Below are 111,235 nucleotides of genomic sequence, written 5' to 3' on the forward strand. Positions count from 1 at the left end.
GCGAGCGCCGCCTGGACGACCTGCTGGCGGTCATCGCCTTCGAGCGGGTCAACCCGAACGCGCTCCCCGTCCGGGGCCGCCTGCGCCCGTACGTCGCCGTCCCCGGCGTGGACTCGGGCGCGCTGCCCGCGTCCGTGGGCCGGCTGCGGCTGCGCGAGATGCCGGTGCGCGCCAAGGCCACCGAGGTGCTGTGGCAGGACGGCAAGCTCGTCCTGCGCGGCTACGCCTTCGTGGTCAACCTGCCGGGCGGCGGCACCGGGCCGATGCCCCGGCTGGCGTGGCTGCGCGCCCCGGGCGGGCGCCGCGTGCCGGTGCGCTACCGCGCCGAGGAGTCGAAGCGCGCCACGCGCGACTCCAAGCAGGCGCTGCACACCTACGACGACGCCGGTTTCGAGATCACCATCGACCCGGCGAAGCTCAAGGTGCGCGGCAAGTGGAAGGCCGGGACGTGGGGCCTGACGCTCGCGCTGCCCCGGCCGGGCGGCTACGTGCCGGGCAAGGTGGAGCGCGTCGACGTCGGCTCGGCCGGGCACTCCCAGGCGCACCACCTGGGCGACGGCGCCCGGCTCATCGCCGGTTTCGCCGAGGACAAGTTCCAGGTCACCGTCGACATACCCGAGGCGGAGGTCGTCGACCAGACCGCCACGGCCGACGCCCTGCGGCTCGGCCTGCGGGCGCCCGTCTCCGCCAAGCACGCGACGAAGCTGCGCGTCGTCCGCAAGGGCCAGAAGGGCGGCGTCGAGTACCCGCTGACCCCGGCCGCCGGGAGCGACGCGCGCTGGCACCGCTACAGCGCCGAGATCCCGTTCGCCGACCTGTCGGTGGGCGCGGAGGGCGAGCGCAAGACGTACGACTTCCTGACGCACATCGAGTTCGCCGACGGCTCGTCGCGCCGCGCCACCGTCGTCGAGGGCTTCCTGCCGGGCCGCTACCTGCGTCCCGGCGGCCGGGAGATCGCCGTCACGACCGACGGCCCCGGGCTGCTGAAGCTGCACGACCGCGCGCGGCAGGCCGTCGTGGACCGCCTGGAGTGGGTCGCGAAGAACGAGCTGCTGATCGAGGGCTCGTACACCGGCCCCGGCGAGCGGATGCGGTTCGTCCTGCGGCACGGCGAGCGCTTCGAGGAGCACGTGCTGCCGCTGACGTGGTCGGAGTCGCAGAGCCGCTTCAGCGCGCGGATCACGCCCGACCGCATGGCGCTGTACGACGCCATCCTGCCGCTGCGCGCCGGGCGCTGGTACTTCTCGCTGCGCGACAAGGACGCCTGGGGCAACGGGCAGGACGTCCCCGTCAAGCTGCGCGCCGACCTGATCGACACGCTGCCGCTGAAGTCCCGCACCGGGGGCCGCTCCTACGCGGTGAACCGGCGCTACTTCGACCGCATCTTCCTCGGCTCCGGCCCGGTCCTGTCGGCGGACGAGCGGGGCGCGTTCCAGCAGCGGCAGCTGCGCGAGGTGCTGACGCCGCAGTTCAAGCGGGAGCCGCTGACCGACACGGTCTTCTACAACAGCTTCGGCGGCAAGCAGTTCTCGGACTCGCCGCGCGCGGTGTACGAGGAACTGGTGCGGCGCGGCGTCGAGGTGGAGCACCTGTGGTCGGTCGCCGACCAGCAGGTGGACCTGCCGCCGGGCGTCCGCCCGCTGGAGTGGCACAGCCGCGAGTGGTACGAGGCGCTGGCGCGCAGCCGGTACGTCATCACGAACGTGGGCCTCGGCGACTGGTACGAGCGGCGCGAGGGCCAGGTCGTCGTCCAGACGTGGCATGGCACGCCGCTGAAGAAGATCGGCGCCGACCTGCTGGGCACGCCGCGCGCGAACCTCCAGTACATCGCGAGCCTTCCGCACCGCTTCCGGCAGTTCGACTTCGTCGTGTCCCCCAACGCGTTCACCACCCCGATCATGCGGAACGCGTTCCGCTGCGAGGGCGAGATCCTGGAGGCGGGCTACCCGCGCAACGACATCTTCCACCGGCCCGACCGGGAGAAGATCGCGCAGCGCGTACGCGCCACCCTGGGCATCCCGGACGGCAAGAAGGTCGTGCTGTACGCGCCGACGTGGCGCGACGACCAGCGGCACACGCAGTCGAAGTTCAAGCTCGACCTGCAGGTGGACCTGACGGCGGCGGCCGAGTCGCTGGGCGACGACCACGTCTTCCTGTTCCGCAAGCACCCGAAGATCCTGGACGCCATCCCGGGCGCGGGGCAGGGCTTCGTCTACGACGTGTCGGCGTACCCGGACATCGCCGAGCTGTACCTGATCACGGACGTGCTGATCACGGACTACTCGTCGGTGCTGTTCGACTACGCGCACTCCGGGCGGCCGATGCTGTTCTTCACGTACGACCTGGAGCACTACCGGGACACGCTGCGGGGCTTCTACTTCGACTTCACGGCGAAGGCGCCCGGGCCGCTGATCAAGACGTCGGCGGAGCTGATCCACGCGATCCGCAATGTGGAGGGTGTGAAGCGGACGTACGCCGACAAGTACGCGGCGTTCGTGAAGGACTTCTGCGAGCCGTCGGACGGGCTGGCGACGGCCCGGGTCGTGGACCGGATGCTGGAGCTGGGCGAGCAGAGGCCCTGACGCCTGACGCCTCGCGTGGGCACCCGTACGTACGACAGCGCCTCCCGGATCGGGAGGCGCTGTTCGTCGTGCGGGTGATTACCGCGGGGTCGCGGGGGTGGGGCGTTCGGTGCGGCGGAAGAGCCAGTTCATGCGCGGCTCCATCAGCGGGCGGAAGACGCGTTGCACCAGCGGGGTGCACAGCAGCGTCATGCCGATGACGGCGGCGAGGGTGGCGATCACCAGCGCGCCGGGCTGGTCGTTCATCACGTCCGCGTCGTACAGGTCGAGCCCCTGGGCGCCGCGGATCAGGAAACCGTGCAGCAGGTAGCCGTACAGGGTGCCCGCGCCCAGTTTCGTGAACCACCGGTGCTTGCCGGGGACGAGGGCGAAGAAGCAGACGGTCAGGATGACCGAGACGAGGAAGATCAGGCCCGTCGCGACGATGCCCATCCACCAGGGCTGGCCCAGCTCCTGCGCGCTCTCGCGGTGGTAGAACCACGTGTAGCGCATGCCGCGGGGGACGGCCCAGTACGCGGCGACGGCGGTCACGGCGAGCACCGGCAGGGCAGCCAGCCGCGCGATCCGGTGGCGGGCGAGCCGGAAGTGCTCCGGCTTGAGCACCAGGCCCAGCACGAAGAACGGCATGAACTGCAGCACGCGCTGGATCTGGAGGTCGTCGCTCAGCGACGGCTGCATGCACGCCACGGCCGCCACGCACAGCGCCAGCGGCACCGGCCAGCGGACGGCCTTCCACAGCGGGATCGTGAGCCGCCAGATCAGCAGGGCCAGCAGGAACCACATCAGCCAGCGCGGCTCGAACATCGCCAGGTACGTGTTGTCGTTGCCCCCGACCCGGCGGATGTACAGGGTGTACGCGATCTGGAAGATCACATAGGGGACGACCACCCCGGTGACCAGCCGCTGCACGCGGTCGGCGCGGCCGTCGAAGTTCCGGGACAGGTAGCCGGAGATGATGATGAACGCCGGCATGTGGAAGGCGTACATCGTCATGTAGAGCGCCAGGACGGCGCGGGAGTCGCGCAGCGGCTCCCAGGCGTGCCCCATGGCGACCAGCACGATGGCGAAGTACTTCGCGTTGTCGAAGAACGCGTCGCGTGTCTTCGGCGTGGGGGTCTCGGCAGGCTGCCGGGGGACGGCGACTGTCCCCGCTATCTGTCGGGAGTCGTTCATCACCCCGGCACCCTAACGCCATCGGCCGTTCAGTGACCCGGCGGGCGGGGCGGGCCGTGCAGACTGGGCGGGTGCGAGACGGACAGCGGGACGCGGTGGCGGACGTGCGGACGGTCGGGACCCCCGTGGGGGACGCCAGGATCACGTGGCACCGGGCGGGGCGCGCGCGGGCCGTTCTCGCGCTGGGACACGGCGCGGGCGGCGGGGTCGAGGCGCCCGACCTCGTGACGCTCGCCGGTGCGCTGCCCGCGCGGGGCGTCACCGTGGCGCTCGTCGAGCAGCCGTGGCGGGTCGCGGGGAAGCGGCTGGCGCCCGCGCCGCGCACGCTGGACGCGGCCTGGACGGCGCTGTGGCCCGCGCTGGCGGGGGAGGGGCCGCCGGTGGTCGCGGGCGGGCGCAGCGCGGGGGCGCGGGTGGCGTGCCGTACGGCGTCGGCGCTGGGGGCGCGGGCGGTGCTGGCGCTGTCGTTCCCGCTGCATCCGCCGGGCAGGCCGGAGCGGTCGCGGGCCGGGGAGCTGGCGGGCGCGGGGGTGCCGGTGCTGGTGGTGCAGGGCGGGAACGACCCGTTCGGGCGGCCGGAGGAGTTCCCCGAGGGGACGGAGCTGGTGGCCGTGCCGGAGGCGGACCACGGCTTCGCGGTGCCGAAGCGGGCGGCGGTGGGCCGCGAGACGGCCCTCGGCACGGCGGCGGGCGCGGCGGCGGCCTGGCTGGACCGCCTGCCGCTCTAGGGTCCGTCTTCTCCCAAGGTCGGCGGCGGCCGATGCGTGGCCGGGACGGCAGGGTCCGCCCGTCCCGCTGGACGAGGTGCACCTGTACGGCTCGCCGTGGCCGTCGAGCGGTACGGCCCCGCCTCCACGACGGCGGCCGACCTCGCTCTCATCGACCTGGTGGTCGGTCCCGAGGGCGGCGAGGTGGCCAGGGCGCGGGCGCTGCGGCTCCTCGGCTTCGCCGCTCCAGGGCGTCGCTGTGCGGACGTGGCTGCCGCTCGACCGGGTCGGTGCCCTGGTCTGCCCCGAGCGGGTGGTGAAGGCGGCTTCGCCGGGCGACGTGGGGCCCCGTTGGCCGAAGGCGTGGACCGGGCGTGATTCCCGTCCGCGGTGCGGGGGTCCGTACCGCCCCCCGGTTCCCCCGCCGCGCCCCCGTCCTGTGGCCGACCACAGCGAGCCGCCCGGGTGCCGGGGGAGACCGCGCGGGAGAACGCCGCCGTGGCGCGCGTCGCGGCGGAGCCGGACGAGCTGGAGACTTTGATGTCCCCTGCGCCACCGGGGCGCGGCGCGAGGGCCGCGAGCAGCTGCACCTCCGCCACAGCACCGTCGCCCGCCGGCTCGGACGGATCAGGGACCGGCGGGGCTGGTGCGGGCGGCTGCTCGATGGCTGGGTTCACCCGGTCGAGCGATACCGCTCCGACTACGGAGCGTCTACGGTTGCTGCATGGATCGCTACACAGAGTCATTGGATCGGTGGGGGGAAGACCCTGCGGGGAGGGCGCGTCGCGGGGCCTCGACGCCCTGGGGTTCAGCGCGGGGCGGCCTGGCGTGCTATCGGCAGCTCCGAGGGGTCCGCCGGGTCGCCCTGGTCGCCGCCCGCCTCGGCCTCCGCCGTCTCGGCCAGCTCCACCACCTCGGCCGCGCGTGCCTCGGCCGCGCCGGGCGGCGATGCCTGCCGGACCCGGCGCGCCTCGGCCGCCGCGCACAGCGCCCGCACCGCGTCCTGGAAGCGGGTCAGCGACGGCGGCTCCGCCGGGCCGAGGAGATACTCGGTCAGCTCCGCGCGCGCCTCCGCCAGCTTGTCCTGGCCCGGGTCCACGACCGCGTCGAGCAGCGCGGACACACCGTCGGCCTCGGGGGTGAGCACGGTCGCGCCGCGCACGGTCGGGTTGGCCGCGCGGAACTCGTCCTCGGGCAGCCCCGCCGTGTTGACGACGGCGTACGGCTTCCCGGACGCCAGGTGGTCGGCGACGACGCTGGACACGTCGGAGACCAGCACGTCCGCCTCGTTGAAGCACGAGTACAGGTCGGGCCGCGCGCCCGTGAGGACCAGGTGCGCGGACGGGTCCTGCGCCGCCCAGAACGCGCGCCGCCACGCCTCGGTGGCCGCCTCGACGGCCTCCGTGTGACCCGGGCGCGGCGTGCCCTGCGCCGCCATGCGCTCCATCTCGTCGGCCCAGGGGCGTCCGGCGCGCGCCGTCAGCGCGTCGAGCGCGGCCTCGCGGCGCGCCAGCTCCCCCGAGTCCGCGTCGGCGTGCCGCCCGGCCACGGAGACCGCGCCGCGCTCGGCCACCGGGTCCCCGGCGGGCAGCCGCAGCTGCGCGCGGCGGGGGCCAGGGGCGGGCCGCTCGGCGGCGTCACGGGCGGCCTCGCGGGCGGCGGCCGTCCGCTCGTTGGCCTCGGCGATCAGCGCGCGGATGCGGGCGTCCGCCGCGCCCGCCTTCGGGTTGACCGAGCCGGTCATCGGGTGCGGCCGGTACAGCAGCCGGACGCGCGGGTCGGCCAGCAGCGCGCGGACCACGTTCTCGCCGGCCAGGATGACCGAGGTGTTCCCCGGGTCGTTGGTCCAGCCCTCCCACGTCGGCGCGTACAGCACGGTGACGGGTCCCGTCGCGGGCGGCGGGCCGTCGGCGCGGCGGATCGGCGCCAGCTGCGGGCGGCCGACCTCGACGACGTCGCGGTCGTCCACGCCGACGTCGGCCCGCGCGTACCGCAGGCGGGCGGCCGGGCCCGCGACCCACACCTGGTCGTAGACCTTGGCGTAGGGATTGCAGCTCGACAGCTTGTCGCTCTCGCCGTGGTTGGTGAAGGCGTGCTTGATGGTCGGGATGCGCAGGACCTGGGACGTCTTGGGCGCGTTCGCCGGATGCAGCAGCATCTTCAGCGTGGAGTGCTCCAGCTCCATCAGGTGCGCGACGCGCGGGATGCAGACGATGGGCACGTCCGTGTCGGCGAGCTGCTGCGTCATGGGCCGCTCGCGCAGCACCACGAGGGGCCGCGGCAGTGTCGCCAGAGTGGAGAGCCACATGTTGGCCTGGTACGCGGTGCCCGAGCCGCCGGAGAAGTACAGGCCGACCTCAGGCCGGTAGTCGGCCAGCCAGGCGCGGAACCAGCGCAGCACCTTCTCCTCGCCCGGCGGGCGCTTGCCGGGCAGCAGCCATGTCGCCAGGTACGCCGTGCCGCCCGCGAAGAGCAGCAGCGACGTGCAGACGCCGATCAGGCCCCACACGACGCTCTCGGCCGCCACCGTGGCGATCATCCCGGCCGTGGCGGGGACGGAGAAGAGCAGCATGCGGCGCCCGGGGTAGGCCAGCAGGCGCGGCGGGGCGGGGGAGAGGTTCAGCGGACTGGTGTCCACGTTCCGGGTGAGCACCGGAAGCGTACGGGCGCGGCGCACCAGCACGCCGAGCGCGCGGCAGACGAAGTGCGCGCCGTAGCAGGACAGCAGGCCGCCCACCAGCAGGAGGCGGGCCAGGGTGTCCACGGCGGACAGATGGGTGAGGCCCATCACCAGCAGCAGGTCGCGCAGGAGCTGTCTGACGGTCTCGTCGCAGTGCACCCGGCCGAGCACGGCGAGCACGCCGGGCTTCCAGAAGCGCAGGCCGAGGTCGAACGCGAGGCACGCGGCCCCGGCGGCGCACAGCAGCGGTGCGCTGGGCAGCTGCGCCCCGACGAGCTGGGCGGCGAAGAGACCGAGCAGGATGCCCAGGGCGAGTGGGGTGCCGCGGCGGAGCGACGGTCCAGCAGGCAAGGTGAGGCTCCGGTTCGGAGAGGGAACGGTGGGGGAGAGGGGGGCGTCCGGGAGGTTCAACGGGCGCGCGGGAGCAACCGCAGCGCGGAATCAACCGAAGGAGTGAAGCGGCCATGCCGGACGCAGGGGAGCGGCCCCTGGCGGCCGGCGCGGGACGCGGGCACCGCCGGGGCGGGAGCGGGGCGGCTATATGAGCGGGCGGCCCGTCCGCGCGGTGGCATAGATTACGGAGAGCAGACCGGTCTCACCGGGTACGAACGAACGCACGGGCGGTACGACGGCCGGCGGCGAGTGCGGCGACGCCGCGCCGCCGGGGACAGCGGATCCCGGCCCACCCGTGCCCACGCCGCCGAGGCGGCGCAGCGAACAGGGAGCAGCAGCAGTGGCAGCGGCACCACGCCAGGACGTCTCCGACGCCCGCAGGATCGTCGTCAAGATCGGCTCATCCTCGCTGACCACGGCGGCCGGAGGGCTGGACGCCGACCGGGTGGACGCGCTCGTCGATGTGCTGGTGAAACAGGACGGGAGGCAGATCGTACTGGTTTCCTCCGGTGCGATCGCCGCGGGTCTGGCGCCCCTGGGGCTCGCCGGACGCCCCGCCGACCTGGCCAGGCAGCAGGCCGCCGCCTCGGTGGGACAGGGTCTGCTGCTGGCCCGCTACACCGCTTCGTTCGCCCGGTACGGACGGCGTGTCGGGCAGGTGCTGCTCACCTCGTACGACACCAGCCGCCGCAGCCACTACCGGAACGCCTACCGGACGCTCGACCAGCTGTTCGCGATGAACGTCGTGCCGATCGTCAACGAGAACGACACCGTCGCCACCGACGAGATCCGTTTCGGCGACAACGACCGCCTCGCCGCCCTCGTGGCCCACCTCGTCCGGGCCGACCTGCTGGTGCTGCTGTCCGACGTGGACGGGCTGTACGACGGCGACCCGTCGAAGCCGGGCGCGCGCCGCCTGACCGAGGTCGCCGGTCCCGGCGACCTCGCCGGGGTCGAGATCGGCAGGGCGGGCCGCTCCGGCGTCGGCACCGGCGGCATGGTCACCAAGGTCGAGGCCGCCGCCATCGCGACCGGCGCGGGCATCCCCGTCGTCCTCACCTCGGCGGGCCACGCGGGCGAGGCCCTGTCGGGCGCCCCCACCGGCACGTACTTCCGCCCCACGGGCCGCCGCGCCGCCGGGCGGCTGCTGTGGCTCGCGCACGCGTCCGCGCCGCGCGGCGCGGTCGTCCTGGACGCGGGCGCGGTGGAGGCGATCACCGAGCGGCACGGTTCGCTGCTGCCCGCCGGGATCACCGGGGTCGAGGGCGAGTTCGCGGCGGGCGAGCCGATCGAGCTGCGCGACCAGGCGGGCCGCCCGGTGGCGCGCGGCCTGGTCAACTTCGACGCCCGCGAGATCCCCCTCCTCATCGGCCGCTCCACGCACGACCTCGCGGCCGAGCTGGGCCCGGCGTACGAGCGGGAGGTCGTCCACCGGGACGACCTGGTGCTGCTGCGGCCGTGACCCCGCCGCCCCGTTTCCTTGGTGCCCCGCTTCCTTGATGACGTGGCGTCTACGTGACGCAGCGCGCCCGCCCGTACCACCCAGGTGACCGGGGGCGGCCTTCGACGTGCGCAGATGTGTGAAAGACCAGTCTTTCCACGGAAGGTTCGGAAAACGGCCCACGCCGTGGCGCGTGAGCTGGTCAACTCGTGCGGGGGCACCTGCCGTACCGCCCCGTACGTTCCGCACGTTCCGCACGATGTCAGGAGGCCGCGGTGAGACGACTGGCCAGCGTCGGTGGGGGCCGCCAGGGCCACACGCCGACCCGACCCGACACCAGCCGCCTGTGGCACATCACCCTCAGCGTCTCCGGCCCGGCCGCCCCGCTGCCCGACGTCAGGCGCGGCCTCGAACAGCTCGCGCACGACCACCCGTTCCTCCTCACCAGCCGCTACGCCCGCGACCGCGCGGAGATCCGGTACTGGGAGGAGGCCCGCGACCTGCACGACGCGGCGGCCGTCGCGCTGCGGCTGTGGGGCGAGCACCGGCGTACGGCGGGCCTGCCGCCGTGGGAGATCGTCGGCCTTGAGGTCATCGGCCGCGAGACGTACCACCAGCGGCTCGCCGAGGGGCACGGGCTCCCGGCGGCCGTACCGGTGGGCGTGCACCCGTTCTGACAGCGTCCGGCGTCCCCGGCCGAGGGGACGCCGGACGACCGCCGCGCCCACTGTACCTACAGGTATGTACGGTGAGTGGGCCGTTCCTCCCCGAACGAGAGGCCCCCGCATGCCGTTCGTCCGCATCGAAGCCCTCCGCGCCGCCCCCGAGCGGCTCGACGCGCTCGGCCGCGCCGTCCACGACGCCCTCACCGCCACGCTCGGCTTCCCCGACGACCTCTTCCAGGTCCTGACCAGCCACGACGGGACCACGAGCACCATCCGCACCGGCACGTACCCCGGCGTCCCCCGCGACGAGGGCGTCGTCTTCGTCACGATCACCCTGCGCGCCGGGCGCCCCGACGCGCAGAAGCGCGCCCTGTACCGCCGCATCGCCCTGCTCGCCGAGGAGTACGCGGGCACCGAGCCGCGCAACGTCATGGTGATCCTCCACGAGAACGGCCCGGCGGACTGGTCGTTCGGCCACGGCGAGGCCGCCTACGCGCCCGCGCTCCCGGACGAGCCGTCCACCCCTCGTAGGCCCGGCCCCCACCGTGCACCGAGCGCCTAAGCTTGGGCCCCATGAGCGCCGCACCCGCCGACACCGCGTCGTCCCCCGTCCTCGCCGCCGCCGCCCGCGCCAGGGAGGCCGCCGCCGAGCTGGCCCCGCTGCCGCGCACCGCGCGCGACGCGGCGCTGCTCGCGGTCGCCGACGCGCTGGAGGCCAGGTCGGCCGAGATCGTCACCGCCAACGCGGCCGACCTCGACCGCGCCCGCGCCGCCGGCACACCGGACGGCATGATCGACCGCCTGACGCTCACGCCGCAGCGGATCGCCGCCATCGCCGCCGACGTGCGGCACATCGTGACGCTCCCCGACCCGGTCGGCGAGGTCGTGCGCGGCTCCACGCTGCCCAACGGCCTCGAACTGCGCCAGGTCCGCGTGCCCCTCGGCGTCGTCGGGATCATCTACGAGGGGCGGCCCAACGTCACGGTGGACGCCGCCGCCCTCTGCCTGAAGTCGGGCAACGCGGCGCTGCTGCGCGGCTCGTCGTCCGCGTACGCCTCCAACACCGCGCTGGTCGCGGTGCTGCGCGACGCCGTGGTGAGCGCCGGGCTGCCCGCCGACGCCGTGCAGCTCGTGCCCGGCGAGAGCCGCGACTCGGTGCACGAGCTGATGCGGGCGCGCGGCCTCGTGGACGTCCTCATCCCGCGCGGCGGCGCCTCGCTGATCCAGGCCGTGGTGCGCGACTCGACCGTGCCGGTGATCGAGACCGGCACCGGCAACTGCCACGTGTACGTGGACGCCGCCGCCGACCTCGACATGGCCGTGGACATCCTGGTCGACTCCAAGGCGCAGCGCCCCAGCGTGTGCAACGCGGCGGAGACCGTCCTCGTCCACGCGGACATCGCCGACCGTTTCCTGCCGCGCGCCCTCGCCGCCCTGACCGCGGCCGGGGTGACCGTGCACGGCGACGAGGCGTGGCAGAAGGCGGGCGCCTCGGCCGGGACCGAGGTCGTGCCCGCGACCGACGCGGACTGGGAGACGGAGTACCTGAGTTACGACATCGCCGCCGCCGTCGTCCCCGACCTCGACGCGGCCGTGGCGCACATCAGGCGCTGGACGTCCGCGCACACCGAGGCCATCGTCACGCGCGACACCGCCGCCGCCCGCCGGTTCGTCTCCCGCATGGACTCGGCGGCGGTGATGGTCAACGCGTCCACCCGCTTCACGGACGGCGGGCGCTTCGGCTTCGGCGCCGAGATCGGCATCTCCACGCAGAAGCTGCACGCCCGCGGACCCATGGGCCTGACCGAGCTGACCTCCACGACGTATGTCGTCACAGGTGATGGTCACACCGTTGAGTGAAATCCCAATGGCCCTCCCCCTCGTCCGGTATTCGGCCTACGCTGGTTGCCGTGCCGGACGACGTGGGGGGCCTGCCGTTCAGTGACGGCGACGGTCCCGACAACGAAGACCGCCACGGGGCAGCCGACGAGGCATTCGCCGCCGTGGTACTGGACGAGGCGTTCGTCGATGCCGCCGAGATCCATGAACCGACCGCAGCCGAACGGCTCCTGTACGCGGCGATGGAACGGGCCGAGGAGCGCGCCGACGAGCGGGCCGACGAAGGGGTGGCGGGGGAGCCGCTGTTCTACCGCGACCCGGACCTCGACCCCGGCAACCCGACCGGGCTCGCCGGGTTCGCGGCCGGGGACGCCGCCGACGCGTTCGACCCCGGGCGGCCGCTGACCGACGGGTTCGACGGGTACGACGGCTTCGACGGGCCGGACGGGTACGACCCGTTCGAGGACCTCCGCGACCTCACCGCCCTCGGCGCCGCGCCGCGCGGGGAGGAAAGCGGCATAGCCGGAGAAAGCGGCGACGGGTCCGAAGGGCTCGAAGGTCCCGAAGGGGACGAAGAGGACGACGACGAGGGGCGGTTCGACCGCTCCGACTACCTGCGCTACCTCCCCGACGACACGGCCGACGCCCCGGACGCGGCAGACGCCGCCGGAACGGCGGGCACCACAGCCCCGTTCGCCGGCCGCGGCGTCCCCCGCATCCCGCCGCCCCGCGCGGCGATATCCCGGGCCCTGCCGCCCGGCGCGGGACCGGTCCGCTGGCAGCGGCCGGTGGCCTGCGTACTGGCGATGGTGATGGGCCTGAGCGTCCTCGCGTTCGCGCTGATCGCCATCCAGCGCGCGGGCTCGTTCCCCTCCGGCGACCCCGACCCGCTGCCCCCGTCGCCCTCCGGCGGCCCCGGCGCGGCCACGGGCGGGTCCCCCGGACCGACCGGCGTCGCGGAGGACGCGGCCGACGACACGTACCGCGCCGAGGGGGAGGATTCCTAGGGCGTGTCTTCAAAGGGGGCGTCCGGCCGCTCGCGGCTCCCCCGGCCTGGCGGCCGGGGGTGCCCCCAAGTGCGTGCGATCGCAAGGCGCCGGATCGTCCTTGTACTGGGTGTACTGGGGCGATTCGGCAACGCAGCGAGCGTGCGTGCCTGGGGGCACCGCCCAGCCGCCAGGCTGGGGGAGCGTCGCGAGCAGGGCGACCCCTTTGAAGACACGCCCTAGGGGCGCCCGCGGTTCCGCGCCCGGCGCGCCCCCCCCACCGTGCCGCGGTGTGCCGAAAGTCCCGCCTGACGGGGCTTCTTGAACCAGGCGTGGCGCTTTACGCTGGACAGGTGGCCGGGCGTTACGAGCCTCCTGGAGCTTCCGGGAGCACCCCGGGAGCCGGGGACGACGAGTACGGGGCGACCGTCTTCGACGAGTCGTTCGTCAACGCTGCCCGCCTCCAGGAGTTCTCGGCCCAGGAACGGCTGGAGGACCACACCACCGCCGTACGCCGCAGGCCGCCCGAGCCGCACGGGCCGCTCTCCCGCACCGTGCCCCGGCAGGGCATGGCGCTCGCCGTGATCATCCTGCTCGCCTTCGCCGCCGCCATCTACCTCGGCAGCCGCAACCCCTACGGCGCCAGCGGCCGGCTCATACCCGACCCGCCCTCGGGCACGACCGTCGTCCTCGCGCCCGGGGACGACGTGCCGGGCGCCGCGGACGCCGAGGCGCTGTTCGAGAGCGGCCCGGCCCGCTCGTTCGGCATCGGCGCGGGCGGCGTCGCCCTCCCCGACCCGCGCCCCACCGAGCACTTCTCGCGCGAGCAGGTCCTCACCGCCCTGACGCTCGCGAAGGAGTACCTGGTGGCGAGCGCGCTCGACCCCGACGTCTTCGCGGGCGCCACCGCCGTCCCCGTGCGGCAGCTGCTCGGCGAGGAGCAGCAGCGGCAGCTCGACGCCTCGCTCGCCGGGCGCGGCGGCCGGTCGGTGGCGACGGACTGGCTGGTCCGCTTCGACCCGGCCGAGGTCACGCCCGCGGGCACCCAGGCCCGGGTGGACGGCCGCTTCACCTTCGGCGAGACGGCCGAGGAGGTCCTCCAGGTCACCGGCCGCCACGCGGTGGCGTACGCGCTCCAGCCCGCCGGTGAGCCGACCGCGCCCGTCGTCCTGTTCACGGTGCAGCGCGAGGTGCGGCTGCTGTTCGGCGACGACGAGCTGCGCGACCGCCGCGTCGTGGTGCGCCAGGTGGACACGCTCGCCGGGCCCATGGACTGCGCCAGCGACCCGGCGGACGCCCTGCACCCGCTGCTGGCCGGGCAGCACGCGTCGCTGCCCGGCACCTCGGGGATCGACCCGTACGCCCTGGACGACCAGCACCCCGTGCTGTGCGCGGCGTACGCGCCCGGCGGTGTGCCGCGCTGAGCGGACGGCCCATCGGGGCCCGGCGGACGGCCGGTTCACGCCGCCAGGGGTGGGGGCGGGAGGCCGGGGCGCGCGGCTCCGCTTACGATGACCCTACGTTCCAGACGTTCCAGCAGTCCGCCCGTTCCCGGATACCGGATAGGCAAGCCCATGACTCCGCTTCTCCAGCCCGCCGCCGAAGCCCTCACCCTCCTCGCGAACGAGGAGGGCGGCGGCGGCCACGGGCACGAGAGCCTGAACCCGTACGCCATCGGCGGCGGCGCCCTGCTCGCGCTGCTGATCCTGCTGTGGATCACGACGCGCCTCAACCGCGACCGCTGAGCCTGCCGTGCGAGACCGGATAGGCGCCCCCGGCAAGCGGCGGATCGGGGTGATGGGCGGCACGTTCGACCCCGTGCACCACGGTCACCTCGTCGCCGCGAGCGAGGTCGCGGCCCGCTTCGCGCTGGACGAGGTCGTGTTCGTGCCGACGGGCCGTCCGTGGCAGAAGGGGCACCGGCAGGTGTCGGCGCCCGAGGACCGTTACCTGATGACGGTGATCGCCACGGCGTCGAACCCGCAGTTCTCCGTCAGCCGCATCGACATCGACCGCGGCGGCACCACGTACACCATCGACACGCTGCGTGAACTGCGTGCCGAACACCCCGAGGACGACCTGTTCTTCATCACCGGCGCCGACGCGCTGGCGCAGATCCTCGGGTGGCGCGACGCGTCGGAGCTGTTCTCGCTCGCGCACTTCATCGGCGTCACCAGGCCGGGGCACGTCCTCGCCGACCCCGGCCTGCCGAACGGCGGCGTCTCCCTCGTCGAGGTGCCCGCGCTGGCCATCTCGTCGACCGACTGCCGCGAACGGGTGGCCAGGGGCGACCCCGTCTGGTATCTGGTGCCGGACGGCGTGGTGCGCTACATCAGCAAACGCGCGCTCTACCGCGACGGCCCGGACGCGACGACGGGTGGCACGGCCTGATCCCCACGGAAGGGCGGCATTGGTGAACGACCGGCAGGACCCGTACGGGGGACAGCAGATCTACGGCTACGACGAGTACGGCCGGCCGTTGTACCGCGCCGGGGGCGAGGAGCCACCGGGCGGGGAGCAGTACCAGGACCCGTATGGGCAGGGGTACTACCAGCAGGACTACCAGGGCGGCTATCCGCAGCAGGACCAGCAGGGCCAGCCCGGTTACGGCGCGTCCGGTTACGGCACGCCCGGGTACGGGGGGCAGCAGCAGGCCCAGCAGTACCAGGCGCCGTACGGGCAGGGGCAGGGGCAGGCACAGCCGGGGCACCAGGGGTACTACGACCCGGCCGCGCCCGCCGCCCCCTCCGCCCCCGGCACGCCGCCCGCGCCGGAACCTCCGTACGACGGCTGGGACGCCGGGACCGGCCGGCAGCCCGCCGTCGAGGACACCCCCGCCCCGCCCGTTCCGCCGCAGCGCCCCGGCGGCGACCCGGCCGCGCGGCCGGACGGCGAGGAGTACCACACCGAGCAGTTCGCCTTCGTCGACGAGCAGGACGACGAGGTCGAGGACGTCATCGACTGGCTCAAGTTCAGCGAGAGCCGCACCGAGCGCCGCGAGGAGGCCAAGCGGCGCGGCAAGTCGCGGCGCCGCCTCCTCGTCGTCGCGCTCGTCCTGGCCGTCCTCGGCGGCGTCGGCGGCCTGTGGGCCACCGGCAACCTGCCCGGCCTCGCCGGGCCCGGCGAGGAGGGCGCGTCCGGGCCGGGCGGCGAGGCGCGCGACGTGATCCTCGTCCACCTGCGGCCCGTCGACTCCGACGCCAGCTCCACCGCCCTCCTCGTCGCGAACGGCGGCGAGGGCACGGGCACCACGCTCCTGCTGCCCGGCGACCTCGCCGTCCTCGCCGACGGCACCGGCACCACCCTCGCCCAGGCCGTCGCCGACGAGGGCGCGTCCGCCGTCCAGGAGGCGGTGGGCGGCCTGCTCGGCGCGGACATCGTCGGCACCTGGCGCCTGGACACCCCCTATCTCGAACGGCTCGTGGACCTCGTCGGCGGCGTGCGCCTCGACACCGACACGGACGTGCCGGGCGAGAACGGCGAGCCGCTCGTCTCGCGCGCCGACGACACCCGCCTCTCCGGCCAGGCCGCCGTCGCGTACGCCACCTACCGCGGCCCTGACGAGCCCGCCACCGCGCAGCTCGACCGCTTCGGCCAGGTCATGCAGGCCGTCCTCACGGCCCTCCCGGCCGACCGCGCCGGGGCCACCGACGTCGTCCGCACGCTGGAGCAGATCGTCGTGCCGCCCCTCGGCGTGGAGGAGCTGGGCGCGAGCCTCGCGACCCTCGCCGGGTACGCGCAGGACGACGCGTACACGACCACCGTCCTGCCCGCCGAGGAGGACGGCACCATCAGCGACGAGACGGCGGAGGGCCTCGTCGCGGACGTCCTCGGCGGCACGGTCAGCGACGTCGGGCTCGACGGCGTGGTCCGCGTGGGCGTACGGGACGCCACCGGCGTGGACGGCACGGCGGAGGAGGCGCGCATCGCGCTGGTCAACGGCGGCTTCACCGTCGTGGACGCCAGGGCCGTGGACGCGGCGGAGGAGACGTCGCAGGTCACCTACGCGGACGAGGAGGACCAGCCGACCGCGCTGGAGGCCGCGCGCACCCTCGGACTGCCCGAGGAGGCGGTCGTCCAGGGCGACCCGGCGGGCAATGCCGATGTGACGATCATCCTGGGGGCGGATTATGGCGAGTGACTCCGCCGGGGGCCGTGAGACCCTGGAAGACCACGGCCGGGCCACCGGACCGGCCATGAGACCGAGGAGACAGCCGCACCTGTGACCGCCACGGACCGCGCCACCGAGCTGGTCAGCGCCGCCGCCCAGGCCGCCGCCGACAAGCTGGCGCACGACATCATCGCCTACGACGTCAGCGACGTCCTCGCCATCACCGACGCCTTCGTCCTCGCCTCCGCGCCCAACGACCGCCAGGTCCGCGCCATCGTGGACGGCGTCGAGGAGGCCCTGCGGGACAAGTGCGGCGTCAAGCCGGTGCGCCGCGAGGGCGAGCGCGACGGCCGCTGGATCCTCCTCGACTACGTGGACGTCGTCGTACACGTCCAGCACTCCGAGGAGCGCGTCTTCTACGCCCTGGAGCGGCTGTGGAAGGACTGCCCGCAGCTCGACCTGCCCGAGGACGCCAAGGCCACCCGCGGCCGCGGCGCCGCCCAGGGCGAGGAGCAGCCCGCCGGCACCGGCGCGCCTGGCGGTGAGCTCAGCTGAGCGGCACGCCCGGCGCCGCGCCGCCCCGCCGCGTCATCCTGTGGCGGCACGGCCAGACCGCCTGGAACCTGGAGGACCGCTTCCAGGGCCAGCTCGACATCGACCTGACCGACACCGGCCGCGCCCAGGCGCGCCGTGCCGCCCGCCAGCTGGCCACGCTTGCGCCGCACGCCATCATCTGCTCCGACCTGCGGCGTACGCGGGACACGGCGGCCGAGCTGTCCGCCGTCACCGGCCTCGAAGTCACGTACGACGAGGCGCTGCGGGAGACGTACGCGGGGGAGTGGCAGGGGCTCACGCACACCGAGATCCAGGCGCGCTTCGGCGACCAGTACGCGGCCTGGCGGCGCGGTGAGCCGGTGCGGCGCGGCGGGGGTGAGCTGGAGACGGAGGTCGCGGACCGGGCGGCGACGCTCGTCGAGCGCACCGTGGAGAAGCTGCCGCCGGGCGCCGTGCTGGTCGTGGTCAGCCACGGCGGGGCGATCCGTACGACCATCGGACGGATGCTGGGGCTGCCGTCGCAGAGCTGGGAGGCCCTCGGCGGGCTGACGAACTGCTGCTGGTCGGTGCTGGGCGAGAGCTTCCGGGGCTGGCGCCTGCTGGAGCACAACGCCAGCTCGCTCCCCGAGGCCGCCATCGGCGACGACGTCTGACCGCACGGCTCCCCGTCCGTGCCCCGGCGCCGGACGTCCGGCGCCTGACGCGTACGGCGATGGAGGGGGCGCCCGCCGGGCCGGTCACCTCGGGCAGCACGGTGGTGATGCCGCCGCCGACCGGCGGCCCTCCGCGGTCGCCTCCCGCACGGGCCCCCTGCTGGCCGTCGCCGCGCGGCGGAGCACCCACGAGCGTCGGCGACCACGCCCGTTTCCCCTGACGCCCATGATCGGCGCGCCCCACCCGGCAGGGTCCCGCCCGGGACCACCCTGGACCACGGGGCTCGTCGACGCGGACGACCCTCCCGACGCTGCCCGCGCCGCCGTGAACAGCTCGACCGCCACCACGCCCGTCAGCCCGTCCATCCCCCCCACAGCTTGCGCGCCGCCGACCAGCCGAGGGACACGTGGTCCTCCCGCGTCGCGGGCATCGTCGGCCGCTTCAGCTCGGCGACCAGCGCGGCCTGCGTGTACTGGGCGATCATCGGCCCCGAGCCGACACCCGGGTCGTCCGCGGGGAACGGCGGCAGCCCGTGCGGCCCGCTCCGCGCCGGGTGTCAGACGGCGGCGCGGTGGGCGGCGGCCTTCTGCTCGATCAGCCGGTCGAGGCGGCGCCGGTGCCGCTCCTCCTCGGGGAAGAACACGTCCATCCGCGCCTCCGGCAGCCCGCCCACCGCCAGCGACTGGAGACGCGTCCTGATCTCGCCCACCAGCGCGTGCCGGAAGATCTTCGGGCGCGGCCCCGGCGGCGTCACGTCCCCGTTCGTCCACAGCAGCGCGAACTCGGCGCTCTCCCGCGTCAGCTCCTCGATGAACGTCTCCCACACCGGTTCGCCGACATGGTTGCCGTACGCCCAGCGCAGCGTGGCCACCAGCCGCCGCCGTTCCGGCCCGTTCAGCACGACGGGGCAGTTGTCGCCGCCCTCGCCGCAGAAGACGGTCCGCAGGACGTTCCGCCCCGGGGAGGCGCCGCTCAGCGCCGCGTAGGCCTCGTTGAGCCCGAGCGCGTCGAACCGCGCGTTGAACAGGACGGCGGGCAGCGGGTGCAGCGCGTCGAGCATCGCCTGGAGGTCGGGCGCGAGCCGCGCGCAGGAGTCCGGCTCCTTGTCCGCCCCACCGTGGTACGGCACCTCCGCGAGGTGGTACAGGTGCTCGCGCTCGGCCGCGTCGAGCCGCAGCGTGCGCGCCACCGCGTCGAGCACCTGCGCGCTCGCGTTGATCGGCCTGCCCTGCTCCAGCCACGTGTACCAGGTCACACCCACCCCGGCGAGCTGCGCGACCTCCTCGCGCCGCAGCCCCGGCGTCCGCCGCCGGAAACCCGGCGGCATCCCCACGTCTGCGGGCGCGATACGGGCGCGCCTGCTGCGCAGGAACGCCCCCAGCTCGGGTCGCCGCCGTGTGGCCGTCACGCTCATCCCTCCACCCTGCTCCTGGGCCGCTGCCTCAGCCAGGTGTCTGCCAGTACCAGTATCAGGCGGCTCTCGTTACCCGTACCGGACGGGCCCGAGGGTGAGTGCATGACCCTGTCCTCCCCACCCGCCGCCTCCCCACCCGCTGTCGCCCCGGTCGCCGCCGTGCCCGCGCCGCACCGGTTCCCGCCCCGTACGGGACGGCTGCTCACCGTCGTGCTCACCGGTCAGTTCATGGCGCTGCTCGACGTCTTCATCGTGAACGTCGCCGCCCCCACGATCCGTACCGACCTCGGCACGTCCGCCGCCCAGCTCCAACTCGTCGTCGCCGGCTACACGATCACGTACGCCGTCCTGCTGATCACCGGCGCCCGCCTCGGCGGCCGCTACGGGCCCGGCCGTCTCTACCTCGCCGGGCTCTCCCTCTTCACCGTCGCGTCCCTGGCCTGCGGCCTGGCCGGCAGCACCGGGGCGCTGATCACCGCGCGCGCCGTCCAGGGCGTCGGCACCGCGATGATGACGCCGCAGGTCCTCAGCCTGATACAGCGGACGTTCACCGCCCAGGCGCGGGCGCGGGCGCTGACGTACTTTTCCGCCGTGCTCGCCACCGGCGCCGCCTCCGGGCTGATCGTGGGCGGCGTCCTGCTCGACGCGGACCTCTTCGGCCTCGGCTGGCGCTCGGTGTTCCTGGTCAACGTGCCGATCGGGCTCGTGCTCCTCGCGGCGGGCGCCCGCGTCCTGCCGCTGTCCCGCGCGGGCACCGACCGTACGCGGGGCCTCGACCCGGTGGGCATCGTGCTGCTCAGCGCGGTCGTGCTCCTCGTCACCGTGCCGCTGGTGCTGGGGCAGGAACGCGACTGGCCCGCCTGGTGCTTCGCCTGCTTCGCGGGCGGCGCGCTGCTCGCGGCGGCCTTCGCCGCGTACGAGGTGCGGCTCGCGCGCTCCGGCGGCCAGCCCCTCATCTCGCCCCGCGTGCTGCGCACCCCCGGTGTCCTGCCGGGCGCGGCGGGGGTGCTGCTGACGATGGTGGTGAACGGCGGCGTCACGTTCACGCTCTCGCTGCACGCCCAAGGCTCCGCCGCCGGGGGCGGTCTCGCGTACTCGGCGCTCCACTGCGGGCTGACGTTCCTCCCCATGGCGACCTGCTACGGCCTGATCTCCCTGTACTGGCGCCATCTGCCCGCGCGCCTGCACAACCTGCTCGCCCCTGCGGGCTTCCTGCTGGCAGCGGCCGCCCTGGCCGCCACCGCCCTGCTGCTGCGCGACGGCGACGGTGTGGGCCCCGCGGTGCTCGTCGCGTACGCGGTCGCCGGCCTGGGGATGGGCCTCGCGTACGCGCCGACCCTGGCCCGTACGCTCGGCTCCGTCCGCCCGGAGGACGCACCCGACGCGAGCGGTATCACGGTGCTGTGCACGCAGCTCGGCATGCTCGTGGGCATCGCGGCGATCGGCACCGTCTTCTTCAACCGCGCGGAGGCCACCGGGTCCTCGGCACAGGCGCTGGGGCCGACCCTGGCGGTGCTCGCGGTGACGGCCGTGGTGGGTGCGGCGGCCGGTGCGCGGCGGGGCGTGAAGACGCCCTGAAGGGCGGCTGGGGAGCGTATATCGATCCCGTCTCCCTTCCGTGGAGGCGGGATCTTCCGCTTATCGCCCCGTCGTTGCCGTGGCACAATCCGGGTAGACGCGGGGCGGCGGGAGCCCTGGCCGACGAGGGGTACGCCACGTGAGCACGGCCCACGACAGAGGGTGGAGCTGAGCGCTCTTGGGTGCACACAGCAGGAAGTGCGACTGGTGCGGGACGGGCACGCCCATCGTCCGCGATCTCCAGCCGGTCAACACGTCCTACCAGTACTGGTGCGTGGAATGCGCCCGCGCGCTGATCATCAAGGGCGACCCGATCGAGGTCTACCGCGAGCTGGAGGGCGAACCGATCTACGGCCGCCTGCTGGACGAGCACTGCGCGCTGAAACGCTTCTACTCCTTCGCCAGCGTCTGACCCCCGCCCCCCTCCTCCACGGATTTGGCATCAGCCCCCGGGGAGTGTGTAAAGTAGGGATCACCGCGAGGGGGAGACCCGGAGCGGAGCAGGACAAGGGGCTATAGCTCAGTTGGTAGAGCGCTTGCATGGCATGCAAGAGGTCTGGAGTTCAATTCTCCATAGCTCCACAGGTCAGAGGCCGCCTCCCGCGAGGGAGGCGGCCTCTTTCGTGCGCCGAGTTCCTGCCCGCGGGACATTTCGAAGATCCTCCAAGGGTTCACGTGCGCGCCCCGCCCGGTCCTAGCGTGCCGCACCATGAGGAAACGAACACTGACCGCGGCCGTGGCGACCGGCCTGTTCACCGCGCTCGCGGCATCGCCCGCGCACGCGGCCGACTACTACCGGTTCTGCAGCACCACCGGGGCGTCCGGCAGCATCACGGCGGACGTCGAGCGCATGGGCGAGGCCGGCTACCCGGACTACTACGCCAGCGCGCGGACGAACGTCAACGACACCTCGGCCGACGGCCACCACGTCCGCGTACGGATGGTGATCGGCCTCGCCGACGGGACGAACCTCCACTCCGACTGGCGAAGGAACACGGCCGGCTCCGGCACGAGCGCCTCCGGCACGGTGGACATGGGCTTCTACGGCACCTTCGAGGCGATCGCGGTACAGGTCGCACGCTACGAGGGCGACACTTTCCTGAACTCCTGCACGGCCTGGTCATGACCCACAGGGGGTCCCCGCGCCGGGCGGGGACCCTTCCCGGCGCCGCGGCCACAGAAAACGGCGAGTTCATCCGGACGTAAGCCTGTGTCCCCGATCGCGGGGGATCTGTATCCACACGTCATGTGCCTGCGGGCATGAACAGTGTCACCCGGGTCTGATGCGAGCAGCGGGGCCCGGTCTGTGCCGTGGAGGCAGGTGGGTGGACAGGATCGACGGGGCGCAAGTCACCGGTCTCAGACAGGAGTTCGTGGCGGACGTTCTCGTGGACGATGTCCGGCTCGGTCGTCTGACCGTGGCACCGGCCGACCGTGTCACCGATGATCTGGGTCTCTGGCTCACCTACTCCTTCAGGCTGCGGTCCGGCGCCGTGGTCGTGCTCGCCCGGGCACATCCGTACATGCCGACGCCTGGATATGTCCTGACGACCGTCTCCGCGGCCGGACACGAAGCGCTGCTGGCGGAGTTCCTGGCGGAGGCAGGGCTGGGTGACGAGGCTGTCAGCCATGCGTCGTTCTGGAGCGTCGAGGGCTGACCCGGTGGGCCGGTGCCGAGTCGTGTGCGGGTCCGACCGGGTAAAGCGGTGGGCGGGGAGGTGTGGGGGCGGGCAGACTGTTGTGTGTGGGGCATATTGATGTTGCCGGTGTGAGTTACGCGCTGGCCGATGGGCGGCCGTTGTTGTCGGATGTCTCGCTGCGTGTCGGTGAGGGGCAGCGCACGGCGCTTGTCGGGCCGAACGGGGCGGGCAAGACCACGCTGCTGCGTATCGTCGCCGGTGAGGTCGCCCCGCACGAGGGGGCCGTCACGCGGTCCGGTGCGCTCGGTGTGATGCCGCAGGACGTCGGGGCCGGCTGCGCGCTCGTCCGCGACCTGCTGCTGAGCCTCGCGCCCCCCGCTGTCCGCGACGCGGCCAGGGTGCTCGACGCCGCCGAGCTGGCCATGATGGAGTCGGACGCCGAGCCCGTCCAGCTCGCCTACGCCCAGGCCCTGTCCGACTGGGGCGACGCGCAGGGGTACGAGGCCGAGGTCCTCTGGGACGTGTGCTGCCAGGCCGCGCTCGGCCTGTCGTGGGAGCGGGCGAGGTGGCGCGAGGTCGCGTCGCTGTCGGGCGGTGAGCGCAAACGGCTCGCGCTGGAGGCCCTGTTGCGCGGCCCGAGCGAGGTCCTGATGCTCGACGAGCCGGACAACGCGCTCGACGTTCCCGGCAAGCGGTGGCTGGAGGAGCGCCTCGGGGAGTCGCCGAAGGCCGTGCTGCTCGTCAGCCACGACCGCGAGCTGCTCGCCCGCACCGCCACCCGCATCGCGACGCTCGAACCCGGCCCGGCCGGTGCCGGGCTGTGGGTGCACGGCGGCGGCTTCGCCACGTACGCCGACGGCCGCGCCGAGCGGATCAGCCGCCTGGAGGAACTGCGGCGCCGCTGGGACGAGGAGCACGCCAAGATCCGCCAACTTGTCGTCACCCTGGGGCAGAAGGCGAAGTTCAACGACGGCATGGCGTCCCGCTACCAGGCCGCCCAGACCCGGCTGCGGCGTTTCGAGGAGGCGGGGCCGCCCGAGGCCGTGCCGGTGAAGCAGCGGCTCGGGATGCGGCTGCACGGCGGCCGTACGGGGAAGCGCAGCGTCGTCTGCGAGCGGCTCGCGCTGCCGGGCCTCGTCGAACCGTTCGACCTGGAGGTGCACTTCGGGGACCGGGTGGTGGTCACCGGCCCCAACGGGTCCGGGAAGTCGCACCTGTTGCGGCTGCTCGCGCTCGGCGGCACCGACCCGGACACCGAGCACCTGCCGGTCGGCGACGACCTGCCCGACCCGGTCGCGGCCACCGGTGCGGCGCGGCTGGGGGCGCGCGTGCGGCCGGGGTGGTTCCGGCAGTCGTCGGCGGCGGCCGCCGGCATGGAGGGCCGGACGCTGCTCGACGTGCTGCACCGGGGCGAGGGCCCGCGCCGGGGGATGGCGCGCGAGGAGGCGTCGCGCGCCCTCGACAGGTACGGCCTCGCGAAGTCGGCCGAGCAGCGCGTCGGGAGCCTGTCGGGCGGGCAGCGGGCGCGGTTCCGCATCCTGCTGCTCGAACTGTCGGGCGCCACCCTGTTGTTGCTGGACGAGCCGACCGACAACCTCGACCTCGACTCGGCGGAGGCGCTGGAGGACGCGCTCGGGCTGTTCGAGGGGACGATCGTGGCCGTCACGCACGACCGCTGGTTCGCCCGCTCGTTCAACCGCTTCCTCTTCCTGCGCGAGAACGGCTCGCTGGTCGAGACGACCGAGCCCGTATGGGACGACCGCGCGGTGGACGCCCGCCGCTGACCGGCACGGGAGGCCGACCGATGTACGCGACACCGCTGGGGGACGACGGGGCCGAGCTGCGCCCGCTGGAGCCGTGGCGGGCCGGGGAGTTCCTGGCGCACATGGACCGCGCGCGGGACTTCGTCGGGCGGCGCAACGGCCTGCCCGACATCGTCACCGACCTGGAGTCCGCCCGCGCGTACCTGCTGTCGTACGCCGAGAAGGCCGCCGCCGACGCCGGGCGGCTGGACGGCATCTGGGCGGACGGGACGCTCGTCGGCGGCGTCCTGCTGCGGACGATGGACACCGCGCAGGGCACGGCCGAGGCGGGCTGCTGGCTGGAGGAGGCGGCGGTCGGGCGGGGGCTGGTGACGCGGGCGGCGCGCGTGCTGATCGACTGGGCGGTGGAGGAGCGGGGCGTGCACCGCGTGGAGTGGTGGGTGATGGCGTCGAACGGGCCGAGCATCGCCGTCGCGCGGCGGCTCGGGATGACGCGGGACGGTGTGCTGCGGGAGAGCTACCTGCGGCACGGCGAGCGGCACGACATGGAGATCTGGTCGGTCCTGGCCCCGGCCTGGCGGGCGGCGCGCGCCAGGCCCGTTCCGGCCGCCGGGCCTGGAACCGCGTGATTGGCGACGCTCGTCTTCCGAGGCGGTAGGGAACGCCAGGGCGGGGCGATCAGGAGGCTGACGTGGGACGGGCATCTGATTGGTCTCCGGTGGGGATGGATTCTGATCCGACGCCGGGTGATCCGGAGGAGGTGCGGCTGCTGGCGGATGAGTTGCAGGCGTTCTCCGATGATGTGGCCGAGGCGCTGGGGAAGGTCCGGGGGCTTGCGTCGGATCGTGCGGTGCAGGACTGGGCGGGCCTGTCGGCGGAGGCGTTCCGGTCCGAGTTCGATGGTGTGCCGGGGAATCTGGAGAAGCTGCGGGATTCCTACGATCTGTGTGCGCAGGCGTTGGGGACGTACTGGCCGAAGTTGCAGGCGGCGCAGGGGCAGGCTGACCGCGCGCTGGACCGGGCGATCGCGGCGCAGGCTGATCTGGCGTCGGCGCAGGGTGCGTTGGGGGATGCGCAGGGGTGGGTGTCGCGGGCTGGTGAGGAGGCGGAGCGGCTTCAGCGGGAGGGGGAGCGGGCGGGTGCGCCTGCGCCGGAGGAGAGCGAGGTGCGTGCGGCGACGCGGGATCGGCAGGCGGCTGATCAGGCGCGGGAGTCTGCGCAGGCCCGGGTGGATACGGCGCAGGACTCTTTGGATGCGGCGCGGGAGTTGGCGCGGCAGGCCAGGGAGATGCGTGAGGAGGCTGCGCGGGAGGCGGCGCGTGACATCGACGAGGCCTCGGACGCGGGGATCCAGAACCGTAAGTGGTGGCAGAAGGCGGTTCATTGGGTCACGGAGAACTGGGACACGATAGTTGACGTGTGCAAGGTGATCGTCGCCGTCCTCGGGGTGGTGGTGATGATCATCGGCGGCCCGCTGGCGTGGGTGGTGTTGGCGGCGGCGCTGGTGGTGCTGGCGGACACGCTGGTCAAGTACTCCAGAGGCGAAGCAGGCCTCCTCGATGTCGCGTTCGCGGCGCTGGACTGCATCCCGGGGATGAAGGGGCTCACGACACTGGGTGGGCTCGCCCGAGGTTTGAGAGGTGGGCTCGCCGCCGCCCGCACCGGCCTGCGCGGCATGGCCGGCGGTATCCGGCGCATCGCGGGACGCGGCAGGCGGTCCCTCGACGATGCCCCCGCCGGGACGTACGACCGCCCCCGAGACGGCATTTGCAGGGGCGGCACCGACCCCGTGGACATGGCCACCGGCCGCATGTTCCTCGCCCAGACCGACCTCACCCTCCCGGGAACGCTCCCGCTCACCGTCACCCGCCGTGTCGAGTCCGGCTACGGCGCGGGGTTCTGGTTCGGCCCCGCGTGGTCCTCGACCTTCGACCAGCGCCTGGAGATCAACGCCGAAGGCATCGTCCTCGTCACCGAGGACGGCATGCTGCTGCCCTACCCGCATCCCGTCGACGGACCGGTGCTCCCCGACGGAGGCGCGGGCCCCCACCGGCCGCTCGACTGCCTCCCGGACGGCGGTTACACGGTGCGCGACCCCCTGACCGGCCGCACCCACCACTACGCGCCGCCCACCGGCGCCGGGCTCGCCCCGCTGCTGCGGATCGCCGACCGCAACGGCAACACCATCGACTTCGAGTACGACGAATGGCTCGCCCCCACCGCCCTGCGGCACTCGGGCGGTCAGCTGGTCCGCGTCACGACCGACGGAAGCCGCGTCACGTCCCTCGCCCTCGAAGACGCCGCCGGCCGGACGACGCAGGTCAAGCGCTACGGCTACGTGGACGGCGACCTGGCCGAGGTCACCGACTCCGCCGGGCACACGCTGGCCTTCACCTGCGACACCAACCACGACGTCACCGGCTGGACCGACAGCAACGGCCACGGATACACCTACCGGTACGACGACGTGCACCGCTGCGTCGCCCAGGGCGGCGAGGCAGGGCACTTCGCGCACACCCTCACGTACGACGGCACCGACCCGGCGTGGCCCGGTGCGCGCGTCACCACGCTGACCAGCGCCGCGGGCGCAGTGTCGCGCTACGTCGTGGACGCACGGACCGACGTCATCGCCCAGATCGACCCCCTGGGGAACGTCTCCCGCACGGAGTTCGACGCCCGCCACGAACCCGTGGTCCAGACCGACCCGCTGGGCAACACCACACGCATCACACGGGACGACCGCGGCAGACCGAGCAGCGTGGAGCACCCGGACGGCGGCACCACCGTCTACACCCACGACGAACTGGACCAGGTCGTACGGGTCGTCCTGCCGGACGGCACCGCGTGGACACGCGAGTACGACGAGCGCGGCAACTGCACGGCGATCACCGACCCTACGGGCGCCGTCACCCGCTTCGCGTTCGGCGCCACCGGCGGGCTCGCGGCCGTCACCGACCCGCTCGGTGCCACGACCCGCGTGCGCTGCGACGCCGCCGGCCGGGTCACCGAGGTCACCGACCCGCTGGGCAACACGTCCCGCCGCGCCCACGACGCGTTCGGCCGTGTCGAGCGGATCACCGATCCGCTCGGCGGCGTCACCCGCCTGTGGTGGTCGCCGGAAGGCCGCATCACCCGCTGCGTGTTCGCGGACGGCGCCGAGGAACGCTGGGCCTACGACGGTGAGGGCAACTGCGTCCGGCACGTCGACGCGACGGGCCGGGCACGGGAGTTCGCCTACTCCCACTTCGACACCCTCGTCGAGCAGAAGGACGCGGACGGCGCGGTGCACCGGTTCGCCTACGACGCCTCGCTCCGGCTCACGGAAGTCACCGGCCCGACCGGACTCACGTGGACGTATCGCTACGACGCCGCCGGGCGCCTGCGTGAGGAGACGGACTTCGACGGCCGCCGCACCGTGTACGCGCACGACGCTGTCGGCCGGACGGTCGAGCGCGTCAACGCCGCCGGACAGCACGTCCGTTACACGTACGACCGGCTCGGCCGCCGGACGGCGCGGACCACGGACGGGCGCGAGGAGACGTACGGCTACGACCGGGTCGGCAGGCTCGTCGCCGCGGAGGGCGACGGCTGCCGGGTCGAGATCCGCCGGGACGCGGCCGGCAGGGTGCTGGCGGAGACGACGAACGGCCGGACCGTCGCGTTCACGTACGACGCGGCGGGGCGGCGCACCGGCCGCACCACCCCGGCGGGGAACACCTCCTCCTACGGGTACGACGACGCCGGCCGCAGGACCTCCCTCACCTCGGCCGGGCGGACTGTGGCCTCGGAGCACGACGCCGCCGGTCACGAGGTCGTCCGGCGGGTCGGTGACGCGTTCGCGCTGGCGCAGGAGTGGGACCCCGCCGGTCGGCTGGTCGCGCAGGCGCTGGACAACGGCGCCCTCGGCCGGGGGTTCACCTACCGGGCGGACGGCTTCCTCACCTCGGTCCGCGACGCCGGGCGGGAGACGTCCTACGCGCTCGACGCCGTGGGGCGGGTCACGGGCGTCAGCGCAGGGGCGTGGACCGAGACGTACGCGTACGGCCCGACGGGCGACCAGGTGCGCGCCGACTGGCCGTCCGGCGCACCCGGCGCACCCGGCGCCGGGGGGCGCGGCGGGCGCGCCTACACCGGGACGCGGCTGGAGAGCGCCGGGTCGGTCCGCTACGAGACGGACCCGGCCGGGCGCAGCGTCGTGTGCCGGAAGAAGAAGCTGTCGGGCGGCACCGACGTGTGGCGCTACGAGTGGGACGGTGTGGACCGGCTGTCCCGCCTGGTCACGCCGGACGGGACGGTCTGGCGGTACGCGTACGACCCGTTCGGCCGCCGCGTCGCCAAGGAGCGCCTGGCGGGTCCCGCGGATGCCGTCGCGGAGACGGTCCTGTTCGCCTGGGACGGGCACCTCCTCGTGGAGGAGACCGTGACGCACGGCGGTAGCGGCGGCCACCAGGTGTCCCTGACCTGGGAGCACCAGGGGCTCCAGCCCGTGGCGCAGGTCGAGCGGGTCACGGAGGAGACCACGCAACGGGAGATCGACGCGCGGTTCTTCGCCGTGGTGACCGACGCCGTCGGCACGCCCACGGAACTGGTGGGCGCGGCGGGGGAAGTGGCGTGGCAGGCGCGCTCGACGCTGTGGGGCGTCACCTCCTGGCGGCGGGGCGCCACCGCGTACACCCCCCTGCGTTTCCCCGGCCAGTACTTCGACCGGGAAAGCGGCCTCCACTACAACCTCCACCGCTACTACGACCCGGTGGCCGGCCGCTACTCGTCCCCCGACCCCCTGGGGCTCGGCCCGTCGCCCAACCCGATGTCCTACGTGTCCAATCCGCACACGTGGGCGGACCCGCTGGGCCTGACGCCGGGTTGCGGCGACCTCGGTGACGACTGGGTGCCGCTGGACATCAACAACCCGGCGAACTGGAACGGCTGCGAGGACGTCGCCGTCGCCATCCAGCAGCATCTCGGCGGCGGTACCCGCTACCGCATCAGCAACGCAATCCCGCATCCCCTGGCGGAGAACTTCGCGATGGGGCCCTACCGGGGGGCCGAGCCGGGGTGGTTCCACCATGACGTCCTCGTCCACCAGGACCGCGTCTACGATGGCTTCACCGGCAGGCACGGTCTGTCACGCGACGAGTACAACGCATTGTGGAGTCCGGACTACCTGGACATCCTGCACTGGAGGCCACTCGATTGAGACTTGACGAGGTCGTGCCGCACCTGGCGCGGCGGCCGGGAATGTTCGGGGTGGACGGGGCGTACGCCACCCATGTCGCCTTCCTGCACGGGTTCGCGGCAGGCGGTGGCGGGGAGTCCATGGGGCGTTACCGTGCGTTCCTCGTGGCCCGGCTGGGGACGGGGGGAAACCTCGGCTGGGACGGGCTCGTGCTCCGCCTCGCCTTCCCCGGCGACCCCGCCCGCTGGGACCCGCGGGCGGCGCGGGGGGAGGACGAGGAGCGCGCGGCCGTCCGTACGCTGCTGGGGACCCTGGAGGACTTCCTGCGTGAGGACGCCGCCGGGGGGCGGTGACGTCGGTTTTCGCCGGTGGGCGTGGCGGGGCCGTGCGGTACCCTGGCGCCATGCGTGCCGCACGCCTCCTGCTTACGCGGCCGTGCTGACGAACGACGAACGGTGAGCGACGTCAGCACGGCGGACCCCTCCTGCGCGAGGGGTTTTTTCATGGCGTGGCAGTGACGACCGATGGAGCTTCGAAGACGATGAGCGAGACACACAAGTACGACGCCGCCCTGGCCGGTGAGATCGAAGCGCGCTGGCAGGACTACTGGGAGGCGAACGGCACGTACGAGGCGCCCAACCCGTCGGGCGGGCTGGCGGGCGACGCGGAGGTGGCGGCGCGCCCCAAGCAGTTCATCATGGACATGTTCCCGTACCCCTCGGGCGCCGGGCTGCACGTCGGCCACCCGCTGGGGTACATCGCGACGGACGTGTACGCCCGATACCGCCGCATGACCGGGTACAACGTCCTCCACACCCTGGGCTTCGACGCCTTCGGCCTGCCCGCCGAGCAGTACGCCGTCCAGACCGGCACGCACCCGCGCGTCTCCACCGAGGCGAACATCGCGACGTACCGCACGCAGCTGCGCCGCCTGGGCTTGGGCTACGACCAGCGCCGCTCGTTCGCCACGATCGAGCCCGAGTACTACCGCTGGACGCAGTGGATCTTCCTGCAGATCTTCCACTCCTGGTACGACGCCGACGCCGGGCGGGCGCGGCCGATCGCCGAGCTGGTGGAGCAGTTCGCCTCCGGCCAGCGCGCGACGCCGGACGGGCGCCCCTGGGACGCGCTGAGCGCCGCCGAGCGCGAGGACGTGCTGGGCGGGCACCGCCTGGCGTACGCGTCCGACGCGCCCGTGAACTGGTGCCCGGGGCTGGGCACGGTCCTGGCCAACGAGGAGGTCACCGCCGACGGGCGCTCCGAGCGCGGCAACTTCCCGGTCTTCAAGTCCCGCCTGCGGCAGTGGAACATGCGGATCACCGCCTACGCGGACCGGCTGATCGACGACCTGGACACGGTGGACTGGCCCGAGGCCATCAAGCTCCAGCAGCGCAACTGGATCGGCCGCTCGCACGGCGCGCGGATCGACTTCCGCGTCGGCGACGACGCCGTCACCGTCTTCACCACCCGGCAGGACACCCTGTTCGGCGCCACCTACATGGTGCTCGCGCCGGAGCACCCGCTGGTGGACGCGGTCGTCCCGGCCGCCTGGCCGGAGGGCACGCGGCAGGCGTGGACCGGCGGGCACGCGACCCCGGCCGGCGCCGTGGCCGCCTACCGCAAGCAGGCCGCCGGGAAGTCGGACGTCGAGCGGCAGGCCGACGCGCGCGAGAAGACCGGTGTCTTCACCGGCGCCTACGCCGTCAACCCCGCCAACGGCGAGCACATCCCCGTCTTCGTCGCCGACTACGTGCTGCTGGGCTACGGCACCGGCGCGATCATGGCCGTCCCGGCGCACGACACCCGCGACTTCGCGTTCGCGCGCGCCTTCGACCTGCCGATGCGCTGCGTCGTGCGCCCCGACGACGGGCGCGGCACCGACCCGGCGGAGTGGGACGACGCGTACGCCTCCTCGGACGCGGAGATCGTCAACTCGGCGGGCGAGGGCGTCACGCTGGACGGCCTGTCCGTCGCCGACGCGAAGGCGCGGATGACGGAGTGGCTGGCCGCGTCGGGGCTGGGGGAGGGGACGATCAACTACCGGCTGCGGGACTGGCTGTTCAGCCGCCAGCGGTACTGGGGCGAGCCGTTCCCCATCGTGTACGACGAGGACGGCGTCGCGCACGCGCTGCCCGAGTCGATGCTGCCGCTGGAACTGCCGGAGGTGGACGACTACTCGCCGCGCACGTTCGACCCCGACGACGCCGACACCCGGCCGGAGACGCCCCTGTCGCGCAACGAGGCGTGGACCCATGTCACCCTCGACCTGGGTGACGGGCCGCGGAAGTACCGCCGCGAGACCAACACCATGCCGAACTGGGCCGGTTCGTGCTGGTACCACCTGCGCTACCTGGACCCGCGCAACGACCGGACGCTCGTGGACCCCGAGATCGAGCGGTACTGGATGGGCCCGCGCGAGGGCGCGTCCACCGGCGGCGTGGACCTGTACGTCGGCGGCTCCGAGCACGCCGTGCTGCACCTGCTGTACGCCAGGTTCTGGCAGAAGGTGCTGTTCGACCTGGGCCACGTGTCCTCGGCCGAGCCGTACCACAAGCTGTACAACCAGGGCATGATCCAGGCGTACGTCTACCGCGACGCGCGCGGCTTCCCCGTGCCCGCCGCCGAGGTCGCCGAGGGCGCGGACGGCACCTGGACGTGGCAGGACGAGCCGGTCAGCCGCGAGCTGGGCAAGATCGGCAAGTCGCTGAAGAACGTCGTCTCGCCCGACGAGGTGTTCGCCTCCTACGGCGCCGACACCCTGCGCCTGTACGAGATGGCCATGGGCCCGCTGGACATGTCCAGGCCGTGGGAGACCCGCGCGGTCGTCGGCCAGTACCGGCTGCTCCAGCGCCTGTGGCGGAACGTGCTGGACGAGGTGACGGGCGAGGTGACGGTCGTTGACACCGCCCCCGACGACGCCACGCTGCGCGCCACGCACAAGGCCGTGGACGGCGTGCGGCAGGACCTGGCGGCGCTGCGGTTCAACACGGCGATCGCCAAGATCACCGAGCTGAACAACCACGTCACGAAGCTGCCGTCCGTCCCGCGCGCGACCGCAGAGGCGCTGGTCCTGCTGGTCGCGCCGCTCGCCCCGCACATCGCGGAGGAGCTGTGGCGGCGCCTCGGCCACGAGGGCAGCGTCACCACCGCCGACTTCCCGGTGGCGGACCCGGCGTACCTGGTGGACGAGACGGTGACGTGCGTCGTCCAGGTGCGCGGCAAGATCAGGGCGCGCCTGGAGGTGCCGCCCGCGATCACGGACGCCGAGCTGGAGGCGCAGGCGCTGGCCGCCCCGGCGGTCGTCGCGGCGCTCGGCGGGGCCGAGGTGCGCAAGGTGATCGTGCGCGCGCCGAAGCTGGTCAACATCGTTCCCGCCTGATCGGCGCTGATCGTCCGGATCGTCCCGCCGCGTTCCGGCCGTGCGGCCCTACTCTTGGGAGAGCACGGCCGGAGACGGCGGACGGCGGATGTGAGGTGGGCCGGACATGGAGATCGCCATCGCCGGGGTACTGGCGCTGACGTTCCTGGTGTTCGTGCTGCTCGTCGTGCGCGGTGCGCGCGCGGTGCGGCGCGGAGTGGACACGGCGCGGCGCGAGGTGCGCCGCACGGTGTCCGACGTCAAGCTGACGGCGCGCTCCGTGCAGCCGGGCGTGGTCGGCGAAGCGGCGCGCGTACGCAAGGAGTTGCGTGCCTCGCTGGAGAGCACCCGCGTCACGCTCCAGGGCGGCGCGGTGGACGACCCGGCGCTCGGCGAGGCGCTCGCGCTCTTCGGGCAGCTGGAGGACCACGGGCGGCAACTCGACGCCGAGCTGACGGCGCTGACCGAAGCCGAGCCCGACCGCACACGGATCGCCGCCCGGCTGCCGGAACTGCGCGACCGCGTCACGCGCGTACGCCACTCCGCCGACGCCCTGCGCTTCGCCGCGCAGGACCGCGCCCGGCGGCACGAGGGGCTCGACGCCGACGCACTGCACGAGCGCATCGGCATGGAGGCGGAGGCCCTGCGGCACTGGGCCCCCGCCGGTGAGCCGCCGCCGCAGGTCGATCCCGGCGAGGCCCGCGCCGAGCTGCCGGGGCGGCTGCGCAAACGCCGGCCGAGGTGACGGGCGGCGGATCGGATGGGGTGGGGCGGGCGGCGCCGGGTACCCTCCGGTTCATGTCCCGTTCAGTCGCCATCGTCACGGATTCCACGGCCTACCTGCCGCGCGCGCAGGCCGCCAGGCACGGCATCACGGTCGTGCCGCTCGCCGTCGTCCTCGGCGGCGAGGCGCTGGAGGACGGCACCGGGGAGACGGCGCGGCGGCTGACGGACGCGCTGGAGCGGCGGCAGGCGGTGACGACGTCGCGGCCCGGGCCCGAGGTGTTCGCGGCGGCCTACCGGGAGGCGGCGGAGGCGGGGGCCGAGGAGATCGTCTCGGTGCACCTGTCGTCGGAGATCTCCGGCACGCACGACGCGGCGCTGATCGCGGCGCGGCGGGCGCCCGTTCCCGTCACGGTGGTGGACACCGGGCTGATCGCGATGGCGCTCGGCTTCTGCGTGCTGGCGGCGGCCGAGGTCGTCGCGGCGGGCGGCTCGCCGGAGGAGGCGGCGGCGTCGGCGCGGAAACGGGCCGGTTCGGCGGGCGCGTACTTCTACGTGGACACGCTGGAGCACCTGCGGCGCGGCGGCCGGATCGGCGCGGCGCAGGCGCTGCTCGGCTCGGCGCTCGCGGTGAAGCCGCTGCTCGAACTCAAGGGCGGGCGCATCGAGTTGCGGGAGAAGGTGCGGACGGCTTCGCGGGCCATCGCGCGGCTTGAGGAACTGGCCGTCGAGCACGCGGGGAACGGGCCGGTCGACGTCGCGGTGCACCACCTGGCGGCGGAGGAACGGGCGGCGCAGCTCGCGGAACGGCTGGCGCGGCGGCTGCCGGACGTGGCGGAACTGCACGTCAGCGAGGTGGGCGCGGTGCTGGGCGCACACACGGGTCCCGGGCTGCTGGGGGCGGTCGTCTCACCGCGGTGAGGCCGGGGGGCACTCAGGCGGGCGGGGCGCCCAGGTCCTTGGCGAAGCAGCGGGCGAACGGCTCGGAGACGTACTTCCCGAACGACGCGGTCGGCGCGTAGCCCTCGGCGGTGTAGAGCGCGCCCGCCGCGTCGTTCTCGACGCCGGTGGCGAGGAGCAGCCGGGTGTGGCCGGCGGCGCGGGCGTGGCGTTCCAGCTCCCTGAGCAGGACGCGGGCCAGGCCGCCGCGCCGGGCGGCGGGGGCGACGTACATCCGCTTGATCTCGGCCGTGCCGGGGACGCCCGTGGGCTGGACGGCGCCGCAGGCGACGGCGTGGCCGTCGCGGACGGCGACGAGGCAGACGGCCTCGGGGTGCAGCGGCGTGCGGCCCTGGGCGCCGTAGCGGCGGACCAGTTCGGCGAACGCGTCGGCGAGGAGGGCGGCGAGGTCGGGGTCGTCGGGGGTGCGCTGTTCGACGAGCATGGCGGGATGGTACGGCGGAGGGCCGTGGGGCGGGAGGGGTCCCGGCCCACGGCCTGTGTGGAGGTGGTGTGCGGGTCAGTCGTCGTCGCCGTCGTCGTCCTGGTCGTCGGCGTCGTCGCTGTCGTCGGAGTCGTCGGAGTCGTCGGAGTCGTCGGAGTCGTCCCCGTCGTCGTCGGCGCGCGCGGTCACGTCGCCGGTGGCGAGGTCCACGCGCACCTCGTGTTCGGTCCCGTCCTCGGCGCGCAGCTCCAGCTCCCAGGCGCCGTCGTCGAGGGAGGCCTCGCGCAGCGTGCCGGAGGTCTCCTCCTGGGCGAGGCGGATGGCGGTGGCGGCGTCGGTCGCGCCGTCCTCGGCGAGCGCGCGGGCCTCGTCCAGGTCGTCGCTGTCGTCGTCCCCGTCGTCGTCGCCGTCGTCGTCCGTGCCGGTCCCGCTGCCGAGGACCTCGCCGCCGTCCTCGGCGACGCGGACGCGGTACCACTCGCCGTCGTCGCCGTAGATGTCGATCTCCCAGCCGAGCACCCGGTCGCGGTCGCGGTCCAGCTCGACGTCGGTGACGGCGCCCGCGTGCTCGGCGAGCGCGGTGGCGACGGCCCGTTCGGCGGCGGAGGCGTCACCGGCCGGCGCGGCCCGGCCGCCGTCGTCGGCGGTGTCGGTGCCCCCGGTGTCGTCCCGGCTGTCGTCCCGCGAGTCGTCCGCCGTGTCGTCGGCGCCCGCGTTCAGGGCGGACAGTGACCCGTTCGAGGCCGTCGTCCTGACCTCACCGCCGTCGTCCCCGGTGGCCAGCGCGGCTCCCGCGAGGCCACCGCCCGCGATCACGGCGCCCGCGGCGGCGACAGCGATGATGGTGTTCCGCTTCATGACAGTCCTCCCGTTTCGTCCCGGCTCTCGGTGCCGATGGAAGAACTGTGGCCGACCGACGCTGAAGCGGACCTGAAGGCACCTGAAGATCTCTTCAGGTGTCCTTTGCCAAGCTGGGTCCATGCGCGTGCTGATCGTGGAGGACGAACGGCGCCTCGCCCTGTCCCTCGCCAGAGGGCTCACGGCCGAGGGCTTCGCCGTCGATGTCGTGCACACCGGGACGGACGGCCTGCACCTGGCGACGGAGAACAGCTACGACCTGGTCATCCTCGACATCATGCTGCCCGGCATGAACGGTTACCGTGTCTGTGCGGCCCTGCGCGCGGCCGGTGACGAGACGCCGATCCTGATGCTCACGGCGAAGGACGGCGAGTACGACGAGGCCGAGGGCCTCGACACCGGCGCGGACGACTACCTGACGAAGCCGTTCTCGTACGTCGTCCTCGTCGCCCGCGTCCGGGCCCTGCTGCGCAGGCGCGGCGGGCGCGGCGCGTCGCCCGAGCTGCGCGTCGGCGGGCTCACCGTGGACCGCGCCACCCGCCGCGTGACCCGGGAGGGGGTCGAAGTGACGTTGACCGCGAAGGAGTTCACCGTGCTGGAGTATCTGGCGAGCCGGGCGGGCGAGGTCGTCTCCAAGGCGGAGATCCTGGAACACGGCTGGGACTTCGCGTACGACGGCGACCCCAACATCGTGGAGGTCTACGTCAGCGTGCTGCGGCGCAAGCTCGGCCCCGGGCTGATCACGACGGTGCGCGGCGCCGGTTACCGGCTGGCGGCGACCGGTGGGTAGCGTCCGGGCGCGCACGGCCGTGGGCGCCACCGTCGTCGTGGCGCTGGCGCTGCTGGCGGCGGGCCTGTTCATGCTGAGCGCGCTGCGGGACAACGTGGGGCAGCAGGTCGGCCTCCAGGCGGAGGTCACGGCCAGGGACGTCGCGGGCCGCCTCGTCACGGACACCGAGATCGCCGACCTCGACCTGGGGATCGACGTGCCGGTGCAGGTCGTGGACCGGGACAGCGGCGCGCTGCTCGCCGCGACGGAGGACCTGGAGGCGATCTCGGGGACCGGCACCGGGGAGGTGGTGGCGCGGGCGCCGGCCGCTCCCGCGCGTGACGTGCCCGCGACGGCGCCGCCGGACGACGACGGTGACGGTGACGACGACGGCGACGACAGCGGCGACGACAGCGGTGACGACGACGGCGCCGACGACCAGGGCGGCGGCGGCACGGCCCTCGCCCCCGGCGAGGTCGCCGACGACATCAGGTCCGGCAGCGGCAGCGCCGTCATCGACGGCGAGTCCCGCGACTACCGCTTCGCCGCCCTCGACCTGACCACCCCGCGCGGCACCGACGTCGTCGTCTGGGCGGGCGCACCCCTCGGCCTGGAGCAGGTGGCGGTGGACAGCGTGCGCGACTCCCTCGTCACGGGCCTCCCGTTCGTCCTGCTCGTCGTTGCGGGCGCCACCTGGCTGCTGACCCGCCGCGCGTTCCGCCCGGTCGAGGGCATCCGCCGCGAGATGGACGCCATCACGCACTCGGGCGACCTCAGCCGCCGCGTCCCGCAGCCGGCCACGCGCGACGAGATCGGCCGCCTCGCCACGACCACCAACGAGACCCTGGCCGCCCTGGAGTCCTCGGTGGAACGGCAGCGGCGCTTCGTCGCCGACGCCTCCCACGAGCTGCGCAGCCCCATCGCGTCGCTGCGCACCCAGCTCGAAGTGGGCCAGGCGCACCCGGAGCTGCTGGACGTCCCCGGCGCCGTGCAGGACACCGTACGGCTCCAGGCGCTCGCCGCCGACCTGCTGCTCCTCGCCCGCCTCGACGCGGGGGAGCGACCCGCCGGGAAGCCCGTGCGGCTGGGGACGCTCGTCGCGGACGAGGTGGCGCAGCGCGTGGGCGACCGGCACCCGGTGCGCGTCACCGGCGACGGCGGGGACCCGGTCGTCACGGGCTCGCGGACCCAACTGGCCCGTGTGCTGGGAAACCTGCTGGACAACGCGCAGCGGCACGCGGCGGGCGCGGTCCGCGTCGCGGTGCTGCGGCGCGACGGGGCGGCGGTGGTCGAGGTCGCGGACGACGGGGCGGGTGTGCCGGAGGCGGACCGCGAGCGGATCTTCGAGCGCTTCGTGCGCCTGGACGACGCCCGTAGCCGCGACGAGGGCGGCGCGGGCCTGGGCCTGGCGATCGCCCGCGACGTGGCCGCACGCCACGGCGGCACCCTCACCGTCACCACGGCCCCCGAGGGCGGCGCCCTCTTCACGCTCCGCCTGCCCCTTGCGTCAGGGTAGTTCCGGGGCCTGCTGCCGCAGCCACGCGCCGAGCGTCGCGTAGTCGTCGCCGGTCAGGCCGTGGCGTGGGTCGACGCGGTGGAGGAGGGCGGGGGCCGGGTGGTGCGTGGTGACCCAGGTGCGGTCGGCGGCGGTGAGTTCGTCGTCGGCCCAGGCGAACGGTCGTCCCGCCGCCCAGGTGACGAGCGCCCGGGTCTTCCAGTGCAGCCCGTTCCACGTGTCCAGCGCGTCGAGGTCCGACGGCTCGGGCCATGGGACGACGGGCAGCGGCGGCAGGCCGAGGAGGGGGGCGAGGCAGTCGTTCGCGTCGTCGCCCCAGGTGGTCGCCCACACCGGCTCGCACGCGAGGGCGGCGAGCCGGGGGCCGTGGTGGGGGGCGAGCCGGTTCAGCAGGGGGTTTCCCGCCCCTGCTGGTGCCGGGTGCCGCGCGGGCGTCGCGCCGAACGGGATCAGCGGCCCGTCCACGTCGAGGAACAGCAGCGGGCGCCGCGCGGGGCTCGTCACCGGTGGGAGAGGACGTTGACCACGCGGCCGGACGGGTCGCGGGTGAAGAAGCGGCGGACGCCCCAGTCCTCGTCCTGGAGGGGGTGCACGATCTCCGCGCCGCTCGCGACGACCGCCTCGTAGACGGCGTCCACGTCGTCCACCTCGACGCTCATGTCGGGGGTGACGGGGGCCGTCTGGTCGTGGCTCATCACGCTCACCTGCGCCGCCGGGACGGTGGGGGAGGCGAGGGTCATGATCCAGCCGTGGTTCATCACCTCCTCGAAGCCGAGCAGGCCGTAGAACTCCCGGCTCTCCCCGGCGGCCTCGGAGCGGATGTTGGGCACGACGCGGCGGACCGGCATGGAAGCCTCCCCTGTGAGATGCGGATCACTGCCGCCACCCTAGTCAGCGGCCCGGGGCCCTCCTCGGCCAGGCCGGGGGCAGGTGTCACGTTCCGTGGAGGTGAGGGCTTTGGCGTTGGGGCCGTCCGGGTGGTAGCAAGGGGGTGAGGGTGGCGTTCACCTGCGGCGCGGTGGCCGGGGAGCGGCCGGGGCGGATCGCCCGCCGTCCTCACCCACCGTGACACCGTCTGGGAGGTAGGACATGGCGCTCTCCGGTACCGATCCGGACGGCACGCTGGAACGGCTCCTCGCCGTCGTCGGCGCGGGCGCGCTCGAACTGTTCGCCGCCCCGCAGGGCCTCGGCGCCCGTGTCCAGGGCGTGACCGTCTGGGACGCGCAGGAGCCGGAGCTGCCCGCCGGGCAGGTCGTGCTCGCGGTGGGGATCGACCCGCAGTCGCACGCGGCCGTGGACCTGGTGCGGCAGGCGGGCCGGTCGGGCGCGGTGGCCGTCGTGTTCCGGCAGACGCGGCCGGGCCCGCCGGGCGGGGCGCTGCGGGCGGCGGCCGACGAGGCGGGTGTCGCGGTCCTCTTCCGTACGGCGTGGGTCGGCTGGGCGCAGCTCGTCGGTTCGGCGCGCGCGTGGCTGGCCGCCGCCGGGATCCCGGCGGACCCGGAGATCGAGCAGGTCGCGCTCGGCGACCTCGACGGGCTGGCGGAGGCGGTCGCGGCGCTGGTCGGCGGCGCGGTGACCATCGAGGACGTGCACTCGCGCGTCCTCGCCTACTCGACGACCGACGCGGACGTGGACGAGCTGCGGCAGCTGACGATCCTGGGCCGCCGCGTGCCGCAGTGGCGCGTGGCGGCGCTGCGCGAGGCCGGGTTCTTCTCGGCGCTGTGGGCGTCGGGCGACGTCGTGCACCGGCCCGCCGAGGGCGCGGTGCCGGAACGGCTGGCGGTCGCCGTCTCGGCGGCCGGGGAGATCCTCGGCTCGATCTGGGTCGCGGCGGCGGGCGGCCCGCTGCCGCCCGGCGCGTCCGACACGCTGCGCGCCGCCGCGCGCGCCGCCACCCCGCACCTGCTGCACCACCGGTCGCGGCGCGCGGGCGAGGCGCGCCTGACGCAGGACGCCGTACGGGCGCTGCTCGACGGGAACGGGCAGGTGGACCAGGTGGACATGGCGGCGGTGCGGATGGCGCTGCCGTCGGACGGGCCGTGCGCCGTGCTGGCCGTGTGCGCCGGGGCCGGGACGGGGGAGAGCCCGGGGCGGCTCCAGGATCTGCTGGCGCTGCACTGCGCGGCGTACGGGCACCAGGCCGTCGTCGTCCCGTCGGGGCGTGACGCGCTGGTGCTGGTCGGCGACCTGGCGGCGGACGCGGAACGGGCCGCCGCGCAGGTGGGGCAGCGCGCGTCGTTCCTGGCGCAGCAGCTCGGGGCGGTGTTCGGCGCGTCGGTGCGCATCGGGGTCGGGGAGGTCGCGGCGCGTCTCGAACAGGCGGCGGCGTCGCGGCGTACGGCGGAGCTGGCGGTGCGGGCGCTGCGGTTCGCCGAGTCGGGGCGCGTCATCGCGCGCGTGGGCGAACTGACGGAGGCCGTCGCCCTGTTGCGGGTGTCGGAGGCGTTGCGCGGCGCGGAGCTGCCCGCCGGTACGCCGGTGGCGCGGCTGCTGGCGATGGACGCGCGGCACCGGGGCGACCTCGTGGAGACGCTGCGCGCCTACCTGGACCACTTCGGGGACATGCCCGCCGCGTCGCGTGCGCTCGGCGTGCACCCCAACACGTTCCGCTACCGCGTGCAGCGGCTGCGCGACAAGTGCGGCATCGACCTGGGCAGTGCGGACAGCCGCCTTCTCGCGCACCTCCAGCTGCGGCTGCTGGAGCGCGAGCCGGGCTGCGGCCCCTGACGTCCGTCCCCCCGCACGAAGACCGGCCCGTGCGTGGTGCCACTGCACAGGCGGGGCGCCCCGGGCCGTACGGCTTGGACGCGCGCACGGTGCCGTGCCGCGAATCCCGTCCGGACGCATGAAGACGCACGCGGGCCACTGCGTGCAGCATGAACGCACCTCTCGTCCTGGGCACGACAGCCGGACGGTGAGCCAAGAAGACCCCCACAGGACGTCATATAAGTGTGACGCGTGAAAGGTGCGGTGTGAACGACTTCCAGGCGGCGAAGCGGCGCGAGGACATCCTGCGTGCCGCCGTCCACCGGCGGCTCCTCGATCCCGAGGACGCCCTGCTGGCCGGTTTCCTCGACCTCGACGGCGTCGGGGCGACGGTGACCGCGCTGCACGACGCGTTCGCCGGGACCGCCGCGCCCGTCCTCCACACCTTCGCCGCCAAGGCGAACAGCCTGATACCCGTCCTCGCCGAACTGCGCCGCCTCGGCATGGGCTGCGAGGTCGCCAGCCCCGGCGAGCTGGCGCAGGCGCTGGCCGCCGGGTTCGCGCCCGAGCGGATCGTGCTGGACTCCCCGGCCAAGACGCGTGCCGAGCTGGCCCACGCGCTGGACCTCGGCATCGCCGTCAACGCCGACAACTTCCAGGAGCTGGAGCGCATCGACGCCCTCCTGGCCGCGCGGGAGACCCCCAGCGCCTCGCGGCTCGGCGTCCGCGTCAACCCGCAGGTCGGCAGCGGCTCCATCGTCGCCATGAGCACGGCGACGGCCACCTCCAAGTTCGGGATCACCCTGCGCGACGAGGGGAACGAGGAGCGGCTCGTCCGCGCCTACCTCGACCGCCCCTGGCTGACCTGGCTGCACACCCACGTCGGGTCGCAGGGCGTGCCGCTCGCGCGGATCGCCGAGGGCGTCGCCGCGGCCGTCGCGTTCGCCGACAAGGTGAACGCCGCCGCCGGGCGCCGCCAGATCACCGGCATCGACATCGGCGGCGGCCTGCCCGTGAACTTCGACGGCGACGAGGTGACCCCCACGTTCGCCGACTACGTGGCCGCGCTGCGCGCCCACGCGCCCGCGCTGTTCGACGGCGGGTACGAGATCGTCACCGAGTTCGGCCGCTCCCTGCTCGCGAAGAACGGTTTCATCGCCGCGTACGTCGAGTACACCAAGAGCGCGGGCGGACGCCCCATCGCCATCTGCCACGCCGGGGCCCAGGTCGCCACCCGCACGGTCTTCGCCCCCGACTCGTGGCCCCTGCGCGTCTCCGCGCACGACCCGACCGGCACCGCCAAGACCGGCGAGCCCGTCGCCCAGGACATCGCGGGCCCCTGCTGCTTCGCCGGCGACCTCGTCGCCCAGGCCCGCCCGCTGCCGCCCGTCGATCCGGGCGACATCGTCACCCTCCTCGACACGGGCGCCTACTACTTCTCCACCCCCTTCCACTACAACAGCCTGCCCGAACCGGCGGTCCACGGCGTGCGCCGCGACCCCTCGGGCGGCCTCCGGTTCGAGACGCTGCGGTCCGCCCAGACCGTCGAGCAGCTGCTCGCCACCGTCATGGACCCAAGGAGCACCACATGAGCGACACGAACCTCGCCACCGACCGGGCGGCGCGGAAGACGGAGCCGAGACCGCCCACCGCGACCGGCCCGTCCCCGCTGCGCCGGAACATACGGAACGGCACCGCCGCCGCCGGACTCCTCCTGTCCGCCGCGGTCGGCCCGTTCGTGGACGGCGCCACGCTGTGGGGCCTCACACCGATCGTCCTGTACGCCGCGCTCGCCCTGCTCGGCATGGACATCATGGTCGCGACGGTGACGGCCATCGTCTCCGCGCTGCTGATCCTCCAGCCGAGCCCCAAGGGCATCGGCGACCTGCTCGGCACCTCGCTCGCCGACCAGGTGACGATGATCGGCCTGGTCATCATGCTCGGCGCCGGTGTCGGCGAGGTCCTGCGCACCACCGGCGTGGCCGCGACGATCGTGCGCGGCGTCATGCGGCTGGTCGGCGAGACGAACAGGACGGCGGTCACGTTCGGCGTGATCCTGTCCTGTCTGGTCCTCGTCGCCAGCCTCGGCACGCTCGCCGGCGCCCTGGCCATCGCCGCGCCGCTGCTGCTGCCGATCGTGGCCCGCCTCGGCTTCACGCGCTCGGCGACCGCGTCGATGATGTTCATCGGCGGCTGCGCGGGCCTCGCGCTCGCGCCCTTCGCCGGGTCGAACGTCGCCATCATGGACGCCGCCGAGGTCGGCTACCTCAAGTACCTGCTGTACGGCGCCGGGCCGCTCGCCGTCCTGTCGGTGATCGCCGGTCTGCTGATCACCCCGTGGATGCAGCGCCGCACCGAGAACACCGGCGACGACTACGAGGGCGAGGGCTTCGAGGAGGACCGGCCCGGCGACCGTCACAGCTCCCGCGCCACCGCCGTCTTCGGCATCGTCCTGGTCGCCAGCGTCGTCTACGCGATCATCTCCGAGGCGGGCACCGCGTTCCCGCTGCTCGCGCTGCCCGCCATGGGCGTCGCCGCCGGTCTCGCGGGCGGGCAGACGCCGACCGAGGTGGCGAAGACGATGTACGCGGGCGCCGGGCGGCTCGTGGACGTCTTCCTCCTCTTCTGGCTGCTGGCCGCGCTGTTCCTGGCGGTGGACGGGCTCGCGCCGTTCCAGGTCATCCTCGACACGTGGGGCGACAGCCTCGGCGGCCTGTCCCCGTTCGTGTTCGCGCTGGTCATCGCGCTGCTCGGCTGGGTGGGTGTGCCGGGCGCGACGGCCGCGCAGGTGGTGCTGCTCGACCAGGTCTTCGGCTCGCTCGCGGGCGATGTCGGCGTGGGCGTGGGCGCCTGGGTGGTCGTGCTGCTCTTCGCCTCGAAGGCCGACACGTACGGGCCCTTCCCGAACGCCAACATGGTCGGCTCCATGGGCCTGGCGCGCTCCACCCGGCTGAACAACATGATCCTCACCGGCTTCCTGGTCCTGATACCGGTCTGCGTGATGTACGCCGGAATCCTGCTGGTCGAGACGCTCTAGCGGAGGGAGACCCACCGTGTCCACCGTGTCACCCGTGTCACCTGCCCTCGACATCGCCCTCAACGGCGGCCTCGTCGTGGACGGTACGGGCGCCCCCGCGCGCCCGCTGCACGTCGGCGTCCGCGACGGCAGGATCGCCGCCCTCGCCACCGAACCGCTCGCCGCGCGCCGGGAGATCGACGCCACCGGCCAGGTCGTCACCCCCGGGTTCATCGACCTCCACTCGCACGCCGACTACTCCCTCGAACCCACCCCGGGCGCCGACACCCAGCTCACGCAGGGCGTCACCACCCTCGTCACCGGGAACTGCGGCCACTCGCCGTTCCCGGTGGACGCGGGCGGCATGCTGCCGCGCTCGGGGGCGCTCGACGGGTCGGCGCTGAGCTGGACGTGGAAGGACGCCGACGGGTTCCGCGCCGCGATGACGGCTGTCGACCCGGGTGTGAACCTGGCCTTCCAGCTGGGTCACAACGCCGTACGCCTCGCCGTCCTCGGGATGGAGGACCGCGCGCCGGACGAGGACGAGCTGCGGCGCATGTGCGCGCTCGTCGAGGACGCCGCGCGGCAGGGCGTCGTCGGCTTCTCCACCGGCCTGATCTACACCCCCGGCCTGTTCGCGGCGACCGACGAGGTGCGCGCCCTCGTCCGCACCGCCGCCGCCCACGGGCTGCTGTACTCGACGCACATGCGCAACGAGTCGTCCCACGTCATCGACGCCGTGCGCGAGGCCATCGGCACCGCCGAGGCGGCCGGTGCCCGGCTGGAGATCTCGCACCTCAAGGCCATGGGCCCGGAGAACCACGGCGCCGTCACCGAGGCGCTCGCCCTCCTCGACGCCGCCCGCGAGCGCGGCGTGGACGTGACGGCCGACGTCTACCCGTACACCGCGTCGAGCACGGGCCTGATCTCCCGGCTGCCCGCCTGGGCCGTGGACGGCGGTGTGGACGCGACCCTCGGCCGCCTCGCCGACCCGGCCGCGCGCGAGCGGATCGCCGGTGAGCTGCGGGCGCGGTTCGGCCGGGACATCGACCCGGAGGGCGTCGTCATCGCGGCGCTGCCCGAGGGCCGTTACAGCGCCAGCGTCGGGCGGTCGATCGCCGAGATCGGCCGCGCCGAGGGCACCGACCCGGCCGAGGCCGCGCTGCGCGTGCTGGAGAGCCACCGGTGCAGCGTCGCGATCGTCAACCACGCGATGAGCGAGGACGACGTGACGGCCGTGCTCCGGCACCCGTGGGTGTCGGTCGCCAGCGACGGCTGGGTGATGACGGACGAGCGGACCGGCCGTCCGCATCCGCGCAGCTTCGGCACGTTCTCACGGGTGCTGGGCCGGTACGTGCGGGAGCGCGGCGTGCTCACGCTGGAGGACGCGGTGCGGAAGATGACGTCGCTGCCCGCGGCGCGTATCGGGCTGACCGACCGGGGTGTGCTGCGGGAGGGCGCGGCGGCCGACATCGCCGTCTTCGACCCGGCGGCCGTCACCGACCGTTCGACGTACGACGAGCCGTGGCAGCTGTCCACCGGCTTCTCGACGGTGCTGGTCAACGGGGTGCCGGGGCTGCTCGGCGGCGAACTGACCCGGACGCCCGGGGCGGGACGGGTCCTGCGGCGGGGGGCCTGAGGCGGGGGGCCCGACGGGGGTACGGCGCCGGTCCGGTCGCGGGGGCGAGCCGGACCGGCGCCGCAGGGGGGGGAGGGGCGAGAGCGTTCGGTTCAGCAGCGGACCTTGGAGCCGTTGTCCGTGAGGTTGCCGTCCCAGATCCAGCCCCAGTAGTCGTTGCCGCTCATGTTGACGCGGACGTGGGTCCAGGTGTTGCCGGCCGAGTTGGTGACGAAGCAGTGGTAGAAGAGCACGTTCGACTGGATGACGGGGGTCACGGTCGGGCAGCCCTGGTTGGGGCCGGTGCGGATGGAGTAGGAGCCCTCGTACGTCTTGCCGGTGTCGCTGTCCTTGTTCTCCCACCACGGGTGGTAGCACTCGGCGGCGGCGCCCTGCGTGTCCGCCATGGCGGCGGGGGTGACGGCGAGTGTGGTCGCGGCGATGGTCAGGGGGAGGAGTGCGGCGAGTCGGGCGCGCAGTTTCATGGGTCTTTCCTCGGGGGGCGCGGAGAGGTCAGCAGTGGTAGATGGAGCCGCCGTCGTCCAGGTACTCGTCCCAGACCCAGCCGCTGACGTCGTTGTCACCGGCGTAGTCCACCCGCAGGTGCGTCCACGTGTTGCCGGCCGAGTTGAGGCGGTAGCAGTGGTAGTACGCGGTGGCGGTGTACGCGAAGCGGCCGACCTCGGAACAGCTCCCCGCCGGTCCTGAGTGGACGGGCACGCTGGCGCGGTTCAGGCCCTTGACGCGGCCCGTGTCGGCGTCCTTGTTGCTCGACGACGGGTGGGTGCAGGCTATGGCCTCGCCCGCCGAGGCGGTGGGGGCGGTGATCAGGGCGGTGGCGGCCAGCATCAGGGGGATGGCCGTGGCGGTGAGCTTCGCGCGGTGGGACGTCATGGAGGCTCCTGGGTTCGCCCGGAGATTGCCCGGGGGTGTGGTCAGTCGCAGGGTTCGGCCGAGCCGCCCCAGCCGATGTTGCCCTCGTACATCCAGCCGTAGATCTGTGTGCCCTCGATGCGGACGAACGTCCACGCGTTGCCGTACTTGTTGACCCAGTAGCAGTGGAAGAAGAACTTCGTGTCCGGGTAGACGTTGACGACGGTGGGGCAGTCGCTGCTCGGACCGCTGCGCAGGGGCGCCGAGCCGAGGGACGACCAGATCCAGGAGAAGTCGCTGTCCTTGTTCTGGTGCGCGGGCTGGGGGCAGTAGGCTGCCGCGCCGGTCTCGGCCGCCGAAGCGGTGGGGGCGGTGATCAGCGCGGTGGCGGCGAGCGCCAGGGGAAGCGCGAGGGCGGTGAGCTTGGTGCGGAGGGACTTCACGGGGGCTCCTCGGGACGTTCACGCCCCAGTGGATCGGTGGGGCGACGTCACCCTAGAGCGCCGGTGAACGGAAAGCGTGCGCCGGGGTGTTGCCTGATGTTGCCGAAGAAGGGAAATACCCCGGACCGGACGAGAACGCCGCCGCCCGGCACACGGACGGGCCGTGTGCCGGGCGGAGGGAGGCGGGAGGCGGAGCTGTGCGCGGTCAGCAGCGCTTGGAGGCGCCGCGGCTGTCGAGGTTGCCCACGTAGATCCAGCCGTTGATGTTCGTGCCGTTGATGCGCACGTGATCCCAGGCGTTGCCGGCCGAGTTGATCGTGTAGCAGTGGAAGTAGAGGATCGTGCCCTCGTAGACGCGGACGACGGTCTTGCAGCCCTCGCCGGGGCCCGAGCGCAGCGGGGCGGACCCCTGGCCGTAGCTGATGACGCCGTAGCCGGTGTCCTTGTTGCTCCACGACGCGCCGCAGCTGGCGGCGGACGCGGTGGGGACGTTGACCAGCGTGGTCGCGGCCACGGCCAGGGGCAGGACCAGGGCGGCGAGTTTGGCTCTACGGGATTTCATGGCACTCCTCGGGACGTTCTGCCCCCAGTGGAACGGCAGGGACGGGCGTCACTTTAGAGCGATGCCGGACAGTGTGGACGTATAGGACTGTTTCCTGATGTTGCCGGTATGGGGAAACGCCTCGCGGCCCGCTCTCACGGGTCAGCACATCCGGACGGAGCCGTTCGTCGCCGAGGTTCCCGACGCGGCGGGGGCGGCGACACAGCAGGTCGCCGGTGCGCCGCGGGTACGCGTTCCACTGTTGCCTGTTGCAGTCGGTATGGCTTAGGCAACTTGGCCGTCCGGAGCCCCGCGACGACTCGACCACCAATCGGGAATCGCGACTCGATCGCTCTGTAAGACAACGTCGGCGAGGTCGTCTGCGGGACCGCATGCGACGACGAGCTGGCGGAGGGGATCGTGCCCGCGATCTGGGCCGGACTGGACATCGGCAAGAAGTACTACCACGCCGTGGTGATCGACGCCGACGGCAAGCGGCTTCTGCCCCGCCGCGTGATGAACGACGAGACCGAGCTGCTCCAGCTCATCGGGGACGTCCTTAGATATCCCGCGATGTGCTGTGGGCCGTGGACATCAACACCGGCATCGCCGCGCTGGCGATCGGACTTCTACTCAACCACGGTCAACCCGTCGCCTACCTCACCGGCCGGACCATCCGGCGGGCATCCACCACCTACCGGGGCGAAGGCAAGACCGACGCCCGCGACGCCTTCATCATCGCCGACCCAGGCCCGCGTCCGACACGACGTCAGCATGCTCCGCCCTGACGACTTCAGACGACGACCGGTACCCCGCCGGCCCGGCTACCCGTATAGAGGTGGGCGGGCCGGGCCGGACCTGGTCAGTCGCCGCTCCCGCGCGACGGTCTTGCCGCCCCGGTGTCAGTCGACGATGCGCAGGACCTGACCCTGGTAGATCTTCTCGGGGTGCTTCAGCAGCGGCCGGTTGGCCTCGAAAATCTTGTTGTAGCGGTTCGGGTCTCCGTACACGGCCCTGGAGATGGAAGAGAGGGTGTCGCCTTCGTTGACGGTGACGAGCCGAGACGCCTGTGCAGCAGGGCCGCTGAGCGTGATCAGGTCCTCCACAGACGCCACTCCCTGGATGTTCCCGGTGGCGAGCAGGAGCTTCTCCTTTTCCTCCTGACTGTTCACCTCACCGCGAAGGAGCACCTTGTCGCCCTCCGCTTGTGCCGAAATGCTCGGCGTTCCCAGGCCGACACCCTCGATGTGCTTGATCAGCCGGGCCTCGAAGTCGCTGTCCGAAAGGGCGGCCACGTTGTCGCCAGCCTCCTTGACGAAGGAGAACAAAGACACGCTGTACCTCCTGATAAGCAGTCAGAACAGCGTCACGCTAACGGGCTGGTCACCGGCCCGACGGCACCTCGCACAGGCTTCACCCTCACGGGCTGCGGGGGCTTGACTTCGAGATGGGGAAGTTGTCGCGAAAGAACGGCAACCGCCCCCGGGCGGGCGGGTGCGGTCAGCACTTCACGGGCGTGCCGTGGTGCTCCGGGTTCGGCTCCTGCGTCCGGCCGTCGGCGGGCGTGCCGCTCCTGGCCCGCCGCGCCGGACGTCGCGCGGCGGGCCAGGACCGGGTCAGCAGCCGACCGTGGAGCCGTGGAACGTCAGGTGTTCGTCCCAGATCCAGCCCTGGGTCTGCGTGCCCTTGATGCGGACGTGGGTCCACGAGTTGCCGGACGAGTTGAAGGTGTAGCAGTGGTAGTAGAGGACCTGGCTCGTGTTGACGTTGGCGACGACGCCGCAGCCCTCGTTGGGCCCGGTGCGCAGCGGGGCGGTGCCCGAGGTCTTGTTGAGGCCGCCCCAGCCGTCGTCCTTGTTGCTCCACGACGGGTGGGTACACGCCTCGGCACCGGCCTCGCCCGCCGACGCGGAGGGAGCGGTGATCAGGGCGGTGGCGGCCAGGGCCAGGGGGAGGGCGGCTGCGGCGAGTCGTGCGCGGTGGGACGTCATGCGGCTCCTCGGAAGCTCAGGTGACGGGCGGACCCGTGCGGGTGGCGTCACTCTAGGAGCGCTTCAGGGTGATCAACTCCCTTGCGGATGTTGCCTGTTGTTGCCAAATGGGGGAAACCGCCGCCGCTTCGCGCGAGCTGCCGGGCGGGGTTCGTCCGCAGTACGCTCCGGCCATGGTCTCCGACACGGTCCTCGTGGGGCTCCTCACCTTCCTCGGAACCGCGCTCGCCACGGCGGCCGGGCTGTGGCAGTGGCGGCGCGCCCAGGCCCGCGACGCGCGCGCGGACTTCCGCGCCCGGCGGGTGACGGCCCTGACGGAGGTGTGGGAGGCGCTGTCCGCGCTGGAGGAGGAGCAGCGCACCGCCCTCACGGGCCCGGACTCCGGCGGTGCGGCCGGCTCCGACCGGCTGACGCGGGTCAACCTGCTCCTGCTGCGGCGTTCGCCGTTCCTCCTGGCGGACGAGCAGGAGTGGGCGCTGGCGTTCGCGCGGCACGTGGCGGAGATCGACACCCTGATCCGGGCGGAGCTGGCCGCCGGGCGCCCCGGCGAGGAGTGATGGGCGTCGACCCGGGCGCAGCCGGCCGCGTCGCACGTCGCCGCGACCGCCGCGGAGCGGCTCGCCCGGCTGCGGGTCACGCTGGGCGGCCGGTACGCGGCGGTCGTGCGCGGTGAGATCGACTGAACGGGCCTTCGCCCGCCCGCTGTCCGGTCCCCGCCCGGCCTCCGCCGCCCGTGGCGACCGGCCGCGCGTGCGGGGCTTCCGTCAGCGGGCGTCGTCCTCTCCGGAGAACGCCTCCGTGAGGAACGCGAGGATCTCGTCCCGCGCCGTCTCCGCCTGCGGCACCATGCCCGGCAAGCTGAGGAACGCGTGTCCCACGCCCGGGAGTTCGGACAGGCGCGCCGGTGTCCCCGCCGCCTGGAGGCGTTCCGCGTAACGGCGGCCGTGGTCGGCCAGCGGGTCGTGGGTCGGCACCACGACGAGCGCGGGGGCCAGCCCGCCCAAGTCGTCAGCCCGCAGCGGCGAGAGCGGGCGCGGGTCGGTCCCGGCCGGTACGGCGAGCCGCTCGAACAGCCGCAGGGTCGGCGCGGCGAGCGTCGGGGTGCGGGCGTGCTCGGTCATCGAGGGGTGGTCGAACATCGCCGCCGTCACGTCGGTGGCCGGGTTGACCAGCACCTGTGCCCGCAGCCGAACGCCCGCCTCCCGCGCCCGGATCGCCGCCAGCGCGCTGATCAGCCCGCCGCAGCTCTCGCCGAACAGCGCTGCCCGCGACGGGTCCACGCCCCACTCGGCCGCGTTCGCCTGTAGGTGCGCGAGCGCGTCCCAGCCGTCGTCGGCGGCGTCGGACAGGGGCGTGTCGTGGTCGAGGAGGCGGTGTTCGACGGAGACGACGAGGGCCGGGAGCCGGGCGGCGAGGTGGCTGTTCACCCAGTCGGACTGGACGGCCGTGCCCACGAACCCGCCGCCGTGGACGTGGACCACGAGCGGCAGGCCCGTTCCGCCGTCGCCCGCCGACGCCGGGCGGTACACGCGGACGGGCAGGTCGCGGCCGGGCAGGGCGATCGTCTGCCAGCGGATCGCGGCGCCGGGGTGGGGCTCGCCGGTGATCGGCCGTATCGCCTCGGAGGCGCGGAAGCGGTTCTCCGCGTCGCGGTAGGCGGCGAGTTCGGCGGCGGTCGCCGTGTCCCAGTCCGGCTCCGGGGGCCGTCCGGCGGGGATGTCGTTCATGGTCCGCTCCTTGTCCATGGGGTTACGCGACCTCAGGTTTCGATACCTTGAGTATCGAAACCAAGAGTAGCGTAACCCGGTATCGTGCCGGTATGACCCCGCCCCCGCCCACGCCCCCCTCCGCCCGGCCGCCGGGCCGCCCGCGCGCCGCCCTGGACGCCGAGGTGTTCGCCGCCACGCTGCGCACGGTCCACGAACTCGGCTACGCCCGCGCCACCGTCGACCGCATCGCCGCCGCCGCCGGTGTCGCCAAGTCGACCGTCTACCGGCGCTGGCCGACCAAGGGCGCGCTGATCGTGGACTGCCTGCTGGACGCGTTCGGCCCGGCGCCGCTCGAAGGCGGGAGCCGCGCCCGGATGCTGGCCTCGGTCGTCCACTGGGTCGCGGCGAAGATCGGCGAGCCGGGGGTGGGGGACGCGTTCGCGGGCGTGTTCAGCGACGCGGTGAGCGATCCCGGCCTGCGGGAGATCCTGGCCACGCGCCTCCAGGACCCGTACCGCATCGCGCTCCAGGAGGCGCTGGACGAGCCGGAGCAGCGGGTCCTGTTCTTCATCGACGTCGCGGTGGGCACGCTGCTGCACCGCATGGGCATGACGGGTGTCCCGATGGTGGACGACGACGTCGCCGCCCTCACCGGGATGCTGCTGGCCCAGTTCCACGCCGACGACGCCCCGGCGTAGCCGCGTTGCCCCGTCACCTGGAGGCTCAGGGAGGACCTCGCGGCAGCGCTTGCCGAGGACGCGGACGCCGTGGTCGTCGGGACGGTCGGGGACTCCCGTTCCGAGGTCCTCCCGCCGTCCTCCGGCGAGGACGACCCCGAGCTGAGGGCCCCTCGCAGGAGAACCTGGACGCGGCCGCGCTGCCGGGACGGCGCGGTGCTCCTCTGCCGGGAGGGGGCCGGACCCGGCGAGTACGTCATCACCGTTGGGCCGCAAGAGCAGTTCGTCCCGGGCGGCGACGGCTCCTACGCCTCCGCCGCGCCCGACCGCCCCGAACTGGCCGTCACCCGCAGCCGATCTGCCCACACTGCGCTGACCGCATGACCGGGGCGGCCCACGGAAAACTCCCGGCGGCGCCCCGACAGGCCGGTGTAAGGTGACCGCCGCCGACAGGACGGACCGATCCGCAGGAGCGAAGGGGGTGTTGTCGATGGCTGCCGTTCTCCCGCGCACGCGCGCGCAGCGAGCCATCCGGAACACCCTGCCCGCCGTCTGAGACGACGCCGTACCGGCGCGCGGGCGGGCACCTCTCCCAGGAGATCATCGTGCCCTGTCACGAACACCCCGTCCCCCCGCCCGCAAGCCGTTCCCCCCGCGCGGCCTCGACCGCCCGGTCCCTGCGGCGGCTGCGGCCGTACGTACGCCCCCACCGCCTGAGGCTGCGCGCGGCGACGGCGCTGGCCGCGCTGGCGGCGCTTCTGGCGCTGGTCATCCCGCAGGTGCTCGGCTGGATCGTCGACGGGCCGGTGGCGCGGCGCGAGCCGTCCGGCGTGGTCGCCGGGGGTCTGGTGCTGCTGCTGGTCGGAGCCGCCGAGGCGGCGGTCTTCGGCGTACGGCGGTGGCTGGCGGCCGGGCCGCTCGCCGCCGTCGAGGCGCGCATGCGCGCCGACTTCCACCGCCACGTGCAGCGGCTGCCGATCGCCGCCCACGACGGCTGGTCCAGTGGGCAGTTGCTGTCGCGGGGGACGGCGGACACGCAGGCCGTCCGCATGGTCGTCGCCGGGCCGCTGACGTTCCTGCCGGTGCACGTGGCGACGCTCGTCGTCGGCGCGGCGGTCCTGTGCGCGCGGCAGTGGGTGCTCGCCGTCATCCTGCTGTCGCCCGTTCCCGTGCTGATCCTCCTGTCGTACCGGTTCGAGTCCACGTACGCGCGCGCGGCCCGGCGGGCGCGCGACCTGTCGGGCGATCTGACGACGGCGGTCCTGGAGTCGGTGACGGGCGTCCGCGTGCTCAAGGGCTTCCGCGCGGGCGAGCACCGGATCGCCCTCTTCCGCGAGCAGGCCGGGCGGGCGCGCGAGGCGGAGCTGCGCAAGGCGCGGCTGCTGGGCGGCGCGGCGGCGCTCGCCACCGTACTGCCCGGACTCGCCATGGCGGGCGCCCTGTTGGCGGGGGCGGTGCGGGTGGCGCACGGGGAGCTGTCCACCGGGACGCTGCTGGCGTCCATGGGGACGGCGGGCGCGCTCCGGCCTGCGGTCGAGCAGACGGGGGCGCTGCTGGCCGCGTGCCACGACGGCGCGGCGGCCGTGGACAGGTACTTCGAAGTCCTCGATCAACCGGCCCGCGCGGAAAGCGACTTCGGCCAGGACACCGACGCGGCGGCGCCGCCCCGCCGCCCGGCCGAGCTGGCGTTCACCGGGGTCGGCTACCGCCACCCGGGCACCCCCGCGGGCGATCCCCCCGCGCTGCGGGACGTCTCCCTGCGCGTCGCGCCGGGGGAGACGCTGGCCGTGGTCGGCGCCACCGGGAGCGGCAAGACCACGCTGGCCCTCCTGGCGGCGGGGCTGTACGAGCCCACCAGCGGCCGGGTCACGCTCGACGGCGCGGACCTCCCGGCCGTCCCCGGCGCCGGACCGGCGTCCGCGGTGGCCGTCGCCTTCGCCGAGCCGGTCCTGTTCTCCGGCACCGTCCTGGACAACGTCCTCATGGGCGCGGACGCCGCCCCGGACGAGGTGGACCGGGCCCTGCGGGCCACCCGCGCCGACGCGTTCGTGGCACGCCTCCCCGAGGGCGTCATGACCCGTGTCGGCGTGAACGGGACGGCGCTGTCCGGCGGCCAGCGGCAACGCGTCGCGCTGGCACGGGTCATGGTCCGCCGCCCCCGGGTCGCCGTCCTGGACGATCCGCTGTCGGCGCTGGACAGGGAGACCGAGGCGCGGGTCCACGACGCGCTGCGCGAGGTGCTGGCCACCACGACGGCCCTGGTGATCGCCCACCGCCCCGAGACCGTCGCGCTGGCGGACCGGGTCGCGATGCTGGACGGCGGGCGGGTCGTGGCCGTCGGGACCCACGACGAACTGCTGCGCACCAGCCCGGAGTACAGCGCGTTGATGACACCGGTCGGGACGCCCGACGACCTGCGGGAGGCGTTCTGATGCGCCGGTCGGCACATGCGGCGGCGCCCCCCGCGCCGGACCCGCTGGAGGCGGTGCCGCCGAAAGGCGCGGCGGGACGCCTGCTCCGCTCGGTCCTCGGCCGGGACGTCCGGCGCCTGTGGCTCGCCGCGGTGGTCGTCCTGTTCCAGCAGGCGGCGGCGCTGGCCGGGCCGGTGTTCGTCGCCTTCACCGTCGACCGGGCGGTCCCGGCGCTGCGCGCGGGCGACGCGCGGCCGCTCGTCGGCGTCGCCGTCGGGTACGCGTGCTGCGTGACGGCCGCCGGGCTGCTGGGGACCGTCTTCCTCAGGCTGTCCGCCGCCATCGGGCAGTCCGTGATCCTCGGGCTGCGCATGCGGCTGTTCACCCATCTCCAGCGGCAGAGCGTGGCGTTCCACGACCGGTACGCCCCGGGCACGCTGGCCTCCCGGGCGTCCGGCGACGTGGAGACCGTACGCGCGCTGTTCGGCAGCGGCATCGACCAGATCGTCACCGCGGCGGTGTCGCTGGTCTTCATCGCCTCGGCGCTGCTCGCGTTCGACTGGCGGCTCGGCGCCGCCGCCCTGGCCGCGATGGCGCCGGTCCACCGGACCATGCGCTCCTTCCGCCGCCGCTCGCTGCGGGTGTACCGGCGGCGTTCGACGGCGGCGGGCGCGGCGGCCGGGGACATGGGCGAGACGTTCGCCGGTATCCGCACCGTCCGCGCGTACGGCACGGAACGCGCCAACGACCGCCGGTTCGCGCGGCTCGACGACCGCCACAGGGAGCAGAACCGGCGGGCCGAGCTGGAGATGGCGCGCTACGTGACCTCCTCCCGCCTCGTGGCCGCCGCCGCCGTGGCGGGACTTGCCCTGTGGGGCGGGCACCGGGTGGCCTCCGGCACGCTGGAGCCCGGGGCGTACGCGGGCATCGTGCTCTACCTGCGGGACCTCTACGACAAGCCGCTCAGGCTCGGCGGTGTCCTGGACGCCTACCAGGCGGCGGCGGCGTCGCTCGGCAAGATCGCGGTCCTGCTGGCCATCCCGCCGGCCGCCGCCGGACCGGCCCGCCCCGTTCCCCTCCCCGCGCCGCGCGGGCACTCCGGCGGACGCCATGTGCGCTTCGAGGACGTCTCGTTCGCGTACGCGGGCGGGCCCGAGGTGCTGCGCGGCCTCACCCTCGACATCCCGGCGGGGCAGACGGTCGCGCTGACCGGCCCGTCCGGCGGCGGGAAGTCCACGCTGGCCGGGCTGCTGGCGCGGTTCCACGACCCGACCGGCGGCCGCGTCCTCCTCGACGGCGTCGATCTGCGCTCCGTCGCGGCGGGCGTGGTCATGGTCCCGCAGGACGGCTTCCTCTTCTCCGGCACCGTCGCCGAGAACATCGCGCTGGCCCGCCCGGACGCCACGCCCGCCGAGATCCGGCACGCGGCCGAGGCGACCGGGGCGCACCGGTTCATCGCCGCCCTCCGGGACGGCTACCTGACCCGGGTCGGCGGCCGCTTCTCGTCGGGCGAACGGCAACTGATCGCCCTGGCCCGCGTGTTCCTCGCGGACCCCGCCGTCCTCGTGCTGGACGAGGCCACCGCGTCGCTCGACATCCCGACCGAACGCGCACTCCAGGACGCGATGCGCGCGGTGTTCCACAACCGGACGGTACTCGTGATCGCCCACCGCCCCGTGACACTCCACACCGCCGACCGCGTACTCCGCCTGACCGACGGCCACGTCACCGAGGACCACACCCGCCCCGACCAACACAGGCCGGGACGAACCGCTACAGACGGCTGACATACCGGAGTACGGCGTCTCGACTCCGCGGTGATGCCCTGTCGCTGAAAGTCCTCACAGGGGGGATGCCTCAGGTGTCGGAGACACGCGCGACCTCCGCCGCTGAGCCGCGAGCCCCGCGTCCGGGCGACAGGGTCCTCGACGTGGGCTCCGGCGGATACAACACGGCTGTGCCCGAAGGCGTGCCGTACGACCGGCCGGTGGTGACGGCGCAGGCCACCGCATGGGCTCCGGCGTGGCTGGAGCAGCCGGCCGACGACGGGCGGCCCGGCGTATCGATGCGGCTGCGGGGACGCGGGCGGTCGCTGGCGCGGTGGCGGCGGGAGCGGTGCGGGTTCGTCGCCGTGTGAGGGCCGGGCGGCCGTCATTCGTTGGCCACGGTGGGCCTTGCCTCTCGAAGTGCGCGGCCCGGTCGGCTGTCAGCGGCCGCCCCTAGAGTGCTCCGCATGGGAACGACCCCACTAGAACATTTGCTACAGGAAAGCCCGGACGACCTCGCCGCCTGGCGCGCGTACAGCGACGTGCTGTCGGAGCAGGACGACGCCCGGGGCAGGCTCATCCAGCTGGAACTGCGGCTCGCGCGCGAGGTGCGGGACCGTGAACGCGAGGCACTGCGGAGCGAGATCGACCGGCTGACGGAGGAGCATCAGGAGAGCTGGGACGCCGAACTGCCAGAGGGAGTGACGGCTGTCGCGCGCTGCCACGGCTTCGCCACCAAGGTGGCCGTCGACTGGTCGCGGGAGGCACCCGCACGCATAGCCGAGGCCCGGCAGGGCCGGTTCGTGACCGGCCTGCGGATCAAGCCGGGCGCCGCCGCCGAGGAGTCGGACGCCGAGTACTTCAGCGCCGGGCCCGACATCGACGAGTACGACATGCCGTTCCCGCCGCCGCCTCATGAGGCCGGTGGCCTCGCGGACCTCGACCTCGGCGGGATCCGCGAGCTGGACCTCTCGTACTTCCGCATCGGCGATCCCGGCGCCGAGGCCCTCGCCGCCGCGGCCTCGTCCGGGCGGATCGAGACGCTCGACCTGCGCTACTGCGGCATCGGCGACGACGGCGCGGCAGCCCTGGCAGCCTCCGGGAGCTTCGGCGACGTACGGCGGCTGCACCTCCAGTACAACCGGCTCACCGGCGAGGGCGTGCGCGCGCTGGCACGTTTCGAGCGGCTTGAGGCGCTCGACCTCCGGTACAACCGGATCGGCGCCGATGGCGCACAGGCCCTGATCGAGGCACCGTTCGCCGGTTCCCTCACGCGCCTGCTTCTCCACCGCCGGGACGTCTCCGACGCCGGTACGGAGTTGCTGGCGTCCGCCCCTCAACTCCCGTCCGCGCTGCGCAGCTTCTGGAGGAGCGTATGAGCGCCGAACTCCGTGACCGTTTCTTCGCCCTGTCGGCCGGCCCGGCCTCCGAGGACGAGGTGGCCCGCTACCGCGCCGAGGTCGACGCGACCGACACCGAGGCCGCCGCCGTGCTCGACGGGCTGTCGGTCTCCTGGCACCCGACGGCGCGTTTCAAGGCGGTGCGTTTCGTCGACGCGGAGCGTATCGACGAGGCAGCGCGCGAGCTGTTCGCCCGGCCGAGCGAGGGCGCGCCGCACCTGGCCGCGGTGTTCGTGGACCCACGTGAGCTGTCGTTCCGCACCTTCGAGAACATCGTGCCGCTTGACCGGCTCTTCACGGACGTGCCCCTGGAACTCACGCTCACCGGGCCCGTGGAGCTGGCGCGGGACGCATACGCGGCGCGGCTGCGGCTGCCGGACGCCGACCGCGCCCGCATCGAGGGCCTGGACGAGCTGGACCTCTACGTCCCGCCGCTCAACTCCGGCTCCCGCGGCGGTGAACGCTACATCTTCCACTCGGCGCTGCTGGCCGACGCGCTCACCGAGGCGGTGTCCAAGGCGCTGCCCGCGGCGGTGCTCGACGGCTTCTCGCACGTGAATCCGGTGTTCCGGTGCAACCGCTTCGAGCCCGGCGACGCCAACTTCCACCATCACCGGGACACGCCCTACTACGACGCCGCCCGCGGACACGTGTCCCGTTACACAGTGCTGCTCTACGTCACCGGCGGCTCGGGCGAGCCCGCGCTCGACCTCGCCGGGGGCACCGCCCTCACCGACATCGAGCCCTTCACCTGCGTCATCTTCGACCAGCGGTACGAACACGAGGGCGCGCCCTACCGCCACGGCCGCAAGGTCTTCCTGCGCACCGAACTCGTCTTCGAGCAGGCCGAGTCCGAGATCGCTCACGACGAGGGGATCGGCGCGCTGTTCAGCAAGGCCTGCTACCTGACCGGTGAGAGTGTCTTCGCCCCGGAACTCGCCCGGCACGCCGACGCGTACTACAACCAGGTTGCCGCCGCGCACTGGAACGGCCCGCGGACCGGTGACGCGGCGAGTGAGCCGTTCGTCCACAAGCGGTTCCGCGGGGTGGACTTCGTCGCGAACGGCTACGACTTCTGGTTCGCCAAGGACGAGGGGCTCTCGCTCACGGAGTGCGCCGCGATCACGCTGCTCGACTACTTCAACTGCAAGCTCGGCGGGACGGCCTTCCGTGACGCGTGCGGGTCGTCCGTGATCGAGGCCACGGGCACGGACTGGATTCCCGGCTTCCTCGCCGAGCGGCGCGGCGGAGGCGGTCGGCGCACGGCGGACGCCGTCGCGGCGTTCGACAAGTCCCTGCTCTTCCCCGAGCCGGAGGAGACGGAGTCGTGCTGCCCGTTCCACGCGCAGGGCAGGGTCGGCGCCACACGCCTTGGCGACATCGTCGGCCTGAACGAGGCGGCGCAGTCCTTCGCCAGGGCGCACATCATGCCGGCGCCCCTTCTCGTGCTCGGCCAGGACGTGGTCCTCGACCCGGAGAAGTTCGTGGTCCGGGGCAACCAGATCCATATTCTCGGCAAAGAGCCGCTCGCCCCGGTGAACTTCGCGGCCTGCTGGAACTCCAGTGGCCTGCCCGGGAATTACATCGATGTGGCGGCCACCGTCGGTGCGGCGCACTTCCTCGTCCCGCCGATCGTCTTCACCGAGACGGACGACTGCTACCACCTGCAGTTCGACTTCTTCCGCAACACGTGGATGGTGAAGCACGAGCAGTCGCCGGTGCCCGTCCCCAGGATCCGCGATATCGACGAGATGGACTTCGACCCCGACGACTACGACACGCCCGTCGAAGCGGGTGTGGCCTATCCCTGGATGGACGCGGTCGCCCCCGCACTGGTCGAGGGGTCTTCCGGGGAGCGCAGGGCCGCCCCGTGGTGGGCCGAGGAGAACCCTCGCGTCGATGAGCTTCTCGCCCACCTTGAGGACATCGCGGAGGAGCGCGACGACTACGACGACGATGACGACGTTGACGACGAGGGATGAGCAAGAGGACGGCGCAGCGGAAGAGCGGCCCCTGCCTGACCGCCACCGCGGAAGCCGCCAGCACAGGAGACGCGTCCTCCTGATCGGCTGACGGCCCCGGCCCGGGAGGGCTTCGTCCTCCCGGGCCGGGGACCTGGGGCATACGGCCCCAGGCGGCGGCTGCCGCCGCGAACGTGCGTCAGTCCTGTTCGTGGTGGATGAGGACCTCGGTCAGGAGGCGCGTGAACGTCTCGCGGTCGGCCGGGGTGAGGGGGCGCAGCAGGTCGTCCTGCACCTCGTCCAGCACCACGTCCATGCGCCGCAGCTGTTCGAGCCCCGCCGGGGTGAGCGTGACCCTGTTGCGCCGCCCGTGCTCCGGGTCCGGCGAGCGGTCGACGTGACCGTTCGCGACGAGCTGGTTCACGACCGCCACGACGTCGCTGCGGTCGATGCGGCACCGGCGGCCGATGTCGGCCTGGCTCGACGGCCCGAACTCGTGCAACGCCCCGAGGACGCGGTAGTGGTACCCGCGCGCGCCCGTGGCGGCGAAGCCACCCATCGCCAGTCGGTGCGCGTGTACGGCGAGCTGGGTGATCAGCCAGCTCGGCTTCCTCGCCATGCGGTCGGGGGTCTCGTCCATACCGACCACTCTAATGTGTTGGCCGAACCAACATTCAGGGGGTAATGTAGGGGCAACCAACATAGGTCTGATCCCGCAGGAGATCCCGTGTCCCCTTCCGATTCCCACGCCATCGTGCCGTTCCGCGTCGCCGTCCCCCAGGCCGACCTCGACGACCTCCACGATCGCCTCGCCCGCACCCGCTGGCCCAACGAAGTCGCCGACGCGGGCTGGGACTACGGCTTCCCGCTCGCCCGCCTCAAGGAGCTGGCCGAGCACTGGCGCACCCGCTACGACTGGCGCGCCCACGAGGCCAGGCTCAACCAACTGCCCCACTTCACCACCGAGATCGAGGACCAGACGATCCACTTCGTCCACGTGCGGTCCCCGAAGCCGGACGCGCTCGCCCTGGTCCTCACGCACGGCTGGCCCGGCTCGTTCCTGGAGTTCCTGGAGGTGATCGAGCCGCTGTCGCGCGACTTCCACCTGGTCATCCCGTCCATCCCCGGCTACGGCTTCTCCGGCCCCACGCACGAGCGCGGCTGGGACGCCACGCGGATCGCGCGGGCCTGGGCGGAGCTGATGCGCCGCCTCGGGTACGAGCGGTACGGCGCGCAGGGCGGCGACTTCGGCTCGGGCATCTCCCAGGCCCTCGGCGTGGTCGCGCAGGAGCACGTCGTCGGCGTGCACGTCAACTACCTGCCGGTGCGCCCCGATCCGGACGTCCCCGTGTCCGCCGGGGACGAGGCCAGGCTCGACAAGATCAGGGCGCTGATGGCCGACCGCCCGCCCTTCCAGGCCCTCCAGGCCCTCACGCCGCAGACCATCGGCTACGCGCTCACCGACTCGCCGGTCGGCCAACTTGTGTGGATCGCCGAGCGGTTCGCCCAGTGGAGCGACCCCGCCACCCCCGTGGACGACGAGCGGATACTCACCGACGTGTCCCTGTACTGGCTGACCGCCACGGCGGCCTCCTCGGCGCGGCTGCACCACGACGTGCCGCGCGGCACCTTGCCGTGCAAGGTGCCGATGGGCGTGGCGGTGTTCGCGCACGACATCACGCAGTCGGTACGGCCGCTGGCGGAGCGGCTGTTCGACATCCGGCACTGGTCGGAGTTCGAGAGCGGCGGCCACTTCGCCGCGATGGAGGTCCCGGAGCTGTTCGCCGAGGACGTCCGCGCGTTCTTCCTCGCCCGCGTTGAGGAAGAACGTGTGGCCGGCGCTCGTTAGCCGCCCGGCGGCCGGGGGTTTGACCCCGCCGCCGAAACCGTGACCATGGCACCCGAAGACGAAACGTCCGTCGAGTGCGGCGACCACCCCCGCGCCCCTATAGCCCTCGTGCTGCCCGTTCCCCATATGGGGCAAGGCTGCGCGAGGGCTTCAGGCACTCTTGACGGGTCCTCGCTATCTGGGCAACCATCAAGCAATCGTCTGCAATTGGATCGGCACAGGGGGTTGCCATGCGCTTGCGTTTCCTTGGAATCATTCCGAACACCGGCAAGGATGACTCGCCCACCATTTGGCTGGACGAAGACACCGGCGATCTGCTGATCCAGTCGTACACCGCGACGGAAGAAGAAGTGAAGGCATGCCAGGAAATTGGTTCCATTCCCGGGCACGGCACCGGCGTGCCGGGCCATGAGAGCATCATCCGCCTCCCCAAAGTCATGATTCAGTACATCCCGCGCCCGGATGGAGACCAGCCGAGTGAAGCCCCCCGCCCGTGAGCCACTGGCAAAGGCCAGGGCCTCCGCCATTCATCTTGAAGTTCGTGACCACTATGCCAGTAGCGACCCGGACTACTTGGAATGGCGCAACGGGAACAGAGAGTTCACGCCCGAAAATCGGGATAGCTGGTGGGAAGGCTGGCACGACGCTGTTCACTCGGCCGTTGGTCGTGGAGTGAAAGTGCGGAGGGCGCGCGTTGTCTCGGAACCGTTGAGTGAGTATGTGCAATGGGAGTACGCCTACACGCTGACCAACTGCTTGGCCGGGGAAGAAGTGCGTTGGCTTCCCCGGAGGGCGGCCAAAGATCTTGCTGTGCCTGCCGTGGACTTCTGGGTATTTGACAGTAGTCTCGTCCTCTTCCACCATTTCAGCGGTGATGGTGTTCTGATGGAACGCGAGTACGTCGAAGATCCCGAGTTGGCGAAGTGGTGCACAGCATCCTTCGAGGTCGTCTGGGAGCGTGCGACTCCGCACGAAGGGTACGCACCGGTCTGATCGCCATGCCTCGATCGGAATCCTCCAGCGTTCAGCAAGCTCGTCAAATGCTTGCGGACAGGCTTCGCGAACTGGCGAAAGATGCCGGGTTGGAAGGAAAGGGGCTGGCTGCTTTGTGCGGCTGGCATCCTTCCAAAGTATCTCGCATCGCAACCGGGAAAACTCGGCCAAGTGAAGATGACATCCGCATCTGGTGTACTGCTTGTGGAGCGGAAGACCAGGTGCCGGATCTTGTTGCTTCTCTACGTGACGTAGAGGGTATCTGGCGTACCTGGCGCCGACTGGAGCGGGCGGGTCTTCGACGTTCTCAGACCGAAAGACTTCCGTTGTACGAGAGGACCCGCAGGTTTCGTTCGTACGGCTCGTGGGCCTTTCCTGGACTGCTGCAAACCTATCGGTACACCGAAGACGTGTTACGGATGATTCAAAAGCAACGGGTCGCGCTGGATGACGTAGCCGATGCGGTGGCTGCGAGAATGGAACGGCAGCGAGTTATGCACGAAGGGCGGCGGACCTTCGCGTTCCTGATCGAGGAGTCCGTTCTGCGAAACTCGTTGAGTTCCCCCGAGGCGCACGATGAGCAGCTCGCGCATGTCGTGACGGTGATCGGGCTGGCCAATGTGAGCATTGGGGTCATTCCTGCGCGTCGGCGGCGCACGCAACTTCCCGTTGAAAATTTCTGGATCTACGATTCCACCCAGGTGAATGTCGAACTGGTTTCCGGGTATCTCACGCTTACGCAGCCGAGTGAGGTAGAGGCGTATGCGGATACTTTTTCGCGGATGGCGGAGATGGCGGTTTACGGAGCCGAGGCGAAAGAGCTGATCAACAGAGTGCGGCAAGCGATCTTGTAGGCGACGTGCAATCACGTAGAAGCGGCTTGGTCGCCTGTCGCTGAGTCACCTAGCGTAGTGCGGAATCGCGCTACGCAAAGGGGCAGTTGGTGAGGTAAGGACGACACCGAACCGCCCGAGCCATGCGCGCTGCTGGTGGAACTGACTCCGGTCCGGTTGCGGCCGCCCTGACGTGTCGCCACCCGGGACGGCTACACCACCGAAGGGAAGGGGAGACCTTTGGAACCGTCCGACAGGGCCAGGCTCAACACCTACTGGTCACGCATCGCGGCCGACTTCGCCCCTGAGCCGGCTGCCCGTCCGTCCTCACTGCTCATCACGCACTTGCTGCCCGAGCGGCCCGCGTTCGTGCGTGCCGTGGGAACCGTCTCCGACCTGCGCGCTGTGCTTCCCAAACCGAAGTCGATCAACGACAACGCTCGGCGTGAAGTGGAACGCGCCTTCACTGTGGATGAGTTGACGCGCGAGCTGTTCACCGATGCGGACTCGGCGCTGTCCTACCTGGAAGGCCGGGCGGCCGGTGAGCGGCTCGTTCTGCTCGACGTGGGCGGGTACTTCGCGCCCGTGCTGGACGACCTGTGCGCGCGCTACTCCGGCACGATCCTGGGCGTGGTCGAAGACACGGAGAACGGCCACAAGCGCTACGCGGAGCGGGCCAAGCTGCCGTGCCCCGTGGTCTCGGTCGCTCGTTCTCCGCTCAAGGACCCGGAAGACTTCCTGGTCGGTCAGAGCGTGGTGTTTTCCGCCGAGGCGCTGTTGCGTGAGCGCGGGGACATCCTTCACGGCCGTTCCGCGCTCGTGATCGGTTTCGGCAAGCTCGGGTCCAGCATCGCCCGTCTGATGCATGCGAAGGGGGTTCATGTCACGGTGTACGACATCGACCCCGTGCGGCGTGCACAGGCGCTCTCGCAGGGGTTCGGGGTCGCCCGGGACCGGGATGCGGCCATCCACGCCGCCGGGCTCGTCCTGTGCGCCACGGGATCTCTCTCCCTGCGGGGCGAGGACTTCCCCACGCTGCGAAACGGCGCGTACGTCGCCACGGTCACCAGCTCGGAGGATGAGTTGGAACTGTCCAGCCTTCCGGAGGGCTACCGGCGTTCCAACTTCGGTGCCCACGTCACCCGGTATGAGACGAGCGGCCACTACTTCTACTTGCTCAACGGCGGGGAAGCGGTCAACTTCCTGCACGGTGCGAGCGTCGGACCGTTCATCTTCCTGGTGCAGGGCGAGATCATCGCGGCGACGCGAGCGATAGCCCGGGGTGGACTGTCACCCGGGATGCATGAAGTCCCCGCCGCCGACCGAAGCGCCATCGCGGCGCAGTGGCTCAACTACTGGAACAGGTAAGGCACATGGCCATTTCCCCCGCACACATCCGGACCGTCCTCACGGGCTACGCGGACGAGCACCCCGAGGACAAGGACAGCCTTGCCCCGGTGTTCGCCGCGCTGGACCGGGACGACGACCCGACCAGCCGCAGCACGTCCCCGCTGCACGTCACCGCTGGGGCCGTGCTCATCGACGACGCCGGGAACGTGCTGCTGATCCACCACAACGCAACCGGCAAGTGGCTGACCCCGGGTGGACACCTGGAGCGCGAAGACTCCGCACTCATGCGTGCCGCGCTGCGGGAACTCGCCGAGGAAACCGGCGTGGACAGCGGGTTTCTCCCCATCCTGGAGATGCCCGTTCACGTGGACGTGCACGACATCCCCGAGAACCCGGCGAAGGGGGAGCCCGCACACCAGCACGCGGATTTCCGGTTCGTTTTCCGCACGGTCCGTGAGGTGACCCCCCGGATTCAGGAGGAGGAGGTTTCCGCCGCCGAGTGGCGACCACTGAACGACCTGCCGACGACTCTGCACAAGCGCGTCGCCGCGCTGGTGTAGTACCCCGAAGCCCCACCCGACGCGCGTACTCTCCGTTCCGCCGGGCGGGTGGTCGTCGGCCGCCGCGTGAGGTGGGGTCGGCGGCACGGGTCACTGCGTCCGGGGTGCGGTCCCCGCCGTACCTCTGACCCGCGAGAGCCCCGCAAGGCGGTCCCTCCCCCAGGCTGCCGGGTGGGGCTCTCGTGCGTCTGGGGCGGGGTCGGTGGTCCTCAGTCTTCCTTGAACAGGCAGAACTCGTTGCCGTCCGGGTCGGCCAGCACGGTGTTGTCCGCGTGCCGGGCCTGAACGGTCGCGCCGAGGGCGGTCAGGCGCTCGGTCTCGGCCTCCGGGTCCTGGGCGAATACGTCCAGGTGTACGCGGTTCTTGGCGACCTTGGACTCGGGTACGAGCTGGAACCACAGGCGCGGTCCGCCGTCGGTCGTCTCCACGAGCACGGTCGGGTCGTCCTCGATGCTGGTGATCCCGGCGGCGCGCAGCCGGGCGAGTTCCGCCTCGTCGTACGGGGCGACGGCGTAACCGTCCAGGGCGGCGGCCCAGAAGCGGGCCGTGGCCGCGGGGCGGGAGCTGTCGAAGACGATGTCCTTGAGTCGTGCCATGCGGGGCATGGTTCACGCACCGGGCGACGTTGTCGAACGATTTCCGCCGCGCGGCTCCAAACCCGGCCCGACTCTACGAGGCGCGTGTTGGGTCGGCGAGGTACCCGCCGGTGGCGGCCCCGAGGAACGCGGTCCACGCGGCAGCGGAGGCGTAAGCGGTCGCGGCGGTGCGGTCCTTGGTGTCCCGGAAGGCCACCGTCGGCGCGAGGGCGACCTCGACGCAGCTACCGCCCTGGTCGTTGCTGTAGGAGGAGACGCGCCAGTGGAGTTGGGTGTCTGTCGTCACGAGGAGATGGCTTCCCAACGGCGGTGCCAGCTATGGCGACCGGCCTGATCGTGGCCGGATAGGGCTGGCCCCCGCACAGTGGTGTGGTTTGCGGGGGCCAGGGGACATCCGGTGGTTAGGAAGCGTCCGCTGGGGCAAAGCCACCGGTGGTGGCCGCCCCGAGGAACGCAGTCCATGCCTGGGCGGAGACACGCGCTGTACCGCCGGTGCGGTCCTTGGTGTCTCGTACGGCGATGCCAGGTGTCCCGGCGAGAGCGACCTCGACACAATCCCCACCGTGGTCGTTGCTGTAGCTCGACACGACCCAGCGGATGTCGGCCGTCTGAGACTTGCTGTTGATCATCCGTCAGTGCTCCTTAATAGCCTTCTTGATCATAGTCAGGGACTCTTCGTGGCCTGGTGCCAACGCTTGGATGTCCGCGAACGCATCGGCGTAAAGGCTGACGTTCTGCTGCCTGCGGCTGATCCAGGCGTCGGCCAGGCTCTCCAGGTAGACGATCGACCGGGGTCCGGCACCGTCGGGGAAGCGGAACAGCACGAAGCTGCCGTTCATCCCGGCGTGCGCTCCCACGGAGAACGGGACGACCTGCACCCTTATGTTGGGCAGGTTTTCGGCCCTTTCCACGATATGAGTCAGTTGTTCGCGCATGAGATCTGCGCTGCCGACGCGGCGCCGCAAGACCGCTTCGTTGATGATGGCCGTGTACTTGAGAGGTCTCTGCACGCGGCGCAGGACCTCCTGCCGGTTCATGCGAATCGTGACCTGCCGAGCCACGTCAGTGGGGCTGAGTCCGCGATAGGCGCTCTGGTGGATTACCCGGACGTATGCTTCGGTCTGCAAAAGACCCGGAACGTATTCCGCCGCATAGTTGTGCAGTGACGCAGCGGTGGCCTCCAGGCCAAGGAATGCTCGGAAGCCAGGTTCGATCGCCGGGCGGTATTCCGGCGACTGCCACCAGTCCTTGCGTGTCTTGGTGACCGCTGCGTACTCCATGAGCAACGCGCGTGTCTCGTTGTCGATGCCGTAGATCTCGCTCAAGGCCATGACGTCGGCCTGCTCGACGGTTGCGTTCTCCCCTGTCTCCAAGCGGGTCAGTTTGGACGGGCTCCAGAGGAGCTTCCTGACGACATCGGCGCCCGAAAGCTCGGCTGCCAGACGCAATCGACGCAGCTCACTACCCAGTTGCAGCCTGCACAGCGCGGGCGTGGCTGACTCGGTGTCCATGGTCATCGGCGATCCTTCCGTGTACCAGTCTGACGTGTGATGTTCCGCTCCGGCAAGGAACGTTCTGCGCCACAGCAGAACGTTCTTCGGTCCGGCGCAACGTGTCGGTGGTGGGCGGGAGTTCTCGGGAGAAATTGATGACCAGAATTCTCAATTCCGGCCTGTAGCCCCCGCGTTCTGCTGGGATGCTGATACCTGCGAAGCGTAGCCGTCCCGACGCTAACAGTCATGACGGTAACCGCATTTGCGCCGCGAAAGGCGCGGGAAAGTCAGGAGGGCAGTCATGACGGTTCCGGTCCGGTTCTTCGAGGAGCGTAGGCACGCGTTCGCGTGGGACTTACTCGCTCAGGCCCGGGGGATCGAGACGTGGCGGCGGACCTTGGCTCTCGTGCTGCGCGACTGGGGGGCCTCCGGGCCCGCGGTCGAACTTGCGTGCCTGGGGGTGAGCGAGCTGCTGGCGAACGTCGTGCGGCACGTGGACGACCCCCGTTGCCGTCTCGCCGTGGTGCTGGACGGGGAGCTGGTCGGGGTGCTGGTGCACGACCGTTCGACGCGGCTGCCCGTCGTGGTCGAGCCCGCGTGGGACGCGGAGTCGGGACGCGGCCTCTGGATGTTGCGGGCGATGGCCGAGGAGTTCGGCTGCGAGACGGTGCACCAGGGCAAGGCCGTGTGGTTCGGCCTGCACCTCAACTGCGGGGAAGCGGCGGCGTGATGAGGACGGCGAGGCGGATCGGCTTCGTACTGGGGCTGGTGTCGGTGGTCGGCGGCGGCTTGTGGCTGGGGGCCGTGCTGCTGATCCTGTGGATCACGCGGGTGATCGGCGCGCACGACCACGAGGAGCCGCCGCGTGACCGGTGAGAGCACCGGGGCGGAGCCGTCGTGGTCCGTCGGCCTCTGCTGGCTCTGGTGCGGGCACAGGAACACGCTCGTGACCTGGATCGGGACCGTCTCCACCGGAACGCCCGCCGTCGCCGCGCCGCTGTACGCCTGCGGGCCATGCCTCGAAACGTTGCAGGGCGCGGTGGAGGACCACGCGCACGCCAGCGCGCACCTGCCGGTGGACGAGGAGGGGCGTGACGTACCGCTGTACGTCACGCCCGGCCTCTCCTCGCCGCGCGCGGTGCGCGCGCGGCCGGGCGGGCGGCACCGCAGGCCGCGCACGACCCTGGGCCGCCGCTGGCAGCGGTTGATCGACGGGGACGACCCGGAACCGTCCATAAGCACGACCGAGAAGAGAGGAGTGCGGCAGATGCCGTACCGCGAACGTTCCTCGTCCCTTGCTGTGGCGGCGGCGGTGGGGGCCGCGTTGGGGGTGGCGGCGGTGCGCGCGCCGCGCGGGCGGACGCGGAAGGGGCTGCGGCGGCTGGTGAGGCTGGTGGACGAGAGCTGGTTCTGCTTCTACCAGGGCGTGTTGATCTGGCTGGACGAGGACCCGGCCGGTGCGCGCGACCCGCACGGCAAGCCGCCGCCCGCCGGGATAAGGGTGGTGCCGGAGGAGGAACTCGTCCGCCGCATCTTCGCCCCGGACAACGCGGCCGGGGCGGAGCCGCGTACCGACTGAGCCCGCGGCCGGGTCACGGGGGGCGATGGTGACTGTCAGTGGTGGGTGGCAGGATCGCTGGCATGGTGTTCGTACGTACTACTCCGCCGCGGTCCGTCGATGTGGCCGTGGTCTTTCCTGAACTGGCTCCGCTGGCGCGGGAGGCGATCCGGCTGCATCCCCGGCCGGGGGCGCCTTCGGTGGGGGACAGCTCTGTCGGGGGGCCGCTGCTGTGGCCGGCCGGGGAGCCGTGGCCGCACTGCGAAGAGGAACACGTGGACAGCGGGTTCCGCACCTCGCTCGCGCAAGCGCGGCATCTCATGCGCGTGCTCGCCCGGCGGCGCGCCGACCCTGACGGGCCCGCGTTCACGCCTGAGGAGAGTGCGGTCAGGGACCGGCTCGCCGTGCGGTACATGGAGCGGCTCGACGCCGGTCCGCTGCCCTCGGAACAGCCGGTCCCGCTGCTGCCGGTGGCGCAGCTGTATCTGCGCGACATACCCGTGCTGCGGCCGCCGGGGCAGGCCGATGTGCTCCAGGTCCTCTGGTGCCCCTACGAGCACGAGTCGTACCCCAAGCCGTTGACCAGGCTGTTCTGGCGGTCCGCCACCGACATCACCGATGTCCTCGCCGCGCCGCCGGAGCCGTTCGAGGTGGAGAACGACGACTACGTGCCGGTGCCGTGCCTGCTCGCGCCTGAAGCGATCACCGACTACCCCCACAGTTACGAGGTGGACCCGGAGATCCAGGCCGCGCTGGAGGACTGGGACCGATGGCTGACGGCCGAGGCCGGGGTGAGCCCGGAGGCGCGCGAGATGCTGGAGGAGTGGAGAAGGCAGCAGGAAGCGGGCGAATACCACTCCGAGTCGTATGAACCTCGGGTGTTCTACGACGAGTGCCTGGGTGAGGCTCCCGGCTGGAAGGTCGGCGGCTGGCCGCCCTGGGGCCGCACCGACCCCGACCCCCAGTCCTGCACGGTCTGCGACGCCCGGATGGTTCCCCTGCTGACCATCGCCTCCTACGAATGGGACGGCGGCGCGGCACGCAGCTGGGCACCGCAGGAGGAACACGCCGCCGCCTACGCCGACAGCCACCGGGCCGGCAACGACCCCTCACAGCCAACCCAGGTGCAGGTCGGCAGCACCGACAACATGCAGCTCTACATCTGCCCGACTTCCCCCGACCACCCCCACACCGACCTGATCCAATAACCCACCCCACCGCTTGGCATGCACCCCAGCCGAACGAGGACGTGTGCCAAGCCTTCCGCACTGATGCCCAAAACCCTGCCTGCGCGGGGAAGAGCACGCGATCTCCACGAACTGCTCGACCGTCGCGGGAACACCCCCGCGTGCGCGGGGAAGAGTGCTCCAAGTCCACTACGCCCGCCGTCACGACGGGAACACCCCTGCGTGTGCGGGGAAGAGGGCGCCTCACGCTCGACCTTGGCCAAGCCGGAGGGAACACCCCCGCGTGTGCGGGGAAGAGTGGTAGGCGCAGCGGGCGAGGGCCAGGGCTTCGGGAACACCCCCGCGTGCGCGGGGAAGAGTACAACCTGGGCGTGTGTGAGCACGGCGTCGTGGGAACACCCCCGCGTGCGCGGGGAAGAGGCCATTGACGGCAGCGAAAGCACGGCGGACGGGGGAACACCCCCGCGTGCGCAGGGAAGAGAGCGGGCCGGGCTCCTCGCGGTCGCCCAAGGGGGGAACAACCCCCGCGTGCGCGGGGAAGAGCCCCCCGTGGCCGAGGGGGGCGACAACCCCGAGGGAACACCCCCGCGTGCGCGGGGAAGAGAGCGTCGGCAACGTCGGCGGCGGCCCGTCGCCGGGAACACCCCCGCGTGCGCGGGGAAGAGCGGTGGTCATGGTCTCTCCTGTGTGGTCGTGGGGGAACACCCCCGCGTGCGCGGGGAAGAGGTGCCCCGGGTGATGGCTTCGCCGCCCGCCGCGGGAACACCCCCGCGTGCGCGGGGAAGAGAGTGAGTGACCTGCGTGTTTATCGCGGGCGGGGGTGGATTTTACTTATTTTGCCATTGCGGGAGCGGCTGGGTGTGGGTCCTGTCATGGGAGTGCTGTCACCGTTGCGTGGCGGTCGTAGAAGGCCAGGTGGTCTTTGATTGCTGACACCGCCGGGAGTGGATCGGGGTAGGTCCAGGCGATGTTGCGTGTCGGGTTCGTCGCGTCGCGCAGGGTCCAGTAGGTCGCCTCGCCCTTGAAGGGGCACGTCGTGCGCAGGTCCGAGGGGTCGAAGAGGTCGAGGCGTACGTCCGCCGGGGGGATGTACCAGCGGTCGGGGAGGCCTGTCTCCTTCAACAGCACGGGCTGTTGGGTCTCGGCGACGACCTGGCCGTTGACCTCCACGCGGATGTGCTGTTCGACCACCGCCGCCTCGACGTGGTGTCCGGCTGCCATGTGTCTCCCTTCCGGACCGGCCCCCGCCGGTCCGCGTCGATGCCATTGTCCCTCCGGCCACCAGGGCCGCGCTTGACCTCAAGAGCTGTTGAACTTGCAGCATCGTGTCCATGAGCGCAGACAACGCAGTGAACGCCGACGATCTCAAGGCCGTCACCGAGATCGTCGCCATCGTCGAGCGGACCCAGCGGGCGAAGGACCCCGAGGGCTTCCTCGCCCTCTTCCACCCGGACGCGCTGTGGACCACCGCGCACGGCAAGGTGCTGATCGGGCGCGACGCGATCGCCGAGTTCACGTGGGCCGTTCTGCCCAACTCGGACTGGGACGGCGCGGTGACGTACGAGGTGGCGCACACGCAGTACGTGCGGCCCGATGTGCTGGCCGTCAAGGTGCGGCAGGTCTACCACTCGGCGGACGGCGACAGCGAGGGCAGCCCGCTGTACGTGCTGACGCGTGCGGAGGACGGCCGCTGGCTGCTCACCGTGGGCCAGAACACCGAAGTGCACGCGTCGTGAGACAAGGGGGGGAACGAACCGATCGACACACCCGCTGGAGGAACCGCCTTGTCCCTTGAGATCCCGCTCGCCGACCGGGCCGAGATCGCCGACCGGTTCGCCCGCCTGGCCCGCCTGCTGGACGAGCGGCGGCACGACGACGCCGCCACCGTCTTCAGCGACGGCTTCAGGGGGCGCTCGCCGCACGGTGAACTGCGTGGCCTGGCCGAGTTGGTCGCGCTGCTGAAGGGGAGCGAGGTGGAGGGGGTCCGTACCCAGCACGTCCACGGTGACGTGCTGGTGGCAGGGACCGGGGACGCGGACCGCGCGTCGGCCGACGCGAACCAGCTCGTCTCCTTCTTCCGCGAGGGCGAGCCGCCGCACAAGGAGAGCGGGCTGCGCGTGGCCTGCACCGCCGAACGTACCGCCGAGGGCTGGCGGTTCGACGGCATGGAGGTCACGCTCCTCTGGACGCGGGACCACTGACGCACCCGCGCGGGCCGTCGGCATCGGCCATGCATGAGGGGCCCGTCAGCTCGCTGACGGGCCCTGCTTGTGCGCAGGTCGATGGCCCGGCACGGGCCGCGCCGTCACGGGCGCTGCGGCGCGAGCACGCTGCTCGCCGTCTTCACGCAGGTCTTCCGCGCGTTCGGCGAGCCAGTCGAGGTAAGGCTGAGGTGTGTCCGACGCCGGGGCACCGCACCACAGATCGGTGCTGCGCTCCAGCGTCCGGGCCAGCCCACTCGGGTCTGTCGGCCACGACCCTCTCCACGAGGACGAGAGCCGCGTCCGGCTCTGGCGGCCCGCCGGGCGTGAGGCGCCCGCGCCGTCCTGAAGGAGGGTGCGGGGCTGTCGCGTCGGGCCGTGACCAGTCCCCCCATATGTGCGGCCCGATGTGCCGGCCGTCACGGTGCGGCAGGTCCACCACTCGGCGGACGGCGACAGGGAGGGGTCGCCGTCGTACGTCATGACGCGGGCCGGGGACGGCCGTTGGCTGCTCGCCGTATGTCAGCACCGAAGCGCACGCGTCGTGAGACGTGGAGGAATCGCCTTGTCCCCTGGTATCCCGATCACCGGCCTGGTCGGAGGTGCCCGTAAGGACGCTGCCGCCAGCCGCGAACGGCGATGGTGGGTCCGCTGAACCTGGAGGGGCGGGGTGGTTCCGCCGTGTGCTGCGAGAGACGCCGAGGAGCCGCCCTTCGGGTCTGCGGCACGTTGCTGTTGACCCTCGACATGGTGGAGGGCACAGAGTGCTGGGTGTGGAGAGCGAGATGCGCAGTATCGGTGAGATGGCCCGGGACAGTGGGCTGAGCGTGAGCGCCCTGCGGTTCTACGACAAGGCCGGTGTGCTGGTCCCGGCCTGGGTGGACCCGGCGAGCAGCTACCGCTGGTACGCCGGTCCCGAGCAGCTTGAGGAGGCCCGGCTGCTGGCCCGGCTGCGCCGGACCGGTATGCCGTTGGCGGACATCCGGCTGGTGCTGGCCGGATGGTCCGGTGCGGACACCGATCTGGTGCGGAAGCTGCTCCAGGCGCATCTGCGCCGTCTGGAACTCGGGCTGTCCGATGCCCGCAACGAGTTCTCCACGATCCGAGCGCTACTCGAATGCAGGGAGAATCCCATGACCACGCTCCGCACCACGACCGTCCGGTCGGCTGTCCACGCACCCGCGCTGGCCGCCGCGCTGGACGCGGTCCGCTTCGCGGCCAGTACCGACCCGGAACTGCCGACGCTCGGGGGTGTCCTGTTCGACATCGAGGGCGACGCGCTCCGTGTCGTGGCCACCGACCGGTACCGGATGGCCGTGGCGCAGGCCGCCACCACCGGGCACGGCGGGCCCCGTGCGCAGGTCATCGTGCCGTCCCCGCTCGCCGACGCGATGCGGGCGCTGCTGACCGACGACGCGTCCGTCCAGCTCACGGTGGACGGTGACCGCGTGGCCTTGGAGACGGGGGACCGTCAGGTGGCCGGACAGTGCCTCGACCACGACTTCCCCGACTACCGTCGTCTCGTCCGCCTGCCGTCAGGGCGCCGTGCCCTTGTCGATGTCCCGGCCTTCCGGGAGATGCTGGAGACCGGCCCTGTGCGTGCGAGCGAGGTGCGCGAACAGGATGGGGTGCCCTGTGATCTCAGCCTGCTCAAGGTGGCGGCCGACGGCGTGGTGACCGTCTGCGAGGACGGTGACGACGGCCAGGACCCGATCGTCGCCGTCAACCGCGAGTTCCTGCTGGAGGCCCTCGCCGCCGGAGCCCGGGACCAACTGGTGCTGGAGTTCGGCGCCCCCACGGCGCCCCTGGCGATCCGCCGGACCGACACCGAGGACGCCTTCTCGATCCTGATGCCTGTCCGCCTGGAGGACTGACCGCTGGGGCGGGGGCTCGGACCCGGCTTCCGGGGCGCGGGGGTTGGGCGGCGTCGAGGGCGCGCGCCGCCGGTCGGCTGGCGCCGGGCCTTTCAGTCGGCCTTCGCGGTGGATCGTCGCGCACGATGACGTCCGGCGTGGCTGGTCGGGCGGGCTGTGGCGCAGGAGAGCCGCTGGGCGGGCGCGATCCGCTGCCGCCTCTCCTACGCTCCTGGCGGGGCGCCTTCCGAAGCCCAGGTGCGGAACAGCGCGAGGGCTTCGGTCAGGTTGCCGGGCCCGCAGGCGATGTGGAACGTTTTCTCCGCCGTCCAGACCGCCACCCAGTCGTGCTCGTCCCGGGTGACCTGCTGCCGCGGGCACGCCCGGTCCGCCAGGTCCGTGCCCTCCAGGCTGATCCCGGCGGTCCAGCCCGGGTTGTCGAGTGTGCCGATCGCCACGCCCCCTTCGTGTTCCCAGTCGCCGTCGCAGTGCGAGGCATACCAGTGCTGCAACCAGTCCAGGACGTGTCCGGCTTCCGACATGGCCGGAGATGGTAGGCGAGGCGGGCGTGGACCGCGAGAACCCGGTGCACCTTCCCGTCACAGCACTAGGCTGCCGCGGACGAGACCTGAGCAGATTGCGAGCCCGCATGGTGACGCGAGACCTCTTCAACGTCCGGCCGGTGCCCGCCGAGGGCGCGGTCGCGCCGCTGACCGAGGAGGAGGAACGGCGGTACGTGGCGCTGCTGTTCAAGGAACTCGGCGACACGATCGCCGACCAGGGCTGGGCGCGTTATCCGGCGTGGACGCGGGAGGACCGCCGTCGGCTCGTGGAGGTGGCGCGGCGGCTCAGCGACCACTGGGGGCGGGAGGTGTTCGTGGCGGCCGAGGACGAGAGCCGGCTGCGGCTCTGGCTCGCCGGGCACGAGGAGGCACCGGCGCGCTCCTGAAAGCGGCCCGCGCCCCGCCGTACCCCGGGCAGGTGGGGTACGGCGGGGCTGTCGCGTCAGGCCGCGACAGGGAGGGAGGTCCAGCGCTGGGCGTTGGTGCCGTTGCAGTCGTAGAGCTGGAGCTGCGTGCCGTCCACGGTGGTGGAGCCGGGGACGTCCACGCAGCGGCCCGAGATCGGGTTGCGGTAGCCGCCGTTGTAGACCTGCCACACCTGGTTGGCGCCGCCGGTGCAGTCCCACAACTGGAGTTGGGTGCCGTTCGCCGTGCCGTGGGCGTTCGCGTCGAGGCACTTGCCGACGGCGCGCAGCGTGCCGTCCGAGCGGAGCGTCCACCACTGGGCGGTGCTGGTGTTGCAGCTCCAGAGCTGGACGCGCGTGCCGTTGGCGCTGCTGGCGGCGTTCACGTCCATGCACTTGCCCGCGAGCGCGGAGCGGACCTGCCCGCCGGTGGCCACCGGCGGCTGGAGCCAGCCCGCGGCCTCGGCGGCGCGGATGCCGCCCTGGAACACGGTGGCCATCTTGCGGTAGCCGGAGTCGTTCGGGTGCAGCGCGTCGGCCAGGTCGGCGGTGGTGAGGCTGCTCATGTCGACATAGCGGACGTGGTGGCCCGCCTGCTGCTTCGCCGCGACGATGCCGGGGATCTGCTGGTTGAACGCGGCCCGGTACGTCTCCAGCGTCGGGCTGGTGGAGACGACGAGGGAGGCGACGATGACGGTCGCGTCCGGGGCGCCCCTGACGATCTGGTCGATGAGGGCGCTGAGGCGGGCGGGGGCGCCCGCCGGATCGTCGTTGTTGTTCAGGTCGTTGGTGCCGATCTCCAGGGTGACGACGTTGGGCCGGTAGCGGGCCAGGGAGGCGTCGATGATGGAGGCGATCTGGTTGATGCGCCAGCCGGAGTGGCCCTCGTTGTCGGGGTCGGCCATGTTGCCCGCGCGGGCGGTGCCGACGAAGTCGAGGGCGTGGCCGTCGGCGGCGAGGGCGTCCCAGAGGGGCGCGCGGTAGCCGTTGCCGGTGCTGCTGCCGACGCCGTCCGTGATGGAGTTGCCCAGGGGCATCAGGCGCAGCGGGGTGGGCGCGGCGGCCGCCGGGGGGTCGGCGGCGACGGCGGGGGCGGCGGTGCCCAAGGTGAGGCCGAGTATCGCCGCCGCGAGGGCGACGACAGCGGTCAGGAGCTTTTTGATCACCGATTCTCACCATTCGTGGTCAGGCCGGACGGCCCTGGCGGGTCGTTGCCGGTCAGGGTGGGGCCCACGGGCGCCGGGGGCGCGGGCGGGGGGACGGGCGTGCGGGGGGTGGACGCGGGGACGGGTGAACTGGGCGTGGCGGCAGGGCCGTTCAGGACGTGGAGTGACGGCGGTGTCGCTGTGCGGAACGTAGCACCCCACGCGGGCGCGTCAATCCCACGCGCACACAGAGAACAACAGTGCTGCGCCCGTGGGTCGAACACGCGCGCACGGACTCGCACACGCGCGCTCCGTTGCCGAGGGGGAAACTCGACTCTTGCCGGGTTGGAAAGTGGCGGCTAGTCTTTCCGGCATGGAAACAGACAGGGCACGTCCCACACCCGAGCAGGCGCGCGCGGCACTGGCCGAGGCGGAGCAGGTCAGCACGTCCACCGCCGCGCTGGCGGCCACCCCGTGGCCGACGTGGTTCGCGGCGACGCTGACGGTGTACCTGGCGGGGCTGCCGTTCGCCGTCGGCGGCGCCCTGGACGACTCCGACTGGCTGCTGCCCCACGCGCGGTGGGTGGCCGTGATGACGGCCGGAACCGCCCTGTTCCTGGCGCTGCTCGCCGTGGCCGCCAAGGGATGGCGGGAGAAGACGGGCGTCGCGCTGCGGACGGACGTGCTGCCGAGGCGGCTGCTGATCCCGCTGTTCACCGGCCTGCCGCTGGTGCTGCTGGGGGCGCCCGTGGCCTTCGCCGCCACCGGGCGGGCCGCCTGGCTGGTCGCGGCCTCCGTGATCGCCGCGGCCGTGTCGGTCGGCTACCACCGGGTGTTCGTCCGGATGCACCGGCGGGAGGGCGCGTGAGCGGCGACCCGCTGGAAGGGTTCGACGCCACGATCCACGCGCCGAACCGGCTGCGGATCTGCGCGCTGCTGGAGGCCGCGGAGGAGGCGGAGTTCGGGCTCGTGCAGCGGCAACTCGGGGTGTCGGCGTCGGTGTTGAGCAAGCACGTCACCGTGCTGACGGACGCGGGCTACGTCGGCCAGCGCAAGGCGGTCCGCGACACGCGCCAGCGGGTGTGGCTCCGCCTGACAGCGGAGGGACGACGGGCGTACCGGGCGCACATCGCGGCACTGCGCGCGATCGTGGACCCCCAGGACGCCCCCTCACCGACCGGGACTTGAGTGGCGGAAGGTTGGAGACTGGCCAGGTGAGCGGAGCGGATCACGACAAGGCGTACGCCGCGTGGCGGGGCGCACTCGACGTGCTGACGGCGGGCGCGGCCGAACTGTCGGAGTGGCAGAGCCGGCGTTTCGACTTCGCGTACCGGTTCGGCACGCTCCTGACCGTTGCGGACGGCGAGTACGGTGCGGTGCACGGGCCCGCCCTCTACGGGATCTCCCCGTCGGCGAGAGCCGCCACGTGGCCACCACCCTGCCGCCGGAACTGTGGGAGCGGGTGGTCGTCGTCCAGTGGCCGCGGCTCGTCGCGGACCTGTCCGACGCGGAACGCGAGCATGTACGGGCGTCCGGCCCGCACGCGGCCACCGTTCAACGCGCGCCGACGTACGGCCGACGGGAAGTGGCGGCTCCGACACCACGCACGGACGATCGCGAGGCTGGGCGAGTCGGTGCGCGCGGCGTGGCAGGAACTGGAGGACCTGCCCGTTACAGAGGCCGGCGGGGCTGTACTGCACACGCGCTCGGGGCGTGTCGTCGTTCCGCCGGAGATCTGACGGGCGTCACGGTGGCGACGGAGCCGTGAAGTCAGGGTGGGTGGCGGCGAAGTGCTCTGTCCTCGCGATGTACGCCACCAGTGACTCGCGGGAGCGGGCCAGGGTGTCGAGGCGGTCGTCGATGCCGTCGAGGCGTGTGCGCAGGGCGTCGAGCAGTTCGGGGCACGGGAGGAGGTCCGGGCTGTCGCCGGTCGCGCAGGGCAGCACGTACGCGATGTCCTGCGTCGACAGCCCCGCGTCGAGCAGCTTGCGGATCTGCGTGACGGTCCGCACCGCGTCCTCGCCGTACTCGCGGTAACCGCTCCTGCCACGCGCCGGTTTCAGCAGGCCCTGGGCCTCGTAGTAGCGGAGCTGGTGCGCGTTCACCCCGGTCCGTCCGCTCAACTCGCCGATCAGCACGGCCGTTCCCCCTTGACCTTCATACCGGTGTGAAGGCTGACGATTCTGCCACGCACACCCCCGTGGAAGGAGAACGCACGATGGGGAACCCCCGGGAGGCACACGCGGACGTGACGGTCATCGGGCTGGGCCTGATGGGACGGGCGCTGGCCGCCGCGTTCCTGCGCGCCGGACACCGCACGACCGTCTGGAACCGCACGGCGGACCGCGCCGCCGGACTCGTCGCGCAGGGCGCCGCGTTCGCGCCCACCGCACGCGACGCCGCCACGGCCGCGCCGCTCGTCGTCGTCTGCCTCGCCGACCACGACGCCGTCGGCCAGGTCATCGGCACGCTCGGCGACGCCCTCGACGGCCGGACCCTGCTCGACCTCACCTCCGGCACCCCCGCCCAGGCCCGCGCGACCGCCGCTCTGGCCGCCGCGCGCGGGGCGGCGGCGTACCTCGATGGCGGGATCATGGCCGTCCCGGCGGATGTCGGGACGCCCGGGGCGCGCGTCGTCTGCTGCGGGCCGCGCGCCGCGTACGAGCGCCACGCGCCGGCCCTCGCGAGCCTCGCCGGACAGACGGCGCACCTGGGCGAGGAGCACGGCACCGTCGCGCTGTACGAGCTGGCCGTGACGGCGGTGATGTGGAGCGCGCTGAGCGGGTTCCTCCAGGGCGCGGCGCTCCTCGGCGCGGCGGGCGTGGCGGCGGGGGCGTTCGTCCCGTTCGCGCGCGAGGGTGTCGAAGCCGTCGCCGGCTGGCTGCCCGGCTACGCGCGGCAGATCGAGGAGAACGCCTTCCCGGCGCACGACGTGACCGTCGGCACGCACCTCACGTCGGTGCGGAACCTGGTCCGGGAGAGCGAGGCGCTGGGTGTCGGCGGCGAACTGCCGCGGCTCATCGCCTCGTTCGCCGAACGCGCCGTGGCGGCCGGGCACGGGGGCGACGGCTACGCGGCGCTGATCGGGCAGTTCGGCGGACGCGCCCGTACGGAGCAGGCCGCGGAATAAGCGGAGCGGGGTGCGGAATTGACTGCCGACATGACCACCACTTCGTTCGATCCGCGTACGCTGCTCGCCGCCAGCCGCCTCGGCGTCCTCGCGACGATCAAGGCGGACGGCCGCCCCCAGCTGTCGCCCGTCCAGCCCTACTACGACCCGGAGTCCCAGCTCCTCTACGTCTCGATGACCGAGGGGCGCGCCAAGACCGCCAACCTCCGGCGCGACCCCCGCGCCACCCTGGAGGTCACCCGCCCCGACGGCATGGCCTGGGCCACCGCAGAGGGCACCGCCACGCTCGTCGGGCCAGGCACCGACCCGCAAGGGCCCGAGGTCGAGGCGCTGGTGGACTACTACCGGCGCGCCGCCGGGGAGCACCCCGACTGGGACGAGTACCGCTCGGTGATGGTGGCCGACCGGCGGGTCCTGATGGTGATGCCCGTCGAGCACGTCTACGGCGCCGCGATCGGCTGACCCCGGCCCGCGACCTGCCCTGCTCTGCCCTGCCCCGGCCCGGACCGCCGCGCCCGTCAGACGGGGCAGGTCGCGTACTCCCTGACGATGCCGGTCGCCTCCCGCCCGGCCGCCTCGTACGGCAGGCCGCGCAGCTCGGTCAGCCGCGCCACGACGTCGCCCACCCACTCGGGGTCGCCGAGGCGGTCGGCCGCCCCGGCCTTGACGGCGATGGGGAAGAGGTGGCCGGCGAGGTAGATGTCCTTGTGGTCGTACTCGCGCCGGTGGTGGGAGTAGCCCACGGTCCAGTACTCGTACGGGTCGCGCAGCAGGCCCGCCATCGAGCAGGCGGAGGGGCCGCCGACCGGGCCGGCGGCGCTCGCGCCGTTCAGCATCCCCAGGGGGCGCGCGGCGAGCCAGGTGCGCCGGGTCGCGCGCAGGTGGAGGACCCGGAAGCGGGGCCACGGGATCAGCGTCCGGGTCTCCTGCGGCCCCGGTCTGCGGTGTTCGAGACCCGCGTCGGCGAGGACGAAGCAGGAACCGCCCGCCCGTTTCAGATCTCCGACGACCCACCGGCCGCCGGACAGTTCCAGCGGCCCCAAGCGCGTGCTCATGAGTTCCTCGATCGTACGTGCGTGATACGAACCCGGATAGTAACGCCACTGCCCGGCGTCGTGGACCTCGGAACTCCCTGGTGGACGCGGGAGTTGAGGCGTCCCGTTCGCCCCGGGACGTCCGTTGTGGCGGGGCTGCCTACAGTGGTGCGATGCCACTGGTGGAGATCACGTACGCGCCCCACGCCGATGAGTCGTTGCTGCTTCAACTGCGTTCTGTACTGCCGCACTTGGTGTCACTGGCCGTGGAGTGTCCCGAGGAGCCGTACGACGGGGATCTGCAACCGGGCGACGTCGACCTCCGGTTCCGCCCGCGCGGGCCGCTGGACGGCGGTGGTCTCGATGTTGTGATCGAAGTGCGTTCCAAGTGGTACGAGAGCCGGGCCGCCGACCGGCAGCGGCGTGTGGACCAGCTCCACGAACGGATCGGCGCCGCCACGGGGTTGGCGGACTTCGGCGTCTACCTGTCCCTGCCGGTGGCGGCCTGGGCGCAGGGGGACTGAGCGGCGGCACGGGGGTGATTCGGCCTGGGCCGAAGGTCGTTGCCCGGCGACCCGTCGCGCGCGGAGTATCTGACGGGCGGGCCGGCCGGGCAGGGGGGAGCCGGTCGGCCCGTGGGACCCGATGGACGACGGAGGGAAGACAGAGGATGTCGCTTCGCACGAAAGCAGCCGCCGCGGCGGTGGCCCTGGCCCTCGGCGGGAGCGTGGCCGTCTCCGCCACACCCGCCTCGGCGAACGCGAGCGGTGGCGTGGTGCACGGCACCGGCGTCGCCTGGGACGACTGGAACGACGAGGGCCCCATCTCGCAGTCGTCGTACGCGCACAGCAATGTCGCCGCCATGTGGCAGGCGATCCTGTGGGCCGACGGGCAGTTGTCCTCCACCGCCGCCATCGACTGCCGGTTCGGCCCGGCGACCGCCGCCGCCACCAGGACGTGGCAGGCCAACCACGGCACGGCCAGCGACGGCATCGTGGGGTCGGACACACTGGCCCGCGCCAGTGGGCAGCTCTCCGGGACACCGGGATCGGGAAACCGGATCTCCTACGAGGGCAGGGCGTCCGGCCGGTACGTCACCTTCACCCGCACCGACGACGGGCGTTGGGGGATGTACGTCGGCAACGACCTGCGGACCCTCTGGTACACCGAAGCCACCTTCTCCGCCTGCGCCTGACACGCGGCGGCCCCCGGGCGCGGCCCCGCCTCCTACCCCCAAGGGAGACGGGGCCGTTCCGCGTCAGCGGTCCGCCGTGCCGGAGGGGGCGTTGAGGACGGCCACGCCGAGCGGAGTGGTGCTGTGGAGCACCGAGTTGCGGGACCGGACGGTGCGGATCAGCCCGGCAGTGCGCAGGGACGTCGCGTGCTCGCTGGCCGTGGAGGACGCGATGCCGGTGAGGGCGGCCAGCTCCTTGGTGGAGCAGCCGGGGTGCCCCGCGATCGTGTGGAGCACGGCCGCGCGGGTCGGGCCGAGCAGCGAGGCCAGGGGCGAACGGGCCCCGGCCGGTGGCTCGTTCACCCGCGGCCCGCCGACGCTCATGGGATAGCGCAGGATGGGCTGCGGGCGGGCGTGGTCGTCCACGCCGGGCCCGATGGCCCCGAAAGCCGACGGGACGAGCAGCAGCCCGCGACCCCCGAGGTGGAGGTCACCCTCGAAACCGGACAGCAGCGAGACCGCCAGGACGGGCGGGTCCCAGCGGATGCGCCGGGGGTCCAGCGAGGCCAGGAGGTGTGCCATGCCGCCGGTGAGCGCCTGCTGTGTCCGGACGCCCCGGTCGGCCGCCGCCGCGTCGGCGATGCGGGTCCACCGGCGGGACAGCAGCACGGCGTAGACGTGGTCGAGGCTTTCGTAGAGCCGCCGCCGCAGCTCGGCGCTGGCCACCAAGTCCTCGGTCCAGGACGGCAGTCGGCGCTGCCGCGCCAGGCGGGCCAGGTCCGTGTCGATCTCGGAACGCGGCGTGGCGCGCACCCGTTCCAGCGTCTCGCGGGGGCTGTCCGTCCCGGCCGACGTGAGGAACGCGGGCGCGCAGCCGGCGGGCGGGATCAGGTCGAAGACCATGCGGGCCCCGGGCCCGAGGTCCGCGAGCGCGGCACGCCGCCACGCGCTCACGCGCGACGGGTGACCGTCACGCTGCAACAGGCGCACGGCGGCACCGAGTTCCTGCAACGGCGACGGTGGGGCCAGGCGGGTGCGCGCCAGGTCCTCGACTGTGAAATGGATGCGATACACCATGTTCCCCTCCGAGCCCCCGACCGGCACAGTGCACTGGGCAATGCTGCGGGAACGCCCGCGCCCCGTACAGGCGGATACCGGCCGTGGCGGCGGGGGCGGAAGTGGCGCGTATGGCCGCCCTCCTGGCCCCAGACCGGCAGCGCTGTCCGCGCGGGCCTGCTGGTTGAATGGGCGCCCTGTGTCCCGGCCCGGGACCGCAGGAAGCCTGGGCCACCCCTGCAAGGGAAGTGCCCGTGAACGACACGACACCCCCGGGCCCCGCCGGAGTGCTGCGTCCGGAGGTTCTGCGCGAACTGGAACGCCTGCGAGGCACAGTGCCCGACGACTTCGCGCCACGCGACGGGTGGACCGTCACGACACCGATCGGCGAACGGCTGCTCCCGGCCGACATCCAGGCCCTGCTCTCGACCGACTGGCCCGACGCCCACGTCCTCCTCGACGAGGACGGCATCGGGACGATCGAGTACCCGATGCCGCTCGAAATCGAGGAAGAGGACGGGCCACGGGGACGGGCGTGGCTCTTCATCGCCATGACCAGCACCCAGTTCTACTGGCTGGTGGACCTCGACGAGGCCGGGACGGGCGACCCCCCGGTCCGCGTCATCGACCACGACTGGGATGAAGAGGAGGGAATTCCCGACCCCGATCCCCTGTCGCGGATGCTCGGGGAACTGGAGGCCGTGCCAGCGCCGTCCGCGGAGGACCTCTTCCCGCGAGCCTGCGCGCTCGGGGACATCGTGGCTGTCCGGGAGGCTCTGGCCGGGACACCGGCGCTCGGGCCGCTGAACGACTCGGGGCTCACCCCCATGCACCTGGCCGTCGTCGGCCGTTCCGCCGCTGTCGTGCGCGCCCTGGCCGAAGCCGGCGCCGACCCGGGCGCGGCCCTCCGCGAGACCTACCGGATTCCCTGGACATACCGGCACCCGCGACGGCACTGCCCCGACTTCGGGGACGTGAACGCCGGAACCACCCCGCTGCACCTGGCTCTCACCCCGCGCCTCCGCGTCAAGTCCGCGCCGGACATCGCGCCGGACATCATCGAGGCGCTCCTCGCCACGGGCGCGGACCCCAACGCGCCCGACGAGCACGGCCGCACACCGCTCCACGACGCGGTCACCGCCGACGGCCCGGACGCGCTCGCGGCCGTCCGGCTCCTCGTAACGGCCGGTGGCGACCCCGACGCGCACATGGAACACCCGACGCGCCTGCGCCGCCCGGTCAGATCGCATACGCCCCTGACCATCGCCCGTGAACTCGGCCGCACCGAAGCGGCCGACCTGCTGGAGAACGCCCGGACAACCCCGTGAGGGGACGGTGGCGGCGGCCTTCGCCGGCCGGCGGGGCAGGACACCGGACATGTCGGCGATCTGCTGGGCTCGCGCGGCGGCGAGCCCGTCGTCGGTGTCCTCCACGATCGACTCGCGCCTCAACTCAGCGGGCAACGGACAGCGTTCCGGACATCGACCGACCCTGGTGATGAGTTTTCGCGACCGCACCCGTCACATGGATGACCGGACAGGGCGAGACGGAGGGATGACGTGATGCGTGCGGACACGATGCCTGAGGAACTGGGTACGAGCGGGCCGGGCGAGGCCGACGAGTCGGGGTTCTCGGGGCTGGCCGAGCGGCACCGGCGGGAGCTGCACGTCCACTGCTACCGGATGCTCGGGTCGTTCGAGGACGCCGAGGACACCGTGCAGGAGGCGTTCCTGCGCGCCTGGCAGCGGCGGGAGACCTTCGAGGGGCGGTCGACGTTCCGGGCCTGGCTCTACCGCATCGCCACCAACGCCTGCCTGGACCTGCTCGCCAAGCGCCGCCCCGAGCCCGCGACCGGCGGCGAGGCGCGGTGGCTGCAGCCCTACCCTGACCGGCTGCTCGACGAACTGCCCGCGGGCGACGCGGACGAGCCGGAGACCGTCGCCGTCGCGCGGGAGACGATCGAGCTGGCGTACCTGGTCGCGGTCCAGCACCTCGCGCCGCGCCCGCGGGCCGCGCTGATCCTGCGGGACGTGCTCGGCTGGTCGGCGAAGGGCGTCGCGGAACTCCTCGGCGACTCCGTCAACTCCGTGAACAGCGCGCTGCAGCGCGCCCGGGCCGGGATGCGGGAGCACCTGCCCGCGGAGCGGCAGGACTGGACCGGCGGGGAGGAGGACGCCACCCTGCGTGAACTGGTGCGCCGCTACGCCGAGGCCAGCGTGGCCACGGACGTCAGGGCGCTCGCCTCGATGCTGCGGGACGACGTCCGCTTCTCGATGCCGCCCACGCCCGGCCTGTACGTCGGCCGCGACGCGGTGGTGACGTTCCTGACCGAGAGCGGCTTCGAGGGCATGACCGGTCTGCGCGCCGTTCCCACCTCGGTGAACAGGCAGCCCGCCCTGGCGTTCTACCTCTGGCGGCGGGCCGAGGGCGCGTACCTGCCGCTGACGATCGACGTCCTGCGCGTCACCGGCGGGGCGATCACCGAGATCACCACGTTCCACGACGACCGGTTCCCGCGGCTCGGACTCCCGGAGCGCCTGCCGGCCGACGGCACCGAGTGAACCCGGTACGAACGCTCGCGCTGCGCGCCGGCGCACGCATCGCCGTGATCGTGGAGGAACCGCGTTCCGGCTCCGCGGCACCGGCGTCCGCGCCCGGCGCGACCCGACTGTCACACGGCCGAAGTGCGGGCTCGTCACTCCGCCCGGAAGCCAGGTCTTCACCGCATACGGAAGGGAACGGCATGAACAGTACGAAGGAAACGGCCGCCGTGACCCACCCGGGCACCGTCCGCACCGGCCATCCCCACCGGTTCCGCCGCCTCGTCGGCACCGGCTTCCTCGCCACGTTCGCCGCCGCGGCGGCCACCACCCTCGCCGCCGCGCTCGCCCGGGCCGTCGGCGCCGACTTCGAGGTTCATGGTGGCGAGACCATCCCGCTGTCCGGCATCGCCGTCGTGACCGGCTTCTTCTCGGCCGTGGGCATCGTCATCGCCGCCGCCCTGCTGCGCCTGAGCGCCCGCCCCGCCGAGCGCTTCGTGTGGACGGCCATGTCGCTGACCGCCGTCTCGCTGGTCCCGCCCCTTCTCGCCGGGGCGACCACGGCCACCACCACCGCCCTCGTCGGGCTCCACCTCGTCCCCGCAGCGGTGATGATCCCCGTCCTGGCGCGGAGTCTGGCATCCGAACGGATTGACGGACCCTGACGGACATCTCCGTCGCCGGTGCCTTGGCCCGGTCCTCCACCAGCTCCACAGGGCCGACCTCCCCGTCGACGCCCACCGGTGTCCGGCACGCCACCGCGTCCCCGGGCGACCAATTCCGGTGCATCGGCCTGGGGAGAGGCCGGGTGCGAAGCGACGGGAGGGGCAGAAGGCCGACGGTTTCCCGGGGTGGGGGGGCGTGCGCCGTCGTGTGGTGGATGCGCCCCGAGCGACCGTTGTGCACTCCGTGCGCCTCTGGTGGTGGCCGTGACGCAGTGTTAGCTTTGTGTAGCCATGTGAACGCGGAGCGTGGCGGGGTCGAAGGGGGCAGGGAGATGGGCGACTTCACGGGACCCGTGCGGGTCATCGGTGTGGAGGACGAGGCGTACCGGCGGGTCTTCGAGGCGTTCCTCGCCGGGACGGACGAGAAGGCGGCCGCGCACCCGTACCTGACGGACATCGTGACCGCGCTGCCCGAGCGCGGCGTATGGGTGGACGCCGGTGCGGGCGAGGGGGCGACCACGCGCCACCTGGCGCCGTACTTCGGGGCGACCGTCGCGATCGAGCCGGGGGAGCACCTGCGGGCGCGGCTGCGGGAGGTCTGCCCGGCCGCCGTGATCGTGACCGATCCCGTCCTGCGGGCGGGGCTCGACCTGCGGGCGGACTTCGCGCTCCTCTCGCACGTCCTCTACTACGTGCCGCCGCAGGAGTGGCGCGAGACCGTGCTGCGGCTGCTCGGCTGGGTCAGACCGGGGCGTGAACTGGTCGTCATGCTCCAGGACCCGGACGACGACTGCATGAGCATGGTGCGGCACTTCACCGGCGTGCGCATGGACCTCGCCGCCCTCGCGGAGGAACTGGCCGCGTCCGGCGAGGGGATCGTGGGCGACCTCACCCGCGACAAGCTGCCCGCGACCTACCGGGCCGCCAAGGAGGAGACGGCGCTCGCGGTCGCCGAGTTCATGCTGAACGTGCCGCAGCTCGCCCTCATGGAGAAGCGGCCGGACCGGGAGGAGCTGGCGGAGTACGTCAGGAGCCGGCACGCGCAGCCGGGCGGCGGCTACGCCATCGGGCACTCCAGCGATGTCCTCCGCGTGCGCCGCGCGGCGGGGCCGGGGTGGGAGGAGGAACGCATGGCGTGACGGGCGGCGTTCCGCGTGCACGGGCGGGAGTGCGGGGCCGGGGCGGTAGCATCCCGGGCGTAGCGCAACGGACCCGACGCCCGAGGAGAGCACGAACGCCATGCCGGGAGAGCCGCAGGCCGACTGCCTGTTCTGCAAGATCGTCGCCGGAGACGTCCCGGCCACGATCGTCCGGGAGACGGACACCACCGTCGCCTTCCGCGACATCAACCCCCAGGCGCCCACGCACGTCCTAGTGATCCCCCGGGCGCACTACCCGGACGCCGCCGCGCTGGCCGCCGCGTCGCCGCAGATCCTGGCGGACGTCGTGCGCGAGGCGCACCAGGTGGCCGTGGACGACAAGGTGCTCGACTCCGGGTACCGGATCGTCTTCAACACCGGCAGCGGCGCGGGCCAGACCGTCTTCCACACGCACGCGCACGTCCTCGGCGGACGCGGCCTGGAGTGGCCTCCCGGGTGACACCCGGGGGCGGACAGCCCAGGCCCCCGGGGAGCGCGACGCGTCCCCGGGGGCCTGGCGTCAGACGCGTTCGCCTGTGCCTATGTGGATCGAGCGGCTTCCGCTGCACAGGAGGTTCTTGCCGTTGGCGCCCTCCCGGACGCAGACGGAGAGCGTCACGATCCCCGTCTCCTTCATGTTGTAGTTGCAGCTGACGGTGCGGTCGTTGGCCCCATACGCGTTGTGGCACTCGCCGCTGCGGCCGTAGTTCGTCTTCCAGACGCCGACCGCCCGCGCACCGCCCGCGTAGAGGTCGCGGACGGTGACCATGTCGCCGTAGTGGTAGAAGCACGCTTCACCGAGCGCGGTACCGCCGTCCTCGCTCCAGACGGTCACGCACTGGTAGACCGGGGCGGCGGACGCGGGGGACGCGGCCAGGCCGGTGGCGAGGACGGCGGCGCTGGAGGCGGCGAGGGTGAGGCGCTTGAGAAAGCCCACGGGAAGCCTTTCACAGGAGTCGAGTGATCACAGGCGACGCTCTCACGATGATCATGGAGCGCCGCGGGGCACTGTGCCCCGGAGATGTGGCAGGAGCAGAGGCGGATCGGCCCCGGGGAAGCGCGGGGCGTCCTCCCGGGGCCGGGCCGTCAGAGTCTCGCGCCGCTGCCTATGTGCACATAGGCGTGCGGGCTGCAGCTGATGGGCTGGCCCGTGGCACCCTTCTGCGTACAGACGGAGAAGGACACGACTCCCGTCTCCTTCATGTCGTAGTTGCAGGTGACGGTGCGGTCGTTGGCCCCGTAGGCGTTGTGGCACTCGCCGCTGCGGTCGTAGTCCGTGTGCCACTCGGCGACGACCCGCGCGCCGTCCGACGCGTGGTCCTCGACGGTGAAGATGTCTCCGTAGTGGAAGAAGCACCCCTCGCCGAGGTCGGAGCCGGTCCCGCTGCGCACCGTCATGCAGACGGAAGCGGGAAGGGCGGACGCGGGAGAGGCGCCGAGGCCGATGGCGAGGAGGACCGCGCCGGAGACAGCGAGAGCGAGGCGCTTGAGGAAGCCCATGGAAAGCCTTTCGCGGAGAAGCGGAGGGATGCGAGCGGCACGTGGCGGATCATCCGGACGCGGCGCAGGAGCACTATGCATGAGATGTATCCACGAGCAAAGAGAGAGGGGCGAAGTGTCTCCCCGTGAGCTGATTGTCCTGGGCACCGCGAGCCAAGTCCCCACGCGCCACCGCAATCACAACGGTTACGCCCTGCGCTGGGACGACGAGACGATCCTCTTCGACCCGGGCGAGGGCACCCAGCGGCAGATGACGCTCGCCGGGGTCACCGCGCACTCCCTCACCCGCGTCTGCGTCACCCACTTCCACGGCGACCACTCGCTCGGCCTCTCCGGCGTCCTCCAGCGGATCAGCCTCGACAAGGTGCCGCACCCCGTGCACGCCCACTACCCGGCGAGCGGCGAACGGTACTTCGAGCGGCTCAGGTACTCCACCGCCTACCACGAGACGGCCCGCATCGAGCCGCGCCCCGTCGCGGACGACGGCGAACTGACCGGCGGCACCGCCCCGTTCACCCTCACCGCCCACCGCCTGTCGCACCCCGTGGACTGCTTCGGCTACCGCCTCACCGAGCCGGACGGCGTCCGCATGCTCCCCGCCCGGCTCGCCGAACACGGCGTCACCGGCCCCGACGTCGGACGCCTCCAGCGCGACGGCCGACTGCGCGGCGTCACGCTGGCCGAGGTCAGCGAGACCAGGCGCGGGCAGCGGTTCGCCTTCGTGATGGACACGCGGCTGTGCGACGGCGTGTACGCCCTCGCCGAGGGCTGCGACATGCTCGTGATCGAGTCCACCTTCCTCGACGCGGACGCGGCGCTCGCCCACGAGTACGGGCACCTGACCGCCGCGCAGGCGGCCCGCGTCGCGGCCGACGCGGGCGTACGCCACCTCGTCCTGACGCACTTCTCCCAGCGCTACACCGACCCCGAGGCCTTCACCCGCGAAGCACGCGACGCGGGCTACGAAGGCGAACTGACCGTCGCCGAAGACCTGATGCGCGTCCCCGTCCCCCACCGCAGGGCCAACCCGCCTGTCACGCAGCCGACTTGACGCACGGCATACCGTAGCCGGAACGGATTCGCGGCGCCGTGGCCGCGCGGGGCACGAGGGGGAGACCGGGTGACAGGGTTCGCAGGCGCGACAAGGCCGCTCCAGCCGCAGGACCCGAGGGAGGTGTCCGGCTACCCCCTGCGCGGGCGGATCGGCTCCGGCGGCATGGGCACGGTCTACCTCTCCGAGACGCGGGGCAGGCGCCCCGTCGCGCTCAAGGTGGTGAACGCGCAGCTGGCGGAGGACCCGCTGTTCCGGCGGCGCTTCGAGCAGGAGGTCGGCGCGGCCCAGCGCGTACGCGGCCGTTACCTGGTGCCCGTGCTGGACAGCGACACGGACGGCCCCCTGCCCTGGGTCGCCACGGCGTACGTGCCGGGCCCCTCCCTCGCCGCGGCGGTGGCCGCGCACGGGCCGCTCCCGCCGGACGCGGCGGTACGGCTGACGGCCGGCATCGCGCAGGCCCTCGACGCCGTCCACTCCGCCGGAGTGGTCCACCGCGACCTGAAGCCGGGCAACGTGATGCTCGCCGCGGACGGGCCCGCCGTCATCGACTTCGGCATCGCCCGCGCCGCCGACGCGACCTCCCTCACGGGCACGGACATCCGCGTCGGCACCCCGGCGTTCATGGCGCCCGAGCAGATCGAGGGCGGCGCGCCGCCGACCCCGGCGGTGGACGTGTTCGCGCTCGGGCTGACGGTCCACATCGCCGCGACCGGCACCCACCCGTTCGGCGAGGGCGCGGCGACCGCCCTGCTCTACCGGATCGTCAACGGGCGGCCCGACCTGTCCGCCTGCCCGCCACCGCTGCGCGAGCTGATCGGCCGCTGCCTGGCGCGCGAACCGGAGGCGCGGCCGACACCGCAGGGCATCGTGGCGGCGTGCCGCGAGCTGGGCGCGGCCCTGGAGCTGGGCGACCCGATGCCCACGACAGGCTGGCTGCCCGCCACCCACACCACCGTCACCGCTCCCCACGCCCCCGCCCCCGATGCCTCGCCCTATACCGCCACTAACGTCGCGGGCGCCGCGCGCGGTCCCGCCCCGGGGGCATGGGGTCCCGGCGGTACTTCGCCCGACGCCAAGGCGCCCCCGCGGCCCCCGCACGTCCCGCCGCAGGTGATGTCGGCCCCCTCCGCCTCACCCCTCACCCCGTACCCCGGCGGCGCCGGGGCCTGGACGGCGGCCCGCCCCGCGACGGCGGAGCCCGGCGGCGGCACCACGAAAGCGGCGGCGACGCTGGCACTGCTGACCGTCCCGGGGATGCTGTTCGTCCTCTACATCGCCATCGAGTTCCTCCGGAACTCCCTCGGCCCGCCCGATGTGATCCAGGCGAACATGGCGCTGGGAGCGGCGGTGACGGCCGTCCTCGTATGGGGCGCGGTGCTGCTGCGCAGGGGCTCGGAAGCAGGGCGCCGGACCGTCGCGGTGGCGGCCGGGCTGGCGGCACTGCAAGCGCTCAGCTTCGGGGCGCAGTTCTTCCTGACGGGCGGCGACCTCGACTACGAGATACGCGGCTCGCTGCCGTCGTACGCGGTGATCGTCTTCGTCGTCTCCCCGCTGACGGCGCTCCCCGCGCTCGCCGCCACGGTCCTGGCGCTCCTCCCGGCCACCAGACGCTGGTGCCGCGCTCCCGTCAGCCCCGGCTGAAGGTCTCGGACGGTACGCCGTTGACCGTCGTGCCGCCCTGCTGCCAGTTGACCGCGATCTGCTCCAGGAAGGCGGCGGGGAAGTCCAGGTCCGGCGCGGTGAGCCCGTCGAGTTCCGCCAGGTCCTCGTCGGGGATCGTCACGTCGAGGGAGGCCAGGTTCGACTCCAGCTGGTCCACGCGGCGAGCCCCGATGATCGTGGAGGTGACGGGCGCCTGCTGCCGCACCCAGGCCAGCGACACCGCGGCCACCGTCGTGCCGAGACGCGAGCTGACGCGCTGGAGCGCGTCCAGCACGTCGAAGGTGCGGTCGGTCAGGTGGGCGGCGGCCATCGCGCCGCGCCCGGAACCGGACGGCTCCGGGTTCTCCCGGCTGTACTTGCCCGACAGCACGCCGGACGCGAGCGGGCTCCACGGCGTGACGCCCAGGCCCAGCTCCCGCGCGGCGCCGAACAGTTCGCCCTCCACCGTGCGCCGCAGCAGCGAGTACTCCACCTGGATGGCCGCCACCGGCGCCCAGCCGCGGAACTCGGCGATCGTCGCCGCCCTCGTCACCGCCCAGGCCGGGGTGTCGGACAGGCCGACGTACCGCACCTTGCCCGCGCGCACCAGGTCGTCCAGCGTGGCGGCGGTCTCCTCCAGCGGGGTGTGGCGGTCCCAGTTGTGCTGCCAGTACAGGTCGATGTAGTCGGTGCCGAGCCGCTCCAGGGAGGCGTGGACCTGGTGCAGGATCGCCTTGCGGCCCGCGCCGCCGCCGTTGGGGTCGCCCGGGTGCATGTTCCCGGCGAACTTGGTCGCGATGACGAGGCGGTCCCGCAGCCCCGGGTGGGCGCGCAGGTACTCGCCGACGACCCGTTCGGAGCGGCCCTCGGTGTAGCCGTTGGCGGAGTCCAGGAAGTTGCCGCCCCCGTCCAGGTAGCGGTCGATGATGGCGGCCGACGTCTCGTCGTCGGCTCCCCAGCTGGGGTCGCCGAACGTCATGGTCCCCAGGGCGAGCGGGCTCACGCGCAGACCGGTGCGGCCCAGGGTGCGGTAGTGGTCGAGTGACGCCAAGGCGGTTCCTTCGTCGATTCCGGGAAGCGGTTCCGCTGGCATGGTGCGGCATATGTCCCGTACGGGGCGGGAGGCGGTGTCCCGCGTGTGTCGGGCGGGCATGGGGCGGCGCCCGCACCCCGGGTGGGGGTGCGGGCGCCGTGGTGGTGCTGCTGGGGTTTTCTGCGGCTCTGTCTCGTCAGTAGGCGCTGTTGACGTTGTCCATGGAGCCGTAGCGGTCGGCGGCGTAGTTACAGGCGGCGGCTATGTTGGCGACCGGGTCGTAGATGTTCTCGCTGGTGCCGTTGACGTGGTACTGCTCGAACGTCGGCTCGATGACCTGGAGGAGGCCCTTGGACGGAATGTTCTTGTGGGCGTTGGTGTCCCACAGGTTGATCGTCAGGGGGTCACCGCTGGACTCGCGCATCAGGTTGCGGTGGATGCCCTCGTAGGAGCCGGGAATCCCGTTGTCCTTCATGACGTCCAGGGCTTCCTTGATCCACTTGTCGATGTCCTGCGCGGAGGCGGGCTTGGCCTTGGGCTGGTCCTCACGCGGGATCGGGATCACGCTGCCGTCCGCGCGGAACTGGGCGCCACGGCCCGGGTCCTCCGCCGGAGCACGCTCGGGCTGCGCCTCGGCGACAGGCTTGTCGTCCTTCGCCTCGGGCTTGTCCGGCTTGGCCGTGTCAGCACCGCTGTCGCTGTCCGTGTCGCCGCTGTGCGTGGGCGCGGTGTGGGCCTGGGCGCGGTCGGTGGGGGTGAAGGCGGTGGGGGAGACCGTCTGTTCGGCGGTCTTCGTGACGTGCTGCGTGGTTTCGTCCGCGCTGGCGTGGGGGGCGAGGGTGGCGGTGAGGGCTGCGCCGGTGGCCAGGATGCCCGCCAGGGTGCCCTTGCGGGTGATGCGGAGGGTGCCGTTGGTGGCGGTCATGGTGTCTACCTCGTTCCTCATGGGGCGGTGCCCGCGAACCGGGCGGAGGGGGAAGAGAAAGGGGGGCCGCATCGTGCGACGTGGCCCAGTGTGGAGACTGGCGCCGAAGTGCCGCAAAGCAGTGCAATACGACCCCGCCTCGTAGCAGGAGCCGTCACCCGGCCGCCGTCTCCGGAGGGCCCGGGCCACATCCGGAGCGGCGCACCGGTGGGGGCTACGGTCGCGCTTCGTAGATGACGAAGGTCCCTGTGCCGGGCCTCACTCCCGGCCCCTTCCGGGCTCACGCTGCGGATCGGCACCTGTGACGCTGCGCAACGGCGACGGGGGGTCCGGGAGTTGACAGCGGCCACGGTCCGCATCCGCGTCCACCACACTGCGTTGAGAACCGGGACACCCCGAGCACCGCACGGCGGCACCCCACCGGGATGCCGCCACGCGCCTCGTGCTTCCCCTGTCCGGCCCTTCCCCTCTTATGGGTTTTATGGGGTCCCTCCGGGCCTCGTGGGGCTGTGCGCAGGCTTCAGGAGCCGGCCCCCGCCGCCACGGGCACGGCCTCGCCCAGGCGCGGGAAGTCGGTGTAACCCTCCGCACCACCCCCGTACAGGCCGCTGCCGCGCTGCGGGTTCAGGGGCGCCCCCTCCGCGATACGCCGGGGCAGGTCGGGGTTCGCGAGGAAGAGCCTCCCGAAGGCGTACACGTCCGCGAGGCCCGCCCGTACCGCCTCCTCGGCACGCCGCACGCCGCCGGGCTCCGCGCCGCCGTCGTACGTCGCCACCAGGGTGCCGCTCCAGCGGGGGCGCAGGTCCGCGAGGGCGGGGTACGGCCCGGACTCCACCACGTGCAGGTACGCGAGGCCCAGGCCGTCCAGGGCGCCGAGGAGGCGCCGGTGGCGCGCGGCGGGGTCGGACTCGACGGCGCCGAGGTCGCCGCTGCCGGGGGAGACGCGCAGGGCGGTGCGCTCCGGGCCGATCGCGGCGGCGACGGCCTCCGTCACCTCCACGGCGAAGCGCACGCGGTCGGCGTACGCGTCGGTGCGGAGGTTGGCGCTGTCGGAGAGGAACTGCGAGCCGAGGTAGCCGTACGCGGCGCTGATCTCGACCCCGTCGAAACCCGCCTCCACCGCGTGCCGGGCGGCGGCCGCGTGGGCGGTGACGATCTCCGCGATCTCCGCCGCCGACAGCGCGCGCGGGACCACGTACTCCCGCTTCCCGGAGGCGGTGTGGATCAGCCCCTCCGGGACGGCGACGGCGGAGGGGGCGACCGGCTGCTCGCCGCCGAGTATCTCCGGGTGGCTGACGCGGCCGACGTGCCACAGCTGCGCGAAGATCCGGCCGCCCGCCGCGTGGACCGCGCCGGTCACGCGGCGCCAGCCCGCGACGTGCTCGGGCCCGGTCAGGCCGGGGACGCCGGGGCCGCCCTTGCCGAGGCGGTGGGGCCATATGCCCTCGGTGACGACGAGCCCGGCGCTGGCGCGCTGGGCGTAGTACTCGGCCATGAGGGGGGTGGGGGTGCCGGTGGCGTCGTCGGCGCGGGAGCGGGTCATGGCGGCCATGGCGACGCGGTTGGGGAGGTGCAGGGCATGGGTGCGGTGCGGGCGGAGCAGGGGGGATTCCATGGCGGGGTTCCTCGTTTCTCTGCGGGTGCTCTTCTGGAGTGGAGATGCATGTACCTGCAATGCAGAGTCATGCATATATCGAGGGATGAGGGATGAACGGGGTGGTCGGGGGAGTGGCGTCAGGTGGGGAGGCGGAGGCGCCTTGTCAGGGCCGCCAGCTCCCGGTCGGTGGAGGCGGCGGCCTCGTCCAGGGCGCCGGAGAGGGTGGCCTCGTAGACGGGGAGCGCCCGCGCCTGGCGTTCGCGCCCCGCGTCGGTGATCCCCAGGTAGACCCCGCGCCGGTCACCGGCGCAGTGGCAGCGCTCGGCGAGTCCGGCCCGTTCGAGCCTGCCCGCGAGCCGGGAGACCGTGCTCTGGTTCAGCCCCACGAGGTCGGCGACCTCCTGCATGCGCAGCTCTCCGTCGGAGGAGGCGGCCAGGTGGCACAGGGCGCGGAACTCGGACAGGCCCAGCGCGGAGTCGCGGTGCAGTGCCTCGGCGAGGCGCTGTTCGACACGGCTGTGCAGCATGATCAGGCGCGTCCAGTGGTCGCTGTCGGCGTGGGTCATGCGTCACCTCCCTGTCCCGTGGGTCTTCGGGGAGCATACATGTGACAGCATTATTTGCATACTCATGGATCTGTCGCCCGCGCTCAGGCGGGCGGCTGCGGCAGCGCCCCCGCGCGGTCCAGGACGCGGGCCGCCGCGTTCACCGAGTCCACCAGCGGATGCAGCGCCAGCGCCCGCAGCGCGGCGGCGCGCGAGCCCGTCACGGCCGCCTCGATCGTCGCCCGCTCCACCGCCTTCACCTGCAGCATCAGCCCCGTCTCGGCCAGCCCCGGCGTGACGGTCGGGACCGGGTGGGCGCCGAGTCCGTCCACGTCGCAGACCGTCTCGACGATGGCGTGGCCCGGCAGTTCGGGGACGGTGCCGTTGTTGCGGACGTTCAGGATCAGGCGCGTGCGCCGGTCCCCGGCGATGGCGCGCATCAGGGCGAGCGCCACCCGCTCGTACCCCCCGCCCTCCAGATCCTCGGCGTCACGCGGCCGCTCGTCGCCGCCCGCCGCGCGGGCCTCGGCGCCGTACGTCTCCTCCCGCTCGCGGCGGATCCGCTCCCACAGCGCCGGCGCGCCCGCCGGATCGCGCGCCGCCTCCGCGAAGAACGCGCTCTGCTGCCGGTGCAGGAACTCGCCCCGCGTCCGGTCGGCCGCGAGCGCCGCCGCCCGCGTCTCCCGCGCGAAGTAGTAGTAGTGGAGGTACTCGTTCGGCAGCGCGCCCAGCGCACGCAGCCAGCGCGCGCCGAACAGCCTGCCCTCCTCGAACGACGCGAGCGCCGCGTCGTCCGCCAACAAGCCGGGCAGCAGGTCACGCCCCTTGTGGGTGAGCGTCAGCAGCCAGCCCAGGTGGTTCAGCCCGACATAGCTGAACCCGACCTCGTCAGGCTCGGCCCCCGCCGCGCGGGCCGCCCGGCGCACCAGGCCCACCGGCGAGTCGCAGATGCCGATGACGCGGTGCCCCAGCCGCGTCGCCATCGCCTCCGTCACCATGCCCGCCGGATTGGTGAAGTTCACGACCCACGCCTCCGGCGCCACCGCCAGCACGCGATCGGCCAGGCGCAGGGCCGCCGGGATGGTGCGCAGCCCGTACAGCACCCCGCCCGCACCCACCGTCTCCTGGCCGAGGACACCCTCGGCCAGCGGCGCCCGTTCGTCCCCGACCCGGCCCGCCGTGCCCCCGGCGCGCAGGGCGCTGAACACGAAGTCCGTGCCGCGCAGCGCGTCGTCGAGATCCCCCGCCACCCGCACGGCCGGCGGGTCCGGCAGGCCCGCCTCCGAGGCCTCCTCCGCCTGCCGCGCCAGGACGGACGCGATGACGCGGGCACGCAGCGGGTCGGTGTCGTAGAGCGTCACCTCGGTGCAGCGCGCGTCGCCGGTGGCCGTCTGTGTCAGTAGCGCCCGGTATACCAGGGGTACGCGGAAGCCTCCGCCGCCGATGATCGTGAGCCTCATGGGCCGGAACGTACCGTAGGAGAGAGGGCCGACCATGATCGGGAGCACAGCATGACCGGACGCACAGCATGACCGGGAGCACGGCATGACCGACGGGAACCCCGGCCCGTACGCGGGCCTCGACCACATGCACACCCCGCGGCCCTGCGCGGGCTTCGACCCGCTGGCCGCCCTGCGCACCCCGGACGCGCCCGCCGTCGACGTCTTCCTCACCGGGACGGTCTTCCTCGACATCGTCTTCACCGGCCTGCGCACCGCCCCCGTGCGCGGCAGCGAGACGTGGGCCAGCGGCATGGGGTCGAGCCCCGGCGGCGTGGCCAACATGGCGGCGGCCCTCGCGCGCCTCGGCCTGCGCACGTCGCTCGCCGCCGCGTTCGGCGACGACAAGTACGGCGAGTACTGCTGGGAGACCCTGGAGCGCGGTGAGGGCATCGACCTGTCGCGCTCCCGCATGGTGCCCGGCTGGCACTCGCCGGTCACCGTCTCCATGGCCTACGAGGGCGAACGCACCATGGTCACGCACGGCCACGACGCGCCGTCCGGCTGGGACACCCCGCCCTACGGCCCCGGGGCCGCGCCCGGCGCGCGCTCGTGCGTCGCCTCCCTGCGGCCGGGGCACCCCCAGGAGTGGATCGCGCGGGCCGCGCGCGGCGGCGCGTTGGTCTTCGCCGACGTCGGCTGGGACGACACCGGCTCCTGGGACCTCGCCGCACTGCCCGACCTGGCGCACTGCGAGGCGTTCCTGCCCAACGCCGCCGAGGCCATGCGCTACACCCGCGCCGACTGCCCGCGCGCCGCCGCGCGGGCGCTGACCGAGGTCGTGCCGCTCGCCGTCGTCACCATGGGCGCCGACGGGGCCTACGCGGCGGACGGCAGGACCGGCGAGACCGCCGAGGTGCCCGGCATCGTCGTGGAGGCGCTGGACACGACCGGCGCGGGGGACGTGTTCACCGCCGGGTTCGTCGCCGGGACGCTCGCCGGATGGCCGCTCGCCGACCGGCTCGCGCTCGCCGGGCTGACGGCGGCGCTGTCCGTCCAGGAGTTCGGCGGCTCCCTGTCGGCGCCCGGCTGGCGCGAGGTCGCGGCCTGGTGGCGGTACGTCTGCTCGTCGCCCCCGGGCGACGACGGCTATGACCGCGAACTGCGGCGCTACGCCTTCCTGGCCGACCTGCTGCCGGGACCCGCGCCCGGCTGGCCGCGCCGCAGGGCCGTCCCGACGCTCGGCTTCCGGGGGTGACGCGGGAGTGCCCCGGGGGAACGGCGCGCCCGCCCGGCGTGTCGATGCCGCGGGGAACAGGTGCGATCGCCCTCCGTAAGGCTTTCGTGAGTATTTTCCCTGTGGCACCACGGGCCCCGCGTCGTACCCTGGAGGCCCCCGGCGCTCCGGCGCCGGGCACATCCGGCGCAGTTCGTGCAGACCAGTGCAGAGAGGGATGAGCAGGCCGGTCCCGCGGCCACCCATGACGCAGACACCCACACACCAGCCGGCGGCCGGCGCCGCCGAGGCGACCGCCCGGTTCACCGTCCCCGCCAAGCACCCCATGGTCACGGTCCTGGGCTCGGGCGACGCGCTGCTGCGCGTGATCGAGGAAGCCTTCCCCGCCACCGACATCCACGTCCGGGGCAACGAGATCCGCGCCACCGGCGACCAGGCGGAAGTCGCCCTGGTCCAGCGTCTGTTCGACGAGATGATGCTCGTCCTGCGGACCGGCCAGCCGCTCACCGAGGACGCCGTCGAACGCTCCATCGCGATGCTCCGCGGCGCCGAGGGCACCAGCCCCGCGCAGGTGCTGACGCAGAACATCCTGTCCAACCGCGGCAAGACCATCCGCCCCAAGACGCTCAACCAGAAGCGGTACGTCGACGCCATCGACACGCACACCATCGTCTTCGGCATCGGCCCGGCGGGCACCGGCAAGACCTACCTCGCCATGGCCAAGGCCGTGCAGGCGCTGCAGTCCAAGCGCGTCAACCGGATCATCCTCACCCGCCCCGCCGTGGAGGCGGGCGAGCGCCTCGGCTTCCTGCCGGGCACGCTCTACGAGAAGATCGACCCGTACCTGCGCCCCCTGTACGACGCCCTGCACGACATGCTCGACCCCGACTCCATCCCGCGCCTCCTCAGCGCCGGGACCATCGAGGTCGCGCCGCTGGCGTACATGCGCGGACGGACGCTCAACGACGCGTTCATCATCCTGGACGAGGCGCAGAACACGAACCCCGAGCAGATGAAGATGTTCCTCACCCGCCTCGGCTTCGAGTCGAAGATCGTCATCACCGGCGACGTCACCCAGGTCGACCTGCCCGGCGGCAAGAGCGGCCTGCGCCAGGTCCAGGACATCCTCGACGGCGTGGACGACGTCCACTTCTCGCGCCTCACCAGCCAGGACGTCGTCCGGCACAAGCTGGTCGGCCGCATCGTGGACGCGTACGACCGCTTCGACCGCGCCGAGGAGTCCGGCAGGACCGCCAGGCCCGGCAGGACAGACAGATCCGACAGGACCGGAAAGTAGCCGCTCACCACCATGGCGATCGAGGTCAACAACGAGTCCGGCCTGGACATCGACGAACAGGCCCTGCTCGACATCGCGCGCTACACCCTGGCCCGGATGCGCATCCACCCGCTGTCGGAACTCTCCGTCATCGCGGTCGACTCGGAGGCCATGGAGCAGCTCCATCTCCAGTGGATGGAGCTGCCAGGACCCACCGACGTGATGTCCTTCCCGATGGACGAGCTGCGCCCCCCCGCGAAGGACGACGAGGAGCCCGTGCAGGGACTCCTCGGCGACGTCGTCCTGTGCCCCGAGGTGGCGCGCACCCAGGGCGCCGACGCGCCGACCACACACTCCATGGACGCCGAACTGCAGCTCCTCACCGTGCACGGCGTCCTCCACCTCCTCGGGTACGACCACGAGGAGCCAGGTGAGAAGGCCGAGATGTTCGGCCTGCAGAAGGCCATCGTGGACGGCTGGCGCGACGAGCGCGGCCTGTCCGGACCGTCCCCCGCCCCCACCACCACATGACCGCCACCCTGCTCCTGTCCGTCGTCGGCCTGCTGGTGCTGGCCTGGCTGTCCTCCTGCGCGGAGGCGGGGATCGCGATGATCACCGCCTACCGCGCCGACGAGGCCGAACGGGCGGGCCGCCGCGGCGCGCCCCGCCTGGCCGTCATCGCCGCCGACTCCACCCGCTACCTCAACCTGGCACTCCTCCTGCGCATCTGCGGGGAGATGGCCGCCGCCGTCCTCGTCGCGCACGCCTGCCTCCAGGAGTTCGCCGAGGTCTGGGAGGCGCTGCTGGTGGCCTTCGCCGCCATGGTGCTGCTGTCGTTCGTCGCGGTCGGCGTCTCGCCCCGCACCATCGGACGCCAGCACCCCCTGGCGACGGCCACCGCCGCCTCGTACGTCCTGGTGCCGCTGGCCCGCGTCCTGGGCCCGCTCACCCAGTTCCTGATCATCCTGGGCAACGCGCTCACGCCGGGCAAGGGCTTCCGGCGCGGCCCGTTCGCCTCCGAGGCGGAGCTGCGCGCCCTCGTGGACCTCGCCGAGCGCGAGTCGCTGATCGAGGACGACGAACGCCGCATGGTCCACTCCGTCTTCGAACTGGGCGACACCCTGGTCCGCGAGGTGATGGTGCCGCGCACCGACCTGGTGTCCATAGACCGGCACAAGACGCTCCGCCAGGGCCTCACCCTCGCCCTGCGGTCCGGCTTCTCCCGCATCCCCGTCACCGGCGAGAGCGACGACGACATCATCGGCATCGTCTACCTCAAGGACCTCGCCCGGCGGGTGCACGTCAGCCGCGAGGCCGAGACGCGCCTGGTGGAGACCGTCGCCAGGCCCGCCACCTTCGTGCCCGACACGAAGAACGCGGGCGACCTCCTGCGCGAGATGCAGCGCGACCACAGCCACGTCGCCGTCGTCATCGACGAGTACGGCGGCACGGCGGGCCTCGTCACCATCGAGGACATCCTGGAGGAGATCGTCGGCGAGATCACCGACGAGTACGACACCGAGCTGCCGCCCGTCGAGGAACTGGAGGACGGCGCGCGCCGCGTCACCGCCAGGCTCGACATCGGCGCGCTCGGCGAGCTGTACGGCCTGCTGCTGGACGACGAGGACGTCGAGACCGTCGGCGGCCTGCTGGCCAAGGCGCTCGGCCGCGTCCCGATCCCCGGCGCGTCCGCCACGGTGGACATCGCCCCGGAGCAGGCCGCGCCGCACCACCAGGGCACGCTGCCCTCGGCGCTGCGCCTGACCGCCGAGTCCACCGCCGGGCGCCGCAACCGCATCGACCGCGTCCTCGTGGAACCCCTGGCACCGGACCCGGCGGAGTCGTTCCCCGAGTCGTAGGCCCGGTCCGGCACCCCCACGCGCGGTCACCCGAATGGTCGGCCGCGCGTGGCCGTGCCGTCCTCCGGATGGCGCCATGGAAGTCATGTACACGCATCTGAGGGCCGCGGCCGTCACCGGGGTCGCCCTGCTGGGACTGACCCTGCTGCCCGCCGACCCGTCCGTCGGCACCGACGTGCTGCCGGAGCGGCGGCTGCGGACGGCGCTGCTGGACACGATGGACTTCCCCGAGGGCTGGGCCGGGGACAGCGCGCGCTCGGCGAAGGAACGCGGCTTCGGCGTGCCAAAGCCGCAGGAACGGTCCTGCCGCGCCCTGTTCGACAGCACCGAGAAGACGGCGGCGCGCGCCGGGTTCGCCAAGTCGGAGAGCGGCCCGTTCGTCACCACCGTGCTCGCCGCGCACGAGAGCGAGGACGCGGCCCACGCCGCCGTCACCGCCTTCGCGCGCACGGCGGCCGAGTGCAGGACGTTCCACACCCGCGAGGGCCCCGGGCGCGGCACGGTCACCGTGGCGTACGACGGCGCCGACGAAGCCGACGGGCCCGGCGTCAAGTCCCTCGGCGAGGAGAGCGCCGCCCTGCGCTTCGAACGGCGCGTCGAGGGCGCCCGCGACCGTACGCCCGTGGTGGCGGACGTGGTGATCGCGCGGGTCGGCGCCCAGGTGCTGCGCGTCGCCCAGGCCGGGCGCGACGACCGGGGCACGGACTCCCTGGAGCCCATAGCCGACCGCGCCGTGGAGAAGCTGGAGCAGGTCGCCGGGGGCGAGGACCCCGCGCCGCCCCCCGACCAGCCGGGCACCACGCGGCTGTGACCACCCGCGCCAGGGCATAGGCTCGTCCGTATGAGTGAAGCCCCCGAGGCCGCCCCCCTCGACCCCGAGGACCGCAAGATCATCACCCTCGCGCGCAGCGCCCGCGCCCGCAACCAGGTCCCCGAGGGCGCCGCCGTCCGCGACGGCACGGGACGCACGTACGCCGCCTCCACGGTCGCCCTCGACTCGCTGCGGCTGAGCGCGCTGCGCACCGCCGTCGCGATGGCGGTCGCCAGCGGCGCCGACACCCTGGAGGCCGCCGCCGTCGTCAGCGGCGCCGACGCGCTGCCCGCCGACGACCTCGCGGCGGTCCGCGACCTCGGCGGCCCCGGCACCCCCGTGCTGCTGGCTGGCCCCGACGGCACCCTTCGTGCGACGATCCCGGCGTCATGAGCAGCCCCCGCACCCCCAGCAGCCCCGCGCCCGTCCACCGCTCCGGCTTCGCCTGCTTCGTCGGCCGGCCCAACGCGGGCAAGTCCACGCTGACCAACGCCCTCGTCGGCACCAAGGTCGCCATCACCTCCAACCGGCCGCAGACCACGCGCCACTCGGTGCGCGGCATCGTGCACCGCCCCGACGCGCAGCTCGTCCTCGTGGACACCCCGGGCCTCCACCGCCCGCGCACGCTCCTCGGCCAGCGCCTCAACGACGTCGTGCGCACCACCTGGGCCGAGGTGGACGTGATCGGCTTCTGCCTGCCCGCGAACGAGAAGGTCGGCCCCGGCGACCGCTTCATCGCCAAGGAGCTGGCGGCGATCAAGCGCACGCCGAAGATCGCGCTGGTCACCAAGACCGACCTCGTGCAGGGCGACGCGCTCGCCGAGCAGCTGATCGCCGTCGACCAGCTGGGCAAGGAGGCCGGGTTCGAGTTCGCCGAGATCGTGCCGGTCTCGGCGGTCGCGGGCCGCCAGGTGGACCTGGTCGCCGACCTGCTCGTGCCGCTGCTGCCCGAGGGCCCGCCGCTCTACCCGGAGGGCGACCTCACGGACGAGCCGGAGCAGGTCATGATCGCCGAGCTGATCCGCGAGGCGGCCCTGGAGGGCGTGCGGGACGAGCTGCCGCACTCCATCGCCGTGGTCGTGGAGGAGATGCTGCCGCGCGAGGACCGCCCCGCCGACCGGCCGCTGCTGGACATCCACGCGTTCCTCTACATCGAGCGCACCAGCCAGAAGGGCATCGTCATCGGCCCCAAGGGCCAGCGGCTGCGGGACGTCGGCACCAAGGCGCGCCGCCAGATCGAGGCCCTGCTCGGCACGCCCGTCTACCTCGACCTGCACGTGAAGGTCGCCAAGGACTGGCAGCGCGACCCGAAGCAGCTGCGCAAGCTGGGCTTCTGACGGACACCCGGCACGCCGGGCGCTTGACCTTCACACCGGTGTCAGCCCTTACGGTGCGCGTGTCCGCCGCACGCGCCCCCTGAGGAGCCCGCCATGTCCGCAGCACCGCCGCCCGCACCCAGCGCGATCGTCGTCGGGGCCGGTCCCGGCATCGGCCTGGCGGTGGCCCGCCGCTTCGCGCGGGAGGGGTACGCCGTCGGCCTCGTCGCGCGGCGCGCGGAGACCGTACGGGACACCGCCGCCGCTCTCGGGGGCCTCGGCGGCGGCCCGGTCGCGACGGCCACGGCGGACGCCACCGACGAGACCGCCCTGCGCGCCGCGCTCGACAGCCTCACCGGCGCGCTGGGGACGCCGCACACCGTCGTCTACAACGCGGCGCTCATCCGGCCCGACGCCATCGGCGACCTGTCGCTGCGCGAGCACCTCGACGCGTGGGCGGTCAACGTGGGCGGCGCCCTCGTCACCGCCGCGCACCTCGCGCCCGCGATGGCGGAGCGGGGCAGCGGCTCGTTCCTCGTCACCAGTGGCATGCCGAAGGCGAAGCCGGAGTACGCCAGCCTGTCGCTGGGCAAGGCGGGCGTACGGGCGCTGGTGTCGCTGCTCGACGGCACGTACGGCCCGGCGGGGGTGCACGCGGCGAGCATCCGCGTGGACGGCCCGGTCGCGCCCGGCACGGCGTTCGACCCCGACGACATCGCCGCCCACTACTGGCGGCTGCACACCGAACCGCGCGGGCGGTGGACGCACGAGGCCGTGCACTCCGGCGACGCCTGAACACGCCGCCGGTGAGAGGGGAGAGCCCCGGCCCGCGGACGGCGCGGCGCGCCTGTCCGCGTCCCCGAAACACCCGCCCACGGGCCAGTTTTCTGACCCTGGCCGCACGGGAAGGGATCGCGCGTCCGCGTGCCGGCACGCCCGCCAGGGACGCGGCGGGCGTGCCGGACAGCGGCGGACCGGGGGCCGCTGCCTGCGCGCGGTACGTGCCCGGCCGCGGGCGGGCGGCGTGGCGACGCGGTTCGGGATACCGACGCGCGGCCGTCGTGGCGGGCACTGGCGTGAGGCCGGTGACTCCGGCACCGGCTTTCGCGCGTTCCCTTCGTGCCGGGCGTGGTGCGTGTCCGGCTGTGGGCGGGCGGTGTGGTGACGCGGTTCCGGGTACCGGCGCGCGGTCGTCGTGGTGAGGGCGGTGGCGCGGTACCGGCTTTCGCGTGCCCCCTTCGCGCCCGCCTGTCGGGACCAGGGCCGCGTGGAGCAGGCGGCCGGGGCGGCCCGGTGGTTCCCCGCCGGGCACTGACCGGGTCGCGCGATGGTGCGGCGCGGTGCCGTGGCGGCTGACGCGCCCCCGGGGACTGGCGCGGGGGCGGGCACCCCGGCACCGGCTGCCGCGCATCCCCTTCGCGCCGGTCCGTCGGGACGTGGGCCGTGCTGGGCGTGGTGCACGCCCGGCCGAGGTGTGGTGGTGCGGCGTGACCCGGCACCGGCTGCCGCGCGTCCCCTTCGTGCCCGCCCGGGGAGGCCGCCGTGGTTCTCCGTCGGGCATCGGCCGGGGCGCGCAGGCCCCGCGCCTCACTTTCCGGGCGCGGGGCGGCGCCGTGCCGTCACGGGACGAGGACGATCCGGCCGCGGACCCCGCCCTCGGTCATCGCCTGGTAGGCGCCGGCCGCCTCGGCGAGCGGTACGACGGCGTGGACGCGCGCCGGGAGGTCCCCCTTCGCCACGCGTGCGAGCAGCCGGGTGAGCAGCTCGCCGTCGGGGCGGGCGAACACCACCTCCACGCTGACGCCGCGCTCCTCGGGGAGCCGCGCCGCCGGCTGCACGCCGACGAAACGGCCGCCGTCGCGCACCGCCGCCAGGGCGCGTTCCTGGAGGGCCCCCGCGTCGGCGACGGCGTCCCAGCCCTCGCCCGGCCCGGTGGTGAAGCCCGCGCCCAGGCCGCGGACGAACGCCTCGTCGGCCGCCCTGGCCATCCCGGTCACCTCCCAGCCGCGGTCCCTGGCGAGCACGGCGACGTGCGGGCCCACCGCACCGGCGGCGCCGGTCACCAGCAGCCGCCCGCCCCCCTCGGGCGCCGCGCCGAGGAGGTCGACGATCATGGCCGCGGCGGTGGCGTTGAGCGGCACGGTCGCCGCCTCGACCAGGTCCACGCCGTCCGGGACGACGGCGACGTCCGCGGCGGGGACGACGAGGAGTTCGGCGTGGGAGCCGTGGGCGCGGTCGAAGCCGTCGACGAATCCGGCGACACGGGTGCCGACCGTCAGCCCGGCGTCCGGTCCCGCGGCGTCGACGGTCCCGGCGAAGTCCCAGCCGAGACCGGTGTGTTCCGGCTGGTTGACCATGCCGAGCCGGTGGAACACGCCCCCGGCCACGCCCAGGTCGACCGGGTTGACCGCCGCGCCCGCGATCCTGACGCGGACCTCCCCGGGACCCGGCTCGACCGGCGGGACGTCGGCGATCTCGACCGAACGGGGCCCGGACGGGACGCGGACCACGGCCTGCCGGTACGTCTGCTGCTGGGTCGTCATCTTCTTCTCCTGAAGCTCCGGCGAGGCGGTGTTGCCTTCGCGGTGGTTGCAGGACCACCATGGAGGCACCCGGTTACCCGGGGGAAGTAGGCACCTTGAAGTGCCTAAGTCACCGACCGGAGGAGATCACCCGTGGCGACCAGCACCGCGTCCGAGCGGAAGGCCGTGGCCAAGGCGGAGTACGACGCGTTCCTCGCGATGTGTCCCAGCCGCCAGCTCCTGGAGCGCATCTCCGACAAGTGGGTCGCCCTCGTGCTCGCCGCGCTGGGCGGCGACGGCCCGGGGCCCGGGGTGGTCCCCGGCGCCGGACCGCGACCCATGCGCTTCTCCGAACTGGCGCGCCGGATCTCGGGCGTGAGCCAGAAGATGCTCACGCAGACGCTGCGCTCGCTGGAGCGCGACGGCATCGTGACCAGGACCGTGACGCCCACCGTGCCCGTCACCGTCACGTACGAGCTGACCGCGCTCGGCGGCTCGCTCCAGGGCGTCATGCTGGGGATCAAGGAGTGGGCCGAGGGCCACATGGGTGAGGTCCTGGCCCACCGCGACGGCTACGACCAGGGCCGGGCCGACACCGCCCGCTGAAACGCCCCGGGCGCCGCGTCAGTTCGAGGCGGCGGTCGCGGCCTCGGTGAGGAGGACGGCCGTCTCGGCCGCGGAGAGGCCGAGGGCGGCGCCGATCGTGCCGAGCGCCGAGCGCTCCGCCGCGCGGTAGGGGCCGTCCGCGAGCGCGATCCGCGCGCCCTGGAACACCAGCGTCCGCCGCCCGGGGCCCGCCAGGTGCGGGGCGAGCGCGCCCAGCGTCTCGTGCACCTCGTGGTCCATCAGCGGCGACTGGCGGCAGCTCAGCGCCGCCTGGAGCGTCAGCAGCCGCTCCTCCGTGCACTCGGCGAAACCGGCGGCCCGCACCGTCTCGACGGCCGTGCGCCGCGCGGCGGCCTCGTCGCCGCCCGCCGCGAGCATCATCAGGGCGACCGAGTGCACCGCGTCCCGCAGCAGACCGGCCAGCCGGGTCGTCGTGGGCTGGTCCAGCGCCGCCACGGGGTGGTGCGTCCGGCACGACACGCACTCCACGACGGGCTCCACCGCGCCGCGCGGCAGCAGCGGTACGCCCAGCAGCGTGAAGCGCCGCTTGCCCGTCATCCGCTGGTAACAACGGTCCCCGCCGCAGCTCGCGCACCAGAAATCACCGTCGTCGACCACGCGCCAGGCCGTGCGGACCCCCGCCACTTTCACCCCGCTGGAGTGCACCACGCCGTACCTCCGTTACCCACCGGCAACATCGCCGTGGGCGTGATGTTAACCACACCACGGGCCCGGCGTCAGTAGTGCGTCGGCACAAACCGGCCACCGGGCCCGTGGAACGGCGCGCGGGCGCCGGGTCGTCAGGCGCGCGTGGCCCTGTTGACGGCCGAGACGACCGCCTTCAGCGAGGCGCGCACGATGTTCGCGTCGATCCCGACGCCCCACAGCACGCGGTCACCGACCGCGCACTCGATGTACGCGGCGGCCTGCGAGCCCGCGCCCGCGCTCATGGTGTGCTCGACGTAGTCCAGCAGCCGTACGTCCACGCCGTCCCCGCCGATGACCCCCGCCGACGTCAGCGCGTCGAAGAACGCGGCGAGCGGCCCGTTCCCCGTACCCCGCAGCACGGTGTCGGCGCCGTCCACCACGGCCTCGACGGTCAGCGCGTCCTGGCCCTCGCTGGTCGTGGACGCCTGCGCGTCCCGCAGCGCGACGCGGCCCCAGTGCGCCTGGCCCTCACCGGCGGGCAGGTACTCGTCGGTGAACGTCTCCCAGATCTGCGCCGGGGTGACCTCGCCGCCCTCGGCGTCCGTCCTCCCCTGGATGATCTTCGAGAACTCCACCTGCATCCGGCGCGGCAGGTCCAGCTTGTGGTCGTTCTTCAGGACGTACGCGACGCCCCCTTTGCCCGACTGCGAGTTCACCCGGATCACGGCCTCGTACGAGCGGCCGACGTCCTTCGGGTCGATCGGCAGGTACGGGACCTCCCAGGGCTCGTCGGGGCGCTGCGCCTCGAAGCCCTTCTTGATCGCGTCCTGGTGCGAGCCGGAGAACGAGGTGTACACCAGGTCGCCCACGTACGGGTGGCGCGGGTGGACCTCCATCTGGTTGCAGTACTCCCAGGTCCTGCGCACCTCGTCGATCCGCGAGAAGTCGATCTGCGGGTCCACGCCCTGCGAGAACAGGTTCATGCCCAGCGTGACCAGGTCGACGTTGCCCGTCCGCTCGCCCTGGCCGAACAGGCAGCCCTCGACGCGGTCGGCGCCCGCCATGACGGCCAGCTCGGCGGCGGCGACGGCGGTGCCCCGGTCGTTGTGCGGGTGCGTGGACAGGCAGACGAACTCGCGGCGCGACAGGTGCCGCGACATCCACTCGAAGCGGTCGGCGTGCGTGGACGGCGTGGAGCGCTCGACGGTCGCCGGCAGGTTCAGGATGATCTCGCGGCCCTCGGCGGGCTGCCAGACGTCCATGACGCCCTCGCAGACCTCCAGCGCGAAGTCCAGCTCGGTGTCGGTGAAGATCTCGGGGCTGTACTGGTAGCCGAAGACGGTGCGGTCGTCCAGCAGCTTCTCCGCGTACTCCATCACCAGGCGCGTGCCGTCCACGGCGATGGCCTTGATGTCCTCGCGCCCGCCGCGGAAGACGATGCGGCGGAACGCGGGCGCCGTCGCGTTGTAGAGGTGCACGGTCGCGTGGTGCGCGCCGACCAGGGACTCCACGGTCCGCTCGATCAGGTCCTCGCGGGCCTGCGTCAGCACGGAGATCGTGACGTCCTCCGGGATCGCGTCCTCCTCGATGATCGAGCGGACGAAGTCGAAGTCGGTCCGGCCCGACGCCGGGAAGCCGATCTCGATCTCCTTGTAGCCCATGCGCACCAGCAGGTCGAACATGGCCCGCTTGCGCACCGGCGACATCGGGTCGATCAGGGCCTGGTTGCCGTCGCGCAGGTCGGTGGACAGCCAGCGGGGCGCGCGGGTGACGCGGTTGCCCGGCCAGGTGCGGTCGGGGATGTCGACGGCCTCGTACGGCCGGTACTTGTGGATCGGCATGCCGGAGGGCTGCTGGCGTGCGGTGGCCGTGGTCAGCGGCGTGTTGGTGCCCATGAGAGGCGACGGTCTCCTTGCGGGGGGTGGCTCGGACGGGAAACGGCCGACGGCAGCGCCGCACTCCGCGGGGAGGGGGTCGGCCTACGACTACAGACCCTCGCCGCGGCGGCTAAGGAGGAGCATCCCGAAACGCATCGCTCAGCCACCATAACCCCGCCACCGGCCCGTTCAGGCCGCGTATCAGCATCCGAGACGCACGCCACACCCGCGCGCCCCGGCACGCGCCAGGCGTACTCCCGGGGGAGTAACGGGCGCTCCCCACCGCCCCCGGCGGTACGGCCGACCTCGGTCCGGCGGGCGACGCGACGGGCGGCGCCCGCCGGAAGGCTGGTGGGGCACGTCACCGAACGACCCGAACCTCTGCCGGAAAGCCTGGAGGCCACCCATGGGGGCCCTGACCCTCGACACCCCGCCCGCGGACTCCCCGCCCGCACCGCCGCCCGCCGGGCGCCGCCGCCTGCTGCCCTGGGCCGTCATCGGCCTGTGGGTCGCGGTCCTGGCGCTCGCCCTCCCGTTCGCCGGGAAGCTCGGCGGCATCACGCGCGACGAGAGCGTGGACTACCTGCCCGACAGCGCCGACTCGACCCAGGTCGTCCGGCTCCAGGAGCTGCTGCCGGGCGGCGAGACCACGGACGTGATCCTCGTCTGGGCCAGAGACGGCGGCCTCACCGCCGACGACCTGGCGACGGCCGGCGAACGGGCCGCCGAGGTCGCCGCCGCCTACGACACCGGCGGCGCGGAGCCCGCGGCCGTACCGTCCGAGGACGGCACGACCGTGATGTACCCGCTGGCGCTGCACGGCCTCGACAGCTCCGAGGAGCGCTCGGACGCCGTGGAGGACATACGCGAGCGCGCCGACGCCGGGCTCCCCGGCGGCCTCACCGCCGAGGTCGGCGGCGCGGGCGCGCTCCAGCACGACAACGCCGTCGTCTTCGAGTCGGCGGACGCGACGCTGATGATGGCGACCGCGCTCATCGTCGCGCTGCTGCTCGTCATCACCTACCGCAGCCCCGTCCTGTGGCTGCTGCCGCTGCTGTCGGTCGGCGTGGCGGCGGTCTCCTCGATGGCCCTGCTGTACGCGCTGGCCCAGGCCTTCGACATCACCGTCACCACCATGAGCAGCTCGGTCATGACGGTCCTCGTCTTCGGCGCCGGCACTGACTACGCGCTGCTGCTGACCGCCCGCTACCGCGAGGAACTGCGGCGGGAACGCGTACCCCTGGAAGCGATGCTGCGCGCCGTACGCGGCTGCGGCCCCGCGCTGCTCGCCTCGTCCGGCACCGTCGCCGCAGGGCTGCTGTGCCTGCTCGCCGCCGGACTCAACAGCAGCAAGGGGCTCGGGCCCGTCGGCGCCGTGGCCGTCCTGTCGTCCCTCGCGGTCATGACGACGCTGCTGCCCGCGCTGCTCGTGCTCACCGGGCGCCGCGTCTTCTGGCCGCTCATTCCCCGGTACGGCAGCCCCGACCCGACGGCGGGGGAGCGGCGCACCCTGTTCGCGCGCATGGGCTCCTCCGTCAGCCGCCGCCCGGTCGCCATCCTCACCGGCGGCGTCGTGCTCCTGGGCGCGCTCGCCCTGGGCACGCTGAACCTGCCGGGCGCGCCCCGCAGCGAGGACACGTTCACCGACACCCCTGAGTCGATCAGCGTCATGACGCGGCTCGCCGACGCGTACCCCGGGCACGGCACGCAGCCGCTGGCCGTCATGGCGAGGACCGACCACGCCGCCGAGGTCGCCGAGGCGGCCGGGGCCACCGAGGGCGTGGACCGCGTGGAGGAGGGCAGGTCGGCGGAGGGCTGGACGGAGATCGCCGTCTGGGCCACCGCGCCGCCCGAGTCGGACGGCGAGAAGGAGACCATCGGGGCGCTGCGCGGCGCACTGCACGCCGTCGAGGGCGCCGAGGCGGTCGTCGGCGGCTCGACCGCCCAGCAGATCGACCTCGCGGACACGAGCGCCGAGGACCAGGCGCTCGTCCTGCCGCTGGTGCTCGGCGTCGTCCTGCTGATCCTGATGGCGCTGCTGCGCAGCGTCCTCGCGCCGGTGCTGCTGCTCGCGGCGGTCGTCGCCTCGTGGGGGGCGGCGCTCGGGCTCGGCTCGCTCGTGTTCGAGTCGGTCTTCGGCTACAAGGGGATGGACCCGGCGGTGCCGCTGACCACGTTCGTCTTCTGCGTCGCGCTCGGCGTGGACTACGGGATCTTCCTGATGCACCGCATGCGCGAGGAGGCGCTGGGCGGGCTGGCGACCCGTCAGGCGGCGCTCACGGCGCTGCGGACGACGGGCGGCGTCATCGCGTCGGCCGGTGTGGTGCTCGCGGCGACGTTCGGCGTCCTGATGTCGATGCCGATGGTGATGATGTTCCAACTGGGCTTCGTGGTGGCGGTCGGCGTGCTGCTGGACACGTTCCTGGTGCGCACGTACATCATCACCGCCGCGACCTGGCTGCTGGGGCGCCGCGTGTGGTGGCCCGGCCCGCTCTCCCGCGGGGCGGATGCCCGATGATGGCGCCATGCCCGCGCCCACGCTGATACGCCCGTTCTACCCGGAGGAGCCGGGCACCGTCCCGGCCCTCCGGGCAGACGTCCTGGTCGCCGTCGTCACCTTCACCGTCTGCGCGCTGGCGACGCTGGTGCGCGAGCCCCACGGCAAGGGGCTCGACGCAACGGGCTGGCTGCTGCTCGGCGGCCTGGTGCTGCCGCTGGTCTGGCGGCGGCGCGCCCCGCTCGCCGTACTGCTGGCGCATTTCGCGGGGGCGGGCGCGTTCCACGCCCTGGACTACGACCACGTCGCGCCGTTCACCGCCACGGCGCTGGCGGTGTACTCGCTCGCGGTGGCCGGGCCGCGCTGGCGGACCGTCATTGTGGCGCACGCGCTGGTCCTTGTCGCACTGTCGGTCTTCCTCTGGCGGGACGTCACTGCCGGGGTGGAGGTCT

The 111,235-nt window shown here is 73.0% G+C and carries 112 protein-coding genes, 1 tRNA gene, 2 pseudogenes and 1 CRISPR repeat array (2 of these 116 running past the window's edge); of the genes and pseudogenes, 79 read left to right on the plus strand and 36 right to left on the minus strand.

Features of this window, described 5'->3' with window-relative positions:
• Positions 1–2,582 carry the 3' portion of a CDP-glycerol glycerophosphotransferase family protein gene (locus ACIBPC_RS02555; RefSeq protein WP_398840745.1) on the plus strand. 163 nt of this gene lie to the left of the window's left edge, so only the last 2,582 of its 2,745 coding nucleotides appear in the window; its start codon lies beyond the left edge, outside the window; the stop codon is at positions 2,580–2,582.
• Positions 2,583–2,660: 78 nt separating this feature from the next.
• Here ACIBPC_RS02555 and ACIBPC_RS02560 read toward each other — a convergent pair whose 3' ends face one another.
• On the minus strand, positions 2,661–3,755 hold the full coding sequence (locus ACIBPC_RS02560) for an acyltransferase family protein (RefSeq protein ID WP_362955532.1): 1,095 nt from the start codon (positions 3,753–3,755) through the stop codon (positions 2,661–2,663).
• A 71-nt stretch (positions 3,756–3,826) separates the two neighbouring features.
• Here ACIBPC_RS02560 and ACIBPC_RS02565 point away from each other — a divergent pair, with 71 nt between their 5' ends.
• Entirely contained in the window at positions 3,827–4,483 is a 657-nt protein-coding gene (locus ACIBPC_RS02565; RefSeq protein WP_398840746.1) for an alpha/beta family hydrolase, read from the plus strand.
• A gap of 787 nt (positions 4,484–5,270) precedes the next feature.
• On the opposite strand, the gene ACIBPC_RS02570 is transcribed toward ACIBPC_RS02565, so the two are convergent.
• A complete protein-coding gene (locus ACIBPC_RS02570) occupies positions 5,271–7,493 on the minus strand; it encodes a hypothetical protein (RefSeq protein WP_398840749.1) in 2,223 nt (740 codons plus the stop codon).
• 382 nt (positions 7,494–7,875) lie between these two features.
• Between ACIBPC_RS02570 and proB the strand changes: the two genes are divergently transcribed.
• The 11 genes from proB (at position 7,876) to ACIBPC_RS02625 (ending at position 17,785) form a co-directional block, all read left to right on the plus strand.
• The gene (proB, locus tag ACIBPC_RS02575; protein ID WP_362955540.1) at positions 7,876–8,997 is read left to right on the plus strand and encodes a glutamate 5-kinase; all 1,122 of its coding nucleotides are present in this window, start codon (positions 7,876–7,878) and stop codon (positions 8,995–8,997) included.
• A 188-nt stretch (positions 8,998–9,185) separates the two neighbouring features.
• Positions 9,186–9,653 carry a hypothetical protein gene (locus tag ACIBPC_RS02580; protein ID WP_398840751.1) on the plus strand — a complete coding sequence of 156 codons (468 nt, stop codon included), beginning with the start codon at positions 9,186–9,188 and terminating at the stop codon, positions 9,651–9,653.
• 109 nt (positions 9,654–9,762) lie between these two features.
• Positions 9,763–10,203 (plus strand): tautomerase family protein, encoded by a 441-nt coding sequence (locus ACIBPC_RS02585; RefSeq protein WP_398840753.1) that lies wholly within the window; start codon positions 9,763–9,765, stop codon positions 10,201–10,203.
• Positions 10,204–10,214: 11 nt separating this feature from the next.
• On the plus strand, positions 10,215–11,501 hold the full coding sequence (locus ACIBPC_RS02590; RefSeq protein ID WP_398840755.1) for a glutamate-5-semialdehyde dehydrogenase: 1,287 nt from the start codon (positions 10,215–10,217) through the stop codon (positions 11,499–11,501).
• A 50-nt stretch (positions 11,502–11,551) separates the two neighbouring features.
• On the plus strand, positions 11,552–12,487 hold the full coding sequence (locus ACIBPC_RS02595; RefSeq protein ID WP_398840756.1) for a hypothetical protein: 936 nt from the start codon (positions 11,552–11,554) through the stop codon (positions 12,485–12,487).
• Between the two features lie 332 nt (positions 12,488–12,819).
• Entirely contained in the window at positions 12,820–13,890 is a 1,071-nt protein-coding gene (locus tag ACIBPC_RS02600) for a hypothetical protein (protein WP_398840758.1), read from the plus strand.
• A 150-nt stretch (positions 13,891–14,040) separates the two neighbouring features.
• The gene (locus ACIBPC_RS02605) at positions 14,041–14,211 is read left to right on the plus strand and encodes a hypothetical protein (RefSeq protein ID WP_362955551.1); all 171 of its coding nucleotides are present in this window, start codon (positions 14,041–14,043) and stop codon (positions 14,209–14,211) included.
• A 52-nt stretch (positions 14,212–14,263) separates the two neighbouring features.
• Positions 14,264–14,857 (plus strand): nicotinate-nucleotide adenylyltransferase, encoded by a 594-nt coding sequence (gene nadD / locus ACIBPC_RS02610; RefSeq protein WP_398841754.1) that lies wholly within the window; start codon positions 14,264–14,266, stop codon positions 14,855–14,857.
• A 22-nt stretch (positions 14,858–14,879) separates the two neighbouring features.
• Entirely contained in the window at positions 14,880–16,607 is a 1,728-nt protein-coding gene (locus tag ACIBPC_RS02615) for an LCP family protein (RefSeq protein ID WP_398840759.1), read from the plus strand.
• An 81-nt stretch (positions 16,608–16,688) separates the two neighbouring features.
• A complete protein-coding gene (gene rsfS / locus ACIBPC_RS02620; protein ID WP_362955557.1) occupies positions 16,689–17,132 on the plus strand; it encodes a ribosome silencing factor in 444 nt (147 codons plus the stop codon).
• Positions 17,129–17,785, plus strand: coding sequence for a histidine phosphatase family protein (locus tag ACIBPC_RS02625; RefSeq protein WP_362956479.1), 657 nt, complete (start codon positions 17,129–17,131; stop codon positions 17,783–17,785). Before rsfS ends, ACIBPC_RS02625 begins: the two co-directional genes overlap by 4 nt.
• Before the next feature lie 84 nt (positions 17,786–17,869).
• Here the strand turns inward: ACIBPC_RS02625 and ACIBPC_RS02630 are convergent.
• Together ACIBPC_RS02630 and ACIBPC_RS02635 are read right to left on the minus strand one after the other, a co-directional pair.
• A pseudogene (locus tag ACIBPC_RS02630) lies at positions 17,870–18,321 on the minus strand (aromatic amino acid lyase); the annotation flags it as partial.
• Positions 18,322–18,342: 21 nt separating this feature from the next.
• Complete coding sequence (locus tag ACIBPC_RS02635; protein WP_398840760.1) at positions 18,343–19,200, minus strand: helix-turn-helix transcriptional regulator; 858 nt, start codon at positions 19,198–19,200, stop codon at positions 18,343–18,345.
• 102 nt (positions 19,201–19,302) lie between these two features.
• On the opposite strand from ACIBPC_RS02635, the gene ACIBPC_RS02640 reads away from it, so the two are divergent.
• The 12 genes from ACIBPC_RS02640 to ACIBPC_RS02695 all read left to right on the plus strand — a co-directional run bounded on the left by ACIBPC_RS02640 (position 19,303) and on the right by ACIBPC_RS02695 (position 34,359).
• Positions 19,303–20,778, plus strand: coding sequence for an MFS transporter (locus ACIBPC_RS02640; protein WP_398840762.1), 1,476 nt, complete (start codon positions 19,303–19,305; stop codon positions 20,776–20,778).
• A 178-nt stretch (positions 20,779–20,956) separates the two neighbouring features.
• Positions 20,957–21,190 carry a hypothetical protein gene (locus tag ACIBPC_RS02645; RefSeq protein ID WP_362955566.1) on the plus strand — a complete coding sequence of 78 codons (234 nt, stop codon included), beginning with the start codon at positions 20,957–20,959 and terminating at the stop codon, positions 21,188–21,190.
• 97 nt (positions 21,191–21,287) lie between these two features.
• A tRNA-Ala gene (locus ACIBPC_RS02650) sits at positions 21,288–21,360 on the plus strand.
• A gap of 127 nt (positions 21,361–21,487) precedes the next feature.
• Positions 21,488–21,904, plus strand: coding sequence for a hypothetical protein (locus ACIBPC_RS02655; protein ID WP_362955569.1), 417 nt, complete (start codon positions 21,488–21,490; stop codon positions 21,902–21,904).
• Positions 21,905–22,103: 199 nt separating this feature from the next.
• Complete coding sequence (locus tag ACIBPC_RS02660) at positions 22,104–22,436, plus strand: hypothetical protein (RefSeq protein ID WP_362955572.1); 333 nt, start codon at positions 22,104–22,106, stop codon at positions 22,434–22,436.
• 86 nt (positions 22,437–22,522) lie between these two features.
• Entirely contained in the window at positions 22,523–24,202 is a 1,680-nt protein-coding gene (locus tag ACIBPC_RS02665) for an ABC-F family ATP-binding cassette domain-containing protein (RefSeq protein WP_398840763.1), read from the plus strand.
• A gap of 20 nt (positions 24,203–24,222) precedes the next feature.
• Complete coding sequence (locus ACIBPC_RS02670) at positions 24,223–24,810, plus strand: GNAT family protein (RefSeq protein ID WP_362955577.1); 588 nt, start codon at positions 24,223–24,225, stop codon at positions 24,808–24,810.
• Positions 24,811–24,905: 95 nt separating this feature from the next.
• Positions 24,906–29,378, plus strand: coding sequence for an RHS repeat-associated core domain-containing protein (locus ACIBPC_RS02675; RefSeq protein ID WP_398840765.1), 4,473 nt, complete (start codon positions 24,906–24,908; stop codon positions 29,376–29,378).
• Complete coding sequence (locus ACIBPC_RS02680) at positions 29,375–29,710, plus strand: hypothetical protein (RefSeq protein ID WP_362955583.1); 336 nt, start codon at positions 29,375–29,377, stop codon at positions 29,708–29,710. Before ACIBPC_RS02675 ends, ACIBPC_RS02680 begins: the two co-directional genes overlap by 4 nt.
• Positions 29,711–29,898: 188 nt before the next feature.
• Positions 29,899–32,736, plus strand: coding sequence for a leucine--tRNA ligase (gene leuS, locus ACIBPC_RS02685; RefSeq protein ID WP_398840768.1), 2,838 nt, complete (start codon positions 29,899–29,901; stop codon positions 32,734–32,736).
• A gap of 106 nt (positions 32,737–32,842) precedes the next feature.
• Positions 32,843–33,460 (plus strand): hypothetical protein, encoded by a 618-nt coding sequence (locus tag ACIBPC_RS02690; protein WP_362955589.1) that lies wholly within the window; start codon positions 32,843–32,845, stop codon positions 33,458–33,460.
• A gap of 53 nt (positions 33,461–33,513) precedes the next feature.
• Positions 33,514–34,359 (plus strand): DegV family protein, encoded by an 846-nt coding sequence (locus tag ACIBPC_RS02695; protein WP_362955592.1) that lies wholly within the window; start codon positions 33,514–33,516, stop codon positions 34,357–34,359.
• A 13-nt stretch (positions 34,360–34,372) separates the two neighbouring features.
• On the opposite strand, the gene ACIBPC_RS02700 is transcribed toward ACIBPC_RS02695, so the two are convergent.
• Both ACIBPC_RS02700 and ACIBPC_RS02705 read right to left on the minus strand, forming a co-directional pair.
• The gene (locus ACIBPC_RS02700; RefSeq protein ID WP_398840770.1) at positions 34,373–34,822 is read right to left on the minus strand and encodes a GNAT family N-acetyltransferase; all 450 of its coding nucleotides are present in this window, start codon (positions 34,820–34,822) and stop codon (positions 34,373–34,375) included.
• Between the two features lie 75 nt (positions 34,823–34,897).
• Complete coding sequence (locus ACIBPC_RS02705) at positions 34,898–35,680, minus strand: PepSY domain-containing protein (protein ID WP_398840772.1); 783 nt, start codon at positions 35,678–35,680, stop codon at positions 34,898–34,900.
• 121 nt (positions 35,681–35,801) lie between these two features.
• Between ACIBPC_RS02705 and ACIBPC_RS02710 the strand changes: the two genes are divergently transcribed.
• Together ACIBPC_RS02710 and ACIBPC_RS02715 are read left to right on the plus strand one after the other, a co-directional pair.
• On the plus strand, positions 35,802–36,470 hold the full coding sequence (locus ACIBPC_RS02710) for a response regulator transcription factor (RefSeq protein ID WP_398840774.1): 669 nt from the start codon (positions 35,802–35,804) through the stop codon (positions 36,468–36,470).
• Positions 36,463–37,965 carry an ATP-binding protein gene (locus ACIBPC_RS02715; protein ID WP_398840776.1) on the plus strand — a complete coding sequence of 501 codons (1,503 nt, stop codon included), beginning with the start codon at positions 36,463–36,465 and terminating at the stop codon, positions 37,963–37,965. The genes ACIBPC_RS02710 and ACIBPC_RS02715 overlap by 8 nt, the downstream gene beginning before the upstream one ends.
• Here the strand turns inward: ACIBPC_RS02715 and ACIBPC_RS02720 are convergent.
• Both ACIBPC_RS02720 and ACIBPC_RS02725 read right to left on the minus strand, forming a co-directional pair.
• Positions 37,957–38,469 carry a hypothetical protein gene (locus ACIBPC_RS02720; RefSeq protein WP_398840777.1) on the minus strand — a complete coding sequence of 171 codons (513 nt, stop codon included), beginning with the start codon at positions 38,467–38,469 and terminating at the stop codon, positions 37,957–37,959. The two genes, ACIBPC_RS02715 and ACIBPC_RS02720, sit on opposite strands and share 9 nt — an antisense overlap.
• A complete protein-coding gene (locus tag ACIBPC_RS02725) occupies positions 38,466–38,813 on the minus strand; it encodes a VOC family protein (protein ID WP_398840779.1) in 348 nt (115 codons plus the stop codon). Before ACIBPC_RS02725 ends, ACIBPC_RS02720 begins: the two co-directional genes overlap by 4 nt.
• Positions 38,814–39,054: 241 nt before the next feature.
• Between ACIBPC_RS02725 and ACIBPC_RS02730 the strand changes: the two genes are divergently transcribed.
• The 4 genes from ACIBPC_RS02730 (at position 39,055) to ACIBPC_RS02745 (ending at position 45,326) form a co-directional block, all read left to right on the plus strand.
• Positions 39,055–40,692, plus strand: a complete 1,638-nt coding sequence (locus ACIBPC_RS02730; RefSeq protein ID WP_398840780.1) for a PucR family transcriptional regulator — start codon at positions 39,055–39,057, stop codon at positions 40,690–40,692.
• A gap of 245 nt (positions 40,693–40,937) precedes the next feature.
• Complete coding sequence (locus tag ACIBPC_RS02735) at positions 40,938–42,263, plus strand: diaminopimelate decarboxylase (RefSeq protein ID WP_362955614.1); 1,326 nt, start codon at positions 40,938–40,940, stop codon at positions 42,261–42,263.
• Positions 42,260–43,708 (plus strand): Na+/H+ antiporter NhaC family protein, encoded by a 1,449-nt coding sequence (locus ACIBPC_RS02740; protein WP_398840783.1) that lies wholly within the window; start codon positions 42,260–42,262, stop codon positions 43,706–43,708. Before ACIBPC_RS02735 ends, ACIBPC_RS02740 begins: the two co-directional genes overlap by 4 nt.
• A gap of 34 nt (positions 43,709–43,742) precedes the next feature.
• Positions 43,743–45,326, plus strand: a complete 1,584-nt coding sequence (locus tag ACIBPC_RS02745; protein WP_398840785.1) for an amidohydrolase family protein — start codon at positions 43,743–43,745, stop codon at positions 45,324–45,326.
• 92 nt (positions 45,327–45,418) lie between these two features.
• Here ACIBPC_RS02745 and ACIBPC_RS02750 read toward each other — a convergent pair whose 3' ends face one another.
• From ACIBPC_RS02750 to ACIBPC_RS02765, 4 genes are all read right to left on the minus strand, one after another.
• A complete protein-coding gene (locus ACIBPC_RS02750) occupies positions 45,419–45,790 on the minus strand; it encodes an SH3 domain-containing protein (protein WP_362955623.1) in 372 nt (123 codons plus the stop codon).
• A gap of 28 nt (positions 45,791–45,818) precedes the next feature.
• Positions 45,819–46,199, minus strand: coding sequence for an SH3 domain-containing protein (locus tag ACIBPC_RS02755; RefSeq protein WP_398840787.1), 381 nt, complete (start codon positions 46,197–46,199; stop codon positions 45,819–45,821).
• A gap of 41 nt (positions 46,200–46,240) precedes the next feature.
• Positions 46,241–46,621, minus strand: coding sequence for an SH3 domain-containing protein (locus ACIBPC_RS02760; RefSeq protein WP_398840789.1), 381 nt, complete (start codon positions 46,619–46,621; stop codon positions 46,241–46,243).
• Between the two features lie 205 nt (positions 46,622–46,826).
• Complete coding sequence (locus ACIBPC_RS02765) at positions 46,827–47,183, minus strand: SH3 domain-containing protein (protein ID WP_398840790.1); 357 nt, start codon at positions 47,181–47,183, stop codon at positions 46,827–46,829.
• Between the two features lie 399 nt (positions 47,184–47,582).
• Between ACIBPC_RS02765 and ACIBPC_RS02770 the strand changes: the two are divergent.
• Both ACIBPC_RS02770 and ACIBPC_RS02775 read left to right on the plus strand, forming a co-directional pair.
• Positions 47,583–47,717 (plus strand): annotated as a pseudogene (locus ACIBPC_RS02770) (transposase); the annotation flags it as partial.
• A gap of 32 nt (positions 47,718–47,749) precedes the next feature.
• Positions 47,750–47,950: a transposase gene (locus ACIBPC_RS02775; protein ID WP_398840791.1), complete on the plus strand. Its 201-nt coding sequence runs from the start codon at positions 47,750–47,752 to the stop codon at positions 47,948–47,950.
• Between the two features lie 114 nt (positions 47,951–48,064).
• Here the strand turns inward: ACIBPC_RS02775 and lysM are convergent, their stop codons facing one another.
• Both lysM and ACIBPC_RS02785 read right to left on the minus strand, forming a co-directional pair.
• On the minus strand, positions 48,065–48,496 hold the full coding sequence (gene lysM / locus ACIBPC_RS02780) for a peptidoglycan-binding protein LysM (RefSeq protein ID WP_398840793.1): 432 nt from the start codon (positions 48,494–48,496) through the stop codon (positions 48,065–48,067).
• Positions 48,497–48,778: 282 nt separating this feature from the next.
• Positions 48,779–49,153, minus strand: coding sequence for an SH3 domain-containing protein (locus tag ACIBPC_RS02785; protein ID WP_362955634.1), 375 nt, complete (start codon positions 49,151–49,153; stop codon positions 48,779–48,781).
• A 173-nt stretch (positions 49,154–49,326) separates the two neighbouring features.
• On the opposite strand from ACIBPC_RS02785, the gene ACIBPC_RS02790 reads away from it, so the two are divergent.
• Complete coding sequence (locus tag ACIBPC_RS02790; protein ID WP_398840794.1) at positions 49,327–49,710, plus strand: hypothetical protein; 384 nt, start codon at positions 49,327–49,329, stop codon at positions 49,708–49,710.
• A 207-nt stretch (positions 49,711–49,917) separates the two neighbouring features.
• On the opposite strand, the gene ACIBPC_RS02795 is transcribed toward ACIBPC_RS02790, so the two are convergent.
• Entirely contained in the window at positions 49,918–50,880 is a 963-nt protein-coding gene (locus ACIBPC_RS02795; RefSeq protein WP_398840796.1) for an alpha/beta hydrolase, read from the minus strand.
• 92 nt (positions 50,881–50,972) lie between these two features.
• On the opposite strand from ACIBPC_RS02795, the gene ACIBPC_RS02800 reads away from it, so the two are divergent.
• The 7 genes from ACIBPC_RS02800 (at position 50,973) to ACIBPC_RS02830 (ending at position 59,098) form a co-directional block, all read left to right on the plus strand.
• Positions 50,973–51,560 carry a TetR/AcrR family transcriptional regulator gene (locus ACIBPC_RS02800; RefSeq protein WP_398840798.1) on the plus strand — a complete coding sequence of 196 codons (588 nt, stop codon included), beginning with the start codon at positions 50,973–50,975 and terminating at the stop codon, positions 51,558–51,560.
• A 69-nt stretch (positions 51,561–51,629) separates the two neighbouring features.
• Positions 51,630–51,923, plus strand: a complete 294-nt coding sequence (locus tag ACIBPC_RS02805) for a hypothetical protein (RefSeq protein WP_398840800.1) — start codon at positions 51,630–51,632, stop codon at positions 51,921–51,923.
• Between the two features lie 221 nt (positions 51,924–52,144).
• Positions 52,145–53,971 (plus strand): ABC transporter ATP-binding protein, encoded by a 1,827-nt coding sequence (locus ACIBPC_RS02810; RefSeq protein ID WP_398840802.1) that lies wholly within the window; start codon positions 52,145–52,147, stop codon positions 53,969–53,971.
• Entirely contained in the window at positions 53,971–55,737 is a 1,767-nt protein-coding gene (locus ACIBPC_RS02815; RefSeq protein WP_398840804.1) for an ABC transporter ATP-binding protein, read from the plus strand. Before ACIBPC_RS02810 ends, ACIBPC_RS02815 begins: the two co-directional genes overlap by 1 nt.
• 170 nt (positions 55,738–55,907) lie before the next feature.
• Entirely contained in the window at positions 55,908–56,087 is a 180-nt protein-coding gene (locus ACIBPC_RS02820; protein WP_398840806.1) for a hypothetical protein, read from the plus strand.
• A 96-nt stretch (positions 56,088–56,183) separates the two neighbouring features.
• Positions 56,184–57,095, plus strand: a complete 912-nt coding sequence (locus ACIBPC_RS02825) for a hypothetical protein (protein WP_398840808.1) — start codon at positions 56,184–56,186, stop codon at positions 57,093–57,095.
• Entirely contained in the window at positions 57,092–59,098 is a 2,007-nt protein-coding gene (locus ACIBPC_RS02830; protein ID WP_398840810.1) for a hypothetical protein, read from the plus strand. The genes ACIBPC_RS02825 and ACIBPC_RS02830 overlap by 4 nt, the downstream gene beginning before the upstream one ends.
• 178 nt (positions 59,099–59,276) lie before the next feature.
• Here ACIBPC_RS02830 and ACIBPC_RS02835 read toward each other — a convergent pair whose 3' ends face one another.
• Positions 59,277–59,717, minus strand: coding sequence for a MarR family transcriptional regulator (locus tag ACIBPC_RS02835; protein WP_362955651.1), 441 nt, complete (start codon positions 59,715–59,717; stop codon positions 59,277–59,279).
• An 87-nt stretch (positions 59,718–59,804) separates the two neighbouring features.
• On the opposite strand from ACIBPC_RS02835, the gene ACIBPC_RS02840 reads away from it, so the two are divergent.
• The 6 genes from ACIBPC_RS02840 to ACIBPC_RS02865 all read left to right on the plus strand — a co-directional run bounded on the left by ACIBPC_RS02840 (position 59,805) and on the right by ACIBPC_RS02865 (position 64,662).
• Positions 59,805–60,926 (plus strand): epoxide hydrolase family protein, encoded by a 1,122-nt coding sequence (locus ACIBPC_RS02840; RefSeq protein WP_398840812.1) that lies wholly within the window; start codon positions 59,805–59,807, stop codon positions 60,924–60,926.
• Between the two features lie 230 nt (positions 60,927–61,156).
• Positions 61,157–61,423: a hypothetical protein gene (locus ACIBPC_RS02845; protein WP_398840814.1), complete on the plus strand. Its 267-nt coding sequence runs from the start codon at positions 61,157–61,159 to the stop codon at positions 61,421–61,423.
• Entirely contained in the window at positions 61,404–61,919 is a 516-nt protein-coding gene (locus tag ACIBPC_RS02850) for a DUF6879 family protein (RefSeq protein WP_398840816.1), read from the plus strand. Before ACIBPC_RS02845 ends, ACIBPC_RS02850 begins: the two co-directional genes overlap by 20 nt.
• 5 nt (positions 61,920–61,924) lie before the next feature.
• Complete coding sequence (locus tag ACIBPC_RS02855) at positions 61,925–62,773, plus strand: helix-turn-helix domain-containing protein (RefSeq protein ID WP_398840818.1); 849 nt, start codon at positions 61,925–61,927, stop codon at positions 62,771–62,773.
• Positions 62,774–62,992: 219 nt separating this feature from the next.
• On the plus strand, positions 62,993–64,120 hold the full coding sequence (locus ACIBPC_RS02860; protein ID WP_398840819.1) for an adenosylhomocysteinase: 1,128 nt from the start codon (positions 62,993–62,995) through the stop codon (positions 64,118–64,120).
• A complete protein-coding gene (locus ACIBPC_RS02865; RefSeq protein WP_398840821.1) occupies positions 64,096–64,662 on the plus strand; it encodes an NUDIX hydrolase in 567 nt (188 codons plus the stop codon). The genes ACIBPC_RS02860 and ACIBPC_RS02865 overlap by 25 nt, the downstream gene beginning before the upstream one ends.
• Positions 64,663–64,871: 209 nt before the next feature.
• On the opposite strand, the gene ACIBPC_RS02870 is transcribed toward ACIBPC_RS02865, so the two are convergent.
• From ACIBPC_RS02870 to ACIBPC_RS02885, 4 genes are all read right to left on the minus strand, one after another.
• On the minus strand, positions 64,872–65,258 hold the full coding sequence (locus tag ACIBPC_RS02870) for a VOC family protein (RefSeq protein WP_398840823.1): 387 nt from the start codon (positions 65,256–65,258) through the stop codon (positions 64,872–64,874).
• A gap of 73 nt (positions 65,259–65,331) precedes the next feature.
• Positions 65,332–65,544 (minus strand): DUF397 domain-containing protein, encoded by a 213-nt coding sequence (locus tag ACIBPC_RS02875; RefSeq protein ID WP_398840824.1) that lies wholly within the window; start codon positions 65,542–65,544, stop codon positions 65,332–65,334.
• A 115-nt stretch (positions 65,545–65,659) separates the two neighbouring features.
• Entirely contained in the window at positions 65,660–65,887 is a 228-nt protein-coding gene (locus tag ACIBPC_RS02880) for a DUF397 domain-containing protein (RefSeq protein WP_398840825.1), read from the minus strand.
• 3 nt (positions 65,888–65,890) lie between these two features.
• Positions 65,891–66,775, minus strand: coding sequence for a helix-turn-helix domain-containing protein (locus tag ACIBPC_RS02885; RefSeq protein ID WP_398840827.1), 885 nt, complete (start codon positions 66,773–66,775; stop codon positions 65,891–65,893).
• A 277-nt stretch (positions 66,776–67,052) separates the two neighbouring features.
• Here ACIBPC_RS02885 and ACIBPC_RS02890 point away from each other — a divergent pair, with 277 nt between their 5' ends.
• From ACIBPC_RS02890 to ACIBPC_RS02905, 4 genes are all read left to right on the plus strand, one after another.
• Positions 67,053–67,481 carry an ATP-binding protein gene (locus ACIBPC_RS02890; protein WP_362955670.1) on the plus strand — a complete coding sequence of 143 codons (429 nt, stop codon included), beginning with the start codon at positions 67,053–67,055 and terminating at the stop codon, positions 67,479–67,481.
• The gene (locus ACIBPC_RS02895) at positions 67,481–67,627 is read left to right on the plus strand and encodes a hypothetical protein (RefSeq protein ID WP_398840828.1); all 147 of its coding nucleotides are present in this window, start codon (positions 67,481–67,483) and stop codon (positions 67,625–67,627) included. Before ACIBPC_RS02890 ends, ACIBPC_RS02895 begins: the two co-directional genes overlap by 1 nt.
• Positions 67,617–68,330: a hypothetical protein gene (locus tag ACIBPC_RS02900; RefSeq protein ID WP_398840829.1), complete on the plus strand. Its 714-nt coding sequence runs from the start codon at positions 67,617–67,619 to the stop codon at positions 68,328–68,330. The genes ACIBPC_RS02895 and ACIBPC_RS02900 overlap by 11 nt, the downstream gene beginning before the upstream one ends.
• A gap of 62 nt (positions 68,331–68,392) precedes the next feature.
• Entirely contained in the window at positions 68,393–69,517 is a 1,125-nt protein-coding gene (locus tag ACIBPC_RS02905; RefSeq protein ID WP_398840831.1) for a hypothetical protein, read from the plus strand.
• A 65-nt stretch (positions 69,518–69,582) separates the two neighbouring features.
• Positions 69,583–70,283: direct repeats of the CRISPR family, unit length 29 nt; unit sequence GGGAACACCCCCGCGTGCGCGGGGAAGAG.
• An 83-nt stretch (positions 70,284–70,366) separates the two neighbouring features.
• Here ACIBPC_RS02905 and ACIBPC_RS02910 read toward each other — a convergent pair.
• Entirely contained in the window at positions 70,367–70,717 is a 351-nt protein-coding gene (locus tag ACIBPC_RS02910) for a DUF427 domain-containing protein (RefSeq protein ID WP_398840832.1), read from the minus strand.
• A 110-nt stretch (positions 70,718–70,827) separates the two neighbouring features.
• Here ACIBPC_RS02910 and ACIBPC_RS02915 point away from each other — a divergent pair, with 110 nt between their 5' ends.
• The 3 genes from ACIBPC_RS02915 to ACIBPC_RS02925 all read left to right on the plus strand — a co-directional run bounded on the left by ACIBPC_RS02915 (position 70,828) and on the right by ACIBPC_RS02925 (position 73,571).
• Positions 70,828–71,232 carry an SgcJ/EcaC family oxidoreductase gene (locus tag ACIBPC_RS02915; RefSeq protein ID WP_362955684.1) on the plus strand — a complete coding sequence of 135 codons (405 nt, stop codon included), beginning with the start codon at positions 70,828–70,830 and terminating at the stop codon, positions 71,230–71,232.
• Positions 71,233–71,280: 48 nt separating this feature from the next.
• On the plus strand, positions 71,281–71,697 hold the full coding sequence (locus ACIBPC_RS02920; protein WP_398840834.1) for a nuclear transport factor 2 family protein: 417 nt from the start codon (positions 71,281–71,283) through the stop codon (positions 71,695–71,697).
• Between the two features lie 785 nt (positions 71,698–72,482).
• Positions 72,483–73,571 (plus strand): MerR family transcriptional regulator, encoded by a 1,089-nt coding sequence (locus tag ACIBPC_RS02925; RefSeq protein WP_398840836.1) that lies wholly within the window; start codon positions 72,483–72,485, stop codon positions 73,569–73,571.
• A gap of 203 nt (positions 73,572–73,774) precedes the next feature.
• Here ACIBPC_RS02925 and ACIBPC_RS02930 read toward each other — a convergent pair whose 3' ends face one another.
• Entirely contained in the window at positions 73,775–74,092 is a 318-nt protein-coding gene (locus tag ACIBPC_RS02930) for an immunity 53 family protein (RefSeq protein WP_398840838.1), read from the minus strand.
• 107 nt (positions 74,093–74,199) lie between these two features.
• Between ACIBPC_RS02930 and ACIBPC_RS02935 the strand changes: the two genes are divergently transcribed.
• Positions 74,200–74,499, plus strand: coding sequence for a hypothetical protein (locus ACIBPC_RS02935; protein WP_398840840.1), 300 nt, complete (start codon positions 74,200–74,202; stop codon positions 74,497–74,499).
• Positions 74,500–74,555: 56 nt separating this feature from the next.
• Here the strand turns inward: ACIBPC_RS02935 and ACIBPC_RS02940 are convergent, their stop codons facing one another.
• Positions 74,556–75,680 (minus strand): ricin-type beta-trefoil lectin domain protein, encoded by a 1,125-nt coding sequence (locus tag ACIBPC_RS02940; protein WP_398841756.1) that lies wholly within the window; start codon positions 75,678–75,680, stop codon positions 74,556–74,558.
• Between the two features lie 355 nt (positions 75,681–76,035).
• Here ACIBPC_RS02940 and ACIBPC_RS02945 point away from each other — a divergent pair, with 355 nt between their 5' ends.
• Both ACIBPC_RS02945 and ACIBPC_RS02950 read left to right on the plus strand, forming a co-directional pair.
• The gene (locus tag ACIBPC_RS02945) at positions 76,036–76,530 is read left to right on the plus strand and encodes a hypothetical protein (protein WP_398840842.1); all 495 of its coding nucleotides are present in this window, start codon (positions 76,036–76,038) and stop codon (positions 76,528–76,530) included.
• Positions 76,527–76,850 (plus strand): transcriptional regulator, encoded by a 324-nt coding sequence (locus tag ACIBPC_RS02950; RefSeq protein ID WP_398840843.1) that lies wholly within the window; start codon positions 76,527–76,529, stop codon positions 76,848–76,850. Before ACIBPC_RS02945 ends, ACIBPC_RS02950 begins: the two co-directional genes overlap by 4 nt.
• Positions 76,851–77,407: 557 nt before the next feature.
• On the opposite strand, the gene ACIBPC_RS02955 is transcribed toward ACIBPC_RS02950, so the two are convergent.
• On the minus strand, positions 77,408–77,800 hold the full coding sequence (locus ACIBPC_RS02955; RefSeq protein ID WP_398840845.1) for a MerR family transcriptional regulator: 393 nt from the start codon (positions 77,798–77,800) through the stop codon (positions 77,408–77,410).
• Between the two features lie 80 nt (positions 77,801–77,880).
• Between ACIBPC_RS02955 and ACIBPC_RS02960 the strand changes: the two genes are divergently transcribed.
• Together ACIBPC_RS02960 and ACIBPC_RS02965 are read left to right on the plus strand one after the other, a co-directional pair.
• Complete coding sequence (locus tag ACIBPC_RS02960) at positions 77,881–78,792, plus strand: NAD(P)-dependent oxidoreductase (RefSeq protein WP_398840846.1); 912 nt, start codon at positions 77,881–77,883, stop codon at positions 78,790–78,792.
• Positions 78,793–78,822: 30 nt separating this feature from the next.
• Positions 78,823–79,254, plus strand: coding sequence for a PPOX class F420-dependent oxidoreductase (locus ACIBPC_RS02965; protein WP_362955725.1), 432 nt, complete (start codon positions 78,823–78,825; stop codon positions 79,252–79,254).
• Positions 79,255–79,310: 56 nt separating this feature from the next.
• Here ACIBPC_RS02965 and ACIBPC_RS02970 read toward each other — a convergent pair whose 3' ends face one another.
• Positions 79,311–79,847: a hypothetical protein gene (locus tag ACIBPC_RS02970; protein WP_362955727.1), complete on the minus strand. Its 537-nt coding sequence runs from the start codon at positions 79,845–79,847 to the stop codon at positions 79,311–79,313.
• A 152-nt stretch (positions 79,848–79,999) separates the two neighbouring features.
• Here ACIBPC_RS02970 and ACIBPC_RS02975 point away from each other — a divergent pair, with 152 nt between their 5' ends.
• Positions 80,000–80,350 (plus strand): hypothetical protein, encoded by a 351-nt coding sequence (locus tag ACIBPC_RS02975; protein WP_398840848.1) that lies wholly within the window; start codon positions 80,000–80,002, stop codon positions 80,348–80,350.
• A 146-nt stretch (positions 80,351–80,496) separates the two neighbouring features.
• Positions 80,497–81,021, plus strand: coding sequence for a peptidoglycan-binding protein (locus ACIBPC_RS02980; protein WP_398840850.1), 525 nt, complete (start codon positions 80,497–80,499; stop codon positions 81,019–81,021).
• Positions 81,022–81,084: 63 nt separating this feature from the next.
• Here ACIBPC_RS02980 and ACIBPC_RS02985 read toward each other — a convergent pair whose 3' ends face one another.
• Entirely contained in the window at positions 81,085–82,077 is a 993-nt protein-coding gene (locus ACIBPC_RS02985) for a winged helix-turn-helix domain-containing protein (RefSeq protein ID WP_398840852.1), read from the minus strand.
• 233 nt (positions 82,078–82,310) lie between these two features.
• On the opposite strand from ACIBPC_RS02985, the gene ACIBPC_RS02990 reads away from it, so the two are divergent.
• The 5 genes from ACIBPC_RS02990 to ACIBPC_RS03010 all read left to right on the plus strand — a co-directional run bounded on the left by ACIBPC_RS02990 (position 82,311) and on the right by ACIBPC_RS03010 (position 86,860).
• The gene (locus ACIBPC_RS02990; protein WP_398840854.1) at positions 82,311–83,384 is read left to right on the plus strand and encodes an ankyrin repeat domain-containing protein; all 1,074 of its coding nucleotides are present in this window, start codon (positions 82,311–82,313) and stop codon (positions 83,382–83,384) included.
• Positions 83,385–83,618: 234 nt separating this feature from the next.
• Positions 83,619–84,617 (plus strand): RNA polymerase subunit sigma-70, encoded by a 999-nt coding sequence (locus tag ACIBPC_RS02995; RefSeq protein ID WP_398840856.1) that lies wholly within the window; start codon positions 83,619–83,621, stop codon positions 84,615–84,617.
• Between the two features lie 182 nt (positions 84,618–84,799).
• Positions 84,800–85,261, plus strand: a complete 462-nt coding sequence (locus ACIBPC_RS03000; protein WP_398840857.1) for a DUF6069 family protein — start codon at positions 84,800–84,802, stop codon at positions 85,259–85,261.
• Between the two features lie 332 nt (positions 85,262–85,593).
• On the plus strand, positions 85,594–86,400 hold the full coding sequence (locus tag ACIBPC_RS03005; RefSeq protein ID WP_398840859.1) for a methyltransferase domain-containing protein: 807 nt from the start codon (positions 85,594–85,596) through the stop codon (positions 86,398–86,400).
• 100 nt (positions 86,401–86,500) lie between these two features.
• Positions 86,501–86,860: a histidine triad nucleotide-binding protein gene (locus ACIBPC_RS03010; RefSeq protein WP_398840861.1), complete on the plus strand. Its 360-nt coding sequence runs from the start codon at positions 86,501–86,503 to the stop codon at positions 86,858–86,860.
• 60 nt (positions 86,861–86,920) lie between these two features.
• On the opposite strand, the gene ACIBPC_RS03015 is transcribed toward ACIBPC_RS03010, so the two are convergent.
• On the minus strand, positions 86,921–87,337 hold the full coding sequence (locus tag ACIBPC_RS03015) for a hypothetical protein (protein WP_398840863.1): 417 nt from the start codon (positions 87,335–87,337) through the stop codon (positions 86,921–86,923).
• Positions 87,338–87,486: 149 nt separating this feature from the next.
• Positions 87,487–87,900, minus strand: coding sequence for a hypothetical protein (locus ACIBPC_RS03020; RefSeq protein WP_398840864.1), 414 nt, complete (start codon positions 87,898–87,900; stop codon positions 87,487–87,489).
• A gap of 115 nt (positions 87,901–88,015) precedes the next feature.
• Here ACIBPC_RS03020 and ACIBPC_RS03025 point away from each other — a divergent pair, with 115 nt between their 5' ends.
• Together ACIBPC_RS03025 and ACIBPC_RS03030 are read left to right on the plus strand one after the other, a co-directional pair.
• Positions 88,016–88,951, plus strand: a complete 936-nt coding sequence (locus tag ACIBPC_RS03025; protein WP_398840865.1) for a ribonuclease Z — start codon at positions 88,016–88,018, stop codon at positions 88,949–88,951.
• A 69-nt stretch (positions 88,952–89,020) separates the two neighbouring features.
• On the plus strand, positions 89,021–90,595 hold the full coding sequence (locus ACIBPC_RS03030; RefSeq protein WP_398840867.1) for a protein kinase: 1,575 nt from the start codon (positions 89,021–89,023) through the stop codon (positions 90,593–90,595).
• Here the strand turns inward: ACIBPC_RS03030 and ACIBPC_RS03035 are convergent.
• The 5 genes from ACIBPC_RS03035 to ACIBPC_RS03055 all read right to left on the minus strand — a co-directional run bounded on the left by ACIBPC_RS03035 (position 90,582) and on the right by ACIBPC_RS03055 (position 96,155).
• Positions 90,582–91,646 carry an aldo/keto reductase gene (locus tag ACIBPC_RS03035; protein ID WP_398840869.1) on the minus strand — a complete coding sequence of 355 codons (1,065 nt, stop codon included), beginning with the start codon at positions 91,644–91,646 and terminating at the stop codon, positions 90,582–90,584. The genes ACIBPC_RS03030 and ACIBPC_RS03035 overlap by 14 nt on opposite strands.
• Positions 91,647–91,824: 178 nt before the next feature.
• Positions 91,825–92,553: a transglycosylase SLT domain-containing protein gene (locus tag ACIBPC_RS03040; protein ID WP_398840870.1), complete on the minus strand. Its 729-nt coding sequence runs from the start codon at positions 92,551–92,553 to the stop codon at positions 91,825–91,827.
• A 520-nt stretch (positions 92,554–93,073) separates the two neighbouring features.
• Entirely contained in the window at positions 93,074–94,168 is a 1,095-nt protein-coding gene (locus ACIBPC_RS03045; protein WP_398840871.1) for an alkene reductase, read from the minus strand.
• Positions 94,169–94,287: 119 nt separating this feature from the next.
• The gene (locus tag ACIBPC_RS03050) at positions 94,288–94,716 is read right to left on the minus strand and encodes a MarR family transcriptional regulator (protein WP_362955771.1); all 429 of its coding nucleotides are present in this window, start codon (positions 94,714–94,716) and stop codon (positions 94,288–94,290) included.
• A gap of 83 nt (positions 94,717–94,799) precedes the next feature.
• Positions 94,800–96,155, minus strand: coding sequence for a 6-phospho-beta-glucosidase (locus tag ACIBPC_RS03055; protein ID WP_398840873.1), 1,356 nt, complete (start codon positions 96,153–96,155; stop codon positions 94,800–94,802).
• A gap of 127 nt (positions 96,156–96,282) precedes the next feature.
• Here ACIBPC_RS03055 and ACIBPC_RS03060 point away from each other — a divergent pair, with 127 nt between their 5' ends.
• The 8 genes from ACIBPC_RS03060 to ACIBPC_RS03095 all read left to right on the plus strand — a co-directional run bounded on the left by ACIBPC_RS03060 (position 96,283) and on the right by ACIBPC_RS03095 (position 103,428).
• A complete protein-coding gene (locus ACIBPC_RS03060; protein ID WP_398841758.1) occupies positions 96,283–97,392 on the plus strand; it encodes a PfkB family carbohydrate kinase in 1,110 nt (369 codons plus the stop codon).
• 223 nt (positions 97,393–97,615) lie between these two features.
• Positions 97,616–98,668 carry a PhoH family protein gene (locus tag ACIBPC_RS03065; protein WP_362955778.1) on the plus strand — a complete coding sequence of 351 codons (1,053 nt, stop codon included), beginning with the start codon at positions 97,616–97,618 and terminating at the stop codon, positions 98,666–98,668.
• Between the two features lie 12 nt (positions 98,669–98,680).
• Complete coding sequence (ybeY, locus tag ACIBPC_RS03070; RefSeq protein WP_362955781.1) at positions 98,681–99,178, plus strand: rRNA maturation RNase YbeY; 498 nt, start codon at positions 98,681–98,683, stop codon at positions 99,176–99,178.
• Entirely contained in the window at positions 99,175–100,506 is a 1,332-nt protein-coding gene (locus ACIBPC_RS03075; RefSeq protein ID WP_362955784.1) for a hemolysin family protein, read from the plus strand. The genes ybeY and ACIBPC_RS03075 overlap by 4 nt, the downstream gene beginning before the upstream one ends.
• Before the next feature lie 85 nt (positions 100,507–100,591).
• A complete protein-coding gene (locus ACIBPC_RS03080) occupies positions 100,592–101,317 on the plus strand; it encodes a hypothetical protein (RefSeq protein ID WP_398840876.1) in 726 nt (241 codons plus the stop codon).
• 30 nt (positions 101,318–101,347) lie between these two features.
• Entirely contained in the window at positions 101,348–101,710 is a 363-nt protein-coding gene (locus tag ACIBPC_RS03085) for a cytidine deaminase (protein ID WP_362955788.1), read from the plus strand.
• Positions 101,707–102,654 carry a GTPase Era gene (gene era, locus ACIBPC_RS03090; protein WP_398840878.1) on the plus strand — a complete coding sequence of 316 codons (948 nt, stop codon included), beginning with the start codon at positions 101,707–101,709 and terminating at the stop codon, positions 102,652–102,654. Before ACIBPC_RS03085 ends, era begins: the two co-directional genes overlap by 4 nt.
• Before the next feature lie 126 nt (positions 102,655–102,780).
• Positions 102,781–103,428, plus strand: coding sequence for an SDR family NAD(P)-dependent oxidoreductase (locus tag ACIBPC_RS03095; RefSeq protein WP_398841760.1), 648 nt, complete (start codon positions 102,781–102,783; stop codon positions 103,426–103,428).
• Between the two features lie 824 nt (positions 103,429–104,252).
• Here the strand turns inward: ACIBPC_RS03095 and ACIBPC_RS03100 are convergent.
• Positions 104,253–105,176 (minus strand): NADP-dependent oxidoreductase, encoded by a 924-nt coding sequence (locus ACIBPC_RS03100; RefSeq protein WP_398840879.1) that lies wholly within the window; start codon positions 105,174–105,176, stop codon positions 104,253–104,255.
• Positions 105,177–105,308: 132 nt separating this feature from the next.
• Between ACIBPC_RS03100 and ACIBPC_RS03105 the strand changes: the two genes are divergently transcribed.
• Positions 105,309–105,761: a winged helix-turn-helix transcriptional regulator gene (locus tag ACIBPC_RS03105; RefSeq protein WP_398840881.1), complete on the plus strand. Its 453-nt coding sequence runs from the start codon at positions 105,309–105,311 to the stop codon at positions 105,759–105,761.
• Between the two features lie 18 nt (positions 105,762–105,779).
• On the opposite strand, the gene ACIBPC_RS03110 is transcribed toward ACIBPC_RS03105, so the two are convergent.
• Together ACIBPC_RS03110 and leuA are read right to left on the minus strand one after the other, a co-directional pair.
• Positions 105,780–106,430 carry a TerB family tellurite resistance protein gene (locus tag ACIBPC_RS03110; protein ID WP_362955803.1) on the minus strand — a complete coding sequence of 217 codons (651 nt, stop codon included), beginning with the start codon at positions 106,428–106,430 and terminating at the stop codon, positions 105,780–105,782.
• A gap of 131 nt (positions 106,431–106,561) precedes the next feature.
• Entirely contained in the window at positions 106,562–108,304 is a 1,743-nt protein-coding gene (gene leuA / locus ACIBPC_RS03115) for a 2-isopropylmalate synthase (protein WP_362955806.1), read from the minus strand.
• Positions 108,305–108,692: 388 nt separating this feature from the next.
• On the opposite strand from leuA, the gene ACIBPC_RS03120 reads away from it, so the two are divergent.
• Positions 108,693–110,804, plus strand: a complete 2,112-nt coding sequence (locus ACIBPC_RS03120; protein WP_398840883.1) for an MMPL family transporter — start codon at positions 108,693–108,695, stop codon at positions 110,802–110,804.
• A 7-nt stretch (positions 110,805–110,811) separates the two neighbouring features.
• On the plus strand, positions 110,812–111,235 hold the beginning of the coding sequence (locus ACIBPC_RS03125; protein ID WP_398840884.1) for a sensor histidine kinase. The gene runs 851 nt beyond the window's last position; the window shows 424 of its 1,275 coding nt (coding positions 1–424); its start codon is at positions 110,812–110,814; the stop codon falls past the right edge of the window.

Source organism: Streptomyces sp. NPDC049879 (assembly GCF_044461265.1).
Lineage (GTDB): Bacteria > Actinomycetota > Actinomycetes > Streptomycetales > Streptomycetaceae > Streptomyces.

Bases quoted from the DNA above. Each gene is read 5' to 3' on its own strand.
- ACIBPC_RS02560 (WP_362955532.1), bottom strand. From the start codon at position 3,755: ATGAACGACTCCCGACAGATAGCGGGGACAGTCGCCGTCCCCCGGCAG.
- ACIBPC_RS02585 (WP_398840753.1), top strand. From the start codon at position 9,763: ATGCCGTTCGTCCGCATCGAAGCCCTCCGCGCCGCCCCCGAGCGGCTC.
- ACIBPC_RS02590 (WP_398840755.1), top strand. From the start codon at position 10,215: ATGAGCGCCGCACCCGCCGACACCGCGTCGTCCCCCGTCCTCGCCGCC.
- ACIBPC_RS02605 (WP_362955551.1), top strand. From the start codon at position 14,041: ATGACTCCGCTTCTCCAGCCCGCCGCCGAAGCCCTCACCCTCCTCGCG.
- nadD (WP_398841754.1), top strand. From the start codon at position 14,264: ATGGGCGGCACGTTCGACCCCGTGCACCACGGTCACCTCGTCGCCGCG.
- ACIBPC_RS02635 (WP_398840760.1), bottom strand. From the start codon at position 19,200: ATGAGCGTGACGGCCACACGGCGGCGACCCGAGCTGGGGGCGTTCCTG.
- ACIBPC_RS02640 (WP_398840762.1), top strand. From the start codon at position 19,303: ATGACCCTGTCCTCCCCACCCGCCGCCTCCCCACCCGCTGTCGCCCCG.
- ACIBPC_RS02655 (WP_362955569.1), top strand. From the start codon at position 21,488: ATGAGGAAACGAACACTGACCGCGGCCGTGGCGACCGGCCTGTTCACC.
- ACIBPC_RS02670 (WP_362955577.1), top strand. From the start codon at position 24,223: ATGTACGCGACACCGCTGGGGGACGACGGGGCCGAGCTGCGCCCGCTG.
- ACIBPC_RS02675 (WP_398840765.1), top strand. From the start codon at position 24,906: ATGGATTCTGATCCGACGCCGGGTGATCCGGAGGAGGTGCGGCTGCTG.
- leuS (WP_398840768.1), top strand. From the start codon at position 29,899: ATGAGCGAGACACACAAGTACGACGCCGCCCTGGCCGGTGAGATCGAA.
- ACIBPC_RS02690 (WP_362955589.1), top strand. From the start codon at position 32,843: ATGGAGATCGCCATCGCCGGGGTACTGGCGCTGACGTTCCTGGTGTTC.
- ACIBPC_RS02695 (WP_362955592.1), top strand. From the start codon at position 33,514: ATGTCCCGTTCAGTCGCCATCGTCACGGATTCCACGGCCTACCTGCCG.
- ACIBPC_RS02700 (WP_398840770.1), bottom strand. From the start codon at position 34,822: ATGCTCGTCGAACAGCGCACCCCCGACGACCCCGACCTCGCCGCCCTC.
- ACIBPC_RS02705 (WP_398840772.1), bottom strand. From the start codon at position 35,680: ATGAAGCGGAACACCATCATCGCTGTCGCCGCCGCGGGCGCCGTGATC.
- ACIBPC_RS02710 (WP_398840774.1), top strand. From the start codon at position 35,802: ATGCGCGTGCTGATCGTGGAGGACGAACGGCGCCTCGCCCTGTCCCTC.
- ACIBPC_RS02725 (WP_398840779.1), bottom strand. From the start codon at position 38,813: ATGCCGGTCCGCCGCGTCGTGCCCAACATCCGCTCCGAGGCCGCCGGG.
- ACIBPC_RS02730 (WP_398840780.1), top strand. From the start codon at position 39,055: ATGGCGCTCTCCGGTACCGATCCGGACGGCACGCTGGAACGGCTCCTC.
- ACIBPC_RS02740 (WP_398840783.1), top strand. From the start codon at position 42,260: ATGAGCGACACGAACCTCGCCACCGACCGGGCGGCGCGGAAGACGGAG.
- ACIBPC_RS02750 (WP_362955623.1), bottom strand. From the start codon at position 45,790: ATGAAACTGCGCGCCCGACTCGCCGCACTCCTCCCCCTGACCATCGCC.
- ACIBPC_RS02755 (WP_398840787.1), bottom strand. From the start codon at position 46,199: ATGACGTCCCACCGCGCGAAGCTCACCGCCACGGCCATCCCCCTGATG.
- ACIBPC_RS02765 (WP_398840790.1), bottom strand. From the start codon at position 47,183: ATGAAATCCCGTAGAGCCAAACTCGCCGCCCTGGTCCTGCCCCTGGCC.
- ACIBPC_RS02785 (WP_362955634.1), bottom strand. From the start codon at position 49,153: ATGACGTCCCACCGCGCACGACTCGCCGCAGCCGCCCTCCCCCTGGCC.
- ACIBPC_RS02790 (WP_398840794.1), top strand. From the start codon at position 49,327: ATGGTCTCCGACACGGTCCTCGTGGGGCTCCTCACCTTCCTCGGAACC.
- ACIBPC_RS02795 (WP_398840796.1), bottom strand. From the start codon at position 50,880: ATGAACGACATCCCCGCCGGACGGCCCCCGGAGCCGGACTGGGACACG.
- ACIBPC_RS02800 (WP_398840798.1), top strand. From the start codon at position 50,973: ATGACCCCGCCCCCGCCCACGCCCCCCTCCGCCCGGCCGCCGGGCCGC.
- ACIBPC_RS02815 (WP_398840804.1), top strand. From the start codon at position 53,971: ATGCGCCGGTCGGCACATGCGGCGGCGCCCCCCGCGCCGGACCCGCTG.
- ACIBPC_RS02825 (WP_398840808.1), top strand. From the start codon at position 56,184: ATGGGAACGACCCCACTAGAACATTTGCTACAGGAAAGCCCGGACGAC.
- ACIBPC_RS02830 (WP_398840810.1), top strand. From the start codon at position 57,092: ATGAGCGCCGAACTCCGTGACCGTTTCTTCGCCCTGTCGGCCGGCCCG.
- ACIBPC_RS02835 (WP_362955651.1), bottom strand. From the start codon at position 59,717: ATGGACGAGACCCCCGACCGCATGGCGAGGAAGCCGAGCTGGCTGATC.
- ACIBPC_RS02845 (WP_398840814.1), top strand. From the start codon at position 61,157: ATGCGCTTGCGTTTCCTTGGAATCATTCCGAACACCGGCAAGGATGAC.
- ACIBPC_RS02855 (WP_398840818.1), top strand. From the start codon at position 61,925: ATGCCTCGATCGGAATCCTCCAGCGTTCAGCAAGCTCGTCAAATGCTT.
- ACIBPC_RS02870 (WP_398840823.1), bottom strand. From the start codon at position 65,258: ATGGCACGACTCAAGGACATCGTCTTCGACAGCTCCCGCCCCGCGGCC.
- ACIBPC_RS02880 (WP_398840825.1), bottom strand. From the start codon at position 65,887: ATGATCAACAGCAAGTCTCAGACGGCCGACATCCGCTGGGTCGTGTCG.
- ACIBPC_RS02885 (WP_398840827.1), bottom strand. From the start codon at position 66,775: ATGACCATGGACACCGAGTCAGCCACGCCCGCGCTGTGCAGGCTGCAA.
- ACIBPC_RS02890 (WP_362955670.1), top strand. From the start codon at position 67,053: ATGACGGTTCCGGTCCGGTTCTTCGAGGAGCGTAGGCACGCGTTCGCG.
- ACIBPC_RS02895 (WP_398840828.1), top strand. From the start codon at position 67,481: ATGAGGACGGCGAGGCGGATCGGCTTCGTACTGGGGCTGGTGTCGGTG.
- ACIBPC_RS02905 (WP_398840831.1), top strand. From the start codon at position 68,393: ATGGTGTTCGTACGTACTACTCCGCCGCGGTCCGTCGATGTGGCCGTG.
- ACIBPC_RS02910 (WP_398840832.1), bottom strand. From the start codon at position 70,717: ATGGCAGCCGGACACCACGTCGAGGCGGCGGTGGTCGAACAGCACATC.
- ACIBPC_RS02915 (WP_362955684.1), top strand. From the start codon at position 70,828: ATGAGCGCAGACAACGCAGTGAACGCCGACGATCTCAAGGCCGTCACC.
- ACIBPC_RS02925 (WP_398840836.1), top strand. From the start codon at position 72,483: ATGCGCAGTATCGGTGAGATGGCCCGGGACAGTGGGCTGAGCGTGAGC.
- ACIBPC_RS02930 (WP_398840838.1), bottom strand. From the start codon at position 74,092: ATGTCGGAAGCCGGACACGTCCTGGACTGGTTGCAGCACTGGTATGCC.
- ACIBPC_RS02935 (WP_398840840.1), top strand. From the start codon at position 74,200: ATGGTGACGCGAGACCTCTTCAACGTCCGGCCGGTGCCCGCCGAGGGC.
- ACIBPC_RS02945 (WP_398840842.1), top strand. From the start codon at position 76,036: ATGGAAACAGACAGGGCACGTCCCACACCCGAGCAGGCGCGCGCGGCA.
- ACIBPC_RS02960 (WP_398840846.1), top strand. From the start codon at position 77,881: ATGGGGAACCCCCGGGAGGCACACGCGGACGTGACGGTCATCGGGCTG.
- ACIBPC_RS02965 (WP_362955725.1), top strand. From the start codon at position 78,823: ATGACCACCACTTCGTTCGATCCGCGTACGCTGCTCGCCGCCAGCCGC.
- ACIBPC_RS02970 (WP_362955727.1), bottom strand. From the start codon at position 79,847: ATGAGCACGCGCTTGGGGCCGCTGGAACTGTCCGGCGGCCGGTGGGTC.
- ACIBPC_RS02975 (WP_398840848.1), top strand. From the start codon at position 80,000: ATGCCACTGGTGGAGATCACGTACGCGCCCCACGCCGATGAGTCGTTG.
- ACIBPC_RS02980 (WP_398840850.1), top strand. From the start codon at position 80,497: ATGTCGCTTCGCACGAAAGCAGCCGCCGCGGCGGTGGCCCTGGCCCTC.
- ACIBPC_RS02985 (WP_398840852.1), bottom strand. From the start codon at position 82,077: ATGGTGTATCGCATCCATTTCACAGTCGAGGACCTGGCGCGCACCCGC.
- ACIBPC_RS02995 (WP_398840856.1), top strand. From the start codon at position 83,619: ATGCGTGCGGACACGATGCCTGAGGAACTGGGTACGAGCGGGCCGGGC.
- ACIBPC_RS03000 (WP_398840857.1), top strand. From the start codon at position 84,800: ATGAACAGTACGAAGGAAACGGCCGCCGTGACCCACCCGGGCACCGTC.
- ACIBPC_RS03005 (WP_398840859.1), top strand. From the start codon at position 85,594: ATGGGCGACTTCACGGGACCCGTGCGGGTCATCGGTGTGGAGGACGAG.
- ACIBPC_RS03010 (WP_398840861.1), top strand. From the start codon at position 86,501: ATGCCGGGAGAGCCGCAGGCCGACTGCCTGTTCTGCAAGATCGTCGCC.
- ACIBPC_RS03020 (WP_398840864.1), bottom strand. From the start codon at position 87,900: ATGGGCTTCCTCAAGCGCCTCGCTCTCGCTGTCTCCGGCGCGGTCCTC.
- ACIBPC_RS03040 (WP_398840870.1), bottom strand. From the start codon at position 92,553: ATGACCGCCACCAACGGCACCCTCCGCATCACCCGCAAGGGCACCCTG.
- ACIBPC_RS03045 (WP_398840871.1), bottom strand. From the start codon at position 94,168: ATGGAATCCCCCCTGCTCCGCCCGCACCGCACCCATGCCCTGCACCTC.
- ACIBPC_RS03050 (WP_362955771.1), bottom strand. From the start codon at position 94,716: ATGACCCACGCCGACAGCGACCACTGGACGCGCCTGATCATGCTGCAC.
- ACIBPC_RS03055 (WP_398840873.1), bottom strand. From the start codon at position 96,155: ATGAGGCTCACGATCATCGGCGGCGGAGGCTTCCGCGTACCCCTGGTA.
- ACIBPC_RS03060 (WP_398841758.1), top strand. From the start codon at position 96,283: ATGCACACCCCGCGGCCCTGCGCGGGCTTCGACCCGCTGGCCGCCCTG.
- ACIBPC_RS03065 (WP_362955778.1), top strand. From the start codon at position 97,616: ATGACGCAGACACCCACACACCAGCCGGCGGCCGGCGCCGCCGAGGCG.
- ybeY (WP_362955781.1), top strand. From the start codon at position 98,681: ATGGCGATCGAGGTCAACAACGAGTCCGGCCTGGACATCGACGAACAG.
- ACIBPC_RS03075 (WP_362955784.1), top strand. From the start codon at position 99,175: ATGACCGCCACCCTGCTCCTGTCCGTCGTCGGCCTGCTGGTGCTGGCC.
- ACIBPC_RS03080 (WP_398840876.1), top strand. From the start codon at position 100,592: ATGTACACGCATCTGAGGGCCGCGGCCGTCACCGGGGTCGCCCTGCTG.
- ACIBPC_RS03085 (WP_362955788.1), top strand. From the start codon at position 101,348: ATGAGTGAAGCCCCCGAGGCCGCCCCCCTCGACCCCGAGGACCGCAAG.
- era (WP_398840878.1), top strand. From the start codon at position 101,707: ATGAGCAGCCCCCGCACCCCCAGCAGCCCCGCGCCCGTCCACCGCTCC.
- ACIBPC_RS03100 (WP_398840879.1), bottom strand. From the start codon at position 105,176: ATGACGACCCAGCAGCAGACGTACCGGCAGGCCGTGGTCCGCGTCCCG.
- leuA (WP_362955806.1), bottom strand. From the start codon at position 108,304: ATGGGCACCAACACGCCGCTGACCACGGCCACCGCACGCCAGCAGCCC.
- ACIBPC_RS03120 (WP_398840883.1), top strand. From the start codon at position 108,693: ATGGGGGCCCTGACCCTCGACACCCCGCCCGCGGACTCCCCGCCCGCA.